The organism is Thalassolituus sp., from assembly GCF_984348125.1.
On record NZ_CFHJLR010000002.1, the window covers coordinates 1 to 115,343 of the forward strand.

Genomic DNA, 115,343 nt, shown 5'->3' on the forward strand with positions numbered 1-115,343 from the left:
ACTGCACCTCTTTAATGAACAGAAAAAACTGTCCATGAAAGTGGTTACAGATCAGCGCGCGTTAGCGCGTCCCAGCCGAAGGCGACAACACCGCCTTGTTATGTGTGTTCATAGGAAAGCTTACCATCTGATAGCTGACTTATTTTATTTGCCAAGCGCTGACTTACTTTTATTTCCCCGATGCCTGGCACTTGGTAGCAAACCCTATAGCCAATTAGAGCTTTAGAGCGAGAAACTGCCATGTCACTGTACTTTGCTACGAAGTTAAATGAAGGTAAAGTGCAGCGAAAACCTAAATGGTTTTCAGATAACAGAAACTCTAGGCAAAGCCCATAGTTTATTCCGTTGAACTCAGCCGATTTAAATTTAAGTTTGTGTCCTTGCAACCTGTTATATTCCGTTTGATCCGAAATGGCTCTCACTGCTCGCCCCATTTTGAAGACAGCAATGAAAATAAAAACGCCGGCGGCTATGGGCAATAGTTTCGTTAAATTTTCGATTTCCATTTTTACGTGAACTCATAACAGCTTGTTAGTGTGCGTGCGCATTTATCCTGGGACACTCTTTCGAGGTTTCCCAGGTAACTCTTTGAACTGATTGAAAAATCTTCCATAATTCAAATCTCCCTTCCAGAAAAACGCGCACGCCTGTTATTTCTATAACCGCGGGCACATAAACTTGTAAACCAAGTTTGTAAGTATCTGATTCGCCTGATATTTACCGTACTACCGTCTGACAAAACGCGCAAGCGCGAATGTAAAGCGTGCCAGTTTTGCTCAAAAACTCCAATTCATACTGTATGGATACCCCCCATCTCTTTACATTCAGATTGTCCGCATCGCTTATTGCCGATCTAGCACTTTATTACTAGTTTTTGCCAACTGCTAGGATGCAGCCCCTGCCATCTGGCCCTAGACTTATAAAAGGAACACATAACTAAGGTGGCTTATGGCTGAGAGCTTCAGTGCAGAACGTATGCTCACGGGCAAGATGGCGGCGGTGCCAGCGTCGGGCTGGATGGCGTTGATTCGTGCAGGGTATTACACAGGCGGTTGCACCGACGAGACTCAGTTCGTGCGTTCGATGGCCGAGCAGATGTCTGAGCCTTTGTTGGCCCATGCGTCGCGTGAGGCTTGTCGCTTGATCACTGAGTTGCGCGAGCATACCGATGAGCTGTCGTTGTTTGATCAGTTTATGCAGGAGTACAGCCTGGATAACGACGAAGGCCTGACACTGATGATTATCGCCGAGGCTTTGCTGCGCATCCCGGATAAGTCATCACGTGATGCCTTTATCCGCGCGGAGATCTCTCAGGCGGATTGGGAGAAGCACCTGAGCCATAGCCCATCCCACTGGGTGAATATGGCAACGCGTGGCTTGTCGGTCAGTGGCCGCATGGCACGGTTAAAAAACGCACTCGGTCGCTTGATTACCCGCCCCGGCGAACCTGTGATCCGCAATGCGCTGCAATATGCCATGCAGATGCTGGGCAATCAGTTTGTGCTGGGTGAAGACATCAGCAGTGCTCGTACCAATGCCGAACGTACGCACTCGGAGCTGAATGCCTTTTCGTTCGATATGCTGGGTGAGGCAGCGCTCTGTGATGACGACGCCGAGAAGTATCTGGCCAGCTATCGCGCGGCGTTAAAAGAGATCGCACTTCAGAACGAAGACTCTAATAAAACCACTAGTGCATCTAAAAGCCCCTGCTCGCTTTCAATTAAGCTTTCTGCTCTGCATCCTCGTTATGAAGATACCCAACGCGAAGACGTTAAGGTCAGGCTCTATGATCGCCTCGCAACTCTGGTACGTGAAGCCCGTGAACTCTCGGTGCCTGTCACCATTGATGCCGAAGAAGCTGATCGGCTGATTCTTTCGTTGGAATTATTTGAACAGGTACTGCGTAGCGAAGGCGCTGACTGGGGCCAAATTGGCCTCGCAGTGCAGGCTTACAGCAAGCGTGCTCTGCCCGTGCTGGGCTGGCTTGATGCGTTAGCACGAGAGCACGCGGTGAAGATCCCGGTTCGCTTAGTCAAAGGTGCCTACTGGGATAACGAAATCAAACTGGCGCAGCAACGTGGCTTACCCGGTTACCCGGTATTCACCCGCAAGGAACATACGGACCTTTCTTATCTGGCCTGTGCCGCCTTTATGCTGAAGAGCACGGGCATTTATCCGCAGTTTGCCACTCATAATGCACACACCTTAATGGCCGTATCAGCGATGGCGGATGCACTGTCGCCGGGAGACAGCAGCGAGAACAAGAGCGACGTCTGCGAGTATCAACGCCTGCAAGGCATGGGCGAGCCTTTGTATGACGCCTGGCAAAGCAAACGCAAAGACTACGTGCGTACTTATGCTCCGGTCGGTGAGCACAAAGAACTGCTGCCTTATCTGGTGCGGCGCTTATTAGAAAACGGCGCCAACACTTCGTTTGTGCATCACTTATGGAAGTCTGAAATCAACCCTGAATCGTTGGCACAGTCACCGCTGGAGCTTGCCCGCGAGCACCATTTTGCGCCCGCAGCGGACATTCCCGCGCCGGCCAATATTCTTGCACCGCGCCAAAACTCGGCCGGGCTCAACCTGAATAACCGCGATGAAACCGATTCATTACTCGCAGGTTTAGAGCGCTGGAAATCTCACCAGTGGCAAGCTCGCCCTCAGGTGAGAATCAGCAGTCTGACCACTTATCAGCCGGATATCGTAGTGGGCTGCCCCTTCTCTGCACACGACAAAGTGGGTCTGGTGCAATGGACGCACCCAGACGATGTGTACGCCATTATTGATACTGCCCAACGCGCCTTTACTCATTGGAACAACGAACCGCGTCCTGCGTTTGCCGCCCAACGAAAAACCTGGCTGCTGACCCTGGCTGATTTACTCGAAACCCACCGACATGAGTTGATCATGTTATGTGTGCGTGAGGCTGGTAAAACCCTGCAGGACGCCCTGGATGAGATTCGCGAAGCCGTCGATTTTTGTCGCTATTATTCGGGCTTTGTTGATGAAGGTTTTGCCGAGCCAATAGCCCTACCCGGCCCGACCGGCGAATTAAACCAATTGCACTATGAAGGTCGCGGTGTGTGGTTTTGCATCAGCCCCTGGAATTTCCCGTTGGCGATATTTATTGGTCAGATCAGTGCCGCACTCGCCGCTGGCAATGCCGTCATCGCTAAACCCGCTGAAGCCACCAGCCTGATTGCCGCACGTGCTGTTGAACTCGCTTATGCTGCAGGCGTACCTCAAGAATTACTGCAGTGTGTACCGGGGGCTGGCCCGATACTGGGCGATGTATTCTGCAACGATGCTCGCATTGCTGGCGTAGCCTTTACAGGCTCTCATAAAACAGCCCATAAAATCGCGATGGATCTCGCCCATCGTCGTGGCCCCATCGCGACATTTATTGCCGAAACCGGCGGTCAGAATGCGATGATCGTTGACTCGACCGCACTGCCTGAGCAAGTCGTTAAAGACGTTCTACGTTCTGCCTTTGGCAGTGCCGGGCAACGTTGTTCAGCATTGCGAGCCTTGTATCTGCAAGCCGATATTGCCGATGAAGTTATCCGCTTATTAAAAGGTGCTATGAATGAGTTGGTGGTGGGAAATCCAGGCGATATATCCACCGATGTCGGCCCGCTGATTTCGATGCAAGCAAAGAACAGTATGCTTGCTCATATCCGCCATTTAAAAAGTCATGGCGAGCTGTTGGCTCAAGTCGATAACATTCCCGAAGAAGGTTTCTTTTTAGCCCCCGTTGCGTACGAGATTGGATCAATTTCAGAACTGGACGACGAGCACTTCGGGCCGATCTTACATGTCATCCGTTACCAGAACACTGACCTGCCGAAAGTTATTGAAGATATTAATAACACGGGATTCGGTCTGACCTTATCTGTGCATTCCCGCAATCCTGAAGTGTCGGGCTTTATTGCGCGCACCTCTCGCGTAGGCAACGTATATATTAATCGCGATCAGATCGGCGCCGTGGTGGGTGTACAGCCCTTTGGCGGCCTGGGTCGCTCAGGCACTGGCCCGAAAGCGGGTGGGCCCGATTATGTAAAACGTTTTGCCTGCGAACGTACTGTCAGTGTTAACACCAGTGCGATTGGTGGTAACGCTGAGCTGTTGCGGAAAAAGAATCAAAGCTGAAGCAGCAGGTAGGATTACTGACGATAAAGCTCTTTGTCGTCAGTAAAGATTTTATCGCCCACGTTTTCAGCCTGCTTAAGCGCCTTCAGAGAGCTGGAACGGAACTCGCGTGAATACAGCACAGCGGTAATTAATGCTGCGGTGCCCATAAACACCCACTCAGAGACAAACCAGCTCAGTGCGGCCATCGAAAAGTAGAAGGCTCTCAGCCCGTTGTTGTAACTGTGACTGGCCTGATCAATCACTTTTGCACTGTATAGCGCCATACTGCGACGATCACCGGGAGTCACCGAATTGTCGTCAGGCATAGGTGCAGCGCCCACTAAAACCGAGGCAAAACCAAACTGACGCATTGACCAGGTAAAGGTGAAGTAGGCGTAGATAAAGATGACTACCAGCACTGCCAGTTTAAACTCAAGCTCGGTCAGTGAATCGCCTTCAACAAACGAGACGGTACTGAGCATAGCGCTGATTTTATCGGTTGCGGTCAGTGCGGTAAGGAGACCGGCAATGATCAGCACGCATGATGAAGCAAAGAAGTTTACGTTACGCTCGATATTTGCCAGAAGCGCTGCATCCCCAACACGTATCTCGCGCTTGAGCATGCGCCGCATCCAGTTAATACGATGCACGTGCAGTACCGACGACAAAGACGCAGAACGCTTAGCCCGATAGTGAGCAAATTTAGCGTAACCAAACCAGCAGAAGATTAACCAGCCGAGGCTGATAAAATTCAACATGCCTATTTCTGCAAACCCTGCCATTTGAGCTGTGCTCCCTTGTCTTGAGGTAGGTTCTGAACCCTACAGCAGAGATACCAGGTAACGAATACGTTCGTCGGATAGCTGGCGGTAATCAAAGTACGGGCACACAATCACACCGGCATCATTAATTGCAAATCTACTGTCGAGCCATTTTGCACCATTCGTTTTAAAAAATCCGCATTCTTCAGCGAACTGCTTGCCCATCAGAATAATCTGACTGCCTGGCGCTTCATAACGAGGAGCCCCATAACAGAGAGCAACCTGGCTTCCCGGCTGGAGCATCAGGGAGTCGCGGTAATCCTGCCAGGAACTGAAATCCTCGGTACCGTTAAATTTCAGTTCATACAGAAACTTGGCAAAGACATTAAAAATTTTTCGCCAGTGATTACCTTCGTGCGAATTGATCTGAGCAATGTCACCGTCTGCCAGAGGCATGACATCGCCCGGATAAGCGAAGGGTTCGAGCGACGGTCGGTTAGCAAGGTATACCCGCAATGTCGCCTGCGGGTCACCTAAGCCGACATCATCAGCAAGCGCTCTGGTCATATCAGGACGGTTCAAACCAATGCCTAGTACGATTAGCAAAAGCAACCAGCGAGAGCATCACAGGAACTTCAACCAGAACACCTACAACCGTCGCCAGTGCAGCACCCGAATTCAGGCCGAATAAGGCAATAGCGACCGCAACCGCAAGCTCAAAGAAATTACTGGTGCCGATCATACAGGCAGGTGCAGCGACGTTATGCTTAAGCTTCAGGCGAATCGCAATAAAGTAGGTAATCGCGAAAATACCGTAGGTCTGAATCAGCAGAGGAATGGCGATCAGCAGCATATCCAGAGGATTCTCAACGATGCGCGGCGCCTGCAAGCCAAACAGAATAAGTACGGTCGCAAGTAAACCGATAATAGACAGCGGCTTTAAGGTTTCAGATAAGCGTGCCACACCGTCAGCGCCCAGCGCTTTACGGGTAATAACGCCAGCGATTAATGGTAATACCACATACAAGGCGACTGAGATCAGCAGTGTTTCCCACGGGACTTCAATATCGGAGACGCCGAGCAGGAAACCCGCAATCGGTGCAAATGCAAAAATCATAATGACGTCGTTCACCGATACCTGCAGCAGGGTGTAGTTCGCATCGCCGCGTGTCAGGTGGCTCCAGACAAATACCATGGCTGTGCATGGCGCAACGCCTAACAGAATCATGCCTGCGATGTATTCCTGTGCGGTGGCAGGTGACACCAGATCCGCAAATATGTGATGAAAGAACAACCAGCCCAGTGCCGCCATGGTAAATGGTTTAACCAGCCAGTTAATCACCAGTGTGAGCGCAAGACCTTGTGGCTGTTTAGTGACGTCTTTGATCGATGCAAAATCGACTTGCATCATCATCGGATAAATCATCAACCAGATGAGTACCGCAATCGGCAGGTTAACATTCGCAACCTCAGCATCAGCTACTACCTGAAATACCTCGGGCATAAAAAGACCGGCACCGATACCTGCAATAATGGCAAGCCCGACCCAGACAGAAAGATAACGTTCGAAAATACCCATCAGGAAAAACGCTCCGGTGTGAGAAGCTGCCCGATCGCGGCTTCGAGTGATTCTTTATCAGTAAGCTCATTCAATGATGCAGAAGCCAGTTGAGACAGGCGCTGCTGCATCATCTCCCCTACTTCTCTGAACATGCCTTGCTGCATGTCTTCTGTTGGTAGTTTTGATGGATCAGGTAAGCCCCAGTGTACCCGTGCTGCATTGCCAAACCAGACCGGACAGGTTTCGCCCGCTGCGCTGTCACACACGGTGATCACCACATCAGGAGCAAAGCTTTCGTGGTCATCCCAGCTCTGGCTGACAAGACCTTCAGTGGAAATATTCTGGCTTTCGAGGTATTTCAATGTGCCCGGAAACACGACACCTGCAGGCTGGCTACCGGCGCTTCGGACATCAATTCTGCCCTCAGAAATATGACGCGTCAGTGCTTCAGCGAGGATGCTGCGACAACGGTTGTGGGTACAGATAAAAAGTATTTTCATAAGTCAGACGTCAGCAGCACGCTGACGGTTCTCCAGGGGTGAGCGTTATTCCGGGGGTGGATTCCATTACGGACTCGATGACGACAGGTGCCAGCGCGTTGATGGTCTGATCTACCCACGCAGGTAGCTGAGGTACTAAGGAGTAGTAAACCCACTGGCCGCGACGCTCGGTCTCGACCAGACCGGCTTCGCGTAAAATCGCCAGATGCCGGGATACTTTGGGTTGGCTGAGTTGCAGTATCTCCATCAGGTCACAGACGCACCTTGGCCCTGATTTCATTGCAATCACTGAGGTCAGCCGTGTTTCATCGGCGAGCAGTTTCATGAGTTCAACGGGTGTCATTGTTTTTAAGCCTTCTATTTCGACTCGTAGCCTTTACCAGAAGTTGCCAGCCAATACATACGCCAAACCATATATATGTTTTTCCGTATATGCAAACTTTACCTCTGCCAAACGGCCGGATTGCCCCTTTTTCAAGTAACTAAAAGGCTGCTAGTGTTATCTCATCTTTCTCAACCCCTCTTTTGACTGAGCTTAAGGAGCGATACATGCCACGCGGTAAGTATGACGTCATTATTTTTGGTGCCACTTCGTTTGTGGGTGGAATTCTCACCCGCTACATCGCTGCGCAATACGGCTGGAACAAAGATCTGAAATGGGCAATTGCTGGCCGTTCTGAGCGCAAGCTTCAGCAGGTACGCGGCACACTGGCGCCGATTCTCGGTGACGATGCCGGAGACGTTGAATACATCATTGCCGACGCTGCCGACGCAGCCAGCCTGGCCGAGCTATGCGATTCAACCCGCGTGGTTGTATCTACTGTGGGCCCCTACGCTCTGTATGGTGAACCACTGGTAAAAGCCTGTGTTGACGCCGGCATTGACTACTGCGACCTCACCGGTGAACCACAGTGGATTAAACGTATGCTGGATAAATACGAGTCGCAGGCGGTAGAAACCGGCGCACGTATCGTTCACTGCTGTGGTTTTGATTCCATTCCATCAGATATGGGCGTGCGCCACCTGCAAGAGCTGGCTAAAGAAAAAGTCGGCCACACCGTCAGCAAAGTCGAGATGCGTGTTAAGGCGGCCAAAGGCGGAATGTCAGGCGGTACCATCGCAAGTATGCTGCAACTGACGAAAGAGGTAATGGCAAACCCATCACTGAAAAAAGAACTCGCTAACCCCTACTCCCTCTGTCCGCCGGATCATGGTTTCCGCGCGAAACAGCCCGATATTAAAGGTGCCTTCTTTGATCGTGCTTCGAATGCCTGGGGTATGCCTTTCATTATGGCGGCGATTAACACCCGAGTGGTTCATCGCACCAATGCGTTACTCGAAAAAGAATACGGTGAGCGCTTCCTTTATAACGAGGGCATGCTGACAGGCAAAGGCGCGAAAGGTCGTCGCATGGCCAAAGCCATGACACTCGGACTGGGTGCTTTTATCGTGGGTGCCGCCATCAAGCCAACCCGTGCTTTACTGGAAAAATTCGTTCTGCCTAAACCAGGCCAGGGACCATCTCCTAAAGAGCAGGAAAGCGGTTACTTTGATATCCGTTTCTACGGCTACGATAAAGATTACAAGCACGGCAAAGAACCCGTGATTGCTACCAAAGTGACCGGCGACAAAGATCCGGGCTACGGCTTCACCGGCAAAATGCTGGGCGAAGCGGCTGTTTGCCTGGCACTCGACTACCACAACCGTGGTAAAAAACGCTGGGGCAAAGGTGGCTTCTGGACGCCGGGTTCTCTGTTTGGTGAAGTCTTTATGGAGCGCCTTCAGAAGAACGCCAATATGACGTTTGAAGACATCACGCCGGCGGAGTCCGCCGACGAAAAAGCGGCGTAAGAATTACGCCAGAGGCCCAGAGTTTTCTATATGTCGTGCTCTGGGTCTGATTCCGGTCCATGCTCAGGATCATTCGCCGCTTCCATGGCAAAAAGTCTCAGAGCAATATCATCTCGGTTGCTCTGGAGTTCACGCAGGGCACTATCAAGCAGACTCTGATCATCGTCACCAGGACGCTCGGACGATTGGTGATCAAGTGCCATCAGAATATCCTGAAGTTGTGTTTCGATTCTGCGCAGACGTTGTTCGATACGATGTTCCTCACTGTTTCTATGTTTCATAACCTCTCCTTAGTGGGAGAATACCCAACAAGGTAATCGTTATGACTAAGAAATGAGCAACAGGTTCAGTGCTTTCAGCCTGAAACTGTCTGGAATCTAATGAGAGACTAATTGGAAACTACAGGAAATGCCAACGTACCCCAGTCTTCATGCGGGTGCTCAAGCATGATGTTCAGAACGACAGGCAAAAGTGTCATCAGCAGACTTGAGCCGGTTTCGACCTGCTCACGGTTCACACGACTGTTGAAGGTCGCGCCACCGCCAATCACCTGCTCCTGCAGTACACTGAGACGCTCAAGCGTCAGTGCCAGCAACTCAGGGACCTTCTTTCGGCTAAGACAGTTCAATGCTTCGACCGATGAGCGTTCAAAGCGCTCTTTCCAATCGCTTTCTGCGGTTGGATTCACCGCAACCTGACGCTGTGCTTCCCAGAACGGGCCATACACAAACTGGTTTTTGAGCAAGGCTTTTACTGAACCAGAGTACTGGTGCCAGAGCATTTCGTAGATGGCTTGTTCTTTGTCGAGGGAGACCAACTGTTCGATCAGTTTCAGGAAGCTGCTGTTACCCGGCTGGCTTTCGTCCGTCAGGCAACAGGCACTGAGAGAAATCCACGCAGTGATGAATTGCAGGTCTGCATTGCCCTGCTGGTCCTGGGCTGCACGCCACCAGCTGATTGCGCGGTGAAGGCGCGTCGAGTGCTCTTCGTTAAACAGATCTCTCTGTGCACGCAAACGCTCGTGCAATTCATCGGGTGTCATGCAGCTTCCTTAGGGATATCAATTAATGACAGCAGTCTGAATGATCATCAAAGTCGATGGCCAGATACAGCTTCGCTTCAGGAAACGCCGTTGGGTACGCAACGTAGTAATGCGTTTCTTCGTCGACCGGCCACCAGCAGGAAGCCGCGCGAGGGACTTCACTCAGGTCGACTCGCTCAACACTGTAGGCCAGGTTGTATTGCTCGGCTTCCGGAAAGTCTTCAAGAAATTCTTTCGGTAACCCTTCAACGGCCGTATCGAGTTTGTTTTCTTCGTTTAATCCCTGAAGTTTTTTCGTCCACTCAGGGTTCTGGCTGCACTCAACCAGAAACTCAGCAAGGTAACGGCTGTGGTGTTTTTTTAAAATACGCGGTTTCATAGTGAATCCTTATTTGAATCCCTGAAGGTGACTTACCAAGGTAACGGCTGGCCATTAGAGTGCCAGAAGCCACCTGTTGTTTCGAGGGTCAGGTCGTCAATGCGCGCAGCGATACCTTCTGCGGCCTGCTCTGGCGAGATATCGCCGTTAAACCCAACCATGCGCGTCTGCACGAAGCCCGGATGAATCTGAGCGACCATTACGCCGTGCTCTTTCAGATCATTCGCGAGGCTTTTACCGATAGCATTGACCGCCGCTTTTGAAGCACGATAGCCGTAGTACGCGCCTGAGGTATTGTCCTCGATTGAACCCATACGGCTGGTGATATTCGCAATCTTAGTACCCTCAGCCATTAACGGCAGAAGCTCACGGGTCACCATTAATGGAGCAATGGCATTCACTTCGAACTGTGCGCGAATGCGATCACTGTCGAGATCGTGCAGAGTCTCGTTAGTGAATAAGCCTGCGTTGTTGATCAGTACGTCGATGGGATCATCAAGAATCCGGTCCAGCACCATGGCAATGCCTGGTAGTTGTTCTTCATTCGTAATATCGATGTCTGACAGCACCTGATCGGCGATCTCTTCGATCTCGTCGTTGGTTTCGCGACAAACCGCTGTAACTGAGTCACCGCGCGCTTCGTAAAGCTTCGCCAATGCCAGTCCAATTCCCCGGTTCGCCCCAGTAATTACGATGTTTGCCATGATCTGCCCTTCCACAATTTGATAGACGCAAGTCTAACGATTCTGGAATCGCACGTCTTCCCTACTGATACTTTGCAAACGAAATACAGAAACCTGTATTCAGGTACAATTTAACGGCAATAAAAAAACCGCGCCGAGGCGCGGTTTTTTGAGTTACTCAGAATCTGATCCGCATCAAGCGACAGATGCCTTATATTCAGCCATCAGAGACTTAATACGCTGGCTCTGTTCGTGCAGTTGCTCTTCAAGCTCGTGGTACTGCTGACGAATCGCGTTCTTTTCCCACTTCTCTTTGAGCTGCTTGCGCGTCTCATCGATTTTTTCGCTCTGTGCTTCTGCCCATTCATTCAGCATAGCGTGGTACTTCTCGTATTCTTTCTCGAGCAGTTCAGTCCACTTCTCAGAGTTCTCAGCTTTCGCAAGCTTCTCCTGAGCGCGTTTGAATTGCATCTTCACCATGGCACGACGGATTTTGAAATCCGGAACCGTGCGCAGATTGCTGGTCAGACCAACGTATGAGCAACCTTTGATGAACCACTTGGTTGGGTCCCAGTGGAACCAGCGGATACCGTTACGGTAGTCAGTCTGGAAGATGTGGTGATAGTTGTGATAACCCTCACCGTGCGTCAGGAATGCAAAGAATGCATTGTCACGCGCTGTGTTTTCATCCGTGTATGGCTGAGAGCCCCACTTGTGAGCTATCGAGTTGATGAAAAAGGTTACGTGGTGAGTCGTCACGATGCGCAGGAAGCCCGCCAGAAGCAGCATGCCCCATACATCACCGAAGATCAGCCCCAGTGCCAGCGGTACACCAATGTTCATCGCAAAAACGATAGGCACATAGTACTTGTACTGCCACATAACGATTGGATCTTTCATCAGGTTCTTCACGTTAGCGAAATCTACGCGACCACTTGGGTATTCGCGGATCATCCAACCCATGTGAGAGAACCACAAACCGCGCTTCGCAGAGTACGGGTCTTTATCCACGTCGTCACAGTGACGGTGGTGTACACGGTGGCCAGAACACCAGTCGAGGATGGTGTTCTCGAGCGCTGCCGCACCCCACAGCGCGTACCAGACACGCAGAATCGGGTGGGCATCATAAGCATTATGAGACCAAAGACGGTGGTAACCGCCAGTAATCGCCATGCCGGTAATCCAGGTCAGCACCAGGTAGGAGACCCAGGTTGAAGTTTCGTAGCCATAGGTCATGCCGTACCAAGGTACGAGTGTGACGGCAACGCCTGTCGTCACGATGAACATGATGGTCGCCGTCCAGTTAATGGGGGCTTTTTCTTTCTGTACTGATTTACTCATAGACAACTCAGTTGGTTTACGTCAGTTACTCTACGCAGTGTAGCGATGGAGCATTACACTGTTGCGACATGATACCGGAATTAGTCAGTTATGGATGTCCTGAATCCGGTGTTAAGTCATTGTTTAGTGTAAATATGGCGTCAGATTGGCCCAGTTCAAATAACTCTTTCCATTTAATCAACAGTTCAAGGCCCGAATGCACAACAACAGTGCCATTTGCGGACATAAAAAAACCGCGCCGAAGCGCGGTTCTCTTTACGGCAACTGGTAATCAGCCACCGAAGTCATCAAGCATGATGTTCTCGGGTTCAACACCCATGTTTTCCAGCATGCTGATCACCGACTGGTTCATGATTGGCGGCCCACACATGTAGAACTCGCAATCTTCCGGTGCCGGGTGATCCTTCAGGTACTCTTCATACAGTACGTTATGGATGAAGCCGGTCAGACCTTCCCAGTTATCTTCTGGCTGAGGGTCAGACATAGCAACATGCCATTCGAAGTTGTCGTTTTCTTCTGCAAGCTGATCGTATTCATCCTGATAGAAGAGTTCACGCAGCGAGCGTGCACCGTACCAGAAGCTGATCTTACGCTTAGAGTTCAGACGCTTCAGCTGATCGAAGATGTGTGAACGCATTGGAGCCATACCAGCACCACCGCCCACGAACACCATTTCAGCGTCAGTATCTTTCGCGAAGAATTCACCGAATGGACCGTATACCGTCACTTTGTCGCCTGGCTTCAGGTTGAAGACGTAAGACGACATGATGCCCGGGTTAATGCCTTTGCTGCCCGGAGGCGGCGTAGCAATACGGATGTTGAACTTAACAACGCCCTTCTCTTCCGGATAGTTCGCCATCGAGTAAGCACGGATGGTGTCTTCTTTGTTGACCGCTTTCAGATCGAAGAAGCCGAAACGCTCCCAATCGCCGCGGTACTCTTCTTCGATGTCGAAGTCAGAGAAGTTGATCTCGTACGGAGGGCACTCCAGCTGAACGTAACCACCAGCACGGAAGTCAACGTTTTCGCCTTCAGGCAGTGCCAGAGTCAGCTCTTTAATGAAGGTCGCCATGTTCGGGTTAGATACAACCGTGGTTTCCCACTTCTTAACACCGAAGACCTCTTCAGGCACTTCCACTTCCATATCCTGCTTAACTGGTGCCTGACAAGACAGACGCCAGCCTTCACGGGCTTCACCCTTGGTAAAGTGCGACGCTTCTGTAGGCAGCATTTCGCCACCACCAGATTTCACGATGCACTTACACTGCGCACAGGTACCGCCACCGCCACAGGCTGATGACAGGAAGATATTATTGGCTGCCAGTGTGTTCAGCAGCTTGCCACCGGCTTCTGTTTCAACGGTACGCTCACCGTTCACCAGAATTTTTACCTTACCGGAGTTAACCAGCTTGCTGCGAGCACCCAGGATGATGAACACCAGTGACAGTACAATCACGGTGAACATCACAACGCCGAGTATGATTTCTATATCCACAACCGACTCCTTACAGTGATACGCCAGAGAATGACATGAAGCCAAGAGACATCAGGCCAACCGTCATAAAGGTAATACCCAGACCTTCAAGGCCTGCCGGTACGTCGCTGTACTTCAGCTTCTCACGGATACCTGCCAGTGCAGTAATCGCCAGTGCCCAACCGACACCTGCGCCTACACCGTAGACCGTTGATTCACCAAAGCTGTAGTCACGCTCAACCATGAACAAAGAGGCACCGAGAATCGCACAGTTCACCGTAATCAGCGGCAGGAATACACCCAGGGCGTTGTACAGTGATGGGAAGTACTTATCGAGCACCATCTCAAGGATCTGAACCATCGCCGCGATAACGCCGATGTAGGTCAGCAGACCCAGGAAGCTGAGGTCGACCTGAGCAAACTCTTCACCGGCCCATGCCAGCGCACCTTCTTTCAGAAGGTAGGTATAGATCAGGTTGTTAACAGGTACTGTAATCGCGAGTACAACAACAACCGCGATACCGAGACCGAGAGACGTCTGAATCTTCTTCGAGATCGCGAGGAAGGTACACATCCCCAGGAAGAAGGCCAACGCCATGTTTTCAACAAAGACTGCCTTAACCAGCAGGCTGATATAGTGTTCCATCAGTGACCTCCGCTGTGTTCAGTGTTTGGCAGGATTTTGAATTCAGATTCTTCCACCTGATCTTTCTTCCAGGTACGCAGTACCCAGATGAAACCACCGATGATGAAGAAGGCTGAAGGTGGCAGCAGCAGCAGACCGTTAGACTGATACCAGCCACCGTCGGTGACCAGAGGCAGAATCTCGAAGCCCAGCAGCTTACCCGCACCAAAGAGCTCACGAATCACCGCAACCGTAATCAGTACAACCGAGTAACCAAGGCCGTTACCAATACCGTCGAAGAAGCTCAGAACCGGGCCATTTTTCATAGCGAAGGCTTCTGCGCGACCCATTACGATACAGTTGGTGATGATCAGACCAACGAATACCGACAGCTGCTTACTGATTTCATAAGCGAAGGCTTTCAGTACCTGGTCTACCACGATTACCAGCGAGGCAATGATGGTCATCTGTACGATAATACGGATGTTGTTCGGAATGTGATTCCGGATCAGTGCGATACCCGTGTTAGACAACGCGGTTACCGAAGTCAGTGCCAGACACATTACCAGTGTCACCTGCAGACTTGTGGTTACCGCCAGTGCAGAACAGACACCAAGGATCTGTACAGCAATCGGGTTCTTACTGAAGAGCGGTTCAGTCAGAACAGTTTTAATCTGTGACATCTCAGGCTCCCTGTTCTTTCAGTTTGGTTAGCAGACTGCCGAAAGCACGGTCGCCCACCCAGAAACGCACGAGGCTGCTTACACCACGGCTTGTCAGAGTAGCACCAGAGAGTCCATCGACCTGATATGGGTTACCCGGCTCCGCAGGTCCCTTCACAACTTTGATAGCAACGTCGCCGCTATCGTCGTAAACCTCTTTACCTTCCCAGATCGCTTTCCACGATGGGTTGTCGACTTCACCACCCAGTCCTGGTGTTTCTGCGTGAGAGTAGAAACCCAGACCAACGATGGTATCCATGTCGCCTTTCAGTGCGATAAAGCCGTACAGCGTCGACCACAGACCGTAGCCGTGAATCGGAAGGATGATCTTCTCGATTTCACCGTTGTTTTCGATCATGTAGATTTCAGCGTACTTTTCCATGCGCTTAATGCTGGCCGGATCTTCATCACCAGACAGAGGCTTGGACAATTCAGGCGTTTTAGAGGCTTTACGCTGATCGTACTTCTGCGGATCAAGACCGGCGGCCTTGATTTCAGCCAGCTCGGCTTCCGTCGCAAAACGACCTTCTTCAAGATTCACGATACGGGTCGTGATTTTCTTGAACTGCTCTTCAACGCTCACGCCTGGCTGCAACATACCTGCAGCTGCCAGAACGTTTTTCTTTTTGTCTTCAACTTTGTTCGCAACCTGCAGAGGTTTCAGTGAAACCGCCGCACCTGCAACAATGATTGCACACACCAGACACAGCAGAACTGCAACGATGAGTGTCTTCTGGATGCTGTCGTTATTAGCTGACACGTGCCACCCTCCGTTTAACGTTTGCCTGAACCACGAAATGGTCAATCAGTGGTGAGAACAGGTTAGCGAACAGAATCGCCAGCATCATGCCCTCTGGGTACGCTGGGTTGATCACACGGATCATCACCACCATCACACCAATCAGTGCACCGAAGAACCACTTACCTTTGTTGGTCATTGAAGCGGATACCGGGTCTGTTGCCATAAAGAACATACCGAACGCGAAACCACCTACAACCAGGTGCCAGTACCAAGGCATTGCAAACAGTGGGTTGGTATCAGAACCTACGGCATTCAGCAGCAGGGTCATCGCAACCATACCGATCATGACACCGGCAACGATTCGCCATGCAGCAATATTCATCACCAGAAGTACTGCACCGCCGATCATGATGGCCAGCGTGCTTACTTCACCCATAGACCCTGGTACAAAACCAAGGAAGGCGTCCATCCAGGTAATACCGGATTCAACCACTTTCTCAACGCCGCCTTCAGCAGCCAGACCCAGTGCCGTTGCACCTGTGTAGCCGTCTGCCGCAGTCCATACTGCGTTACCCGACATATTGGCTGGGTAAGCAAAGAACAGGAAGGCGCGACCCGTCAGTGCTGGGTTCAGGAAGTTTTTACCTGTACCACCGAAGATCTCTTTACCGATCACAACACCGAAGGAAATACCCAGAGCAACCTGCCAAAGCGGAATCGTTGGCGGTAAGGTCAGAGCAAACAGCACCGAAGTTACAAAGAACCCCTCGTTCACTTCGTGTTTGCGGATAGTCGCGAACAGGACTTCCCAGAAGCCACCCACGATAAAGGTAACGGCATAAACCGGCAGGAAGTAAGCCGCACCGAAGACCATATTATCCCAGAGGCTGGAAGCGTCATGGGCACCACCGCCAAGCATTGCGATGAGCATTTCACGCCAGCCTTCAAGCGGCGTTCCCGCACCCGCTGCAATGGCATCGTTCGCCTGCAGACCAATGTTGTACATACCGAAGAACATGGCCGGGAAGGTACACATCCATACGGTAATCATGATGCGTTTCAGGTCGATGCCGTCACGTACATGCGCTGTGTTATTTGTCACGCTTGGAGGCGAATACAGACCTGTGTCGATTGCCTCGTACAGCGGATACATCTTTTCGAACTTACCACCTTTAACAAAGTGAGGTTCGAGATTGTCGAGAATACTACGTAAACCCATGGTTAACCCTCCGCTTCGATTCTGGTGAGATTCTTACGCAGAATTGGACCGTATTCGTACTTACCCGGGCAGACGAAGCTGCACAGCGCGAGGTCCTCTTCATCCAGCTCCAGTGCACCCAGAGCAATGGCACTCTCCATGTCTTCGACGATCAGCGCACGCAGCAGCTGAGTCGGCAGAACATCAAGTGGCATAATACGTTCGTACGTACCGATCGGCACCATAGCTCGCTCAGAGCCATTAGTGGTCGTGGTGAAGTCGAACATTTTCTTCATCAGTTTGGTGACGTAGATAGGCATCGCTGAGAAGCGATCGAAACCTGGACGCAGGTAGTGCAGCATTGGGCGATCACGGCCCTCTTCCAGCACGGATACCTGAGTGTGATAACGGCCAAGGAAGGCAAGATCACCAGCAGCGTTGCGGCCACCAAATACAGAACCAGAAATAATACGGTTCTCGCCGTCTTTCAGCTCACCTTTGGTCAGTTCAGCCAGGGATGCACCGGTCAGAGTGCGAACCAGGCGCGGGTTCTTCACCTGAGGACCAGCCAGAGCAACGACACAATCAGTGCTCAGCTTACCCGTAGTGAACAACTTACCGATCGCGATAACGTCCTGATAGCCGATGCTCCAGACGGTACGGCTTTCACTCACTGGATGCAGGAAGTGAACATGCGTACCCGTCAGGCCCGCTGGGTGCGGACCACCAAATTCTTCAGCCTGCTCAACACCCGCGCTTGGTACAGACGCACCCGGTGCTTTACAGACGTAGGTTTTACCATCAGTGAGGCGACTGATGATAGTAACGCCTTGTTTGTAGGCTTCCGCATCGGCACTGATCACAACCTGAGGATCAGCAGCCAGAGGATTGGTATCCATCGCATTGATAAAGATGGCCTCTGGGCGGCTACCCAGTTCTGGCACCTTAGAGAAAGGACGCGTGCGCAGCGTGGTCCAGAGACCGGATGCTACGAGGTTCTTCTCAATATCGCCTGCACTCAGAGTTGCAAGCTTGTCAGCTGGATAACTGTCGAAGGTTTCTTCGTCGTTGCCATCGATTTCGATAACGACGGAGAGGAGAACACGGCGTTCGCCGCGATTGATGGCTTTTACCACACCAGAGGCCGGAGCGACGTACTGAACGCCATCGGTCTTCTTGTCGGTAAATACCACCTGGCCTTTCTTGACTCGATCACCTTCCTGAACAGCCATCGTTGGCTTCATACCAACGAAGTCCGGACCGACTACGGCTACCTGAGTAACCTTAGGACCGTCCGAAATTTTCTGTTCAGGGCTACCGGTGATTGGTAAGTCGAGACCTTTTTTAATGTTGATCATATGCCTCGCCTAATCACGTTTGGATTCTGTCTTCCTCAGGCGTACAGAAGTACACTTTGAGGTATCGGGTACCAAAAAGCGTAGATTCACGCACGGACCTGTGCGGAGACTACCCATTTCCCAAGTAAAAAATCGCGCTAAGTATAATGACGCAACTGACTTTTATCCACTGACGTTAAGGTCAATCTCACACTAATGGATAATGCCGGCCACGTCTGTACTGGATTTGTATAAATTCTAGACAAAAAAAAGCCGCTGTCAGACGACAACGGCTTTTTTATGTTCCGGCTTAACCGCGAGACGGGTAAGTCGGGTACTCAACGCCGCATACCTGCTGCGCGATACGAACCACCTGACGGCTGTAGCCGTACTCGTTATCGTACCAAACGTAAAGGTTTACACGGTTGCCGTTAACAATGGTCGCTTTGGCATCAACAATGCCCGCGTGGCTGTTGCCAACGAAGTCAGTTGATACAACTTCTGGAGAGTTAACCCAATCAATCTGCTTCTGTACAGCTGAGTGCAGAGCCTGATCACGCAGGAAGTCGTTAACTTCTTCAGCGCTGGTTTCTTTCTTCAGGTTCAGAGACAGGATCGCCATAGAAACGTTTGGCGTTGGTACACGGATCGCGTTACCGCTCAGCAGACCTTTCAGTTCTGGCAGTGCTTTCGCTACTGCGCTCGCTGCGCCTGTTTCAGTGATTACCATGTTCAGCGGAGCAGAACGGCCACGACGGTCACCTTTGTGGTAGTTGTCGATCAGGTTCTGGTCGTTGGTGTAGGAGTGAACAGTTTCAACGTGACCGTTCTCGATGCCGTACTGATCGTTCATCACTTTCAGTACAGGCGTAATCGCGTTGGTAGTACATGATGCTGCAGACAGGATCTTGTCAGATGCATCGATGTCTTTATTGTTGATACCGTAAACGATGTTTTTCAGGTCGCCTTTGCCTGGAGCAGTCAGCAGTACGCGCGCGGTGCCTTTTGCTTCAAGGTGCTGAGCAAGGCCAGCTTCGTCACGCCATACACCAGTGTTATCGATAACCAGAGCGTTCTCGATACCGAATTCGGTGTAATCAATCTCAGCCGGGTTGTTGGCGTAGATGATTTTGATGTAAGTGCCGTTCGCGATGATGGCTTCGTTTTCGTGGTCGATGCTGATAGAACCACGGAAAGTACCATGTACAGAGTCACGACGCAGCAGTGATGCACGCTTAACCAGGTCATCACCTTTACCACGACGAACAACGATCGCGCGCAGACGCAGACCGTTACCGCCACCTTCTTTCTCGATCAGGATACGAGCCAGCAGACGACCGATACGACCGAAACCGTACAGGACAACGTCACGGTTTTCGCTGTCACCCGCTTCGCCGTTCAGGCTAGCCAGTTCTTCAGCCAGGAATTCTTTAACGTCTTTGCCGTTACCTTCGGTGCGATATTTAACCGCCAGCTTACCCAGGTCGATGTGTGCCTGAGCAACATCCATCTCGGTCAGAGCCTGCAGCAGAGGATAGGTATCCTGAACTGACAGTTCTTCGTTTTCCATGTGACGGACAAAACGGTGCGCTTTCAGAAGCTCAATGACTGAGCGATTAATGACCGGACGGCCGTAGATAGAAGAAACGATGCTTTTCTGGCGGTACAGGGTACCAATCAGAGGAATCATTGACTCGGCGATGGCTTCACGGTCCATCCAGTCCTGTAAACAGGCGTCGCGCTGGTCTTTGCTCACGGGGTCACCTTACAAAGAAGTTAATTTAAGAGGAAAAATCGGGGCGGTATTATGCCGATTTTCGAGGCCGCCGACAAATCTTTCGCAGGCGCCGTGCCGTCGCGATTTCATTCGGTTAACAGTGCCCGGTGCTTTGGGTAAACTAGCCGGCCTTATTTGCATCGATCACACCGCTCAGGAGCGCGAATGTCCAGCCCTTTACACCCTGAACTCCCCCAACGTGCAGGTGAACGCCGTTTCTGGGGCCAGCTGACGGGTTCTACCCAGGCCATGGCACTGGCCAGTGCTGCGACTGAACACACGGGGCTGACATTGGTTGTCACCACGGATACCAGCTCGGCGCTGCGCCTCGAAGAAGAGATCCGCTACTTCGCGCCTGATCTTGAGGTCATGCACTTCCCGGACTGGGAGATTCTGGCGTACGACATTTTCTCGCCCCACCAGGACATCATTTCCCAGCGTATTGCGACTCTGAGTCAGCTGCATGATGTCCGCAAGGGCGTGTTGATCATTCCGGTTTCAACCCTGCAGCAGCGACTTCCACCTGCAAGTTTCTATCAGGGCCAGACTTTTGTTCTGGATATCGGCAGTACTTTTGATGTCGACAACACCCGACGTCAACTTGAGAACGCCGGTTATCATTGCGTTGATACGGTGTATGAGCACGGGGAATACGCAGTGCGCGGCTCAATCGTCGACATTTTTCCTATGGGGCAGCCACTGCCGTTCCGCATAGAGCTGTTCGACGACGAAATTGAATCACTACGTACCTTCGACCCAGACAACCAGCGCACGCTGGATAAAATTGAGCGGGTCAGGATTTTACCAGCGCGTGAGTTCCCGTTAGATACCACGGCCATCCGCACCTTTAAGGCCCGCTGGTTCGACTTCTTCGAACAGGACCCGAAAGCCTGTAGTGTGTATACCGATGTTGCTCAGGGCATTGCTCCGGCAGGTGTTGAATACTATCTGCCACTGTTCTTCAGTGATGATCTCGGCAACCTGTTTGAACACCTGCCAGCCAATACGCTGGTCATCCATGATGCGGGGATCGAAGACGCTGCCAAACATTTCCGTGACGATGTTGAGGCCCGCTATGAAAGTCGTCGCTACGATATTCAGCGCCCTATCGTGCCACCTGCGCAGCTATTTCTGGCGCACGACGAGTTATTCAGCGCGCTGAACAACTACCCTCGTGTTCAATTGCACGATAAAGAGCTTCCGGAACGCGCGGGTGCCGTGGCGTTTGAAACTCAGCCTCTTCCTGATCTCACCGTCGATTCGCGACTGGATCAACCACTACAGCGCTTGCAAGCATGGCTGTCAGACGCCGAAGGTCAGGTCTTCTTCTGCGCTGAGTCCGCCGGTCGCCGTGAGGCCCTGAAAGAGTTACTGCAACGCATTAAAGTCCTGCCGGATGAATTTGAGCGCTGGCCCGATGCCCTGGTATCAGAGAAGCGCATTCTGATACTGACTGGCCCACTGGAGGCCGGTGCATCAATGACCGATAGCGGTCGACAGATTCACCTGATCACTGAGAACGAATTATTCGGTCAGCGTATCCGCCAGGCCCGCCGTCGCCAGAAGCAGAAAACTGACAGCGATATGGTGATCCGCGACCTGTCAGAGCTGAAGGAAGGCTCTCCGGTGGTTCACCTCGATCATGGTGTCGGGCGCTACACGGGGCTTCAGACACTGGATGCAGGCGGCCAGGTGAATGAGTTCGTTGTGCTGGAATACTCTGGTAACGACAAGCTCTACGTACCGGTATCGAGCCTGCACCTGATTTCCCGGTACGGTGGTGGCGCCGAAGAAACCGCGCCAATGAACAAACTCGGCACCGATAAGTGGTCAGCCGCGAAGCGTAAAGCCGCTGAGAAAATTCGGGACACCGCCGCAGAATTGCTTGATATCTACGCCCGCCGACAGGCACGTAAAGGCTTTGCTTTTGATGAGCCAGATACCGATTACGAGCGTTTTGCAGCAGGCTTCCCTTACGAAGAAACACCGGATCAGCAAGCAGCCATCGAAGCTGTGATTGGTGATATGTGCTCACCGCGCCCAATGGACCGTCTGGTGTGTGGTGATGTTGGCTTTGGTAAAACCGAAGTTGCCATGCGCGCCGCTTTCATGGCCGTTCAGAGTGGTAAACAGGTCGCCGTACTCGTACCGACTACCCTGCTCGCACAACAGCATTATCAGAACTTTGCCGACCGCTTTGCCGAGTGGCCGGTCAAAGTCGATGTGCTGTCGCGTTTCAAATCAGCAAAAGAAACTCAGGCTGCATTGGACCGTATGCTGGAAGGCAAAACAGACATCGTCGTTGGCACGCACAAGCTGCTGCAGAAAGACGTGAAATTTGACCATCTTGGTCTGCTGATCATCGACGAAGAACACCGGTTTGGTGTCGCTCAGAAAGAGAAAATCAAAGCTTTAAGGGCAGAGGTCGATATTCTCACCTTAACGGCCACGCCGATTCCACGAACGCTGAATATGGCAATGGCGAGCATCCGGGATCTGTCGATTATCGCGACGCCACCGGCCAAGCGCTTAAGTGTAAAAACCTTTATCCGCCAGCAGGACGATACTGTCACCAAAGAAGCGGTTCTGCGGGAAATTCTGCGTGGTGGTCAGGTGTATTACCTGCACAACGAAGTGAAGAGCATTGAGAAGACCGCGCGTGAATTGAGCGAAGCCATTCCTGAGGCGCGTATCGGTGTGGCCCACGGACAGATGTCAGAGCGCGAACTGGAAAGCGTGATGAGCGACTTCTACCACAAGCGCTTCAACATGCTGGTGTGTACCACCATCATCGAAACAGGTATCGATATCCCATCGGCAAACACCATCATTATTGAGCGTGCTGATAAGTTTGGTCTGGCGCAGCTTCATCAGCTCCGGGGCCGCGTCGGTCGCTCGCATCACCAGGCGTATGCGTATCTGCTGACACCACCACCGAAGCAGCTCACCAAAGATGCAGAAAAGCGTCTGGATGCTATCGGTGCCTCCCAGGACCTGGGAGCGGGCTTTATGCTTGCGACGCACGACCTTGAGATTCGTGGCGCTGGTGAACTGTTAGGCGATGAACAGTCGGGTCAGATTGAAACGATTGGTTTCACCCTCTATATGGAAATGCTTGAGCAGGCCGTTAATGCGATTCGCGCCGGTAAAGAGCCTTCAGTTGACCTTGCCGCAACGCACGGTGCCGATGTAAACCTGCATATTCCAGCCTTGATTCCGGATGACTACCTGCCAGACGTGAACAGCCGCCTGACGCTCTACAAGCGCATTGCCAGCGCCAAAGACGATCACCAGCTGAAAGAGCTTCAGGTAGAAATGATCGACCGCTTCGGCCTGTTACCTGAACAGGTTAAGAACCTTTTCCGTATTGCGTCACTCAAATTCAAACTGCAACCGCTGGGTATCGCCCGACTCGATGCCAACGACAGTACGGGCAAAATTGAATTCAGCCGTGATACCGAGATAAATCCATTCACTCTGATCAAGCTGGTGCAGACGCGACCGGATGCCTATAAACTGGACGACGGAAACTCGCTGCGTTTCTACGCGAACATGGAAACACTCGACCAGCGTTTCCGCACTATTGATCAACTTCTGACAGATTTACAGAAGGACCCGAATTCGTGAAGACCCTTTCCGCCCTGCTCTCTGCGGGCCTGACACTGAGCATGCTGCCCAGCGTTGTAAACGCGACAGAACATTATCGTGTCGAAGTTATGCTGTTCACTTATCTGGACGAAAACAGTGCCCGCGAGGAACACTGGCCACTCCTTAAGGAGCGCGCAGAGGCGGAAGAAGCTGCAATTGCGGCGGCATTAGAAGAAGACACTTCAGCGATGGCCGAATCAGAGCCAGGCATTGTGAAGTCAGAGGAAGGTATGGCGGGCGACGCCAATCCAGGTGTTCTGCAGGTATCCGCTGAAGAATCGTCAGAGCTTAACAGCGACGCTTCAGACGAGATGAACTCCGCCGAAGAAGATACTGACAGCACGCCTCCGGTAACGCTGCTCGACGACCTCGAATTCGCCAACGCCGTTAATCGCTTTGGCTACCGCAGCGATATGAAAGTCGTGTGGCACCAGGCCTGGATCGAAGAACTTCAGGATTCAGCCAACGCCTACGATCACGAAGTAACCGCCAGTTACGAAGAAGAGAACTTCCGCATCGATATCAGCGGTAGCTTCAACCTGTACCGTAGCCGCTACATTCATATCCGCCCGGATCTTGAAGTAGACCAGCTGATCTTCACCATTCCGGCTGATGCACCACTGTCTGGCGAGACTACTGAAAATACCGAAGAAGGCGCCATGACCATGGCCGTCACCTCTGACACCATATCTGACAACATAGGTAACTCAGACGCCCTTCCCGGGGTTGAAGGTCAGATGACGATCCTTCCCCCGGATCAAGGGATCACCAATGAGCCTGTGGCTGAACCTGAGCCAGAATGGATTCCGCTGCGCGCAGCAAAAATCGAGCGTAGCCGCCGCATGCGCAGCGGTGAGGTCCACTACCTTGATCACCCCCTTCTAGGTATGGTCGTCAAGGTAACGCCTTATGAGGTGCCAGAAGAGGCCTCAGAAGAAGCCCCAGAGAGCGAAGCTTCAGATCAGGGATAATGAAGCTGCGATAATATCGCGGACTTCACTCATTCCTGAGTCGATCACGGCGCGTATCTCATCCATGGTAATCAGGTCGTCGCTCTTTCCGGCGGCCGGATTCACGACAAGACAGATACTCGCGTAAGGAATACCCAGCTCTCTCGCCAGGGCTGCTTCAGGCATGCCCGTCATACCGACCAGATCACAACCGTCTTTATCGAGACGATTAATCTCAGCGATAGTTTCTAATCTTGGCCCCTGTGTCGCCGCATAGACCCCGAAATCAAGCGCGTCGACTGAACATTCTGATGACGCTTTAACAAGCGCCTGGCGCAACGTCTCATCGTACGGATACGTGAGATCAATATGCTCAAGCGGACGGTACTCACCATCAAAAAAAGTACTTTCGCGGCCCCAGGTGTAATCAACCACCTGATGAGGAATCACAATTTTGCCTGAACCCATGTCCGGGTGAATGCCACCCACAGCATTCACAGCAATGATATGAGTAACACCCTGTGCCTCTAATGCCAGCAGGTTTGCGCGGTAGTTAATCTTATGAGGAGGGACTTTGTGAGGATGCCCATGCCGCGCAAGAAACACGACCTCCTGCTCTCGCCAGCGCCCGACTGACAGCGGTGAAGACGGCTGTCCAAGGTCAGTCGTTACAGCCAATGTCTGGCTGATCTCCGGCCCATCAAGCTCGGTTAAGCCGGTGCCGCCAATAACAGCGATTTTACGAGAAGTTGCACTCACAGGTTGTCGTCTCTGATCAGTTGATACGAGACCAGTATTTTACGGGCCTCGGCCATGCCCTTTTCATCAAGGGCATTAGCCTTGCTATCGGGTTTTAGTGATTCAAGCTTTAAAGCGCCAGTGCCTGCACGGTACAAATCGGCAACGGCACTGACGACATCTTTGGCGGCCTGTCGGTTATTGCAGACCACCAGTGCGTTGGCTCCCGCCTGAGCCGCAGCGATCGACCGCTGATAAAAGTCGCCGCCACTGGCAGCGCCTTCCATGGACAGGTCATCGCTGAAAATGATGCCGCTGAAGCCGAGCTGCTTACGCAGAATATCCTGCAACCAGACAGAAGAAAAACCGGCGGTATGGTTTGCATCAATGGCAGGATAGACGACGTGAGCAGGCATAATGCCCTGTATCACGCCTTCGCTGATCAGCGTTTTAAAAGGTACCGACTCGGCTTCTAAGGCTTCGGCATCGCGCGGGTCGACCGGTAACTCCAGATGTGAGTCCGCTTCAACGGCACCATGCCCCGGAAAGTGTTTACCAACGGACATCATGCCCGCAGAAGAAAGTCCTTCGCACCAGGCTCTGGCCAATGACGTCACCGTGTCTGCGCTGTGACCAAAGGCACGATCACCAATCACCCGAGAAAGATCTCGCTCAATATCCAGAACCGGGGCAAACGTCAGATCAACACCATGCGCGATTAACTCAGTAGCCAGAAGTTGGCCACCCAAACGGGCGAGCTCAAGCGCTTTTTCAGGTGATTCCACAAAAATGGCTTCATAGCGCATCATCGGCTCAAACAGCGTAAAGCCGGAGCGAAAGCGCTGCACACGACCACCTTCCTGATCTACGGTGAGCAGGAGGTCGGGTCTCAACGCGTTTAATTCTCCTGTCAGAGCTTTCAGCTGCTGAGGAGATTCGTAATTGCGCGCGAAAAAAATAAGCCCGGCGATTTCAGGCTGAGTTAAGAAATCACGATCCTCATCCGTCAACGCCGTTCCTTCAATATCGGTAATCACGCCGACGGCCTGTGCTAACGCATCCGACACAGCGTATGAATCAGTGGAAGAAACTGAAGACTCGGTCATCGTCATCTCACAAATTGATGCAGGAAATTCGCTGAAAACTTGCCGCCTGAATCCACACCCGGGTACCGGCCTGAATCCGTTCAGCAAGGTCAATCACATCGCTGTTACGCATGCGAATACAACCATGAGACAAGGGTTTCCCCATAGGTTCAGTATCCGGTGTGCCGTGGATATAGATAAAACGACGCTGGGAGTCGACGTTGCCAAAGCGGTTGAGCCCACTCTCCAGGCCCTGTAACCAGAGGATGCGGGAAAGTATCCAGTCCCGGTCCGGATGCTCTTCGGAAAGCTCTGAAGAATAGATTTCACCCGTTGGACGACGCCCACGGAATACGGCGTTTTCCGGCTGATCACGGCCAATAACAGCACAGATACGATGCCAGCCTCTCGGCGTGCAGCCGCTGCCTTCTTCTTCACCTATGCCATTCAATGCCGTTGACACTGAATATTCAGTAATGCCATCGCGCTCAGTCAGCCGCAAGAGTTGATCCTCGACTGAGATCTCAATAAACGGAAGATCTGACATCTACTGACGCGTTCCTTAGTTACCCGCAGGTGACTTCAGCCCGCTGGCGAGGAACGGCAGCAACTGATCGATAACATCCGGCGTGGCGGTGGGTTTACCGAAATCATGCTCCGCCATCGCGGTCAGAGAATCAACCCCGTTCAGTGTGAACATAGTCGCACCCAGCATGAAATGAACCCGCCAGAAGCGGTCTTCGTCGGAGAGCTCCGGCGTCGCCCGGGTAAGAAGATCCGAATAGCGGCGAAATACATGACCATACTCCACGCGCAGAAAACGACGTACATGGCCCTGACCCTGACTGTAGGCAAGCCCCAATAAACGCATAAAGATACGCAGACGTTCAGGCCGGTCTGCCCCCGAACGTAATGCGGTGTCAGATAAGAGCCGCAATAAAGACATCAGGTCAGCAGGTTGTTCGCCCTGCTCTGCATCGCAGGTATTGAGCGCCTTATCGAGTTCAGCGACAAAGGGCGTCAGAAAGCGGGCAAATACAGCCTGTATCAGAGACTTTTTAGAGCCAAAGTGATAATTCACGGCAGCCAGATTCACATCAGCCTTAGTCGTAATATTACGCAACGAAGTCTCCGCGAAACCCCGTTCTGAAAACAACTCTTCTGCAGCATCGAGAATGCTGCGCGCGGTATCTTTCTGCGCCATAGTGCCTTATCCAACTAACAAGTGTTTCAAACATACGTTTAAAACACTTAACACGCAACAATTGCAGCAATTCGGGGAAAATTCCGTCAGATCTAAAATTAGACGGCACTGGGTATTTACACAGTAAAAGGTACTGTATATATTTACACACACTGTATAAATCAACAGACTGGATAAATGTCATGGAAAAGCTCACGGCTCGCCAGCAGGAAGTTCTTGACCTGATTCGCTCAGCCATTGATGAAACAGGCTACCCGCCGACGAGAGCAGAAATTGCCGCAGAACTTGGCTTCCGCTCACCGAATGCAGCAGAAGAACACCTGAAAGCACTGGCACGAAAAGGTGCCATTGAGATGATGCCAGGTGCCAGCCGTGGCATTCGCATCGTAGGTGAAGACTCTCCGGGGCTGCCGGTAATCGGTCGCGTTGCAGCCGGTGAACCTATCCTGGCTCAGGAGCATATTGAAGATTACTGCGAAATTCCGCCGTCGTTCTTTAAGCCGGAAGCGAACTTCCTGCTCGAGGTGCATGGCGACAGCATGATCGACATCGGCATCATGGATGGCGATTACATCGCAGTGCATAAAGCAGAGACCGCACGCAATGGTGACATCGTGGTTGCCCGCGTCGGTGAAGAAGTAACCGTTAAGCGATACCACAAGAGCCGCAATCAGGTAACTCTGTTTGCTGAGAACGAAAATTACGCCCCGATTGAGGTCAACCTGAAAGAGCAGGAATTTGCGATTGAAGGTAAATACGTAGGTGTTATTCGTCGCCAGTAACGCGACCGACCAGAGTAACAGGTAAACGGTACACGACAGGAGAGATTGTTATGCGTCAGTTATCTTTCGAAGTATGTCCAGAAGCAGCACCACTCAGCTCTGCGGCACCCGTCAGAAGCGTGCCTAAAGGCAGTATGACGGAAGTCATTGTGTCTGAAGGCAGTGCATTACAACCCTTCCAGCTGTTGCCTGTGCTGGCTCTGTGCAGCGACCAGAAACGTTGGTTGATGTGGCTGAGCCCAAGCCAGAATCTGAACAAACAATGGCTGGCAAAAGCGGGCATCAGCGACTCTCCGGTACTTCACCTGAATACTCAAGTCGCTACTCAGTTTGACTTGTGTATCAAGGCGCTGAGATCAGGTAAAAGCCATTTGATTGTTGAGTGGTCAGGCGAACTCGCGGCAGATACCCGTCAACTGCTACGCCGTGTCGCAGAAGAAAACGGATCACACCTGTTCATTGTGCGTGGAGAATAAGACACTACCAGCCGGAGCTGGTAGTTGATCCGCCCGAATTACTGAGCAGTAGTAGCGGCAGGAACGTGCACAACGGCACCTTTTTCGTGCAACTCAACAACACGATCCAGTCGCTCAAGGGCTTTTTCCAGCGCGTCCTGGTTGTTCTCCATCGCTTTAATGGCATCTTTTGTTTCTTCGAGCGCGGTGCGCGTCTGCTCACGGGCTTCAGTGTATGCCTGAACGAGTTCAGAACTTTCTGGCTCATCGCTGCACGCGGTGATCAGTGAAGCGGAAAGTACTACAGTCGAGAGTGCTACTAGCTTTTTCATTCTCATCCTCAGAAGTCAATTTTCACAAGTACACCCGTTAACAGGGCTTTAGTTAGGATACTGAAATTCAAAAAAAAATCCGGTATCAGTTGCCCGATACCGGATTTTTTTATGAATTTGTCTGCCAGGGACAAATCAATGCAGGTGCTGACTGCTCTGCGGCACCTCAAAGTCGTCACTCTCGACTTCCATCCCAGACAGATCGCCCACGAGGCGCACGCCAGCCTCGAGCATTACTCTGGCCACATCCATATGGTGCTCCTGGAGACTTGCTTTCGCATCTTCAGAGAAACAGATACGAACCAGCGCATCGCTGTCCTGTTCGTCGGCACGACGCAGGGCAATGTCACCATTGGATAACTCTACAATTTCGAAAAAACCAGCCATAAGTGCCTCTTCGTTTCTGAGCGCGGATGATAACACAGGGGGGTGACGCTTTATACGAGAGTCACTGGGAGAATCAGCTTTCCTGCCGATTCTCACGCTGACTATCGATCAGGTCAGACAGATGCTGCCACCAGGACTGTGGCTGTATGTCATCGCTCTGTGCAACGGCAATGACGTTGACCGCACCCGCTGCCTGCGGGTTTCCAGCCGGGCCCGGACGCCAACGCGTTTCTGCCTCACGCAGAAATGCACTCAACCATGAGTAAGGGTCCTCGGCCAGAATCCGAATCTCGGTCATTTCACCGGTCACCAGAGGTGTCTTGTTCAGAAGATCTGAAAATGAACTGACTTCGCCGCGGTAAGTAGCAAGCGTCGCCAGCTCATTCAGATACGAAATAAAGGCATCCTGCATAAGGTACAGGCCTGAGGTCTCAAGCCCTTCAGCAAGTGCCGGGTTACCGGTTTCGCGACGCGCCTGCTCCAACAGCAATCGTGCCTGATAGAGTTTCTGGTTGGTGAAGCTCAGCCACTGACTCATCAGAAGTTCAGCTTCAGGCCGAGGTGCAGACCATCGCCGATCTTATGACGACCGCTCTGATCATCAAAAGAAACCGAGGTCATGCGGAAGCCTGTGTAAAGGTGGGCCGTCGGCAGAATATTAAAGTGCAGACGCAGATCTGCATCGACAAAGTTATTCACGTCACTGAATGACACAACCGGCGGCGCGTAGTACACATGACCACTCACACCAAAGTTACGGTTGAACGGGAAGTTGTAACGGGCAAAGCCGCCTACACCAATGGCGGCTCCGTCATTGTCATCAGTGAATATGCCGTAAGCATTGGCGCCAACACCGATATACAGGTCTGAATTCGGATTACGGACATCCACCACATGAACGCCCCCCGAGATGATGTCGCCCTGGTCACTCTCGTGCAGAGCCGCCAGGTTCAGGTGCATACCGGTATCCATGCGGGTGGCATCCCAGCCAACGCGAGCAGTAGTGTCCGCCAGGCTGATATCTAAAGATCCCCCAGCCATCGCAGAAGTAGAAATTGCAGCGACTGACGCTATAGCAGCCAGAGAAATGCGACGGGCCAACGTAAGTGTGTTCATCGTGGTACGGCGTCCTGTTTTTAGTAATAGATGTTCAGTAATAGAATTCTTATCGGTCTATGATACCAGCGTGTCTGTCGTTGGGAAAAGTACGCCAGAGACAGGCATGGTGACCTAGGTGTTGAGGAGTGTACGGGAGTGTCAGGAAAAATGCTCACACACCAGAAGCGCATGAGCATTTTGTTAAGGCAAGGCTTACTTCATCAGATCAAGCAGCAGCTTGTTCAGGCGGGTAACGTACTGAGCGGGTTGCTTCAGTTGACTGCCCTCTGCAAGCTGGGCCTGCGCGTGAATGACCTGTGCCAGTTCGGCGAAGCGATCTTCGTCCGCTTCCTGATCAAGGCGCTCAATCAATGGATGTGACGGGTTCACTTCGAGTGCAACTTCAGGCTCTGGCACCTTCTGACCAGCAGCTTCCATCAGGCGACGCATATGACCACCCATGTCGTACTGGCCAACCACGAGGCATGCGGGAGAATCTGACAAGCGCGAGCTGACACGGACTTCTTTAACGTCGTCTTTCAGCGCTGCTTCCAGACGCTCAATGAGTGCTTTGTGCGACTCTTCGAGTTGCTTCTGCTCTTCCTTTTCGGACTCGTCAGCCAGCTCATCAAGATCCAGCTCGCCCTTGGTAACATCCTGGAATGCTTTGCCATCAAAGTCACTCAGGTGGCCGACCATCCACTCATCAACGCGATCTGTCAGCAGCAGTACCTCAATACCTTTTTTACGGAAGTATTCGAGGTGCGGGCTGGCTGCAACAGCGTCGTGATTTTCGCCAGTGATGTAGTAAATTTTCTTCTGACCTTCGCGCATGCGAGCAATGTAGTCAGCAAGAGAAACGGTCTGCTCCGTGCCTTCGCTCTGAGTAGTCGCGAAGCGGAAAAGACCTGCCACTTTTTCACGGTTGGCGAAATCTTCAGCTGGGCCTTCTTTCAGAACTTCACCGAACTGATTCCAGAAGGTCTGGTACTTCTCAGCGTCTTTTTTCGACATTTTTTCGAGTGTATCCAGCACTCGCTTCACCAGTGCTGAACGCAGGCTATCGACTTGCTTATCCTGCTGCAGGATTTCACGAGAGACGTTCAGAGACAGGTCGTTGGAGTCCAGAACACCTTTAACAAAGCGGAGATACGCGGGCAGGAACTGCTCGGCGTCATCCATAATAAAGACGCGCTGAACGTACAGTTTAACGCCACGGCTGGCTTCGCGGTTCCACATATCGAACGGCGCCTGCGCCGGAATATACAGCAGGCTGGTGTAGTTCAGCTTGCCTTCGACCGTGTTATGCATCCATGTCAGTGGTTCGTTCCAGTCGTGGGAAACGTGCTTATAAAACTCTTTATAATCTTCGTCGCTGATGTCGCTCTTAGCGCGGGTCCACATCGCCTGCGCCTGGTTCACAGCTTCTGGAGCGGAGGCATCTTCACCTTCGCCGTCGTCATCATTGCTGTCCTGCTGTACAAATACAGGGATCGCAATGTGATCCGAATATTTCTTGATCAGGTTCTGCAGGCGGAAGCTGTCAGCAAACTCTTCCTCGCCCTCTTTCAGATGCAGGGTGATGCTTGTACCGCGGCCAGTTTTCTCGATCTGCTCAAGGCTGAATTCGCCCTCGCCTTCGGATTCCCAACGCGTGCCCTGCTCTGCGCTCTCACCGGCACGACGAGTTTCAACGATCACCTTGTCAGCAACAATAAAGGCCGAGTAGAAACCCACACCGAACTGACCAATTAATTGCGAGTCTTTCTGCTGATCGCCGCTCAGTTGGCTCAGAAATTCAGCAGTCCCTGATTTGGCGATGGTACCCAGATGATTCACAACATCATCACGGGTCATACCGATACCATTATCGGCAATGGTCAGGGTTTTCGCGTCTTTATCAAACGTGATGTCGACTTTCAGGTCTGACTCTGATTCGTACAGGTCATTGTTTGTTAACGCCTGGAAACGCAACTTGTCACAGGCATCCGATGCGTTGGATACCAGCTCACGCAGGAAAATTTCTTTGTTGGAGTACAAAGAGTGAATCATCAGGTGCAGAAGCTGCTTAACCTCTGTCTTAAATCCCAGTGTTTCTTTACTTGCGGCAGTCATTCATCTCTCCTTTCAGACGTGTCAGCCCTTTTACTGTGATCACCGATGGCCAGCCACCCATTGCTGACTGGCCATCGACTATGTACTGATGACCTATTTTGGGGCTGGCGAAAACATTTCAAGGGCTGCGCGAAGGTCGGCGATGTTACTGCGTATGAGAGGCTCGTCAGCTGGGCTTCCGGCGATGCATGTCACTACGGCCAGAGAACCCACACCCGACTCTGCAACAAGGCGGGCGTTTTCGGGAACAATGCCGCCGATACAGGTCTGAGGCCAAGTATGATACCGCTTACTCCAGGCGGTCAGACAATCGATACCGAGAGGCTGATAGCGCAGGCGCTTGGACAGTGGCGTAAACACTGGGCCAAAGGCGATATAACTCGGCTTTTGGGCGCGTGCCCGGGCAATTTCCCACTCGGTGTGAGTACTGATACCTAACGCGACGCCTGCGGCGTGAAGAGCGTCGATATCCGCACTGACCAGATCTTCCTGACCCAGATGCACACCATCTGGCTTCAGCTCAAGCGCTAACGGCCAGTCGTCGTTGAGCCAGAAACTGACCCCCTGGCTGCGACACATTGCCAGCGCCCGCCGAGTCTGATCCTTGTAATCAGGCCCCGGCGCTTTAATTCGCCATTGCACGGTATCCACACCCATACCAAGCAGCATTTCAAGGTGATCCAACGACTCTGTCAGCACATAGACACCGGGACGGTAGGGTTCAAAACGATCAGTACGGGGATACGTCCCAACATCGGTAATCAAGGGCCACTCATCTCCGCTACGAGGCAGTGGACTGGCAATGCAGTTTCTGTAGACAGAGCGCTCAGGCTCCATGCCTCCGGACTCAGTGCCTCCGGACTCAGTGCCTCCGGACTCAGTGCCTCCGAACTCAATACCAAGGACTCCCGAGCTGGCAATCAGTGCCTGACGTGCGGCAGCAGCGGCAATGACAATCGCATCGTACAAGCGCGTACCTTTTGTGAGCTGAACCGCAAGGGCCGCCGAGAACTGACTTCCCGTGCCGTGCGCCTGGGTTGTTTCTCTCTGCTGATGAAGAGCAAAAGAGGGCTTTGCCGCCGTCTCCGGAAAGTTCTCATCAGAACGGCTGAATATCAGGTCTGTAACCCAGGCCGAGTGTTGCTGCTGCTCATCATCGCCACCGGTAATAACCACCGTATGAGCACCCGCATGCTGCAGAGCCGCGCCCGCCGCAGCGGCACTCAATGTCTGATCTCCTAACAGCCAACGAGCCTCGTCAAGTGATGGCGTCATGACAGACACGTTCGGAATTAAACCGGTAAGGCCAGAGTGTGCCGCCGGTAGCTCCCCAAGAGTCGCTGACACCACCGGGTCCCAGATGACCGGCACCCGACTGCTGGCCTGAAGCTCGTTCAGGAACGTCCGCAGATATTCCAACACTTCTGGTTCAGGTGGCAGCCAGCCGATCAGGACTGCTTCTGGCGGGCCGTCTCTGAGCGCGGCCTGAACCTGAGCTTCAACCATAGAGGCTGAAACATGACTGACGGCTTCCACTCCCTGATGACTCTGTGCAGTCACTGCAAGAACTACACTGCGGCATTCGCACCCAGATAAAGCTGCTTGCGACAGAGCAGCCTGTAAACCCGCTCCCCCACGACTGTCAGAAGCGCAGATCGCCATTAAGTACCTAGGCTTAGTTTCACTAGTCATGGGATTACCCTCCCCGCATGGCGGTGTGCCAGAACGGCATGCCCGCCACTGGCGTACTCGGCGATGCCATATCGCGCTCTGTCATAAAACCCGCATGATAAGCAGTCCGCCCGGCATCGACAGCGGCAGCGAAGGCTCCCGCCATTGTTACCGGGTTGGCTGCTTTTGCGACCGCGGTATTGAGCAACACGCCATCGGCGCCCATTTCCATCGCCTGCATCGCCTGAGATGGCCGACCGATTCCGGCATCAATAATAATCGTGGTATCTGGCAGCCGAGCACGAAGGGTACGCAACTGATAAGGATTAATGATTCCTTTTCCTGTCCCTATCGGTGCCCCCCAGGGCATAATCGCTGGACACCCTGCATGCAACAATGACTCGCACACCACCAGATCATCCGTACAATATGGCAAGACGTGAAATCCTTGCGAAGACAACTCCCGGGCGGCACTGACAAGTTCGAATACATTGGGTTGCAGGCTGTATTCATCGCCGATAACTTCCAGCTTAATCCATGAAGTTTTAAATAATTCGCGTGCCAGAATGGCAAGCTGAATCGCTTCTTTTGCCGACTGACATCCGGCAGTATTGGGCAACAGACGCGACTGGCTGGCGCCCAACCATTGATTCACACGCTCGTGATAATCGTTGTTAGCAACATCACCCGCGGTCTGTCGGCGCAGCGACATTGTGACAAACCCCGGCTGCGCACTGGCAAAGGCAGATACCATTATATCGGGTGAAGGGTACATTGAACTCCCGAGCCACAAGCGACTTGAAATCTCTTCTCCTGCAATAGTAAATACGTCTGAATCAGCCACCGGTAATTGCTCCCAGCACATCAATGATGTCGCCGTTGTTCACTCTGGTTGAAGGCCACTGCTCTGCTGGCAGAAGCTCGCCATTCAGGGCTACGACAAAACGACTGCTTTCGGCCGGATAGTTCAGCGTGTCGATGATCAGAGTGTATACATTTTTTTCACTGGTCCAGGCCATGGATTTACCGTTGACGATGATCTCAATCACGCCACACCTCCCTGTTCAGATACTCTCATTTTCATACTCTCCAGCCCTTCAGCAGTTAACAGTGACTCGATCTTTTTCAGTAAGGCCGGTGCCAGTAAGAATCCGTGCCTGAACAGACCATTAACAAAGAGTGTTTTCTGCCCCCCAGAATTATTCTGCAGTTTTAAGCAAGGTCTGTGGTCCTGCGTTGCAGGCCGGAGGTTCGTTTCCATAGACAAAATCCGAGCTTCCGAAAAATCCGGTGAAAGCACCCAGAACGCACTCAGCATTTCCATTGCAGAACGGACACTTACCGGAGAGCAATCATCACTCTCCAGTTCTGTTGCACCAAGCTGATAGCAATCGTTCCCACGCGGTACCATATACAAATGGTACCTGGGGTGAAGCAAACGCACCGGACGATGAAATTCGGTGCCCGGACTGGAAACCCAAAGTGTTTCGCCACGCACTCCGCGAATAATCCGCTCAGCATCACTTCGGGCTCCGGCTCCACGACAATCAATAACGAGATCTGCCTGCTGTAGTTCTTTATCGAATTTATCGAAATCCGGATCGGATAATTCAGTGCTGCGCACGTCAAGCGAATAGCGGCCGTCCGTTCCGTTTACTTCGCAGGCGAAATGGAAATCCGCACCATGCTTTTCTGCAGCAAGCTGTAAGGTGCTGAGTAAGACACGGTTATCGACCTGCGCTTCATCGGGTAACCAGAAGCCTTGTTTAAATTCGCCCGAGAGCGCGGGCTCTTTCTGACGAAGCCCAGTACTATCAAGTGCAACGGCATAAGAATCGCCCGGAATATCGGGGGCGCTCATATCACGCTTAAACAAATCCATTTCTGCCTGATCCGACGGGTGCGCAACAACCAGGGTGCCGCGACGTCGGTATGGCACCCGGATACCAGAGTCTTTGTATAAATCCTCCAGAAGCCCGGGCCATAGAGTCAGAGACTCCATACCGAGATCAAAAACCTCGGGATGACACAGCGGTTTTTCAGCAACAGGGGCAACCATTGCAGCGGCAGTCCATGCCGCACATTCAGGTGTTTCTTCACTGGCGCGTTCGTAGACAGTAACCTGCATCCCGCTCCGGCTCAGTCGCCATGCGAGTAGCTTTCCCATCAAACCAGCGCCGATCACGGCTATTGAAGACATGGCTCAGGGCTCGACTGCATCGACGTAAAGTTCCGATCCGTTTGCACGGAATTTCTCAGACATTTCCTCCATGCCCTGTCGCTGGTTGCGAATATCATGAGACAGTTTCATGGAGCAGAACTTAGGTCCACACATGGAACAGAAGTGCGCTACTTTATGGCCGTCTTTTGGCATGGTTTCGTCGTGATACTGTCGAGCTGTATCGGGGTCGAGTGCCAGGTTGAACTGATCTTCCCAACGGAATTCAAATCGCGCCGCAGACATCGCATTATCATGCATCTGCGCCGCCGGATGCCCTTTCGCAAGGTCCGCAGCATGAGCTGCAATTTTGTAGGTAATCAGACCCTGCTTAACATCTTCTTTATCTGGCAGACCGAGGTGCTCTTTCGGTGTGACATAACACAACATCGCACAGCCATACCAACCAATCAGAGCTGCTCCTATACCAGAAGTGATGTGGTCATACCCCGGTGCAATATCTGTAGTCAGTGGGCCTAACGTATAAAAAGGGGCCTCATGACAGTGCTCTAATTGTTCTGTCATATTTTCTTCAATCAGGTGCATTGGCACATGACCCGGCCCCTCGATAAAGGTTTGTACATCGTGTTTCCAGGCGATTTTTGTCAGCTCGCCCAATGTACGTAATTCCGCAAATTGTGCTTCGTCGTTCGCATCCGCAATGGAACCCGGCCGCAAACCGTCCCCCAATGAAAAGCAGATATCGTACGCTTTCATAATTTCGCAGATATCTTCAAAGTGGGTATAGAGAAAACTCTCTTTATGATGTGCGAGGCACCATTTCGCCATAATCGACCCGCCACGACTGACGATCCCTGTTAAACGGTTTGCCGCCATCGGAATAAATTCCAGGCGCACTCCCGCATGAATAGTGAAGTAATCGACGCCCTGCTCTGCCTGCTCAATCAATGTATCGCGATAGATCTCCCATGTGAGGTCTTCTGCAACCCCACCGACTTTTTCAAGCGCCTGATACAAAGGAACCGTGCCGACCGGAACCGGTGAATTACGTAGAATCCATTCACGTGTCTCGTGAATATTATCGCCGGTAGAAAGATCCATAATCGTGTCAGCACCCCAGCGGGTAGCCCAGGCCATTTTTTCGACCTCTTCACTGATGCTGGATGTCACCGCAGAATTACCAATATTGGCATTTACTTTCACACGGAAGTTACGCCCGATAATCATCGGCTCACTTTCAGGGTGGTTAATATTGGAGGGTAATACCGCTCGGCCCGAGGCAATCTCATCACGAACAAACTCAGGCGTAATATAGTCTGGGATTTTCGCACCGAAACGCTTGCCGGGATGCTGCTTAGCGACTTCAGCAGACATACCTTCCTGTGACAGGCCGATGTTCTCGCGAATGGCAACGTACTCCATTTCGGGGGTAACTATGCCCTGACGTGCGTACCAGAGCTGGGAGACGTTCTTTCCGCTTTTGGCCTTTCGTACTTTCTGGCGCAGAGAAAGCTGGCCTTCTTTGATCGCTATGCGGTTTGATTCTCGTGAGGTGATGGCGCTGAACTCAGTATCGCCACGATCTTCAATCCATTGCTCACGCACCGGTGCCAGCCCTTTCGTCACATCGACCGTGATTGCAGGATCGGTGTACGGGCCTGACGTATCGTAAACGCGAAGTGGAGAATTCGGCGTTTTGCTGCCGTCCGCCTGAGTCGTATCCGAAAGATTAATCTGACGCATACCAACACGCATGTCATCGCGACTGCCGCTCAGGTATATTTTTTCAGACGCAGGATAAGCGTAGGTAAGGTTAAATTCGTTGTTTGTATTGTCAGCCATGCTCTTTTCCTTAAAAGGATCAGGCAGGCAGCGACGAGAATAGATGGGAACACCACACAGAATCACGCGAAGGTGACCATAAGAATTGGCGTACGCAGACCACGGGGAGTCCCGGCAGTTCATCTCTGTTCCCTACGCTGGCACTAACCAGATCAGGTTCAACGGGACCCGCATTCGCGATCTCAGCCTGTGTGGTTATCTTTGATAACCGGTCAGGCACCCCGACAGATAAATCGCTGACAGTGTATGGTGATTCGCCCTTTCTTTACAAGGCGCACTCTGAAATTAAAGCACCTCTGAATAACCGCACTCATTTCCCTGTGCGATTTTTCTTAGCGGTCGGAAAATCTCACTCCTGAACCAACAAGAAATGTGCTCGCGCCGTAGCGATAGGTTCACCGGGATCGGTTTGCCAGGCGTTAATGGCCACGTTAGCAACCCGACTGCCCTGTCTCCATACCTGACAGCTGACGAAGGTATCCTGCAGACGCCCCGCACGCAGATAATCAATCGAGAAGTCGATGATTTTAGGCAGAGCAATACTTTCCATGGTCATCAGCAGGTGCAGTGCCGCTGAGGTTTCCATGCAACCCGCAATGACTCCACCATGAATGGCTGGTAGCATCGGGTTACCGATATTGTCTTTGTTTGCGGGCAGAATAAATGTTGGTTGCAGATCCATCGCGTGCAGCTTAATACCCAGCAGCCCGGCATACGGAACAGCATTAATCACAGCATCAAAATCACCGTTGTCTCGGCACTGCTGCAGAATTTTGCGCATGGCTTCAGTCATTGTTTCGCTCCCTTACTTACTACCAAGGCGCAAACCAATGCGCATAAAGTTAGCGGTGCATGTAGCAACAACGACGTTGTCACTTTCCTGCCGTACTTCGCCCTGTGTGAACACCAGGCTGTTCGCCCGCTTTACTACTCTGGCCTCGCCAATCAGGTTTTCACCGGGCTTAGCGGCGCGGTGATAGTCCATCCGTAAATCCAGTGTTGGACAGACTTCCCCGTCTTCAAAGCAGTTAAACGCGGCTGTGCCGCATGCTGTGTCCATCAAGGTCGTGAGACTGCCACCCGCAACGATGCCATTGTCAGGGTTGCCTATAATGGCCTCACTGTACGGTAACTTGAGAATCACTTTTTCACCGTCGGCGTATTCCACCGTCATGTTGAGTACGCGACAATGCGGCAGAACCGATACAAACCGGGTAGCTCTCTGCGTCAGCTGATCTGACATAATGAAGGGCTCCTAAAAACCAGAATGGTTAAGGTACTTGTCACTCAATCGATGAGCAATGCTGTATCCGAGCTATTAAATTGACATATATGATCACCACACAAAGAAAAAGGTGATCTTTATAGTAAAACAGGACTCGTAATGACCTCTTTCGATCACTACTACCAAGCCCTTCTCAATGGCGAGATGCCTGCTGTCGATGCCACCTGGGGTCAGGGAAAGACCACCTTTGGCGGTATGTCAGCAGCGCTAGCATTAGCTGCTCTTGAACGGGACTACCCCCAAACTGCGCCGCTTCGATCTCTGAGTATTCATTTCTGTGGAGCACTGACGACTGAGCAACCGTATGACATTGCTACGCGGGAACTCAGAGCCGGCCGCTCAGTTTCACACCTACAGGCAGAGGTCATCCAGAACGAGGACTGTGCCACCGTAGTCAGTGCCTGCTATGGCAAGGCTCGGGAATCTGATGTAAATGTCCATGCAGGCAAAGGCGCACCGGGAGAACCAGGCAGTGGCACCCGCCTGGGATATATCCAGGGCGTGACTCCGGAGTTCGTTCGTCATATTGACTTCAGCTATGTCAGCGGTGGACTGCCCTTCTCCAACAGCAAAGACAACCACATCCATGGTTGGATGCGCTTCAATGACTGTACTGGTCCTCTTACCGAAGCCCATCTCGTTGCATTGATCGACTCCTGGCCGCCCGCCACTCTTCAGAAGCTTAAGTCGGTCGCTCCCTGTGCCAGTATCACCTGGAGCCTCGAACTCCTCGATTCGCCTTCTGCGCCCTCTACCAGTGGTGAGCCTTTACAGGCGAATGACTGGCTCTATTACGAAGTTGACATCGCCGAAGCGCACGGTGGCTACGCCCACACAACCGCACGTATCTTCCGTGCCGATGGCTCCCTTCTTGCGCTGTCGCGCCAGCTGGTTGTGGTTTACGACAAACGCAGCTGATCTTTACAGGGTTCTTCCTTGCTGGAGTCACTGAAAGCAACTATTACTTAAAGCATGGGCGATGTATTCAGCGACGTCGTTCTATGTGACTAGCAGCCTCTCACCAGACTTACAGGAACTGAAGAACCGGAATGAGCCTTAATGTACTGATTTGTGACGACTCGAGTTTTGCCCGCAAACAGATGGCGCGAGCACTGCCTGAAGAGTGGCAGGTGGAGGTGCACTTTGCTGGTGATGGGGTCGAGGGCGTCGATGCGATCCGTGAAGGCAAAGGTGATGTCGTTTTTCTCGATCTGACTATGCCGAACATGGACGGCTATGGTGTACTCGAAACTATCCGTCGGGACGACCTTCCAGCCATGGTTATTGTTGTCTCTGGCGATATCCAGCCCGATGCCCAGGAGAGAGTCAAAAAGCTGGGAGCGATGGCGTTTATCAAAAAACCGATTGATGCCGACAAAGCGCGCTCCGTGCTGACCGAATACGGCATTATGACGGGAGCCTGAAATGTCAGCAGCAGCGATTATTAATGAAGACCAGCGCGACTGTTATCAGGAACTTACCAACGTAGCTATGGGTCAGGCGGCTGATCGCCTGGCTCGCTTGCTGAATGCATACGTCGTGCTTCCTATCCCAAAAATCAGCGTCATTGAGAACAGTGACCTGAATATGGCTCTGCAAGGCGCCACCAGCGACAACAGTGTCTCAGCCGTATGCCAGGGTTTTATCGGCGCAGGCATCTCTGGTGAAGCTATGCTGATGTTCAACGACGCCTCGTTTGCCAGTCTGGCCTCTCTGATGAAGTACTCGGGCCCACTGACACAGGCCGCCGAACTAGAGCTGCTGATGGATACCGCCTCTGTGTTAATCGGCGCCTGTATTCATGGCATCGGTGATCAGCTTGAGATCGTATTTAATCAGGGGCATCCGGTGGTACTCGGTCAACACTGCGATATGGCTGATCTGGTGGCCTATGGCAATAATGGCTGGGATAAAGCGCTGGCGATAGAAATCCATTATACGATTGAGCACGTAAATATAGAGTGTGAGCTCCTCTTGCTATTCACCGAGGAGTCTGTACGAGCACTGAATAAGAAGATTGATTACCTTCTTGATTAACACCGGCACCCGACCGAGAGAGACACCAGACAGATGAGCGACAAGAGCGAGGCAGACACGATTAAAGACATCCACTGGTTGATGGATATTCTTCAGAATATCGACGTCGGCCTTGTCGTGCTTGATCGCAATTACGAGGTTCAGCTTTGGAATGCCTTTATGGAGGGGCACAGTGGCGTCAGCCCGCAGCTGGCGAAAGGCAAGAACCTGTTTTCGCTTTTTCCAGACCTTGATGAAGCCTGGTTTAAACAGAAAGCAGAACCAGTATTCCAACTCAAAACCCGGACCTTCACCATCTGGGAGCAGCGCCCGTATCTTTTCCACTTCAGGAATTCGCGCCCGATTACTGGCCGCAGCAAGTTTATGTATCAGAACACCAGTATCATCCCACTGGAGTCCGTTACCCGCCAAGCTGATCATCTATGCGTAATTATTTACGACGTTACAGATACGGCCGTTGGTAAGCTCGATATTTCCCGGGCAAACCAGACCCTTAGCGAAATTCAGGTCCGCGATTCACTAACGGGTCTGATGAACAAATCTGCCTGGTTGACTGTTCTGGAAAGTTATTACGCCAGTCAGAAACAGGGCTGCCTCCTATTACTCGACATGGATCATTTCCGCGACCTGAACCATGCTCTCAGTCACCAACAGTGTGATGAGATTCTACGGCGGATCGGCGCAGGCTTAAAAACTCTGGGCGATGAACAGCACGCAGCTCGATTCGGTGGCGAAATATTCTCGGTCATTCTTGCTGAAAAAGAGGCCGAGGAAGCCATGCAGATCGCCGAAAAATTACGTCGCTCAGTTTTTAGCCTGGGAAAAAACTCGCAGCATACGATCAGCGCCAGCATCGGGGTTGCAGAACGCCTTGCCGATACGCCCAGCGCCAGTGAGTGGTTAAGCAACGCGGACAAAGCGCTTTACCACGCAAAGGAAAGCGGCCGCAACCGCACATCCCTGTTTAAACGGTGACCTGCTATCATACGCAGCAGACTTCCTGATCCTGCTTGCTGTTATGGCCTCTTTTTCGATACCACCCGCATTCATAGATGCACCTTTGAAAGGTGTAGAACGCCACGGCTTTGACCGCGACTTAATTCTGAACGAAGCCGGTATCGGGCCCGATTCTTTTAACACCGATGGTTCTCTTGCACCAGAATCATACGCCCGACTGATGCTCACCATCTGGCGACAGACCAACGATGAAGCCATGGGGCTGAACCCTCAGCCCGTTGTATTCCGGACGTTTGCCATGATGGGCCGTTCGATTATTACCTGTGCCACACTCGAACACGCGATTCGCAGAGCAAGTTCGTTTTACAGGCTGCAACCTCACTCCCCACAGATTACCGTGGAAAAAGGTGAACACAGGGCCAGGCTCCTTATAACCCATGAATCAGATTACGACCCCGATCACTTTCTCAGTGAGTCTTTACTGGTCATCTGGCACCGCTTCTGTAGCTGGCTGATCGGCCGCGGCATTCCTTTATTGAAAGTAGAATGTCCTTATGCACCGCCAGGTCACGTTAGTTTATACGATGATTTGTTCGCAACGCCGGTCACCTTCAATTGCGATAGTTTGTCACTGACCATTCCCCTGCAGGCGATTCATGCTCCAGTTGTGCAATCAGCGACAAGCCTGGAGGAATTCCTCGGACACTCACCGGCTGATATTCTTGCCCGGCCTAATCCACACGAGAGCACCAGTGCGAAAGTTCGACACGCACTGATGAGCCTGGCCAGCGATCAGATGCCCGACCTTACCGGCATGGCCGACACTCTTTCTGTGTCTGGCGCAACCCTGAGGCGCCGCCTTCGCCAGGAAGGAACAACGTATCAGACCATTAAAGACAATGTCCGTTTAATGGAAGCCAAGCGTTTACTGACAGGTTCAGAGTTAAGCATTGCAGATATCGCCGTTGCGTCAGGATTCTCGGAGACAAGTGCCTTCACACGAGCATTCTCCCGCTGGACCGGAGACTCACCTGCGAATTTCCGGCGCAGAAACAGCAGTCGTTGAGGCCAAAGCAATCAGTGACAATGACAGCACCGGAACTAAACTTTAAACTCAGACCATTTGCGAGAGACTCATTGTGGCGGTAAGGATACTTCTGCTTCTTTTCATTCTGACTCCATGTGCCGCCCACGCCCTTTCGCTGACGGACGATCTGGAAGGACGTCTACTGGGTACTTCTCTTCAGGAGTGGTCTGAATCAGAGCAGATTAGCCCGGACGATATACATTCACACTCATTGCCTTGGACTCAGGTCAGAGCGATGGTGCCCAACCCCGGTGTTTCAAGCCCACCTCACTGGTATCGCCTGCCGCTCAAAGTGAGCAAGACCGGAGAGCGCTGGTTCGCCGACGTGGATTACCCGAGAATAGAACGTATTGATATGCGGCTGTTCCGCGGTAAAACCCTTATCGCCTCCTCCGAAGACGGCAACCCGGTTCACTCAGACGCACCCCAGCGAGCAAAACTGTCTTTCAGTTTTGAATTGCCCTTTGATCAGCCGGGCGAATATGTACTGTACCTCCGGGTTGAAAACAATGTACTGCTGAATTTCCCGTTACGTCTCTTCAAAGATGCAGGCTTACGCGACGCCCAGCAGCAGAAACAACTCTATTTCGGGCTCTATACCGGGTTTCTGTTCGCACTGCTGCTTTACAACCTGGCGGTTTATCTGGTTATCCGTGAACGCTACATGATCCTGTTCTGTGGCTTCGTGTCGACGTATCTACTGTTCTTCTGGGCACATACGGGACTGGGTTACCGATACTTGTGGCCAGACTGGGCAGGTTTCGAGGAGCAGTCGAGTTTCCTGACGTCCTGCTTTGCCATGCTGTTAATCATATTGTTCAGCATGAGTTTTCTGAAAGTTGCTGGCCCTAACCGACGCGCGCTGACGCTGGTGTACAAAATCGCTGTGTTACTCACGGGCGCTGGGGCTGTTTTTGCCCTGTTTACTGATGTCCACACCACGGCAATCATTATGAGGGTTGTCACCCTTTTGACGCCTGTATTCCTGATTATTTCTGCGAGCCTGTCGCAACCACTGTCGTCGGCATCCAGAGCCGTCTATACCCTGGGAGTATATTCGCTCGCAATCGCTATTGTTGTTCACAGCCTGGCCCGTCAGAGCATTATTCCTACCAATGACATCATTGCATATGCCGCACACATCGGTGGCGTAAGCCTGATTGCTATTCATAGCCTGGCGATTGTTCTGCGCCTGTATGAGCAGCGGCTTGAACAGATTCGTGCACGCAAAGACATTATTGCTGCACGAAAACGCTCACTTCAAAGTGAAGAAAAACTGCGTCAATCAGAGGCTTCTCTGGCAGAAAAAGATGCGGAAGCGAATGCCAAGTCTGCGTTTCTGGCCATGATGAGCCACGAAATCCGGACACCGCTGAATGGCGTGCTTGGCATGGTTGAATTACTGCAGCACACACGTCTCGACAACCAACAAAAACGCTATATCAGTACCATCGCCAGCTCAGGTGAGAATCTTCTTTCGCTTCTCAATGATGTGTTGGATCTCTCTAAAATTGAATCCGGAAAAATGATCATTGAGCGTCGACAGGTTGAGCTGGCCCCCTTAATCAATGAGTGTCTGATGCTACACAGCCAGAAGGCACTGGATAAACGACTGACCTTAACCGCTGATTTAGGCACACCGCTGTACACAACAATCAGTACGGATGAGATGCGACTCAGGCAAGTGCTCAATAACCTGATCAATAATGCCGTTAAATTTACCGATCAGGGACAGGTTGAAGTCCGACTGGAGTGGCGGGAGCCCGAACTTCAGATCCATGTCATTGATACCGGCATTGGTATTTCAGAGGAGCAACGGGGCCGCCTGTTTCACAGCTTCACACAAGCGACACCAACCACGAGCAAATATTATGGCGGTACAGGTCTTGGGCTGACCATCAGCCAGAAACTGACTCATTTACTCGGGGGAGAGATCTCAGTGAGCAGCTCCCCGGGTGCTGGCTCTGCATTCACTGTCAGACTGCCCGATGTTGCTCCTGGGTCACCTCAAGCAATACCAGATCTGTCTGGCCGCACATGTTTTATCGAATTATCGAACCCTGTCGAGCGACGCTTCGTCAAAATGATCACTGCCCGCCTTGGTCTGGAGGAAGTCACCAGTCGTTTCCACACACCTCTGGACTGCATGATCGTCGATGCACTGCCAGCCGATAAAACCATCCCTGAAAACCTCATTTGTGTTGTTGACGACTACTGGCCACGTATTGGTGTTGAACGCCAGAGCGAGCGTCCTCTTCGTTCTCATGTTCTTCTGCATCAGATATCTAACCTGATTCAGGTCCAGACAGAGTCAACAGAGGCTGTCACCGGGTATCGCAGAGGCACGATCTGGGTGGCAGAAGATAATATCGTCAATCAGAAAGTAATCTCGGGAATGCTCCGCCATCTGAATATGGAATGTGAGGTGTTCTCTAACGGAGCCCAGATTCTTGCGGCTTACGGTAAACGTCCTGAGCAAGCGGATCTTATTCTGATGGATTGCGAAATGCCGGTCATGGACGGTTATGACGCCTGCCGCGAAATCCGTCGTCTGCAGGACAGCGATGCAAACAATATTAACCGCCGCACCCCAATTATTGCCCTGACGGCACACCTTGGCGGTGAGTTCGAACAGATGGCCCGTCAGGCGGGCATGGATGATCTGGTCACTAAACCGATTCGTAAGAGTACGCTCAGTAACCTGTTCAGTATCTGGCTACCTGAAACGGAATAAACTTATACAAACGCTGCCGATTTGCGATACGTATGCATAGGGTAACTGCCCAGCACGCGAACATCCCGGGCAAAATAGCGTAACTCTTCAAGAGCATTCGCTACAGGCAGCTGATCCGGATGCCCGTAGATATCCAGGTGGAAATGGCTGGCCTCCATCGTGCCACCATCCATATAACTCTCCAACTTCACCATATTCACGCCATTGGTCGCAAAGCCGCCCAGTGCCTTGTACAAAGCAGCAGGAATATTGCGCACGGAAAAGAGTAAACTTGTCATATATCTCTTTTCTGCATCGTAGTGCTGGTGCTCGGCTTCCCTGGAAAACACAAGAAAGCGTGTGGTATTCCCCATAACGTCCTGAAAATTTTCATGCAGGATGTGCAACCCATAAAGTTCCGCTGCGAGAGAAGACGCAATAGCACCAACACTGAGATCGCCTTGTTCAGCCAGACCTTTCGCAGACATGGCAGTATCCACTGCTGCCTCTTGCTTCAGCCCCAGATTAATCATTCGCTGATGACACTGAGCCAATGCCTGCGGATGTGAGCGAACGCGCTTGAGTTGTTCAAGTGATGATCCAGGAAGTGCCAGCAAACAATGGTTTACTGGTTCGAAATGCTCCGCAATCACGAACAGCTGAGTTCTCGGAATCAGGCGGTATATCTCTTCTACACGGCCCGCAGTGGAATTTTCTAACGGAATCATTGCCCGGTCGGCAAATCCATTACTTACGAGATCAAGAGCACCGATAAAATCGTCGCAGGCGAGGTGCTCCCAATCCGGAAAGACCTTAGTGCAGGCAAGGTGCGAATAAGCCCCTGCTGTCCCCTGATATGCCACTCTACTCATAACTACGCCCCAAAACTGTGCACCCTAAAATCAAACCTAACGAATGCACCAAAACAATGCACAGAAACCAAACACCGTCATCCCGCTTTGCTCCGGAAGCCGCGTACGACGCCTGATTGCGCCAGTGTATCTCAGCGCCCTCGTAAGTGGCATAGTGCGTGCAAACAATTCAGACAATGAAAAAAATAACCTCGGAGTCTCGCTATGCCCGGATGGCCCGCTTCACTGCAACCCGATGGCGAAACGCTGCGGACAATACAGCAGTATCCGCCGCGTGATGCACGAATTCCTTCCGGCTGGCACGCTCAGTGGGAGGATGTCTGGGCACCACTGGCGGCGTATCTTGCAGAGACAATCAAGTCCTCTGACGTCCCACCTGTTATCGGAGTTCATGGCGGCCAGGGATCAGGAAAAAGCACCCTGTCTCTCGCATTGAAAGACATCTATAAGCAGGCTTTCGGCTGGAATGTGGTGGTGGTATCCATTGATGATCTGTATCTCAGTCACGCCGACCGTAAGAATCTTAGCAAGACGATTCACCCACTTCTGCAGACGCGTGGCGTTCCGGGCACCCATGAAGTCGAGCGCGGCATAAGCTTGTTTGAAACCTTACGCTCACTGGATGCGGGAGCACACTGCCAGATACCAGCGTTCGACAAAGCCAGTGATGACCGCCTGCCCGAGTCAGAATGGCACACCGTCAAAGGCCCTGTTGATGCCATTCTGTTCGAAGGCTGGTGCGTGGGTTGTCAGTCGGTTGATGATGCACTGCTCACTGCTCCCATTAATGATCTTGAAGCAAATGAAGATCCGGATGGCACCTGGCGCGGCTGGGTAAACCAGCAACTCGCTGGTGATTATAAGACCTGGTTCAGCATGATTGATTACTTGCTGATGCTCAAAGTCCCTGACATGAGTGCTGTCCAACGGTGGCGCACTGAACAGGAAGTCGGCAATAAAAAAATGGCGAAAGGCGGAACTGACCGCAGTCTTGATGACGCTGGCATCAGGCGCTTCATACAACATTATGAGCGACTGACCCAACAGGCGTTGACCCGACTGCCGGATATTGCCAATCTGGTACTCGTGATTAACGACGCGCACAAAGTTGCCGACGTCCAACCGGGAAGCCCAACCTAATGAGTTCAATTCCTACATTACCTGTTATTGTCCTGACTGATCTGGATGGGACTCTCCTCGACCACCACGACTACAGCACATCAGCCGCACGTGAAGCTCTGAATTTTCTTCAACAGCACCATATTCCGCTGATATTCAATACCAGTAAAACGCAGCCAGAAGTAATTCAGTTACGGCGTCAGCTGGCTAATACATCTCCCTATGTGTGCGAGAACGGTGGCGCTATCTACTACGTAGACAGCGATGACAAATGGCATTGTGAACTCCCCGGCGCAGGTTACGCAGATATACTGAAAGTGCTCAATCAGTTGCGCAAAGACGGATTTAATTTCCGTGGTTTCAACGATATGACGGACACCGAAGTCGCAGCCATTACAGGGTTGTCGATCGATGACGCGCACCACGCACGCCAGCGAGCAGCCACCGAACCTCTGCTCTGGCGCGGCGAAAAATCCGAAATTACTGTATTCCGCGAAGCATTGCTGGCACACGGCCTGAGGCTACTCAAAGGCGGCCGTTTCTATCATGTGATGGGCGATGCTGATAAAGCGTCTGCCGTTACTTTTTTTAAAGACTTCTATCGTCAACACTGGGGGCTCAACGAAGCTCCTTTGGTGATTTCACTCGGCGATGGGGAGAATGACCGTGCCATGCTCGAAGCCTCGGACTACCCGGTTGTGATACCGGGCGAATCCGATACTCTTGAGCTGAATAACCCTGAAGCTCAGACCGCTGAATTTAAGGGCCCTAAGGGCTGGAATAACACCTTACTACCATTGTTAGAAAAACTGCTTAAGGAGAATTGCGGTGGCTGATTTTTATCAGAACGGCATTGTAACCACGCTACATAACCTGACCGACCGTCCGGTGGAAGACCTTGAACGCGAACTGATGAGCTTCTCACGCCTGCGGCCTATGTCGCTGGTTCTGCCATCCCTGTTCTCGGAACTTGAGGGCCCTGCGCTATCCAACATTATCGATGAAGTCGCCCAGGTGCCTTACCTGAATGAGATCGTGATTGGCCTCGACCGCGCAGATCAATCTCAATATGAATTTGCTCAGAAATTCTTCTCCAAGTTACCACAGCACCACCGCATCCTCTGGAACGATGGCCCACGTCTACGCAAGCTGGATGAAATGCTGGCAGAGAAAGGCCTCTCCCCCACCGAAATGGGTAAAGGTCGCAACGTCTGGTACTGCTATGGCTACGTTCTTGCCAGTGGCCGCGCAGAGTCTGTTGCGCTTCATGACTGCGATATTGTTACCTACGACCGTAGCTTGCTGGCACGCCTGATTTATCCAGTTGCTCACCCTGGTTTTAATTACGTCTTTGGTAAGGGTTACTACACACGCATTGCTGAGCAAAAAATGAATGGTCGAGTCAGCCGGTTGCTGGTAACGCCCCTGCTTCGCGCTCTCAAGAAAGTCTATGGCTCACTCGATTTTCTTGAGTACCTGGACAGCTTCCGCTACCCACTTTCCGGTGAATTTTCTATGCGCGCAGATGCGCTCAATGATATTCGCATACCGAGCGACTGGGGTCTCGAGATCGGTGTTCTGTCAGAAATGAAACGTAACTATGCAACCAATCGTATCTGCCAGGTCGATATTGCAGATGTTTACGACCATAAACACCAGCCTCTGTCAGAAGCGGATGCAAGCGCAGGTCTATCGAAGATGAGCACAGACATCTGTAAAGCTATCTTCCGTAAGCTGGCAACCCAGGGCGAAGTTTTCACAACCGAAACCTTCCGTACAATTAAAGCGACCTATTTCCGTGTTGCACTCGACTTCATTGAAACCTATCACAATGATGCACGAATGAACGGCCTCGAACTGGATCGTCACTCAGAAGAAAAAGCCGTCGAGCTGTTTGCTGAAAATATCATGAATGCCGGTGAGCACTTTTTGGCGAACCCAATGGAGACACCATTTATTCCTAGCTGGAACCGCGTGATTTCCGCTGTGCCTGATATTCTCGACCGCCTCTATGAAGCAGTTGAAGCAGACAACAGTGAGTTTGGCGATATCTGATTCAGTTGATATCACGAGCGCAATAAAAAGCCCCGAAATTCGGGGCTTTTTATCAGGTATTTGATAGCCACACCGTCTGATACGGGTATAACACGAGCTCGTCTTCGACTATCCGCCTTTCATGAGCAAGCAAATCAGACAAGCCATTTTCAAGAAAACCCAGCGTAGCCAGAGGTAGTTTCAGAATACGCTCGGTCACGTTGGAAATTGCGAATATACGCTGACTGTTATCTTCGCTGGTGCGCTTGAGAATAAAGAGGTCGGTATTAATTTTGACCACGTCCTGGCGGGCATCCGGGCTGAAGGCTGGCTGGGCCCGGCGAATTCTCAGCATCCGGGTCAGCTCGGTAAAGACTTCGGCCTGAGGCGTCACTGGATTTGAGAGCAGATATTCCAGCTCATTTTCTTCCCAGATGCGGCGATTAATCGAGCGTGTTCTACCCGTCTGTTCAACATGCTCCAGATCATTTGGCGATGCCGTCAGACTGTGAATATAGACCGCGGGAATCCCCTGCATGGCCAGCATTATTGCCTGAGAACACAGGAATCGCTGTACTTGATGATGATCCGGGCCACGACGGGTTCCCATGCAGGCATCGAACAAGGTGATATTTATTTCATATGGGCTTTCGGAGCCGTCGCTATTGGCCTTCATGCTTACGAATCCGCCGAAGCGGTGCATAGAGTCGATCAGATCCTGAACTTCCCGCTCAGGTAGCAAGCCTTCGACAGGACGGACACCAATACCATCATGAGACGCTGTAAAATTCAGGTAACTACAGCCCTCAGGGAGAGGTGGAATCGCATCAGCCCAGTCACTCAGAAAGGAGGCATTACCGCGGTTTAATGCGTGCAGCACCAGTGGCGGTAATCCAAACTGGTAGACCATATGAGCTTCGTCTGAATTACCGAAGTAGCTCAGATTTTCTTTTACCGGCACGTTGGTTTCTGTAATAACGACGACTTCCGGTGCAACGAAATTCACGATATCACGTAGTAATTTTACCGCAGCGTGCGTTTGACTGAGGTGCAGACAGGTCGTGCCTAACTGCTTCCATAAAAATGCCACGGCATCGAGGCGGATAAAGCGCGCGCCCTGCTCGATATAAAACAGGTAGATTTTAACAAACTCGAAAAGGACCTCGGGGTTTGCAAAATTAAGGTCAATCTGATCTTCAGAGAATGTCGCCCAGACATGACGAATCCCACGGTGCGTGTGCACGGGCGTCAACAATGATGTGTTGCGGGGCCGAGTTACCAGTGAGACATCCGTGGCCGGGTCAACTTCAATAAAATAATCTGTGTAGGGTTCCCGGTTACCGATGTAATCAATAAACCACAGGTTTTCGCGCGAGCAATGATTGATCACCAGATCAATCATCAGATCAAAATTATCAGCGATCGAGGCAACGTCCTCCCATGTTCCCCAATCTGGATGTACCTGACGATAATCAATAACAGAAAAACCATCGTCAGAGCTGTACGGAAAAAACGGCAGAATATGGACCGAATTTATAACGTCGGCGAGTCGCTCTTTAAGAAAATCGGAGAGCGTTTTCAACGGCATTTCATCGGCGGTCTGAACGCTATTACCATAGGTAATGAGAATGACGTCTTCTTCTGACCAACGTTTATGCCCGGTCGCGGTAGGTACTTCGAGCACGCTGCGGGATGTTTTATCTGCAAAACACTGACAAATAGTCAGAATTTCCCGTGCGATCTGTTGGTTGTTCTGCGCGTCACCATATATCTCTGTAACACGTTGGGTAAATTGATCCAGTGCCGCCTGAGTCATGCGTTTCCCTTAAATATCTGAAGCCAGGTCTTTTATCGCTTGCCAGTTCCGTGCCGACATCAGATCAGGAGGGGTTAACCAGCTACCTCCCACGGCAAACACGTTATCCAGTGCAAGGAAGTCGTGGTACGTCTCAGCGCTGATTCCACCTGTAGGACAGAAGCTGACCTCAGGCATGGGGGCTCCTATGGCTTTCAGCATAGAGCGACCGCCACTTGGAACCGCAGGAAAGAATTTCATTTTTGTGAAGCCGGCTTCGCGTGCCTGCATAACTTCACTCGGGGTCGCCACACCGGGTAGGAAAGGCCCCCCCCATTCCGATGCAGCGGCCAGCAAATTCGGCGTAAACCCCGGACTCACAGCGAATTGCGCGCCCCGATTCAGTGCAGCGTGTAACTGATCTGGCGACGTAACGGTGCCGACACCGATAATCGCCTCTGGCACGTTACGGCTGATTTCACTGATAGCGGCCAGAGCTGCCGGCGTCCGCAAGGTTACTTCAAGCAATTTCACACCGCCGGCAACAAGCGCCTGTGCCATAGGTACAGCGGTATCAATATCATCAATGACAATCACCGGCATTACAGGCTTTGATTTTGTAAGCCACTCATCCCACATACTTATCACCCTCCATAATCACACGCCTCCAAGACTGATTGCACCTTCATCCGCTGGCCCTGCCAACGTTCTGAATCCGGCAAATAGTTCGCGCCCGACACCGTGCGACGAAGCACTCACATCAAGCGCCTCTCTTGTTTCTTTCAGGCGATTTTCAAATCCTTCTGTCGCAACCTCGAGCGTGCCGGCATGTCCATCCAGGAGAATGATGTCACCGTCTTCAATATAGTGAAGTGGGCCATCAACCAAAGCCTCAGGGCTGAGGTGTATCGCTGCCGGCACTTTTCCTGATGCCCCGGAAAGGCGGCCATCAGTCACCAGTGCGACCCGATATCCTGCTTCCTGCAGGTTGGTCAATGCTGGGGTCAGTTGATGCAGTTCTGGCATCCCGTTCGCCCTTGGCCCCTGCCCCTTCACCACGACAATCACGTCCTGATTCAGCTCGCCAGCCTGATACGCCGCCAGTACCTCTTGCTGGTCCAGAAAGACACGCGCCGGGGCTTCAATGACCCAGCGGTCATCAGGCACTGCAGAAACCTTCATGACGGCGCGCCCAAGGTTTCCACTCACTAGCTTCATGCCCCCCTCTCGCAGAAACGGCGCGTGCGCAGGTGCCAACACAGACAGGTCTGCAGACTCAGCGGCCACGTTCGTCCAGGCAAGTTCACCGGAAGCATCAAGCACAGGCTTTCTGCACCACTGGCGTAAACCTTCACCCAGGATAGTATTCACGTCTTCATGTAGGAGCCCCGCATCGAGCAGTTCTCTGATCAGGAAAGGCATACCACCCGCCACCTCGAACGCATTCACGTCGGCGCTGCCATTGGGGTACATACGGGTCAGTAATGGCACAACATCGGACAGCTCCGCCATGTCCTGCCAGTCGATAACAATGCCGGCCATTCGGGCAATGGCGACGAGATGGATGCTGTGATTCGTAGAACCACCGGTCGCCAGCAGACCCACCATGGCATTCACCATGACTTTCTCATCAACGATTCTGGCGATCGGCATATAGCCGGGTTCCAAGGCGGTGATTTCAGCCAACTGATGCGCTGCGGCCCGGGTCAGGGCATCTCTTAATGGGCCGTTCGGGCTGACAAAAGACGATCCGGGTAACTGCAACCCCATGATCTCCATCAGCATCTGGTTGGAATTCGCGGTACCGTAAAAGGTACAGGTGCCTTCGCTGTGGTAGGACCCCATTTCGCTTTTGAGTAGCTCGGCCTCGCCAACATCCCCCCGGGCGTATGCCTGGCGGGTCTTGGCTTTATCCGAATTGCTGATACCACTGTGCATCGGGCCAGACGGAACAAATACCGCGGGTAAATGGCCAAAACGCAGTGCCGCCATCAACAGCCCCGGAACAATTTTGTCACAGATGCCCAGCATCAGACTGCCATCAAATACTTGATGTGACAGTGCAACCGCAGTGCTCATGGCGATCACATCACGGCTGAACAAAGACATTTCCATCCCGGTCTGACCTTGAGTAACACCATCGCACATTGCCGGAACTCCGCCTGCAACCTGCGCGACGTGATGCTTTTCTGCCAGATAAGTTTTCAATTTTTCGGGATAGTGGCGATAAGGTGCGTGTGCCGAAAGCACATCGTTGTACGCATTAATGATGGCAACGTTAGCGCCGCGACTGCTGCTCGTCAGAATCATTTTTTCATCGTCACTGGCAGAAGCATAATCATGCGCCAGATTCGTACAGCTTAAAGCTGTTCTCACCGGCCCCTGCTGCGCAGCGTCTTCCATCTGAGACAGATACCTGGCTCTCGTATCGAGACTTCGCTGACGAATTTTTTCTGTAACGTCTTCAATAATGCGATGCGTCATTACTCGCTCCGGAAAATACTTAATGGAACCTGAGACTGGTACAGCACGGTACGGATCGGCATCGCGCTGATGTTCTGCCGCTCATCCTCTTTCTGAGCCTGGGCATAAACACGATTTTTTTCATCCCCCTCAAAATGAAGGTACAGATGACGGCAATTAGACAGAAGCCCCCAGGTCAGCGTCATGCGCGGCAGGTCCACGGGTTCATCAGTGACTGGGCAACACCAGGCTGCATTTCCTTCATCAAGGCACTTAGGTAGCGCTGCAGAACCTGGAAACCAGGACGCAGTATGGCCATCATTGCCCATACCGAGAACGGCAAAATCGAGCCTGACCATTAATTCGTGAAGGCTGTTTTCACACTCCATAAAACCGTCGACAGGATTAGTTGCAGCATTTTTTAATGGCAGAAAATACGCTTGTTCTGCTTCGTTCTGCAGCAGGTGGCGACGCACCAGCGCAGCGTTACTTGCCGCGTCATCCAAAGGTACCCAGCGCTCATCAACGAGAGTGATACGTACTTTACTCCAGTCCAGCTTTCGCTTTGAAAGTTCTTCAAGAAAACGTACCGGCGTTGACCCACCGCTTACTGCAATACACACGCGACCACGCGCCTCAATCGCTTCACGCATTTTTCCTGCGAGGTCATCAGCCAGCTGGCGAGCCAGTGCATCTGCTGATTTAAATCTGTTGTCTGTCATTTATCGTATCTCCATTATTATTATCGACGAACTCAACTGTTCTCATCCCACAAGCGACCATCGCGTGCGAGTAACAGAGTAGCGGCCGCTGGGCCCCAGCTACCTGCGGTATAAGGTTCTGGACGTTGCTCCTGCTCTTCCCAGTGTTTAATAATCGGGTCCACCCAGCGCCAGGCTTCCAGCAATTCATCATCCCGTAAAAACAAGGTAGCGTTTCCGCTAAGCGCATCAAAAAGGAGTCGTTCATAAGCCTCCGGGACGCGGGTCTGTCGCTGATTCGATGGATTCAGGCTGAGATTCATCGGGCGAACATTCATACCTGGGCCAACACGCTTTTCACACAACATCAGCCGCACCCCCTCATCCGGCTGAAGTCTGAATATCAGTTTATTGGCCATGGTATTTTTATGCTGCAGCGGAAAAATCGAGTGTGGAATTTCTTTAAACTGCACTACGATCTCGCAGGCACGCTCAGCCAGGCGCTTACCGGTACGAAGATAAAAAGGCACCCCGGCCCAGCGCCAGTTGTCGATCTCTACCTTCGCTGAAATAAAGGTTTCAGTCAGAGACTTGTGATGCACACCGGGTTCATCACGGTAGCGTGGAACGGGTTTCCCCTCCGCGACACCAGAATCGTACTGACCTCTCACCACATTCTCATTAATCGCGGTACCTGTAATCGGCTTGAGCGCCTTCAGTACTTTTACTTTCTCGTCACGGACGGCGTCTGGCTCAAGCTTGGCCGGCGGCTCCATTGCGGTGATACATAACAGTTGCAGCAAGTGATTCTGAAACATATCCCGCATTGCCCCGACATGCTCGTAGAAGCCCGCGCGCTGCTCAACACCAAGTTGCTCAGAAATCGTAATCTGGATATGGTCGATGTAATTCTGGTTCCACTGCGACTCAAACAGCGAATTCGCAAATCTCAGCACCATCAGGTTCTGGACCGTTTCTTTTCCGAGGTAGTGGTCGATACGGTAGATCTGCTTTTCTTTGAAGTACTCAGCTACGGTGTCATTGATCGCCTGCGCAGTATCAAGGTCGTGACCGATCGGTTTCTCCAGAACGATCTTGCTCTGACTCTGTATCAGGCCAGCGTCATGCAGTCCCTTACATACTGGCGTGTAAAGATCAGAACCGGTCGCCATGTAATACAACCGGTTGATGTCATCGGAAGACAGGGTCTTACTCAGATTCTTGTATCCCTGGTGATCGTTCACGTCATGAGTCAGGCAGTGTACTTTGTTGAGAAAGCGATCGAGAGGCTCTCTTTCGAGATAATTAGAGGGCACATGCGACTTAACCGAGCTTTCGATCTTACCCACGAACTCGTTTCTGTCCATCTCACGGCGGGTCACGGCATAAATAGCCCCGTCCGGAAGACGACCATCTCTGTCCAGTAAAAACAAAGCGGGCATCAGCTTTCGTAAGGCCAGATCTCCCAACCCACCGAACAGAACCAGTTCAAACGGTGCATCAATGTGCATTCATTACCTCCGGTGATTCATTTTGGGGCGTAGCTTCATCCTCTCACGGCTTCCACTTACCTTCCAATCAATAGTTGAAGTCCAGCTGTTCCCACTGAGCCCTCATGCGGATTGCCTCAAAGGTTCAGACTAACTCCTCCTTGATAACAAGCACGTTCCATACCGTCGGCATCATACTTGCACCATTCTGATTCAGGACGAGCGTTTCCGTGCTCGATAAAAAATCAGGGCGATACTGCAGGGTGACGCAAAACGGTAACAAATCTGCCATAATCTGCCCCCTAATCAGAGGTTACAAACTACATGTCTGAACAAGGAAAGACGTCAATGATTCGCAAATGCCTATTCCCCGTAGCCGGATACGGAACCCGCTTCCTCCCAGCAACCAAAGCAATGCCCAAAGAGATGCTCCCGATCGTTAACAAGCCGCTCGTACAGTATGGCGTAGAAGAAGCAACTGAGGCTGGTATTGATCGCATAGGTTTCATCACAGGCCGTGGTAAACGTGCCATTGCTGACCATTTCGATATCTCCTACGAGCTCGAAAAAGAAATCGAAGGTTCTGGTAAGGAAAGCCTGCTGACCTCTATCCGCACCCTCATCGATGAAAACGAATTTGCCTTCAAACGCCAGAACCATATGAAAGGTCTGGGCCACGCGATTCTGTCCGGCAAATACCTGATGGGTGACGAGCCATTTGCCGTTGTTCTGGCCGATGACCTATGTGTTGCTGGTGACGACGGTGAAGGCGTACTGGCTCAGATGGTTAAAGTCTTCTCTCAGTTCCGCTGCTCTATTGTTGCAGTACAGGAAGTGCCTGAAGACGAAGTGCATAAGTACGGCGTGATTGCTGGCGAAGAGATGAAAGACGGCCTCTTCCGCGTAACCGATATGGTTGAGAAGCCAGCCAAAGAAGATGCACCAAGCAATCTGGCGATTATTGGCCGCTACATTCTGACACCGGACATCTTCGACAAGATCGAAGATACACCTCCGGGCAAAAACGGTGAGGTTCAGATCACTGATGCCCTGCTGAAGCAGGCTCAGGAAGGCTGTGTACTGGCGTATAAGTTCCGCGGTACCCGCTTCGACTGCGGTAGCATCGACGGTTTCGTTGAAGCGACCAACTATGTCTACGAGAATATCTTCAAACAGGGCAAATAAGCCCTCGTCTGAGGATACGCATCAGGGCTGCCGCGCAGCCCTGATGTTTCCTCTATCTTTTTGTTTTCTATGATTTTTTGAAACAAAGGTGTTGACGACATCCGGGTAAATCCGTAATATTCGTCCCGCTGTTGAGATGTTCCCCGATAGCTCAGTCGGTAGAGCAGTAGACTGTTAATCTATTGGTCGCTGGTTCAAGTCCAGCTCGGGGAGCCAACACAGCATTCGGGGTATAGCGCAGTCTGGTAGCGCGCCTGGTTTGGGACCAGGATGTCGGGAGTTCGAATCTCTCTACCCCGACCATTCTCACACTTCGCCCGCAATGCCCTTCAAACAATACCTTTAATGCTGTATAAATCAGCTTCAACACTGGTTTTTGTTTAATTATTGCTTATGTCTTCTGTTGCTTCTGTTGTTCAGTACCCGCTGCCTTGTCCTGAGTGTAAAAATTACACATCACAGCCTGCTGAGAAATTACGGATAGATCGCAAATCCATATGTCGCGTCTGTGGAAATACGATTCGATTGACCGACCAACAACTTGAAAGTCTTGAGAGAACACTCTCCCACATGTCTGGCTGCGGACTCCGCGGCGGTCAACAAGACGAAGTATCTGAAGAGCTAGAAGAAGCCGTCGCTCAATAACCTGACGCATTCGAGCTTTCTGTTTTCTATACGCACACTCGATGAGCAGGCACAAAAAAGCCCTCCGAAGAGGGCCTTTTCTGCGAGGCTGTATGTATTACTTAACAATCTCGAGCAGTTCTACCTCAAACACCAGCGCTGAGTTCGCTGGAATTTTAGGGCTTGGGCTACGAGCACCGTAAGCCAGGTCTGCCGGGATGAACAGCTTCCACTTCTCACCTGGCTTCATCATCTGGAGTGCTTCGACCCAACCACGGATTACACCGTTTACCGGGAATTCGGCAGGCTGACCGCGCTGAACAGAGCTGTCAAAAACTTCTCCGTCGATCAGCGTACCGTGGTAGTGAACACGAACAGTATCGGTTGCTGCCGGTGACTCACCTTCTTCTACAGAAGTCAGAACTTCATATTGCAGGCCTGAATCAGTAACTTTTACTTCTTCACGTTCTGCGTTCTTCGCCAGGAATTCTTCGCTCGCCTGAGCTGCTTCATCATCCAGAGCTTTCTGCTTGCGCTCAGCATCTTCACGCAGTGACATGAATGCCGCCTGAATATCTTCGTCGCTGACCTGCTGTTCAGCTTTAGAAACAGAATCACGGATACCCGCAACCAATGCATCAAGATCAATGTCTGCACCTTCACGTTCGATCTGACGACCGATGTTCAGGCCTGCACCGTAACTCGCTTTCTGAGCGGTGGTCTCAAGTTTCACTTTTTCCTCCTGGCCGCAACCAGCCAATAACAGTGTCCCCAACGCAATCGCTGGAACCAGTTTATTCAATTTCATAGTATTTCCTGATGGCAGTTTAAGATCTCAGTACCCAAGCTTGGGTCAGCACACGAAATTCCCTCTCTCGGCACGCGCATCACATTCCCTTCGAATATTTTTGCATACCTGGATTTCCGCTGCCGATAGCGAACCCGTCATCTGACACCGGTAATTACGTTCTCTCAGCTCTCTGTCGGGCGTGTCCGCAAAAGGGCGTTCTACCAGATTGCATCCGGTTATAAACGTAATCACTAATATCAGCAGAGCTCGCAATTCAGACGTCCCCAATCATTGAAAACAGCCCGAAGAGTGTCATAGTCACTATTCTTTGTCCACAGGGCACTGAATGAGTTCAACGAGTCCCCTTTTTCATTCGTCGACGGTATACTGTAACCGCTTTTTACCCAGCTGAGCTCAGCAATACTCAGTTCGGGTCAGTATAATAAGTAAGGAATTAACATGCTCCGTCTCGCTGTATTGGTGCTTTGCGCTATTGTCATTTCTGCCTGTGGGCCATCCAAAGAAGAACTACGCCGTCAGCAACTGCTGGAAGCCCAGAGACTGGAAGAAGCGCGTCTTGAAGCCGAAAGACTCGCCGCTGAGCGAGACGCACGGGTTCAGGAGCGTCTGAACGACGCCCGCGATGCCTGGTCCGGCGCTGAGTACCTCTCTGAATCCGACATCGATACATTATTCAGCGGCGAAATTACTTCTGACCTCCGTGCCGGTAAAACTTACTATATCGAACTTGAACTTCAGGCAGCCAAATACAACTACGGCGAACGCAAGCAAAGCTTTGTTATTGTAGGCATGCGGAACCTACCGAACAGCACTGTATACAGCCCACTCTTTCCAGATAAAAACGCTGCATACCAACCGGGCCAGAAAGCCAAATCGGTTCTGGAATTCACCCTCAAAAATCAGCAAATTGAAAACCGTCTGGGTCAGATGGTTGAGCGTGAAGATGGCCAGCGCTGGGTTGCTGCGACGCTGAATTTCAAAGACTACGATGTGCTCGCCACCATGCAAAGCAGTTGGCGCTGGGAGCCGGGCCTGTTTGAAGACCTGAGTTGGTACATCAGCCCAGAAAAAGCTTACGAGCACACCAGTGAGCGTGCACTGACGATGCAGATTGGATTCCGCTTCTGTCCGCTTCAACGCTGCCGCCTGGAACATGAATATCGTAAACATCCGATCAGTGCAATTCGCACAGATGTAATGAGTATTCTGGTTGGTAGCCGGGCTTCTGACCGGGTTCTGGCCGAATTCGTCCGCGAGGACAAATAAACCAAACCTGCACCATGGCTGAATGACCAGCCTGCAGATCACTACAAGGACGTAATTATGACGACGCCTGAAAGCTTCGCAAATGAGCGTAGCGCTGCTATTGAATTTACTGCCACACCATGGGGTTACACTAAGCTCTGGTTAGTAAATATGCTTCTTACCCTGGCCACGCTGGGTATTTATGGAGCATGGGCGAAAGTACGAAATAACCAATACCTCTACGGCCACACCAGCATCGAGGATAATCGCCTGCAATACCTGGCAACGCCTAAGCAGATTTTGCTGGGTCGCTTATTAGCGTTGGGCGTATTTCTTATTTTTGTGGGCGTTTCCATGGTCGAACCCATAGCTGCAGGCATTATGTATCTTGCTCTGATCCCATTGAGCCCGTGGCTCATAGTTCAGGGCCTTAAATTTACCTACCGCAATACCGCTTACCGTAATGTTCGCTTTGATTTTAAAGGCGACTATATGGGGGCTCTGTATCACTTTATCGTTTTGCCATTAGTAGCTGCTGTCACCCTGTATCTTGCTCTACCTTGGGTCATCAAAAAAATTCATCAATTCATGTTTGGTAACTGCGAATACGGCGGTGAAAAACTGCAACTGAATACCAGCACAGGTCAGTATTACAAAGCGGCGCTGGTCGTTTTCCTGGTTTCTATTATTGCTTTCATCCTGATTGCATCATCCATGGCCGGAACACTTACGACCATTCAGGGTAGTGAAGCCCCGAACCCATTGTCGTTTTTACCTATCATTCTGGTCATGTATTTCTTCAGCTTTCTCGTCCAGTCTGTCTTCAATGCCATGATCCGCAACCACATTGCTGAAAGTCTCAAAGCAGATGAGCTTGTTCGCTTCGAGTCACGCATTACGGTTGCTGGTTATCTGGGTATTACTCTGCTTAACGCCGTCCTGATTCTTTTTACTCTCGGCCTTGCCTTCCCGGCTGCTAAAGTCATCAAGATGCGCTACATCGCGTCCAAAACGACCGTGTTTCTGACGCCGCGTATCGATCATATGGCCAATCAGGTTGAAGGCAAAGAAAGCGCCTTTGGTGAAGAAGCTGCCGGTATGTTCGATACCGATCTTTCCATCGTCTGATGCAAAGAATAAGCGGTAAATACTGTATGGCAGGTCGCAGCGATACGCGTCCTGCCATTCTTCTCCTCAGGGACGACGGCTCACTCCGCGTCCTTGCGACCGATTTCGATTACGAGCTGACCTCGACAACGCTGAAAGAATGCAGACAAGGCGATATCCTCCCCGGTATTCCAGTTGAGCTGCACTTTGACAGTGGAGACTACTTTATACCCGATGACCCTGACCTTAGGTGGACCCCGCGCAGTGGCTTTCTGGCTTACCTCGAAAGTCATATGGCCATGGTTCTCGCCGCTGCCTTGCTTGTTCCTCTTTCCTTCTGGCTAATGTTTACTCAGGTTATTCCTGCAGGTGCAAAGGCAACGGCGCCCTTGATACCAGAAGAGGTACTGGACCGGGTTGGTCGCTCATCAATGAAGACGCTCGACTATTCTCTGGAACCTTCGACGCTGCCCCAGTATGAGCAGGCTTCGATCATAAAAGACTGGAATAAAGCGGCAGAAAAAGCGGGGCTGCATAACGACTACAGAATCCTTTTCCGCAGCGCCATCGCTCCCAATGCTTTCGCACTGCCTGATGGCACCATTGTGGTATTTGATGAGCTGGTCAGTATTCTCAGTCGTGACGAGCTGATAGCTGTGCTATTTCACGAGGCAGGCCATGTTGAGCGACGGCACGGTGCACAAATGATGGTTCAGGCCAGTGCCGGTGCCATTGTTTATGGGCTCCTGCTTGGAGACCTTGAAGGCTTATCAGAAGTCGTACTGGGTACCGGAATTTCTCTCGGCGAAAATGCCTTCAGCCGGACGATGGAGACCGATGCCGATGATTTCGCCGTCGAACACCTGAAAGCCGCTGGCATGTCGCCAGGCCTTCTGGCCAGTGCACTTAACTCACTGCCCGGCAGCGAGCGCGAAACCAATAGCTGGCGGGAATACCTGAGCACACACCCGGAACGGAAAACACGCACAGAGCGTATCGAAAGTGCGTCGGATTAATCGCCGAGGGGCCAGGCGCACAAAAAAAGCCGGGCTCAGCCCGGCTTCTTTCAGATCGGCATTAACAATGCGATCAGAAACCTACAGCAAATGACGCACCGTAGAAGATACCTGAAACATCAAAATCAGTTTCGATATCGGTGGTGTCTTTGTTGGTCTTCATGCTCAATGCACGGTGACCTACTTCAAGGCCCAGATCAACAACTGGCACAGGCAGATCATAGCCCAGCGTCAGAACAGTATCGGTCAGTGAATTACCGTCATAACCGATCGCGTTAATTTCTGCCGCAGCGTAGATACCGAAAGGCGTGCCCACCTGCGCTTCAACAAAGCCCATTGGCAGGGTGAAATCGAGTTCAACTTCTTCACGACGACCTGTCGCCTGACCTTCAACTATAACCTCGCCGCCGAACATACGTGCGGTGAGACCCAGGTTAACATCAACGTAAGGTACTGGCAGAGGTAGGCCCCAGTAAAGAGTTGCATCTGTGTGGCTTAGGTCAAGGTCACTGTCAACCTGCTCTGCATAACCAATGCCATTGAAGTCGGCAGTCAGGAAACCTGAGCCATCCATTTCGAGGCCGGTCTGACGCAGGCGTACATTGGGTACAACCGGTACAGGGTGCTCAAAGAACAGAGTGATATTGGTGCCTGAGTTTGAATCCAGCCCAAGGCCGTTATTCTCTCCGTCTGCGGATACTCCTTCGTCCAGCTCACCACTAGGTTCAGCAGTCCAGGAGTTTGCCTTAGCACCTACTGTGAAAAGCAGGTCAGCCTGAGCGGCGACCGGAGTCATCGCGACCAGAAAAGCCGCAAGTGCTGTCTTTTTCATGAATTATTCCCGTAATTTATTGTGTTCCAGAGCACCGGCTAATCGCCAGCGTCCTTAGTGTGCACAGAGAATCATGAAAAGCCAATAGTTATGGCAATATCCGACAAGGTTTGCCTTGTCGGATACATAAGGAGATTGGTGCCTGGATTAAAATTCCATGCCCAGGCGACGACCGACTTCTTCATACGCTTCAACAACACCACCAAGGCCCTGACGGAAACGGTCTTTGTCGAGTTTTTCGCGCGTGTCTTTATCCCAGAGTCGGCAACCGTCTGGTGAGAATTCGTCACCCAGAACCACTTCGCCATTGAAGACGCCAAACTCAAGCTTGTAATCAACCAGCAGCATATTGCCGTTCAGGAACAGTTCTTTCAGAACGCCATTTACCTTAAACGTCAGCTCTTTCATTTTGTTGATCGTCGCTTCGTCTGACCAGCCGAACGACTGGGCGTGATACTCGTTTACCATAGGGTCACCGAGTTCATCGTTTTTCAGGAACAGTTCAAACGTTGGCGGGTTCAGGTCCATGCCCTCTTCCACACCCAGACGACGCACCAGACTGCCGGCAGCAACGTTACGGACAACGCACTCCAGAGGAATCATATCGAGACGCTTCACCAGCGACTCGTTGTCTGACAGCAGCTTTTCAAAATGCGTTGGCACACCAGCCTCGGCCAGCTTGCTCATAATGAAGGCATTGAACTTATTGTTCACCATGCCTTTGCGATCCAGCTGTTCTACTTTTTTACCATCAAACGCGGAAGTATCATTACGGAATTCAAGCACCATGTAGTCCGGATCATCTGTTGTGAAAACAGACTTGGCTTTGCCTGAATAAAGAAGTTCGCGTTTTTCCATGGGTTTCTCCGGGAATGAGGGTCGGTTTTAATCGTTCAGTGCAACCCAGTCTGACATTTCATCCTGCGACAGCAGGGGAACGTCCTGAGGGGAGCAACCAATTGCTTCAGCCAGAACCTGAGCTACCAGGTTCCGGTCATTGTTCTTTTCGCTGATGTGCCCAGCAGACACATGCTTCAATCCGGGCCATTTTACCCGGCGAATAAAGTCAGCGCACTGTTCATTGCTGAGATGACCATAAGCACCGGCGACACGTGCTCGCAAGCTCGGTGGGTATGGGCCGTTCGCCAACATCACAGGATCATGATTAGCTTCAACCTGAAGCGCATGGCAATCACGATAGCTGTTCACAACGTGCGGTGTCAGTGATCCGAGGTCGGATAATATACCAAGGCGCCGCCCTTCTGCACTCTGAATAACAAATTGCAGAGGCTCATGTGCATCGTGAGGAACGACGACAGGCGTCACCTGCATACTGGCAACATCTACCGGTTTATCGCTGACCAGACAACGCCACAGAGAATGGCCAGTCCATTCCATGCGGCGTGCAGTTCCAAACGAGGCGTAGAAAGGGATATTCAGATGCTCACACAGCGACTGAATGCCTTTGGCATGATCGCTGTGCTCATGAGTAACAAAGGCAGCTTTCAGAGCGCTGTGTTCAACACCCGCTTCAGTCAGGCGCTGGAGCATAGTGCGTCTGGCAAAGCCACTGTCAATCAACAGCGCTTGCGCATTGCACTCAACCAGAGTGGCATTACCACGACTGCCACTGCCTAAAGAACGGAATCTCACTTTTCGAGCTGGAGCTTAACCTGTGTCAGAAGGTCCCGCGTCAGACTGTCTTCCGCAAGCGTTTCTGCATCTTCCTGCAGAGTCAGGTAGACGCCATCGCCGGCTTCGACCATCTTCAGCTGATAAGGCAGAACCTCTTCAATTTTCTCACCCCACAGACGCCCCCACCAGCTACGGTCGTCTTCCTCGGCTGCCGGATTCGGCAATTCCAGGAAGTAGGTACCAATGCTGCGGTTAAGGTCGGTCATTCGTACGTCAGTCGCGGACAGAGCGTCAGCAACTCGCGACCAGGCGAGGGCAAAACGTGCATTGATCTGCAACGTCAGCGTGCCCGCGCCATCACGCACAAAGCGTGGGTTCAACTCGCGTTTGAAATCACTCAACGACGTTGGCTCAGAATCCTCGCGAGCCACGGTCAGGGGTGCTGGAACAGGAATTTTAAACTCTTCCCCCGGCCCCGGATTGCCTTCTAGGTCAGGCACCGGGAAGCGATCGTATGTGTTCAGGGTCATTCCTTCAGGGACCTGCGTTTCAGCAGCTTCCTGAGCATCGAGATACGAAAGCGCCTGGTTGTCGCCGAGAATCCAGCTGCATCCTGTTGAGAATACAGCCAGAGCAGAGAGAAGAATTAGTCGCATTGTTTTCCGTCAGATGATGCCAGCGTCTTTCAGAGCCAGCTCTACTTTTGGCTGCAGGCGTTCATCAAGGGTTACCAGTGGCAGGCGAATACCTGAGCCACTCAGCCCCATGCGCTCAACAGCCCATTTAACAGGGATTGGGTTCGCTTCTACGAACATGGCGTTATGCAGGTGCATCATACGCTCATTCAGTTCACGAGCTTCGTCTGCTTTACCATCCAGGGCCAGCATACAGAGTTCGTGCATCATTGCGGGCGCAACATTGGCGGTCACAGAGATGTTGCCTTTACCACCGAGCAGTATTAGCTCATAAGCGGTTGCGTCATCGCCCGAGTAAACGGCTAACTGGTCACCCACCAGATCGATCAGCTGGCGCGCACGATCCATGTCGCCGGTGGCTTCTTTCACCGCCGTAATCTGCGGCACTTTGGCAAGCTCAGCAATCGTCTCTGGCAGCATATCAATACCGGTACGGCCCGGCACATTGTACAACCACTGCGGGATATCAACCGCCGCCGCTACTGCTTCATGATGCTTAATCAAACCGCGCTGTGGAGGCTTGTTGTAATAAGGTGTCACCAGCAGGCAAGCGTCTGCGCCAACGCGCTTCGCTTCCTGAGTCAACTCAATCGCTTCTGAGGTATTGTTCGCACCGGTACCTGCAATCACCGGACGACGCCCTGCTGCTGTTTTTACTACGCGCTCGATAACCGCGACGTGTTCGTCCGTTTCAAGAGTCGCCGACTCACCAGTCGTACCGACCGCGACGATGGCGTCCGTCCCTTCCTTGACGTGAAAATCAACTAATCGATCAAGGTTCTCCCAATCTACTGAGCCATCAGCGTTCATTGGAGTAACAAGAGCAACGATACTACCGGTAATCATAGTTACCTATCTCCTGATTTATTGTTATACGAGGCATTACGTGGTGATAAGGGGCGCAAGTCTAAAGGTGCCCGGTATCTCTGACAAGTCAGCCCGGGGGTCAGAGCCAGCCAATTTATCACGCTCACTGTGCCTCTTCTGTACCAGCTGACAGGGCAACCGGCCATGCACGTAATACCGCCTTAAACAGTGTCGCCAGCGGAATAGCGAAGAATACGCCCCAGAAGCCCCATAATCCACCAAAGACCAGCACCGCAACAATGATTGCCACTGGGTGAAGGTTTACAACCTCAGAGAACAGTAATGGAACCAGAACGTTTCCGTCCAGGGCCTGAATAATGGCATACACAACCAGAACCCAGGTGAACTCATCACCTATGCCCCATTGAAAATAAGCGACAAGCGCAATGGGTATGGTCACCACCGCAGCACCTATGTACGGCACGAGCACTGAGAAGCCAACGGCTATCGCCAGCAGAGCGGCATAATTGAGGCCCAGAATAACAAACGCAATGTAGGTAACGCCGCCGACAATCACGATCTCAAGTGCTTTACCACGGATGTAGTTAGCTATCTGCTCGTCCATTTCGGACCAGACATTTTTAAGCAGGCTGCGCTTCGCAGGCAGAAAGCCGGTAATCCATGTGAGAATCTGCGTCGAGTCTTTCAACAGGAAGAACACGAGAATCGGCACCAGTACGCAATAGATTAATACCGCCATCAAACCTGTGATACCTGTCAGAGAGAAGCTAACCGCCAGCTGTCCTAGCGATGCGACTTCATCTCCCACTTGTTTCGTCCATTCTTTTACCTGCTCAACGGATACCAGCTCTGGATAACGTTCAGGCAGCAAAAGAAGAAGTTCCTGCCCTTTCGAGGCCATTCGCGGCACTTCAGATATAAACTGAATCAGCTGGTTCCATGTCGCGGGCAGAATAATCAAAAGCAGCGTAAGCATCACAGCCATGAACAACAGAAATACGGCGATGGTCGCGGTAAGGTGACTGAGACCACGCGCCTTACAATAATTCATCGTCCCTTGCAGCAGGTAGGCAATCACAAGCGCTGTCAGGAAGGGGGCCAACACGTTGCCGAGCAACATGATGACGAGCATCAGGGTGATCAGAATAAAGAGAAGCCCTAATGCCTCTTCATCTGAAAAGTAACGATCTATCCACCCTTTTACGACCTTTAACATGTCATACTCCGCAGGAAATCAGAAAAATGTAACGATCGGCGTCCGCCTCACTCTGACTCAGCAAAGTATGAGGGCTCTTCTCAAGGTAACGCGGAATATCGACCAGGCTACCTGCATCTGTTGCCATCACCTCAAGTACTTGTCCGGGTGACAGATCACGCAGGGCTAGCTTAGTTTTAAGAAGAGGCATGGGACACTGAAGTCCGCTCGCGTCGAGAGTCGAGTCAGGCGTCATGGGGTTAGACACTTGTATCAGGGTTTGTCATGCTCAGATTATACGGAAACAACCGCGACAATGAACCTAAGACGCTGAAATCAGTCGAAAAATTTATCGCTTCACGATAAGACTGCGGTGCTAACCAGGCAATATCAGGCAACATAACCAGTGACAACAGACAGGAATGGGCATTGAACATCAGGAATTGGCTATCTGCTTTGGGCGTAACCCTCTGCGCCACCTATAGCCCGGTGCAACATGTATCAGCACAGGATGCTCAGCAACTGCCGTCTCTCGGCGATGCTACCTCTGGGCTGATCTCCCTGCAGGAAGAAAAGGCCCTGGGTCAGAGCTGGCTCAGAAACCTGAGATCCCAGGCACCGACGCTGGATGACCCGGTTCTTCTCGAGTGGTTCCACGATCTTATTTATCAGCTTGTTCCCGACTCTGACATACAAATCAGTGACCTGCACCTTGTCACGGTCGACAGCCCTCAACTCAATGCGTTTGCGGTACCCGGTGGTATCGTCGGTATTAATTATGGCCTACTCCTGTACGCTGACAATGAAGATCAGATCGCTTCTGTACTCGCTCACGAACTTGCTCACCTCAGTCAACGACATTTCGCGCGCCAGGTCGAAGCCGCCCGAAAGCGAGATCCTGTAACACTGGCGACACTGCTGGCCAGTCTGATCCTGATCGCAACCAGCAATGGCGAAGCAGGCATTGCTGGAATTATGACCTCGCAGGCTGCCGCAGTTCAGGATCAGCTGGCCTATACCCGAGAGTTTGAACGTGAGGCAGACCGGCTTGGCATGTCGACGCTGGTCAGCTCTGGCTTCTCTCCTGAAGCGATGCCCGCCATGTTTCAGAATATGCTCGATGCTGCCAGGTATCGTGGAGAAGCCCCCGAATTTCTTCAGACCCACCCACTGACAGCAACCCGGGTCGCGGATGCCGCAGGCCGGGCTGGCGCCTTCCGCAGCGTCAGTCCATCGGCCAGCTTCCGCTTCCGTATACTGAAACTCAGCGCAGAAACCCGATATCAACTTGGCGATGGTGCCATGACCGAGCTGAAAGAACGTCTCAAAGACGCCAGTGGTACAGAAGCCGACGCACTCAACTACATGATTGCCGTCTTGCATCATGATCAACGCCAGTACGCGGAAGCTGCGGAGCAACTGGCTCTGGCAGATCAGAGTCATCTTCTGGTGAAGGTGTTAGATCAGCGTATCACGGCCTCCGCAGGTGAGCCGGCGCGCGCCCGGGCGGCACTGGAATCGCTCAGAAAGCTTCATCCCAACAGCCTTCCTCTTGAAAGTGCTTACGCTGACTTGCTTGCAGAAAGCGGTAACTACAGCGAGGCAACCCGAGTCCTACGGAAGCTGACCGAGACTTACCCTGACGTTCCCGCCTTCTGGGAGGCACTCAGTCAGAATGCGAGCAAGCAAGGCGAGTTGATTCTCGCCTCCCGAGCGCTCGCCGAATACTACTTCACAACAGGAAGAAATCAGGAAGCCGCCCAGCAACTCCGGAATGCCATCAGACAGGCAGAGAAAGCCAACGACCTGCAGCGGGAACTGGCATTAAAAGAGAGGTTAAAAGCGGTAGACGCCCTGTTGCGTCCACCACGAGGCTGAAGCCGTCAGGCAGCGCTGACAGGCTTGCGGAAGTTGAGCATGCGGTCGAGGCTGCGTACCGCTTTACGGCGGATACCTTCGTCGACCAGAATTTCCTGATCGCCATTTTTAAGAACGTCCCGGATATTTTCCAGCTGGTTCATTCCCATCCACGGGCAATGAGCACAGCTTCGGCAAGTCGCACCATTCCCCGCCGTCGGTGCCTCAATCAGCAACTTGCCCGGTGCTTCCTGTTGCATCTTATAGAAGATGGCTTTGTCGGTAGCGACAATCAGAGTATCGTTTGGCAGGTCACGTGCTGCAGCAATCAACTGACTGGTCGAACCAACGACATCGGCAAGAGCGACCACCGCATCTGGTGATTCAGGGTGCACCAGCACTGCAGCATCCGGGTGTACATTTTTAAGGTCCTGAACACCTTTAGAACGGAATTCGTCATGAACGATACAAGCACTGTCCCAGAGGATCATGTCTGCGCCGGTCTGCTTCTGAATATAGGACCCCAGATGCTTATCAGGCGCCCAGATCAGTTTTTCGCCCTGATCATGGAGGTACTGGACGACATCTAAAGCAATACTTGAAGTGATCACCCAGTCTGCACGCGCCTTCACAGCGGCCGAGGTATTGGCATAAACAACGACGGTACGATCAGGGTGCTGATCGCAGAAAGCAGAAAACTCTTCTGCCGGACAACCAAGGTCCAGTGAACAGGTTGCCTCCAGTGTCGGCATCAGGATCCGCTTTTCCGGGCTCAGAATTTTCGCTGTCTCACCCATAAAGCGAACGCCGGCAACCAATAGAGTACTGGCTGGGTGATCATGACCGAAACGAGCCATTTCCAGAGAATCGGAAACACAGCCTCCGGTAGCGTCGGCTAATGCCTGAATTTCAGGGTCGGTATAGTAATGAGCCACGATCGCCGCATCTTCCTGTTTAAGGAGTGCACGGATTTCTTCTATCAGCGCCACCTTTTCAGCGTCACTGCGGGGTTCCTGGCTGCGGGCCCAGTATTCACGAACTACATTTTCCGGGGTCAGAGTCATGGCTATCGAATCAGTTCATCACGGTGAAGCGCTCAGATCACAAAGCGCAGAGAAAAAATAAGCGCGAAATTTTACCACACTCTTCTTAAATAGGTGCAATTGGTGAAATTTCAACCACGTTTAACAATAGGTAGCTTGGTAACGCAACTGCCATCGAATGCGATAAGAGCCCTTCAGTCTCTGGCCCATTATGAAAAAACACCTAGACTTTGAGCGCCAGTATATAAAAAAAACCTGTTCCCCGATGACAAATAGATGACGCACACCGTCTCATTCTTTGATCAATAAACAGACAAGAATCTTGCATAGAAGAATGAAAAACAGGATCTGGGAGTCTGAGAAGCGGCTCACCCAAGGGATGACATTCCTTTTATAGCAAGCATCTGATTAATTTAGAGAAATATATTCGTAACCCGGAATACTGACCAGTAATCAGTCCTGAAAAGTGTGTTTTGATAAACAATTACTCAGGTTATTCAGACATCAAAACAACTAGTCATATTGCGCCTTCAAGGCAATGTCGCCATAGTCCAAATAGCCCTTGACCCCTTATTTTTTACCGTGTTTCTATCTTTGCCCGACCATAGAGGCAGACCTTCTGAACTGGTCGGTAACGCAGCAAAGGAGACTGCATGGCATCGTACAAGGGAGTACAAGGCGTTCTGACCGCACTGGAGGCGTTTTTTAAAAGCCGTCTACCCAGTGAGCTTAGCGATGGCCCTACAAATGCCAAAGTCGAAGTACTCGGTAGTGCTGATATTGCTAACCGGCTGACCGGCAACCTGCTGGGTATTTATCTCCACAGAATGACCATCGATGATCACGGTCGCAGCCGATACTTTGCACCGAAGGGCACTGATACATCCGATGCCAGTGCCGAGCTGCCATTGAATCTGCATTTCCTGCTGATCGCCAATGCGAACAGCGCCGCCATTGAAGCAGACCTGATGAGCTGGGCGATAGTGGAGCTTGCCAACCAGACTCAGCTTGATATTTCTCACCTGCAAACGGCAGACTCAGAGTGGGGAGAGTCAGAAATTCTGACCATCATTCCCGAAGATACATCGACCGAAGACCTGATGAGAATCTGGGATGTTTTTGAATCCCCTTACACCTCCACTATGGCGTACGTTGCAAAAACCGTTCGCTTGAGATTGCAGCCTCAGCGCACGGAAGGCAGTCCGTTGATTACGCGGGTTATATCAGGAGGAACGGTCTGATGCGCTCGGTGAATGTACTCGAATCCACCATTCTGCACGGAAGTGACCAGATATTCTGGCTCGATGGCAGCTCTGCTGAAAGCGTGTCTGCCATGCGCAGAGTCAACGGTCAGATCCGCACCGAAATTACTGAAAAGCCTTCTGACCTTCATATTCGCGAAGGCGCAGGAAAGACTGTCCTATGGCGACACTCGATTGATTCATTTGTCTCAGGCAGACCAACCGGAGGCGATAAAGATTTTGCTACCGCAGGCACCTACACATTTGCCGGTGTGGCTCGTGCCCCCAAGGGCATGTTTCTGCCGCGCACCTTCTCTCTGACCGTTGGCGATGCCCCTCCGACCGGGCATGCGATTGTGCTCTACCCTTCGCCGGTTTCCGTGCGTTTTAACTCTGCCGGCGGACTTCGTATGACGCTGGCACGCGACGCGGACGATTCAGCGCTTCCCTGGGCAATTGTGACAGTAACCGTCGCCATCCCCGGGTTGGGATCACAAACCTACCGGGGACAGACAGATCAACATGGCGACTTGTTACTGCCCTTCCTTCGTCTTCCACCATTACCGGAAGGCGTGAGTGATTACAGCGCTACCCTCGAAGTAGTCGGCAGGCTCGACACTGACAGTGAAGTTCCCGCTGACCCCGACACCTTCAGCTCGCTTGATGTTGGCGAGCTGAACAGCACCAGTTTTTCCCAAACCATCGGATTCTCAGTAGTACCCGGTGACATTTTAACCCTGCGGTCTGATGGCAGGAGTTTTCTTGCCCTGAAACCTGTATGACCCGTCTGAAAGGAGAAGACCATGCCTGAATACTTAGCCCCGGGTGTGTTTGTAGAGGAAGTGAGCTTTCGCTCCAAATCAATCGAAGGCGTGGGCACAAGTGTCGCCGCCATAGCAGGCCCGACCCGTACCGGTCCGCTGCGGGGTAAGCCTGAGGTTGTTACCAGCTTCGCTGAATTCACCCGCATCTACGGCGATGTTCAGGACCTGAGTTTTTCTGGCTCAACGGTACTGAACCACACGGCTTTGTCAGCCAAAGCCTTCTTCGATGGCGGTGGTAAACAACTGTTTGTTTCTCGGGTTGCTAACTTCAGCACACCTGCGTCGGGATTCGCCTCAGCAACTGACACTAACAACCATGTCACCTTTGCCAGCCGTTTCCCCGGCGCCATGGGTAACCTGACTCTGGAACTGGACTGGCGCGACAGTGAGAACCTTCTGCTCTCTGTGATCACCAGCGCCCCCGCTGACGGTGAGGTGGTGTTCCTTGAAGCGACAGGCCTGACCAACACAGCAACCACCGCAGACACCTCCGCAAGAGCCCACCCATTTGATTTCCGCGGACTCGTTCGTAAAGCCGGTAGCCAGTATGAAATTGTCGACGACCTCGCAGTGATTACCGATACGAATGGCGACAGCGTAGATGTAACGGATATTGAAGTTGGCGATTATGGTCTCGAAGCTGCAGGACTGGTGAACGATGGCTCAACCAGCGTCACCTTCACCAAAGTCACCGCTCGCAGACCCTCCAGCGGTGCACTTGCTGACGGGACCGAGGCTGTGCTCTCGCTGAGTGAGATCGCAGGACTGAATGGATTTCATGAAGGCGATTGGGGGACGTTGACGACCCTCTATGGCACGCTGAACGCCGCAGGAACCGAGTTCATAATCGAAGACTCTTCGCGCAATCCGGCCGTCGTAGGAGCCCCAATCAAACTTTACCTGAGCGCACTGGCAGCAGCCCCCGGCAGTGTTCGCGCCATGATGGTTCAGCGTTCGTTTAACATTAACGTTCGCAATGGCGGTGCCGACGGCGCGGTTATTTACACCTACGCCGACATCTCCTCTGCACCGGACGCTGAGAACAGCCTGAGTAATGTCATGAGTGCATCACCTGCGAAGCGCTACGACGAGCTTACCAGCCCCGTCAGCTGCACACTGGCAAACAGTGTCACCGGTGATCAGATCATTGCTGCGCTTTATAACATGTTCGACTCAGGGGCAATGAACCCAGGGCCGATGTCCGTTGAAGGCCCACGCTACCTGATCACTCTGTCCGGTGGCGATGATGGCAGCACTCCGGTTGCAGTGAATTACGGTGGTGAATCTGACGAAGTGAACGGCAGCACGGGCTTTGCTGCGTTTGAAGATATCGAAGACATTTCAATCGTGATGTGCCCGGCGGCCGCTGCCGATGAAACAAATCACCAGGCGATTGTCGCCGAAATGCAAAAACACTGCCGCAAGATGCGGTACCGCGTCGGTATTGTCGACAGCCGTGAAGGGATGTCACTTTCTGAGGTGCGCGAATTCCGCTCCAATTTCGACGACAGCCGCCTTGCACTGTACTACCCATGGGTCGTTGCCGCTGACCCTCGTGGCACTCAGCCTACGGTGAATCTCCCACCTGCAGGCTTTATCGCCGGCGTTTATGCCAACACAGATGTTCAACGCGGTGTGCACAAAGCACCAGCCAATGAACCTGTGATTGGTGCACTGGGCTTCACTCAGGAAATCAACCAGTTCCAGCAGGAGCTGCTTAACCCAGCCGGTGTGAACTGCCTGCGTTCTTTCGCTGGTCGTGGTCATCGTGTCTGGGGCGGCCGCACGCTGTCGAGTGACCCTGAGTGGAAGTACGTCAATGTACGTCGCTACTTCCTGTACCTCGAACGTTCTATCGAGAAATCCACTCAGTGGGTCGTCTTCGAGCCTAACGGCGAACGCCTGTGGGACAACGTCCGGATTACCATCGAAAACTTCCTTTACAACGAATGGGCAAACGGCCGCCTGCTGGGCACTGCGAAAACAGCCTACTTCGTGCGTTGTGACCGGAGCACCATGACTCAGAACGATCTCGACAACGGTCGCCTGGTTTGTGAGGTCGGTGTCGCCGCTCTGAAACCAGCAGAGTTTGTGATTTTCCGCATCGGTCAGAAAACCGCCGATAGCTAAACAATATTCATCCCGACAGCGGCTTCTGCTGAAGCCGCTGGGACTAAAGAAGGAATCAAATCATGGCACAGTTTCGTGAAACCCCTTACGGCGTTTTTAACTATCTGGTCAACCTGGACGACGGCACCGAAGGTGAGGTCGCTGGAGGCTTCTCAGAAGTTTCTGGTCTGAACGCCGAAGTCACGGTCGCCGAATACCGCAACGGTAATTCAGCCGTTAATTACGTCAACAAAGTGCCCGCATTGCACAAAACCGGGGACGTCACTCTGAAACGTGGAGTCATCGGCGCTGGCAATATCTACGAATGGTTAGAAGAAGTTCGTGGCGGTAACGTGATGTCCAAGCGCGACGTTACGATCAAATTAAAAAACGAAGACCCAACCAGCTCCGCGGCAGTCGTGACCTGGAAACTGCGCGGCGCTATGCCGATTAAATGGACAGGCCCAACATTAACCGCCAAGGGCGGAAGTGATGTTGCGATGGAAGAACTTGTTCTGTCTGTTGAGCATATCGAGCAGGAATAAGTCTTCAATGATGCAGGATTTACTGGCACGACGTATTCAGCTGACCCCCAGGCCGCAGAACGACTCTGCGCTGCCGCTGGAAGTCGCTATGCTCGGACACTGCCCGGGGCGTGTACGCCCTGAGCGGTTACTCGCGCTGAAAGATGCTCTTGCAGCTATTCGTCAGGCAGGATTCGGGGAGGTCATTGATCAGATCCTCAGCAATCCGGCCTGTGCTTCCCTGTATCATTTACCGCTCCCTCTGCATTCAGCGTCTGAGTTTCACGATATTTTTCCGGATGCAGTCAGCGCGCCCGCACAGTATCGAAGCTCACTGGCAGGAAACCTCGCTTGGCTGGCTCCCTGTGTCGAAGATTTCTTTGCTAATGGAGGTCATCGACTCTGGATCGTAGTAATACCTGAAGAAGAATCACAACAAGGCTTTTTCGCGGCTGAAAGTACGGATCTGACCGACACCAGCACATTGAGAGGGATTGCGACTCTGCTTGCAGTGCCCTCTGTGGGCTCTATCTGTCTGCCCGATCTCGAGCGGCTACAGATTCCGGCGCGGCTGCCCGACGTTCCTCGTGTCCGTCTGGATAATCCAGAGCCAGCATTTTTACCCTGCTCTCAATCTCTCGATGACGATCATCGCGAACGGCGGAATACCTCAGAAATGGCGCTGGATGATCTTCCGGAGCCGATAGAATTTCAGCGGGTTTTGCGGGAAATATTGCACTGGCTTAGCCGCTATCGTCCGGATATTCAGTGCCTGCTGACACTACCTCTCGCCTACGCCAATGAGATCGACAGTCCGGATGCCGATCCGGAGGCTCTTGAACTACTGACCAACATGCAGCTGTCCGATGCTGCGCATCATCTGCGGCAGGTACAGTTTTTTTACCCCTACCTTCGTGGCCAGGGAAGAGCACTACTCTCACCCCTTGGTGTTGTATCTGGAAAACAGGCGGCGACTGCCAGGTCGGCAGGTCCATGGCGATCTATTGCCGGGCAGCCCATGGTGTCTAAAAACCTACCTTACCCTCGCATGAAGCGGGCTGGTGTCGTCAGTCTCAGGGAAACGCCGGGGATTTCGATTCTTGAATTACGTAACAACCGGGTCGAACTGGACGATGAACGGCTTTGCGTACCTGCGCTGCCTGCCGATGATTATCGACACGCGGCCAGCCTGGAAAGATTTGACGGATATCGCTCCGCAGAATTAATGCGGCTGATGGGGTATCTACGCCGTCAGTTACGCCAATTTGGTGAGCAACTCGTTTTTAATTCCGATGTTAACGACCCGCGGCCGAAACTCCTGATCGAACATTTTTTGCGGCAGCTCTGGCAAAGGGGGGCTTTGCGTGGAGAACGCTCAGAACACGCCTTTAGCCTGCGTCAGATTCCAGCAGGTGAAAGCACTCTGCTTCTGGAAATAGAAATTGCACCGGCACTTCCTATTGACCGGATTCGCCTGACGTTTACAAACACGGGTACCGACTGGCAGACGGAGGTGCAAAGTGCCTAACCCTCTTGCCGATGTATTTGTTCCTTTCCGGTTTAAAGTCAATCTGTATGACTCAGAGCAGAACACATTATTGTGCTCCGGAAAGTTCAGCGAAGTCAGCGGTTTTGAGCTGACTATGGAACCCAAAACGTTTCAGGAAGGTGGCCGCAACTGGGGCGAAGTTCACCGCTCGGGTCAGACCAAATTTGCGCCCATGACACTCAAACGCGGAGTTACCAGCGTCAATGATTTATGGAGCTGGTTTGATGCAACCACACGTGGTGCAAATTACGGGTATCGCCTCAGCGGTGAAATTATTGTTCTCGGGCACCAGACCCAGGACGGTAAAGACAATCCGGTTATGACGTGGAAGCTCACCGGAGTGATGGCAACCAAGTTTAAAGGGCCCGACCTGAACTCAACCGCAAGCCAGGTCGCGATTGAAGAAGTACAGCTGGTTCACGAAGGGCTGGAGCTCGAACGGACTAAGCAGGCGGATGATCAATCTTCCGCAGCGAACTCTGACACTCAGGGGGCTCTGCCATGACGGTACCTGAGCGCGGTAAGTTAATCCCGGTGACGGGAGAAAATGATGAACCGGATATGGAGAACGCCATTGATGTGCAGTTTAATCCGGTGACTCTGAAAATAAATCTGTCCAACACACTGAAAGCGAGCGAACAAAGTGGCAGTAGCAGTGCCGCTCAGTTCGTCGAAAAAAGCTCATCCAGCCTGAGCCTTGAACTGATTTTTGACACCACACGGAAAGAAGAAGATGCGAATTACGAGCAGGGCTCAGACGTTCGTAACCTGACGGGTGAAATAGCAACACAGTTTATCCAACCAGAAAAATCGGGCAGCGACCTAAAGGCCCCTAAACGATGCCTGTTTCAATGGGGCGCGTTCGAATTTATCGGTATGATCGAAAGCTACGATGAAACGCTGGATTACTTTTCACCGGGCGGTACCCCGCTAAGAGCCAAGCTGGCACTGAAAATGAAAGAAGACCGCTTTCAGTTCCGCCAGACAAGCGACTTCTCAGATCCTACAAAACCAGCCATGCCGCAGCTGTCACCCCGCGGAAAAGATACGGATGCTGAGTCAGAAGCGAAACCTGATAACCCGGGAGATCCAGACAACAATCAGCCCCCGGCAAAACCGAAAGCTAAAGAGCAGGAAACAGAACCTGTTCCGGGCCCGAGTGAAGGCAAAAACAATTGGCGTGATACCGCAGAGTACAACGGCATCGAAAATCCACGTATGCCCGGTGTACCTGTATTAGCGACGCCTACGCCAGATTGTAAGCCACGAGCCGGGCTGTCAGCAGCACTGAAAGCTGCCGTCACTGTTAACGTAGAAGCAAAGATTTCCACCTCTGTTAAATCACGGATTAAAGCGGATAACGGAGTTGGCTTTGAATAAATTCACGTCGATATTCAAAGGAAGGGAGAACCATGCCCGTCATCATTGATGAAGTTATCGCGGATGTACCTGCAACCCCTGTTCAAGCGGCAGCAGAACGACCATCATCCCAGCAAACTGTGCCGCCGGTCGCGCAGGACATGCTGCGTCTGCTTGAAAAACAACAACAGCGCCAAGATCGCTTGCAGGTGGATTAATAGCAATGGGGATTCCTGAGGCATTTTACAGCAGTGCTCCGGCGATCAACGTCGACGGAGAAAACCGTGAAGACCTGAGCGATGCAATTGGCAGCATGGTGGTTAATCTGGGTCTTAGCGGATGTGCACATGCGGAATTACAGGTGAACAACTGGGGACTCAGCAAAGACGCCCAGGAACCGGACTTTCTGTTCAGCGATATCCTGCCCGGAGCAGCGATTGAAATTCATATCGGCCAGCCCGAGCCCGAACTCATTTTCAGTGGCGAAATTACCGCAGTTGAAGAGGAATATGGCCAGGGTGCTCCTCAACTTACGCTATTACTGCAGGATAAACTCCATCACCTCGCTCGTCATCGCCGCAGCCAGGCTTGGGAAGATCAGTCTCCTGACGACATACTTCAAAGCATCGCCAGTGACGCTGGCTTGCAAAGCGACATTCAGGTATCTGCTATTACCGATACCTGGCATCAGATCAATGAGAGTGATCTCGCCTTTATCCTGCGACTCTGTCAGCGCTTCGATATCTCTCCGCGTCTGGATGGATCAAGTTTGCGGGCCCGGCCTGAAGCGGAAGACAACTCGCCTGTTGCGTTAGATGTTCAGGACAATATTTTACAACTGCGCCTGCTGGCCGATCTCAATCATCAGGTCACCCAATCACGTACTCAGGGCTACAACCTCGCCACGGCTGAGGAAGTAAATTTCGATGGCGACAGTATGACACCAGCTCCGGGCGAGACCTCGGCTGCTGAAAGCCTCAATCAGTTATCCTGGGATGGCGAGGAGATTCTGCCTCACCCATTTGCCCGGTCTCAGGCCGAAGCAGAAGCCTACGCTAAGGCACATTTTCAACGTCAGGCTAAGCGGTTTATATCTGGTGATATCGCATGTCAGGGCATTCCACAACTGACCTCAGGCCGCGAGATCGAGCTGAGCGGTGTGTCCTCAAGGCTGCTTGGTAAATATCAGGTTATTCACTGCACGCACAGGTTTGATCGACGTTCTGGATTTGAAACACATCTGAAAGTAAATAAAGCCGACTGGAGTACGCAATGAATACGCACTCCACCGGACAATTACAGGCCTTACAGATAGCCCAGGTCATTGATAACCAGGACCCGGACAGACGCGGGCGCGTCAAAGTCAGAATGCAGGCCAGCTCGCTCGAACTCTGGGCCAGTGTTGTCGTGCCTTCAGCAGGTCAGGATTACGGTACCAGCTTCTTACCGCGCCTCGATGAAATCGTCGTCGTCAGTTTTATCAGTCACGACATGCCCATGGTGCTTGGAAGTGTCTGGCAAGGCGCAGAAAGTCAGCCCGAAGAAGCCACTCCCGTCGAAGAAAAATACGCAGTTAAAACACCATCAGGAACGGTATTTGAATTCAGTGATGAGGAGCCTAAAGCATCCCTGACAACACGCTCTGGATACAACATCACCATTGATGAAAGCAGTGGTGGCGAGATTCGTATCGAGAGAGGCACACAAACCGTAACGCTTAGCACATCGAGTATCGATATCGACAGCTCAGGGCCGGTGAATATCAACGCCGCTACCGTAAACGTCAGTGCGTCCATGGTTCAGGTCGACGCTGGCATGTCTAAATTCAGCGGCGTCGTACAGTGCGACACCATCATTGCCACCTCCGTAGTAGGGACGACCTACACACCGGGTGCCGGAAACATCTGGTAAAGGGGCATAAATAATGATGAATAAACGACACTCTCTGCACGATGTAAAACTCCAGCCCGCCTTCTTCGAGGATGGCCAGCAAGCGACGTTATTACGCTACCTTGACCCTGATTTTATTAATCGTTTTCAGCAGGATATTCAGCAACAGCGGTTTAATGCCGTTCAGTTCGGCCGCTGGTTAGAGGAAGAACGCCACAGTCACCACGATAGACACCCCGTGCTCAGACTACCGACCCACCGTGCCTTTCATATTGTCTGCTGCGAGGTTGTCTGTCACCGACCAGGAATGCCAGCACTGGACCCACAGAAAATCAGCTCGGCGGGCTTTGTGATCCGCAAAGAAAAACCAACAGGACAGCAGGCCTGGATCATAGAAGAAGGGGAAGCAGTAGGATGGCAAAGCCGCCAACGCCCCATAGCTGATCCGGATATCAACCGCCGGCTATGCCCTAACGGTCTACTGCAAAAACGCACCTCATCCCCTGTATTCAGCGGTGAAGAAGTACACCCACTTCACCCTGTTAAAGTCAAAGACAGCAAGGGAAAGTGCCGCACCCTGCTCTTTGGATATGTACCGCTGGGTGGCTTCTATTACGAAAGAAACGTTCAGTTTGATACCAGTGATGTTCAGGAAATTAATAATCTTGCCGTTGCAAACCTGCCCTGGCCATTTGGCTATTCAAATGGGGCGAACCAGACATGGAACCCTGAACAGGACCGCATTCACCTTGACCGTGGTCGGCCAACCGCGGCCTTTGCAGAACTCTTAATGCAGTTGATCCATCGCTATCACCTCGGAGAGGAAGACAGAGCGGATAACCAACAACTCGAAACCCTGTGTGATCAAATCTATTTCTATGATCCTGATGCCTGGAGACGTATTCCGATTTACCTACCGAAAATGCAGAAAATGCGCACAGGTATTCATAACCCATTCGACTTCTCTCACGCAGAGTTTATTCCCGTTTACCGCAGCACCAGCCTGATTGACTACCTGCGCCTGTGCTTTGCCGATAAAGAAAATAATCCCCTGGTACGCTGGGCCGCTCAGGTCAGCGATCTGGCTGATGCAGTGGGTGGCATGAATCGCCTTGGCAATATTCCTAAGTTGCCACTTCATAACGGCCAGGGAAGCCTTAGCGATTCATTGGCATTTACCGAGAGTCAGGCGGAATCCATGCGTTCTTCACTCGGTCAACGCCTGCGTGATCTGACTCTGGCAACCTCACTCGAAATTCCACTGCCGAAATTTGCTCAGGGACCTGACGATTTATTCCGGATTATTCCCTTCGTCAGATCCGTCAATGACGAGCGGCACGAGCAGATTACCTGGGCTGACCAGAACTCTCAGTCAACGACCTTCCGTGTCGCTGCCACGTTTGACCCGGAGGCGAGTCGCCCTTCATTGATTCCAATGCCCTCAATGCGCGATTTAAAACGTGGTCTGGCCAAAGGCGCAAGCATCCTGACACCGGGAGACACCTTCTCTCTGGTCAACTCGCTTAAATTCAAAAAAGGCATCAGCGAAGACACAGTCAGTGGCAATTTTGATCTCGGAGCAGGCATTCAATGGATATGCTCTTTCAGCCTGCCTGTTATCACCATCGTAGCCATGATCCTGTTAATGATCATGGTGTCGCTGCTAAATATTATTTTCTTCTGGATGCCGTGGGTAAAAGTCTGCCTGCCCTTCCCGAAAATGCCAAAAGGATCTGATGGATGACGCTGCGTACACCGGTACCTAAAGTAATCAGCTGGCCTCTGGGTTCAATTAACAGTGATGGCAGCCTGAGCTGGTCGGAAGACGACAACAGTATTCGCGAGAATATGCTCAATATTCTACTAACCCGCCCCGGCGAACGTATTCAACGTCCGGAGTTTGGCGCTGGGCTGCTCAAGTTTATTCATCAGCCTAACAATGAAACGACCCGCAACCTGATTGCTGGCGTCGTAAAAAAATCACTGTCCGTGTGGGAGACACGCGTACAGGTAGACGGCGTCGATGTCACGACAGCAAAAGACAACCTGGCCGAAGTGCACATCAATATTCGTTACCGTCTACGACATAACCAGACCCCAGCGTCGCTGGGGTTACGCCTGAACCTGGGCGTGTAAGGAGGATTTACGGCTATGCCATTACCTGTTCCAAATCTGGACGATCGCCGCTTTGATGATCTGGTTGCTGAAGCCAGAACACGCCTTGCCGGTCACTTGCCGGAGCTTACCCAAATTGCACCGGGAGATCCGGTACATGCATTTGTTGACCTGTTTGCCTGGCTTACCGAGACCATTATTTATCGCGCCAACCTTATTCCTGAACGCCAGCGCAAAGTCTTTTTAAACCTCCTCCAGATTCCTGTTCGCCCGGCGGTACCTGCGACTGGCTTTGTAGCGATTGATGCCAGCCCTAACAGTCTGACGTTACAGGATTATCTTCCGGCGGGGAGTCAGCTACGTGCCGGGAAAGTCACATTATCGACGTCCAACGAAGTGCAGCCTACCTGCCTGAGTCTGAGTGTATTGATTAAAGAATTGCTCAGCCCCGGCGATCTCGAAGCCATGGGGATGACACTCCAGGATCTCCACGAACAGTACGGATTACGTGCAGGCGAGATGCCTAAACCGTTTCGCGCCCGCCAGTTTTCACTGGGGCAGGAAACCCTGAGTATTGGTAATACACTGGATAAGAGTTTCTACCTGGCTTGTATTGCACCGAAACCCTTATCAGATCAGATGACCGCACTGCGCTCGTCTTTTTCAGGACTGCGGCTTAATGTTGGAATAGCCCCTGCAGATTCGCTTCAGGAAGAAGACTTTATCGTCGACAGTGAAAGTACCCTGTATCCGCGTCATCTGGTCTGGGAGCTGATGTCTGAAACGCCAGACGGAAAAACCCGTTTTCTCCCTCTGGATGTTATCCGTGACTCCTCCATGGGCGGGCGTAAAACCGGTGTTGTTACACTCAGGTTACCGGCGAATCCGGATTTATTCAGTGGTTTTGCTAATGCAGACCCGATGTTTAACGGTACGAGCAGTTTGCCCCCGGCTCCTGAGGACGATGAGGCCGCAGAGCGAGTGGCCTTCTGGGTCCGCCTTCGCTCTCCTGATGAACCCGACCTGAAGCTTGCTTACCTCACCATTAATGCGGTCGATGTCGTCGCTCAGGGGCAACGTAATGATCTACTGATCGGCACAGGCACAGGATTGCCTGAGCAGGTGCTTCAACTTCCAGATACAGATATTGATGCTGCATCTCTGGAGCTTCAGGTCGAAGAAAATGGTGTCTGGTCGACCTGGCGTGGTATGGATTTCACGTCAGGTCAAGGTGAGGATGCCCGGGTTTATCGCCTCGATGCAGCATCGGGTCTTGTCTATTTTGGCGATGGTCTGGATTCTGGTTTCCGCCCCCCCAAAGGTGCTCGCGTACGGATCGCATCCTATCGTTCGGGAGGAGGAAGCGCAGGTAATCTCCCCGCAGGGAAAATTAAAGAGATCGTTGATGGCAGCTCCCGTTTACGGGTGCGTCACGAGTGGCCATTGAGCGGCGGTCGCGATGCCGAGTCACTCGCTCAGGCCGAGAGCCGTATCCCCCAGTTTCTCACTCACCGCAACCGCGCTGTTACCGCGACCGACTTTCAGGCGCTCTGCCTGAACAACCCAGTCAGTCCGGTTGCCCGTGCCGAAGTAAAAGAAGGCTTTTTACCCGGCGCAACGCTCGCCGCAGCGCAACGCGACGTTCCCGGAGCCATCAGTATATTTGTACTGCCGCCGACAGACGTCAGCATTAATAACTGGCCTCGCCCTACCCGTGGACTGTTGAAAGACGTTTTTAATTATTTGATTAACCGCTGCATGGTGGGCACCGAGCTGTACGTACTCAGCCCGCAATTTGTACCTATGGCGGTCAGTATTCTGGTCACAGTCCGGGATCCATCCACCGAACGCGAAACATTAAATGCAGTAGCCGAAACCGTCACTCAATATCTGTCGCCTCTCGCTCCGGGTGGAAGTAAAGGTACCGGCTGGCCTGTCGGAGCGACAGTCCGCGCGAATGAATTAATGACTCAGGCGGCACGTATCCCCGGCGTTTTGTCGGTTAATGCAATTTCAATATTTGCGCAGGGCACGAATGACGAAGGAAAACCAGCATGGCGCAGACTAACGGCAAATGAGAGCCTGATGCTCGATGATTTCCAACTTCCTGAACTTGCTGGTATTTACGTGGGCGCCAGTGGTTCTGCTGGTGACGGATCACCGGGCTCGCCGAATGGACACGGCAGTAATGCCAACCATCTGTTACCGCCATTCCCTCAAGGAATTCGCGACGGTCTTACTGGCGATGATCAGGGCGACTACGAAATTGCGATACCTGTTGTTCCGGATGTGTGCTGATGGACGCGAACAATACTCCCTACTTTTTACTTCGTACCGAAGATGAACTGCGGCAAGGCTCCAGCAGAATGGAGTGGCACCCTGGTCAACAGGCGTTAATGCTACGGCAGAAACAATCGTTGCGACTTCCGGAAACTCAGGCCGATGCTCTGACGCAATGGCAGAACGCCGCCCCCATGGCAGTTGATCAACACTATCAGGTCGCCCTGCTCAACAACGACGGCGATACTGTAATCTGCAACGGTGGGCGCGGTTGGGAAACACTGGATCACGACACGGGAACAAGTTTCTCATGTCCCGAGGGCTGCCAGTTTACCGATATGACGCTGAATTCGAGCGGTCGCATGGCGCTGCCTTACACAGATAAAAATGAACTGCATGGACTGACCGTATTTCATCTGGGCAAGCGTTGGTTAACGAGCTGCACCCTGCCTGAAGAACCCGTGCGAAGCCAGGTAGATAACGAAGAACGTATCTGGGTGGTGTCTGCGACCAGTCTGATGTTCTGCGATGGGCAACCTCTGCCCGCACCCTACGCGCCTGATTCGTCGCGCTTCGAACCAGAAGTAATTAACCCTGCACCACTGACGTGCCACTGGCAACAGCAGCTACCGGTAGGCTGGTCGCCATTAGGCTTATGCTGCGACGAGCAATACCTTTACGTGTTAGTGCACAACGGCGCAGGGAGCCAGCAAATACTTGCTCGTTCGTTGACCGATAACCCAGCCTCACCCTTGCATACCTACTCTGTCGACGGGGATTGTCCGTTTGCTATTGATATTGGTCTGGCTGGCCAGGGTCGCCTCGCTTTACTGGCTCCGAGACAAAGTGATGATCCTGGCTTCGTTCAGCGGGACTGTCCGGTCGTTCGCCTTGAGGCATCCGGTGATGATGGGCCAGGGTCTGCCCGGCTGATTTACGAACGCTACCCCATGGTCAACCTCGCGGTTCCTCGTTTTGCCAGTAGCGCAGACGGTCAGCTTCGCTATCAAGCGCCAGAAGATGACGATTATCCGGGGTTCTCACCAAGACCGCGTGAATTGCATGTACTGCGCCAGCCACGCTATGAAGACAGCGCCTCAGCATTGCTCCGGGAAGTTCTGGACTCGGGCACGCCCGGTACTGTCTGGCACAGGGTATATATTGATGCCTGTATCCCTGCTGGCTGCAGCATAGAAATTGGTGCACGGGTATTCGATGATGAAGACGCCCGTAGCCAGGCTGATATTCACATGCAGCCTGCTCCAGTATGGAACCCTCTGCCTTCAGAGCATCCTTTTCAGAATGCATTATCAGGTTATGAAAAAGATCGACACGGACTGTTCGAGGTTCTCCTACAACGCCCGGAGGGGCGGGTCAGAAACCTCGAAGGGCGGTATCTGCAACTGCAGTTGCATCTGACTGGCAGTGGCCGGAGGACCCCAGAGATTCATGCCATCCGCGTTTATTCTCCGCGGTTTTCCTATCAGGAAGCGTACCTCCCTGAACTGTTTCGTCAGGAAGAAAGCCCGACGCCCGAAAATTCAATCGGCCCTGCTAACGGTGCCGATGTCAGGGAGCGTCTGCTGGCGAGCTTCGAGAGTATTCTCACCCCCCTGGAGGGCCGGGTCGCGGCAGCAGACCAGCTCCTTCACCCGATGGCGGCGCCTACCGGAAATCTGAACTGGCTGGCACAGAGTGTAGGAGAGGCAATTCCGTCTCACTGGCCAGAGCGACGCCGTCGCCGCTGGTTGGAAAACGCAACCCTGATACAACAGCGCAAAGGCACCCTGCCCGCATTGAATCTTGCGCTGGATATCGTCACAGATGGCGGCGTTCAGAATGGTAGCTTGGTCGTGACTGAGAATTTCCGCCTGCGCAGAACCATGGCCACCATTCTCGGGGTACACATGGATGATTCAGATCACCCGCTTACGCTTGGTACCGGAATCAGTGGGAACAGCATTGTGGGTGACAGCCTGATTCTTTCTGAAATAGGCGCCAAAGAATTCCTTGCGCTGTTCGCACCAGAGATAGCAACAGAAGATGAGCGTCAGGCCGTGACTGAGTTCTTCGAGAAATACGCGCACAGAGTAAGCATCCTGTTGCACGGCGATGCCCGTAAGCAACGTCAGGAAATTGAATCCATGCTGGAAGCGCAACTACCCGCGCACCTTCAATGGCGAATTATCGAAACAGAACAACCCTTTATTTTAGGGACATCACCTCTTCTCAGTATCGATACCTGGCTTGAGCAACGCCCGGGTTATGAGCAAGTGAAGATTAATAAAACCCATATTGGTCGTACCGATCTGCTGATGAACCCATTGGCATTTTCACCCAGCGACATCAATCAACGCCTGAGTTGATAACACAAAATTAAAGGCAGAGTTAAAAGGAGGCCTTATGTCTGAGATGGATGATCTACCGACGCTAGAACAGGACGACCAACTGGCTGAGCCCCTGCGTCGGGTGTCTTACGAAGCAGGCATGATGCTTGGGCTTGAAGCAACCCGTGACGAGCAGGCCTATCATCGCCGTAGGCTGACACGTCACCAGTACTGGCTACAGGGCTTCGGTACCCTTGCAGGTCTGAACGTCACTATGACGCCAGAGACTCACCCGGATGCCAACGACGACGTCAGTGTGCGTCTGCATGTCAGCCCCGGCGTCGCCATCGATGGGCTTGGCCGCGAAGTCATGCTGCACGAAGCTTACTGCATAGATCTGAAACAATGGGTTGAAGCTCAATCGGAAGCGCACCTGCTCGAAGGCTATGACGGCGGGCCAGAAGTATTGTGGCTTAAAGTCTGTATCCGTCACAAAGACTGCGCGATTGCCCGCCAGCCGGTATTAGCCCGGAAACTCAATCTGAGTACAGACGCCGTTCAACCGGCTCGTACTGCCGACAGTGTTCAGCTGGAACTCATCCCCGAAAGACTGCCACCCGAGGATGACCGTTATCACCCGTGGTCCAGTCACGAACCCGTCAGTGATGCCATGCCGCCATTAAGCAGTATTGAAACGCAGACTCTGCAGGCTGCAACAGCCACCAGCCCCGAAGCTGAGGCTCAGCTGAAGATGCATGCCCGACTGCTTCATGCGCTCGATGGAAGTGGACTCAGCACAACGAACCTCGCTGATGAATTAGATGCTGGCGCAAGACTGTTGCTTGCCCGGATCCGGATTGAAACCAGCCAACCCGGAGACCCGATTATCAACCCGATGCGAATCCAGATTAATAATCTTGTGCGTCCGTTTTTAACAACGCCCAGCCAACTCGCCTGGCTGAATCGCCAATCACAGAATAACAACTAACGGACTCACAGAGCGCAAGGAGACACCATGACTGAGATACTCTTCCAACCACTGGGTAATCCGTTGGCCGCCAGTCGCCCGATGGAAAAAATTGCTGACATAGATTCGCGTCTGACACGAACGCATTACTTCGATGGACGCCTGCTGACGGCTGAAGATCTTGAGCGCGATCAGATATACCTGGATGAACGTCTCCGCGAGGCCGGTAAGGTGCTTGGTGAAGGTGTTGCCTCGGGCCTCGAACTCAGCTTCGACCGCTACTCCGGTCTGCTTACTCTGGAGGCCGGTTATGGTGTGACCCGACACGGGCGGATTCTTCAGCTTGATGAACAACTAACCGTCAACGTCACAGACTCCGCTCTGATATCTCAGCTGAATAAAGGCAAGTACCGCCGCTTTAACCGCGGGCTGTACGCCGTGGTTCTCAATTACGTCGAAGTCGCGACGGATCTTGCGGAAGTTTTCCCTACCGACCTGGCGAGCAAACGCGGCGCCGAATATGCCTCAGTGACTGAAGCGGTTCAGCTTGGACTTGTGCCGCTTCCGATACCACTGGCACAACAGAGTGAACTTCATACCCGGGCCAGTCTTATCCGCGCGCTTCAGGATAATAAGCTAGTGGCAGATATGATTCCCGGTGATAGTTTGCCGTTAGGTATTTTAGCGGTGCGCGACGACACACCGCTGTGGCTCGACTCTGAATTATTGCGCCACCCGAATCGCCGCGATGACAGTGCTTTTTCGATGAAACAAGACCTGTACCGGCAACACGAGAATCTGTTCTATGACGTGCTGGAACACCGCGAGTCTGGCGGCTTGCCATTGGAGTTCTCTGCAACTGACTACTTCAGCCTGATGCCCGCAGCCGGCTCGATGCCAAAAGCCTGCATTGATCCTGTGCGCGCTGTTCAAAGTTACTTTCCGGATAACTATCAGATTCATATTGCCCCGGTCAGAATGGCCGAGGTCGATCTCCTTCTGCAGGAATCATTGCCACTTCCCGCAGTCGATCTGACCTCCAGTGAAGTGGTCGATATTATGATTCTGGTACCACTCAGCAATCAGAACTACGGACGCTATGCGTCTCAGCTTGAGCGTGACCCCAATATCGTCGAGCGCAAGCTAAGAGCCTTTGATCCATTGCGTCTGACTATTTACCCACGACCAGCGCCACACCAGCTGGATACCGATGAAGCCGTATGGCGCTCTATTTTTGATGCGACCGAAGAAGACACCCTGCTTTATGTTCGACGTCCGTTACGTGCTGCCGAAACCCAGGTAAGCGGTATTGTTTTAGCGAACGGGTTTGATTTCCCACCAGTCAAGAAACCGACAAGCAGCAATACCACGGTCAGCACGTCAGACAATAACATTCTCACCATTGCCAACTCACCAACCGACCGGGGTGGCGTTATTGTTGATGAAGACGACGTTATAAAACGCTTCCTGAGCCTGCGTGCCATTGGTGAACTACGCATGCCAAGAACTGAGGTCGAGAAAAAGGCCTTCACCTGGGTAGAAGAAAAACCGGGGCAAGAAGCGCAAGCATTACAGCAAATACTGTTTCTGTTGTTAAGAATCAGCCCTTGGTATGACCCGGTACTGTGGCGCACGATCAAAGCACTCTTTCAGAAAAACCTGATTGAAAAAGCGCAGGAAATTCTGTCCGAAAATGAAACGGGTCACCCGGTGATGACGGCAAAATTACTCGTTAAGCTCATGGCCAGTCAGGGCGTCAGCAAAACTCTACTCAAACAGTGGGAAGAGTTAGCCATGAAACTGGAAAAAGCGTAAGGAGACGATCATGACGACTATCCTGCTGCACCGTCCCGTTGCAAGCCACCCAGACCTTGAACGACTGCATCTGTTTGCGGGACGACATCTGGGAGAAGACGAGTTCGACCAACGACAGAACTACGCTGAAGCTCGTCTTGCACCCTTATTAAAACAGCAGTTGCCGGGTGTAGTTTCAGGCTTGCACGTGCGATCCCGAGGCGAGCGTGGCCCAGTGGATGATATCCAGCTGGCAGTCAGCCCAGGCAGTGCTATTACTCCCAAGGGTGCAGCCCTCACACTGGAATCCCCTCTCTACTGTACCTGGCAGGATTTAGTCGAAGAGTATCGCGACCGCAAACAAGTGAGTGATGCCAGCGGTGTTTTCTATCTGACCTTACACCAGAGTCAATTACATATTGACCCACCCAACGTCGACCCATGCCAGCGCACAGCTTTCGACCCGACACGGGATACACGCCTGGTCACGCTCGCGTCGCTAAGGCTGCGCCGCTTAGATATCGATAGTCAAAAGATAAAAACAGAACACCCTCATCGGCTACAGAATACGATCTGTGCTGATCGCGTCGACCTTGATTTTGCACGTCAGTTTCCGAATTCTGTTCCGCTCGCACTCGTTGCTATTAATGATCAGAATAAAACCACCCTACTTTGGGTGTCAGAAGAGGCCGGGCGTTACGAATCAAATAGTGCTTCGGGTTACCTGACGCTATTAAATCAGACACAGGCAGCATTGCGTCAGCTGGTCACTCTGCGCAATGAAGGCTCGAACCATCAATTAACTCTGAAGAAGTTTCTCGATAAGCACCTGCAGCTGGACTATTTACCAGCGTCGGGCCAGTTACCGCTTTCCTGGCTGGAGGACATAGCCAGCAAAAAACCGAAAATGCATGGTCTTCCTGCTTACCTGGGCGTCGACGTCATACCCGTCGCGGCAGATGGTATTGATGAATTAGTCTTCAGGCACCTTCCGCGTCGTGTGATTGACCTGACGCAACCAGCGGGAGATCGTATTCGCCTCTTGTTAGCCATGAAGCGCTCAGTCTATAAGCCGGATCTACTGGATATTCCAGGCCTAGACAAACAGCTCGAGACAGACCTTTACCGCTACTGCCAGAAAGCCTACATGCGCTGGTACGACTGGAAAGAAGTATTCTACAGCCTGTACTACATCGCTCCGAAATCAGATTCGAAGTACGACAACGAATTGAGCGCAGAAGACGTTAAAAGTCTTAATCTTCCTGAGCCCGCGAAATCACCTCTGCTCCCTGATGCATTGTTCAACCGCCTGATCGCTGCGGCTATGAATCGCTTTGCGTTGGAAGATTCCGAAAACGCCCCTTACCCATACGACAGAACCGAGTTCGAAATTCCTGAATTTTTCGATAAGTGGGCGCCAGAGATTGATGAAGAACGTATGCCTCCGATACCTGAGCGCCCGGATAAGCACGGTCTTATTGGTCAGTACGCCATCACGGAAAAAGATCTCGATACCACCGAAGAGAAAATACGTGAGGAGCGTAAAAAGCTGGAAGCGACGCGGGACATTCTACTTTTAAAACGTCAGCAACTGGACTCTCAAACCGTTGCGCTGGCGGCGCTGGCCGGTGGCGTTGCAGGCGACGGTAAAGGCATGCAGGTCGCTCGCTGGTTACCTTACGCCAGCCTGAATACGGATAAGCTGCCGACCGAAACAAGTAGTATTGCGACGTCAGTGGCGACCAGTTCGACGTCGTCCGTTAAGGTAGCGACAGAGTCAAAGAAGACAGCTGATACTCAGTATCGGGTTGCTGAGAGAGAGATGTTATCACTCGAAGAGCAGAAAAAACTCGAACTACTCGGTACCCGCAATTATCAATATACGGAAGCAATTAAAGGTACTACGTATACAAAAATAGAGCCCGATAAATATTCTGCGTTCGAACTGACGCTGAATAAAGACCGGATAGACCGCTTGCAGATTCCTACAGCATCCGTCAGCAAGCCTGCGTTTAACGCCAAAGAATTCAGCTTTGGTGTCATGGATCACATCAGCCCGGACATTAACGAGTACAAAAAAATCTACTCGGGGATGCGAGACCTCCTGACGACCGTTCTGGATATTTTCGAAGAACCCGATGCAACCGATCTTCATACCAAGTTAACCAACCTGAGTACGGAGCTGATATCACCGTCGGATCTGGAGACTGAGATTACTTCTGAAACGGATACAGAATACGCAACCTTACCTACAGAGGGTAAGCCAACCAAAGCGCATTTCGGTAATCTGATCGCCAACCAGCGAAGATACGAAGCAATCTTTACCGCAGGCAAGATTCTCACTCGTTGGATCAGCGTGGTTGAAAATCAATATAACGGCAGCGAACAGGCGCTTCAGGCCCTGTTAAGAACTCAGAAAGAACTGATTGCGACGCAAGAAAAACGTAAAGCTGAAATTGTACGTACCCGCCAGACTCTTCGCCACCTCGACAGTATTGCCGATGAGGCACTCGGTGATTATACCGTTGCTCAGCAACTGATTAATGAAGACTGGCAGCGCGTATACGAAGAATATAGGGAGCGCGCGCACATCCTCACCACTCAGGTTGAAGGACTTTACTACGTTCGGGTACGGCAGGTTGAAATCAGCAGACCATTAGCAGACCCATTGCCGTTACGCCGTGATAATGCTGAAGATCTTGTTCCCGGCTGTTCGGCTGACGACGATGCCGACCTTGCTGAGGCCCTTCTTCCCTTCTGGCAGGCAACACTGGAAATTCCTGCAGGACACTGGCGCGCAATATCGCCTTTCGCTGCACGTCTTAATACCCAACCGAATATCGACTATCTCGCACAGCTAAGACAAGTAAGGATGACTAAGGCGTACCCTGAGTTGCCGGTTCTGAAAGCAAAAGTCGCAACCGCTTATGCGAATGCTGCCATGAGGTCTATTGAAGACAGCCCCTCTTTCGTCGAGCTGGCAGCGAATAGCAAGAAAAGAGTTCAACGTTGGGCGTCACTTCCACTTCAAATGACTGATTTTGTTCCAGCCCATAAAGTAGCTGAAGTACTTTCGCTGGAAGATCTCAATAACCACAGTCATCGGATACTCAGAAGAGCGAGCCGCACGCTCCAGGAAAAGCTGGAGCAGTGCCAGCTTTGCCTTCAGAAAGTACTTGGGTCACTGCCGGGGTCAATCCGGCTAGGCTGGGGACAACTCGCAGAGGACAACCGCTTACCCGTTGAAGCGATCAGTCGCTGGCCCGGGCTTAAAAAAGCAGAGGAACTTGACTTCAACACCACTCGCACATTAGCAGAGCTGATTGAGTGGTGGTTTAAACAGCTTGGCGAAAATGCAGACAGTGACAGTCGCCAGGCCATGCGGGACATGGTCCGTGCGGCAGTCATCTATGCCTCACTCGGTAACCCACAGGAAATAGTGAAAGGCAGTATCTTCAGCCCACCACGCCGTATCGCTTACGGCGAGCGCTTCAGCGTCAGCCTTAACCAGATTGTGCGCATAGGTAAGACGCTGCAATTACTCAATAGAGAACAGGAAGTTGCAGCTGAACTGACCATTGAAGAGCACGATGAATCCAGTACCCGAGTAAAAATTACCAAGGTTCTGCGGGAAGACATCGACTTTGAAGACAACATCACCGTCATTGGCCGGGTTCGCTGAGCATGATGTTTGATTATCAGGGAGCAGAGACGACTCACATACGGGCGTTGACTATTAAAGCCCCGGAAGCTTTGCATTCGAAGATCGAAAGAGACGTATCAACAGCTGACTGGCCGTCTACGGATGATGAGAGGATCATATTCATCAGGAAGATTACCGCTACGGGATCAGCCGACGAGATCGCTCATTCTCTTCGTGAAGAAACACTGCGCCAGATCCGTGAGCAACCTGGCGATAATGTGCGTATTTTTCCCAATACTCATCAAATGCTTGCTCAGTTACTGATGGATGCCGCAAAAGGCGAGCTGGGTCATCACTGGTATTGGCGAAAATGGAATGAAACCGTCCTTCGCTCTACGCATAGTCCTGTAATGAGCATATTATCAGAGCATATTCCGACCATGAGCTCTGCGCTAACATTGCTGGCAAAACAAAACAAAGCTGCAGTAATTATGGAAGCGTTGTCAGAAAGAGAAGCTGGCGAACTACTCATACAGTTGAGCTCTCACTCGGGATACCCTCTGAATGCAAGTTACTTAAATAGCCTTACAGCAACGGGGCGTGGCAGTCATGCTATCCGTAACAAGCAGGAAGAAATCAGTTTTCGCCAGCTGGAAAAATCAAATGATCCAGTGTCCGCATCAACGAATCGAATATCGGATACAGACTCGGATGATTTTACCTTCGATAAGGGATACTCATTAAATCAAATCCCCGAACATCACTTTCGTATCTGGCAAACGGCATTGGCCAATACCGTATCACGAGCACACCTGGCGCTTGTCGCCTTTTTGGTTTCTCAGGAACACCTACCTCTTCCACTACATAATCAAACAGAAGAGGTGTTATCTTTGGTCGCAGAAAAACTCAATAGATCTGTTTCTGATACGGGTATATCGGTTGAACGACCTGAAAATCAGGAGCATACGAGCAAGAGCCATCAACCGCAGTCAGACTTTTCGGGAGAGCACGAAAATAAATACCGACAGCCAGTAGTAGATTCAGAAAAATCGACCATGACTACAGACCATGGCTCGGATAAATCCGCCGACAAAGACACGACGATCGCCGACGAGTCCATATCTCTACATATCTCTTCTAGCAGTAAATTATCAGGTAGAGAATCATTAATAAAACAGGCGAATCGTTCAGTAAAAGATGACACGGAAGTTACACCTGTTTCAGACCCTCTTAGTAGCTTCAATAAAGATCAGGATGCCGATACGAGCTTTGGCAGCCAATTCGGTGGAATACTCTACCTGCTTAACTTCTTAAATCGCCAACCAGTACAGGCAGTCATCCGTAAACATTGGCGAAGTGTTCCTTGCGTATGGACCTGGCTATCAGGCGCGGTAGAGACTTTCGACGACAACTCAGTACTAAAAAATGATCCTTTATATGACTACATAATTCACCGCACACATCCAGCGCGCACAAAAGCCGGTACAAGCCCTATCAACACAACTTGTTTAAGCCCAGAACTGATCTGTGAGCTACGGCAAGTTTCAGAGACTCTGTATCCACGCCATTTATGGAATACCGAATTGCTGTCGCTTCCTTCCGACATTGGTATTTCTCAGGACCGCATTGTCGTACGTGCTGATCTGTCTGAAGCGAATATTAACGCCCGGCTACACGGCCTGGACATTAACCCTGGCTGGCTTCCATGGTTTGGATATACCGTCCAGTTCCAATTCGAGCATGGCTTTCGACCTACGCCTGTTAAGAGAGGGCAGCATGAATGATCTCGCTGTAATAAAGCCCCAGGCAGACTGTTTCAATCCGCTTCAGCAATGGGCGGAAGCTGGCTTGGTGTTCTATACAGAATCGCTATCCCAGGAAGCTACTGCTCAGCTGCCGTCAGGCGTTCACTTTCAGACACTGACTCGTGACCTTGAACAGCAGTGGAAGAATCTTAACGGGCGAACCTCGCGTCTGATCCAAACCCTTAATTTATCTCCCGCCGAAGCCTTCGTTCTGTTTATTACCGGCATGATGGAGACGCAGCCCAGAATTGCCTTTGCCATCAATGAATTGCAACAGCCTTCCGATCAGGCCCGGCTGAGTGTACACCTGGTGCTTGATATGGTTCAGTTTCTGTTTCCGGATACGACAGACTGGGATGTTCTCGACCTCCTCAACACACCTCTGTTTAATGAGTCCGTGATAACCGTATCAGGCCATGGTCCGCTCAGCCTTCAGGGGCTGGCTATCTCTGTTCCACTCTGGTCGATCCTCAAGAGCAAGCACAATCGCTGGCAAGGCGTCCAGGAACTCGACTCTCATGAGCGAGAGTTACTCCCTGCTGCAACGCGAAGATTTTTGCCTGATTTGTGCAAAAAACTTACTTCTAGCGACTTTCTGATTCTACGCGGACAGGAGCACAGTGGCCGATCAATACTGGCTGCTGAACTGGGACTGCTCTCGGGCTACCGCGCTATGCGTATTCCCTTCCAGAAGTGGCAAGAGGAGCCGCAGCTGCGGCTCGCAGCAGCAGTCGCCGGCTGGCTTCCAGTCATCACACTGCCTGATGTACCGGGTGAAAACTACAAGCTTGTCAGTTCAGGATATCAAACGCCTGCCATCGTAATAACGGGCATGCACAGCTGTGTGATTGCAAACAGCTGCTACAACTACGCGTTACCTATGCCAGATTCGACACTGCGCCAAAAGCTTTGGAATAAACATGTTGAAGACCAGCGCTTAGCCGAAAAGCTGGCAGGCTCTGCTTTGCTCAGTGGCCCAATGATTAAAAACATCGGAGAGCAAATTACCCCACCTGAGGGCTCATCAGGGGTAAATCAGGAGCAAGAAATTCGTACGTGGCGCTCTTTGAATATCGCCCCCGGGCTCACCCAGCTTGCGCAAGCCGTGACGAAGGATATTCCGAAAGAGGCAGTAATATTTCCAACACTGATCAATGAACATCTGGATGATCTTATTGCCCGCGCGCTTCAGCGAGAATCTCTATACCGGAAACTCGGAGATACTCTGACCGCCAACCAGAACCCGGGATTGCGCGCTCTCTTTGTGGGAGCCAGTGGAACCGGGAAAACACTGGCAGCCAGTTATATTGCGAGCCAGATAGGTGCCCCACTGTTTCGTGTAGACCTCGGTTCTGTCATCAATAAATACATTGGGGAAAGTGAGAAAAACCTTGGTCGACTGCTCGACTACGCCGCGGCCACCGATACCATACTACTGTTCGATGAAGCTGAATCTGTATTTGGCAACCGTACTGACGCCCGTAGCAGCAATGAACGCTTCGCCAATAATCTCACTAACTACCTGCTTTCCCGCATTGAGACTCACCCTGGGGTTGTCATACTGACATCGAACCACAGGGATCGTATCGACCCCGCATTCAACCGCCGCCTTGAAATCATTATCGATTTTCCACAGCCGGGCTTTAATGAGCGGCTGGCTCTGTGGGGCAGTCACATGGGGCAACGCAGCCCTGATGACGATTTCCTGAAAGCTCTGGCCAGCCATTGTGATTTGTCTGGTGGGCAGATTCGCAACGCCGTTCTCAGTGCCGCCGCGAACAGCCCGGATTCTGAAGTACTCAGTAAAACGGCGATCATCAAGGCGATATCCCGCGAATACCAGAAGCTAGGTAAGTCCTTGCCCGCGGCACTACAAAGTCATGGAGTGATGTAATGGAATCAAAGTCGCTCAGCAAGAAGGGAAACAAAGCTACTGAACTCGCAAATAAGAAACCTGCGAGAAAGAAAGCCAGTAAGCCCGAATACCTTAAAAAGAAGATCCAGAAAAAAATGGCTGTCAGCGACCCGGCAGACAGCCAGGAAAAAGAAGCTGACAAAGTTGCAGCCGATGTGAAGCAGAACCTTCAACGAGGCAACGACGAGCCTGCCGTTGCGGCCAGAAGCGTAAGCTCCTCTACGCCTTCCGTCAGCCGAACAGAAGAAGACGACGTACAGGCAAAATTATTCCGGGAAGAGGAAGAAGAAGCGCAGACAAAAGTACATCGTGAAGAAGAGGAAGAAGCGGCTCAGCCAAAACTCTTCCGGAACATAGATGAACTCGCTCAGGCAAAGCTGTACCGGCAGGAAGAAGAGAAGGCCGCCCAAACCAGGTTGCAGCGGACAGAAGAAGAACCCGTTCAAGCCAAGTTAATGAGAAAAGAGCTCGACGAACAGAAAGCTGACGATGAAAAGATGGATGAGGTGGAAGCCCGCATCGCCCAGTCACGTGGCAACGGATCTCCCCTACCCGACCAGATCCGTCAGAAAATGGAGCAGCAGTTTGGCAAAGATTTCTCGCGGGTTGTCATTCATACGGACATGCAGTCTGACGAGCTTTGCAAAGAGTTGAATGCTCGGGCGTTTGCTATTGGGAATGACATCTACTTTGCTACAGGTGAGTTTAATCCAGATAGTGAACGTGGTCAGGAGTTACTCGCTCATGAGTTAACGCATGTCGTTCAGCAGAACGGAAAAGTTAGTCGTAAAGCAAAAGCAGACGGAGGAGCTGGAACCTACACAAAAGGTAGTGGTGTAATCGTTTTTGATAACATTACTGTACCTTCACCCCACGCAGCTTTCTACCAGAGCAAGGTGCCTCTGATCAGGCATCGTGCTTTTTCACAAGATAACCGAACAACAAAACAACAGCAGACATGGAAGAATGACATTGAAAAGACCGGAAGTATCAGCAAACTTCAGTCGGTACTGAGTTCACACCCTAACGTCGCCAGCTCCTCTCCGCAACAATATATATTTAAGGTGCCCTCACCTCATCAGCAAATCAAAGGAAAGAGTCCAAGATTTGCGATGGGAAATCTTGATGAAGTTGCGAGAGAGCTATCTGTTCCTAGCTGGGACAAAGATGGAAAGAGTGTTAAACCAAAGAGAGGAGACAGGCTTACCTCCTACGATGTTGATCATATTGTCGAGGAACAAGTTGGGTCGGCGTCAGAATCTGGAAAGAAATTTCAGATGAGAGAGGATCTGGATGGTCTGGATAACTTCCAACTTCTTATTGATAGTAAAAATACGGATAAGATGCATGAAGTAAAGAATGCAGTCCGGTCTCAGGTAGATACATTTAAAGAAAACAATACAGAGAAATACCGAAATAAAGAATTCTCAAAATGGAGTACAAATTCTCTTCTCGGCAAGCTGAGTGTTAAATTCAACTCAACAACAGCTGGAGGGAGCCTGTCAATAGACGATAAAGATCGCTGGACCCGCGAGCAAGTGAAAGGTGGCGATCACCTCCAATCGTTAATCGATGCCAACGAGATACAGTACCTGACTGTTGATCAAATGGACGTCAAAGAAAATCATATATGGATATTTAATAGCCCCAGTGGCGGTTATAAGAATGAGGTTCATAAGACTAATACTTCCGGGTGGAAGAATAAATTATTCAAGCCCTTCAGTATTACCAATGTAAACTTCGAAACAGGTGATGCATCGAAAATCGCAACACTGTCTGTCAATGTTCCGGACAGTAATACCAAACTGAAAAAGTTTTCTTCAGATAAAACCATAGACGTTATGAGCCTGAACGGCTCTGATCAGGTAGGTTATCTTCCGATGGAGCGCTGGAGCCAGATAATGAAGCTCCGCAGAGAAAATAAATCGGAAGGTGCAACACCCTCTGAGTCTTCAGATTCTCTGGAGGCGACAGGCTTTAGCCCACTCACACTGGATAGCGTCGATCTCATACCCGATACTGGTTTAGTTATTAAAGGCCAAATACTTCCCACACTCCCTATAATTGGTGAAGCGGATATTGGCTACGAAATTTCTGGGAATGACTTCACCCTATCCAAAACCTTCAATGTCAGCGAAATAAACCTACCTAAGCCGATAGAGATGGAGAGCTGTGACCTTACAATTTCAGCAGGCTCTAGAGGGTTTGCTGCAAGCGGCCGCCTTGACTTTACTGTCGATGCCCTTGGGGCGGGCTATCTTGAAGGAGAAATTGGGTCATCTGGAGGATTGGGCTTAGAGGGTGGATTCGACTTCGATTCTGACCTTTTCGACAGAGCCTCAATAAAAATGTGGTACCGCGAAGGCAAGCTTGGCGGTGAAGGTGAAATAGGAATCGACAAGCCTGACAAAATAAAAGATATTAAAAGTGCAAATGTTAAAGCCAGCTATGACGATGGCACCTTCTCAGCGACAGGTGAAGTAAAGCCTGCCCTTCCTGCAATTGAACAAGGTACGTTAGAGCTCAATTACTCAGAGGAAGAAGGGCTGGATATTTCTGGCGAAGTTCAGATAGCAAAAAGCCCGGGTATCCGATCAGGAAAAGTGAACCTGAGGCTACGTAAGCAGGACGAAAACTGGAAAGTCAGTGGCGAAGGTACGGCGCAGCCTGATATCCCGGGAATTGATTCAGAACTGACTGTCGGCTACGAAGACGGTGGATTTGTTGCGGAGTTCAGCGGTGGCTTCGAGCGAGGCATGCTCTCCGGAGACGTTACTGTAGGTGTGAGTAACCGGGCTGTCGGTGAAGACGGCAAGCCCAGCGGTGACCCACTGCCCGGCGGCGAACTATTGGTGTACGGCTCGGGGTCAGCCACGATACAGATTGCACCATGGCTACAAGGAACCGCCGGAGTAAAATTTGACCCTAACGGTGAGGTAACCGTCTCAGGTGAAATTGGTATTCCGGATGAGCTGGAAATTTTCGCCCGAAAAGAGATCAATAAAACGATTTTTCAGGTTGCAGTTCAGGTACCTATTATTCCAGGCATTGTCGCAGAAGTTGGCGGTGGCCTTTCCGCCATTGCCGGTATCGGACCGGGCGTTATTGACGAGCTCAAGATTGGCATCGAATACAACCCGGCCCGGGAACAAGACACGAAAGTCACCGGCGATGCTCACCTCAAAGTACCTGCCGATGCAGGGTTACGCTTATCGGTCAGAGCTGGCATCGGCCTGGGTATTACAGGTGCGAGCGCGACGGGTGGCTTAGATATCGGTGGAACGTTAGGCATATCAGGCGCGGCTACGGCAGGTGTGCACATTGACTGGACGCCCGCTACCGGCTTGGACCTGACAGCCGATCTCGAAGTTTATGCTCAACCTAGCTTTACCTTTGATATCGGCGGTTACGTCAGTGTGAAGGTCTTCGGGTGGAGCGTCTACGATGACCGCTTTGAATTCGCCTCTTATACATTCGGCTCTGATTATCGCTTTGGCATAAAACTCCCAGTACATTACAAAGAAGGCGAGCCGTTCGATATATCCACCGATGACATCGAATTTGAGATACCAGATATTAGTACCAACGACCTGCTTAAGGGTCTGATTTCGAGGATTACCTAATGACCCTTGCTGACCATCTACAACAAGGCGTTTTAGCGCTTTCACAAGGTAACGTTACTGCAGCGGAAAACCACTTCCGGGCCGCGGTCGATATAGACCCGGACAATGCCAACGCTCATAACAATCTGGGTTTTGCGCTTGCACAGCAACAACAGTGGCAACCCGCACTCATTCATCTTCGTTCGGCACTTTCACTCGACCCGGATTCGTCCATGGCGCACTGTAATATCGGCCAGGTTCTGATCGCAACAGGCGACACCAATACCGGTATGACACACATTGAGACTGCTGTTCAGAAGAACCCTGAGAATGCTATTGCCTGGGATGCCCTCGCCCGCTTCCGGGTGCTGGCTGCAGATTTCACTACCGCTGAATACGCCGCCCAGAGAGCTATTGGTATTGCACCCGAAGAAAGTAGCTTCTATGTTCGCCTTGGCATTACCCAGGCCGCTCAGAGACGATTCAAAGACGCTCTCTCCCAGTACCAGAAAGCGCTGGAGTTGAATCCGTCGAATTCAGAGGCGTGGGCCCAGGCCGGCATCACCAGCTTTATGATGAACAATATTGGTGATGCAAAAGAAGCACTACAGAGGGCACTCGCACTGAATTCCTCGGATACCAATGCACGGCGCCATCTGGCGCTGGCTACACTGACTCAAGGCGATAAGGGAGCGGCCATCGAGCATTTCCAGATCATTCTCGGGCAAACACCAGATGACCAGAGTGCGATACTCGAACTGGCCGTTCTGTATATCTCCGAATACCTTGATTCAGAAGCTCGTGATTTACTCAACAGGCTGACGGAGGCATCAAAACAAAGCCCACGATGCCGTTATTACCATGGCCTTTTGTTACGAAGGGAAGGTTTCACGGAAGAGTCGGTAGAAGTATTGAACGCCCTGGCTCAGGAGGATAACGATTACGCGATTCGTGCGGCCAGACTGACAGAAACTGTGCACTAAGTGCGCAGTTTCATACGCTCACCACGAATAAAACGGCTCAATATCAGTATTGATACGAAGGTTTCTTAGAATTTGGAAATCAGATTTCTCGAACGAGAAAGAAAAGGTGGTGGGTCGTGCTGGATTCGAACCAGCGACCAATTGGTTAAAAGCCAACTGCTCTACCAACTGAGCTAACGACCCCCAGTTGCTGCTGCATTCTACAGAACGCTTTGAAAATGTCAACAATTTCAGCAACTTAACTCCTTCAACCCACCTGACGTGTGGAGGTGGTGGGTCGTGCTGGATTCGAACCAGCGACCAATTGGTTAAAAGCCAACTGCTCTACCAACTGAGCTAACGACCCGAAGGAGCCGCGTATATTACTGATATTTTCGCGGCTGGCAACCCTTTTTCTGAAAAAAGTTTCAGATTCAGTAACTTAGACCCTGAAAGCCCGCGTTACTGAACCTGGATCCCTTTGAATGGATGCAGTGACCGCATTATTCAGAGGTGCCTTGCATTTTCTTCAGGTAGGCCTGCGCCAGAGAGACAGTACTGTCGCTCTTGCCAGAGTACTTACTGATGACTTCCTGCAACAGCGCCTTGCTCTCTGCCTTCTTACCTGATTTATCAAGCACCACAGCGAGCTTGTATGAAGCATCCGCGGCTTTCGAGTGATCACTGTGATCCTCTTTCACGGTTCGGAAGCGCGCCTCCGCAACGTCGAGCTTACCCTCAACCATGCTGACTTCGCCTGCCCAGTAAATTGCATTTACTGCGAGTGCATCGCCGGCGTAGTTTTCAGCAAAGCTATCGAAGGCCGCACGTGCTTCTGCAAACTTTTTATCCCGCACAAGCTGCATCGCGGACTTATAGGCCTCTCCTGCAGGAGGGAGAGCCTCGCCATCATTGTTATCAGCTTCTGTCTGAGACACTTCCTGGCTATTAACCGCTGGCGGAGCCAGAGTTAATGCAGAGATTCGACTATCAAGGTCAAGGTAGCGATCTTGCTGCGACGCTTCCATTCGCCTTACTTTGGCCTGCTGCTCTTCGAGCTGGCCGCGCAAGGAGGCAATTTCCGTCTTCATCTGCTCCACCTGGAGCATCAGTTCGGTAAGAAGGTCTCCACCAGGGTTGGCGGATGGGGCAAGGATCGGAGATTGATCGGGAGTAACGACGGGTTCAGAACTGGCCGGGGCAACCACTTGGGTTGACCCGACCGATACCCAGCCGTCATCTGAAAGCGCGCTGACAGACGAGGCTGCCAGCGCCAGAGTAACGACAAGCCGCTTCATTAACGGCTCTGGTATTTAACTTCTACGCGACGGTTCTTAGCGTATGCAGAGCTGGTGCTACCAGTAACTGCTGGCTTCTCTTCACCAAAGCTAACAACTTTGATCTGGCTTGAAGAAGCACCTTTCGCCATCAGGAACTGACGAACAGCGATTGCACGACGCTCACCCAGAGCCAGGTTGTATTCAGGAGTACCGCGCTCATCAGCGTGGCCTTCCAGAACAATACGAGCGCTTGAGTTAGACGCCAGGTATGCAGCGTGTGCACTCAGAGCGGCTTTACCAGACTCTTTGATGCTTGACTGGTCAAAGTCAAAGTAGAAAACAGTGATGTCCAGCAGAGCCTGCTGAGCCGCTTTCTCAGCGTCTGACATCATTTGTTCACCCTGCAGTGACGCAGACTCAACACCAGTAGTAGCGCTATCAGCTGCTTCGTTTGCCTGCTGTTCGGTAGCAGTCGTTGCAGCGCCTGCACCCTCTTCCAGGTCACCATTGTTGGCACATGCAGTTACCAGAAGTGCGCCGAAGGCGATACCCAGTGCTTTGTACAGTGCTGTTTTTTGCATAGTTGCTTCTTCCCAATTGTGGTTAGTAGTTCAGATTAATTCAGTATCGGAGACCAGGCCGGTTCGCGTACGTCTCCGAATCTGGATGGCAGCCGGAATTTTACTTCCCCATCCACCGATACTGCCGCCAGAATACTTCGTTCTTTCTCAGTTGCCGCATAAATTACCATACTTCCGTTGGGGGCAACACTAGGCGATTCGTCCAAATTCGTGTCCCGGGTCAGTATTCTTACCCGGCCACTTTCCATGTCCTGCGAAGCGATATGAAACTGGTCTCCGTTACCGTGTACATAGACCATTTTGCGGCCATCTGCGGTCATTCTCGCTCTGGCATTGTACCGACCTTCGAAGGTGACCCGCTCTACCGAGCCATCGACAGTGTCCAGTTTGTAAATCTGCGGCCCACCCGCCCGGCTGGAGGTAAACAGAATATGGCGATTATCCGTCATCCACTGTGGTTCAGTATCAATGCCATAGTGTTTGGTAATTCTTTCCGCCTTACGGGTGTTCAGATCCATCACGTAAATATCCGGGTTACCCAACCTTGAGTGTACAAAGGCCAATTTGGTTCCATCGGATGAGAAAGATGGCGCACTATTTGATCCATCCCATGCTACGACCTTTTCGCGTTTCCCGGTTGCCAGCTCCTGGAAGAAGATTTCGCTCTGTCCATTTTCAAATGAAACGTACGCTACTTTTTTGCCGTCAGGAGACCAGGTCGGCGACAGGATAGGTTCGTCTGAACGGAAGATAAGCTGCTCCCGGGCACCGTCTGCGTCGGCAAAGTTCAGGTTAAAACGTGAACGCTCCCGGTTAGTGGTGACGTAAACCATCTTGGTCGAAAATACTCCCGGGATACCAGTCAGCTGCCCGAAAATATGATCGCTGATGTAATGCGCAAGATCCCGAAGCTGAGTCGCCTTCCCTTTAACACGGTGATGAATCAGAGTTCGCTGCTGATGAACGTCCAGCACCTGAAATTCGACAGCGTACCCACCTTCTGCAGAACTTATCTGGCCAACCACCAGATAATCCTGTTTCAGCCGCTGCCAGTCGACGTAATTTACGTCCTGCGGAGTATGAGGCGTCGCCAGCATAAGAGAGCGATCCAGCGTGCGGAAATACCCCGAGCTTCCGAGGTCACTATTCACTATACCGCTGATGTCTTCTGGCAGTTCCAGTGCTCCGTTCCATTCAAAAGGCACAACAGAAATCGGCAAAGCGCTTTGTCTGCCCTGCGTTACTTCAATCACTAATTCTGCGTGTGCGACCTGGCCCAATACCAGCGCCAGTACAAATAATACTCGTGTTACCAAGAGGCATTCTCCGGTCTGAATTTCATGGTTAAGCGTCGGAAGTTTTGCTCAAACACCCGAATATCGTCAGGCACAGGAAGCGGCGACGCTTTCAGAATCGCCTGCTCTACCGAACGGTCCAGTGCATCATTACCACTGCTACGCGTTACGTTGGCGGAAATAACTTCACCGGTTGGCACCATAACAAGACGTACTTCAACTTCCAGTTCGGCACTGACATTCGGTGGATAGTTCCAGACGGACGCTACTTGTGCGCGAATAAGATCCTGATACTCCGCCGTCATCTGGGCCGCTTTTTCTGCCGCTTCGGCAGCGCGCGCAGCCTCTTCCTGTCGGCGTATTTCCGCCTCTGCCTGCTCAAGTGCCATTTGTTCCATCAATGCTTGTTCAGCTGCAGCCTGCTCCCGCGCCGCTTTTTCGGCAGCAGCCTTCTCAGCAGCGGCTTTTTCTGCGGCCGCCTTTTCGCGTGCTGCTTTTTCTTTCGCAGCCTTCTCTTTGGCCGCTTTTTCTTTCGCTAACTTTTCCGCTGCAGCTTTTTCTTTAGCTGCCTTCTCTTCAGCAGCTTTCTGGCGCGCTCTTCGTTCGGCTTCAGCTTTCTCTTTTGCAGCCTTGTCAGCCGTAGCTTTATCCCGAGCGGCTTTTTCTTTCGCTGCTTTTTCGCGGGCAGCCTTCTCTCGCGCTGCTTTCTCGCGCGCGAGTTTTTGCTGCCGCAGACGTTCAGCTTCACGCTGGCGCTGCAGATCTCGCTCTTTTGCCGCCTTGTTCTCTTCCTGAACAACTTTCGCAATCATGTGCGGTGGAACAGGCTCAGACATCACCGGCTTATCACGTTGCCACTCGCTCACCAGCAGGATAACGGCGACCAGGTGAATGACTACGGCACCTACAACTGGCAGGGTATAACTGCCGGGCTCGCGCCAATTCATATCAGGGGCGAGCCTCCGGGTCTGGCGCTTCGGTGACAAGGCCGACGTTGGTAATTCCTGCCCCCTGAAGGTTCCCCATCAGCAGCACTACCTTACCGTAAGGCACAGACTCATCACCGCGAATCATGTAGCGAGTGTCCGGCTGAGCTTTCAGTAACTTTCCTGCGTAATCCGTCACACCAGTCAGAGACATTGGTTCTGGCTCTTCTTCCCCACGCTCGACGTAATAAAGACCATCTGAACTGACCGAGATCATTAGCGTCGTGTCGTCCGGATCAATTTCGGTCGGCGTAGAGTCAACATCAGGCAGGTTTACTGGCACAGATTGCACCAGCATGGGCGCAGTCACCATAAAAATAATGAGAAGAACCAGCATCACGTCGATGTAAGGAACAACGTTGATCTCCGCCATCGGGCGGCGTTTCGTCATTTGCTGCTGAAGCGGTTCCATCAGAGAGCCTCCGCTCCAGCACGCTGACTCTGACTTACCTTGTGTGCCTGGCGATACAGCAGTGCACTGAATTCATCGGCAAAAGTGACGAGAGCCGTCTGGAACTTCTCGGTTTTAACGACGTAACGGTTATAGAAAATTACCGCAGGAATCGCCGCCAGCAGACCCATAGCCGTAGCGACCAGAGCTTCAGAAATACCCGGTGCTACCGTTGCAATCGTTGCTTGCTTCACACTGGCTAAGCCCTGGAAGGAGTGCATAATGCCCCATACCGTACCGAACAGACCAACGTACGGGCTGGTCGAGCCAATGGTTGCCAACATTGGCAGGTGATTTTCCAGCTCTTCGGTTTCCCGGGTAATCGCGATGCGCATAGCACGCTGAACACCCGCCATCATGGCCTCAGGGTCCCCCGGGCTCTGCTGACGCATTTTTCCGAATTCTTTCAGGCCGGCCATAAAGACTTTTTCAGCGGAAGAATTTTCTGGCTGCTGCTGGCACTCACGATAGAGGTCATTGAGGTCAATACCTGACCAGAAACGCTCTTCAAACTGACGCATAGATTGCTCAGTGGCAGAGATCAAGCGACCGCGTTGAATAATAATGACCCAACTTAATACTGACGCTGCCACCAGCATCAGCATCACCAGCTGTACTACAAAACTCGCATTTAAAATCAGATGCGTAATTGAAACCGACTCGTTCACTTTGGCTCCGTTAGGTTTTCATCAGGGCAACGATATCAGCAGGTATTGCTGCAGGCCGCCCTTCGTTGTTAATACACGCGACACGCACCTGCGCATCGACTAAAAGTTCTTCGGTTCGCTCTTCCGTTTTTTCCGCTGATTCAGACCGCCGGATCACCGTCTGGTTCAACGTCATCCCGGCTTTCGTTATTTCAGCTAAGTCTGTTGTCGCGACTATCTGGTCATCTAATACGGCTGCTTTGCGATATCGGATGTTGAGATCCCGAACAACAAAACGGACTCCCGCCTGCATCAGAGCTTGCTGCTCGAAACCGAATGAGCGCAGCCATTCACTTCGGGCACGCTCCATATAGCGCAGGTAGTTGGCGTAAAACACGATACCACCGGCGTCCGTATCTTCGATATAGACTCTAAGCGGCCATTCAAACGCCATCGTTATCCGTTCCGAAACGTGCTGGCAGATCAATCCCGAAATGGAGATAAGCGAGCTTTGTCGCCGTTCGCCCACGAGGCGTACGGGTGATGTAGCCCTGCTGCATCAGGTATGGCTCAAGCACATCTTCGATGGTATCCCGCTCTTCACCAATAGACGCTGCAAGGCTTTCTACCCCTGCCGGACCACCGTCGTATTTTTCCATTAGCGTCAGCAGCAGACGGCGATCCATGTGATCGAAACCCTGCGCATCAACGTTCAGCATGTTCAGGGCGAGGTCTGCGACTTCTTTGGTCACACGTCCGTCCGCTTTGACCTGAGCGTAGTCACGCACACGACGCAGCAAACGGTTCGCAATACGGGGGGTGCCACGCGCCCGGCGGGCGACTTCCTGCGCGCCTTCTTCTTCGACCTCCAGCTCCATCAGACGCCCGGAGCGGCTGACGATGCTCGACAGGTCATGAATGTTATAAAACTCCAGGCGCTGCACAATACCGAAACGATCTCTCAATGGTGAGGTCAGCAAACCTGCTCTTGTAGTCGCCCCGACTAGGGTGAACGGAGGCAATTCAATCTTCATTGATCGTGCAGCCGGGCCCTCACCCACCATGATATCAAGCTGATAATCTTCCATAGCGGGATAGAGCACTTCTTCGACCGCCGGACTCATGCGATGAATTTCATCGATAAACAGCACGTCGCCCTCTTCGAGGCTGGTCAGAATCGCCGCCAGATCGCCTGCTCGCTCAAGTACCGGACCGGATGTCGACTTGATCTGAACACCCATCTCTTCGGCGATAATGTTAGCGAGGGTCGTTTTACCCAGCCCCGGCGGCCCAAACACCAGAGTATGATCCAGTGCTTCACCACGACCTTTGGCCGCCCCGATAAATATCTCCATCTGCTCCCGCACGTGCGGCTGACCAATGTAGTCATCCAGCATACGAGGCCGGATAGCGCGATCCTGCTTTTCTTCACCAAGCTGCGGTGTCGGTGCAATAAAGCGATCTGTTTCTATCATTTGCCACCCATGGTGTTACGCAGAGCAATACGGATCATTTCTTCGGGGGTGCTGCACTGATCCGCCACTTTCATCAACATTTTTGACGCTTCCTGCGGCTTGTAGCCGAGGGCAACCAACGCACCTTCCGCTTCAGCGAACGCTTGCTCCTGAGTATTTTTCTCCGCCTGATCGGCAGCAGCCCAGAGAGGTGCTGGGGCCTGCCATTCTTTCAGACGGTCACGCATTTCTACAATCAGGCGTTCGGCAGTCTTTTTACCCACGCCGGGTAAACGCGTCAGGGATTTAACATCTTCATTGTGAACACAGTTAGCGAAGGCATTCACATCCATACCAGACAGAATGGCCAGCGCCAGCTTGGGCCCAACACCACTGACCTTAATCAGCGTACGGAATAAAGTACGCTGCCCTTTATCACTGAAACCGTAGAGCTGATGCGCATCTTCGCGAATGGCGAGGTGGGTATAGAGAGTAATGGGCTCTCCAATGGAGCCAAGGACCGCGAATGTGGACAAAGGTGCCTGCACCTCGTATCCGACGCCCTGAACATCAATAAGTAATTCCGGGGCCTGCTTTTCGAGGATGAAGCCTTGCAGTCGACCAATCATGTATGAATTTCGCTTGTGTGCTGTATAAATTAACCGGCATAGACTACCAGCAAAATACAGTGCTGCTCAATCAGGAAGCGCGGCCACGACGATAGGTTTTTAAGCCAGCACGGCTGATCAGGCTGGCGTTGGTGTGCGCATGACAAAGCGCAATGGCAAGTGCGTCGGCGGCATCCGCCTGTGGTAGCCCCGGCAGCTTAAGCAGACGCTGGACCATGTGCTGAACCTGCTCTTTTCCTGCGCCACCGGTTCCGACCACCGCCTGTTTAATAGTGCGAGGAGCATATTCGTGCACAGGCAAGGACGCCAGCTGAGCAGCCAGAATCGCAACGCCGCGAGCCTGGCCGAGCTTGAGCGCTGAGTCAGCATTTTTCCCCATGAATACCTGCTCAATGGCAAATTCCTGAGGGCAATATTGCTGGATCAGCTCGGAGACGCTCTTGTATATGGTTTCGAGCCGCTCAGGCAGCTCGCCGGTGCCTGCGCGAATGCAGCCGCTGGCAATGTATTCGATTTTACGACCGCCAACCGAATTAATCAGACCAAAGCCTGTAATACGCGAACCAGGGTCAATACCGAGAATAATCACTAGTAAGGATCAGTTCGCTGCGTTCTCAAACACCCATTGCTGACCAGAATCTTTATTCTCGACGGTCAGACGCTGCCAGTCTTCGGGTAGGGTCACACGGGTGCATGGGCTTGTGATCATCTGCGCCAGTATTGCGCCCTCTTTTGGGCCGGAGACCTGATAAGCAATACGAATGCTGTCGCCTTTCCGGCTTTGCTCATTCAATTGAACGGCATAGCCCGGAGTCGGTTTTTCACCAGCCCCAATGGTGAGTACGTCATCCACCACGGTGACACTTGGAATTGATCCACAATGCAGGTCTGTACTTGCAGCCAGGTCGAGTTGCGAAGTCGTACCGGCACAGGCTGACAGTACGGCTGCAGACGCAGCCACCAACAAAGAGGAAAATAAACGTACGCTCAACATCATGAATCCCTATAAAAAAGCCGATACCCAGAATAGATATCGGCAAGTATACAGGCCGCTCCCTGGCCTGTCAGGGGACACAAAGCACCGCGGTGCTGGTTAGCGTCAGGACTTGTCAGGCTTTTACGACCTCAGCGATCAGCCTTCTCGTGCGGAGAATATAAATTCATCATTCTCTACATCCGCGACAATGGTGCTGCCCGGCATAAAGCGCCCCGACAGAATATCCTGTGCTAATGGGTTCTCTATCCAGCGCTGGATCGCACGTTTCAGAGGACGCGCACCAAATACCGGATCGTAGCCCACATCCACCAACTTACTGGTAGCAGCATCCGTCAGCTCCAGAGACAGATCGCGCTCGCGTAAGCGCTCATGCAGCATGTGCAGCTGAATGTCCGCAATGCCGCGGATCTGATCTTTCTCCAGCGGATGGAAAACCACAGCTTCATCAATGCGGTTGATGAATTCCGGACGGAAGTGGCTGCCCACGACTTCCATCACCGCATCGCGCATCGTTTCATAATCGCTGCTGCTCTCTGAGGCCATGGTCTGAATCAGATCCGAGCCCAGGTTCGACGTCATCACCAGTACGGTGTTTTTGAAGTCGACACGTCTGCCCTGACCGTCAGTCAGCTGTCCATCGTCCAGTACCTGAAGCAGGATATTGAAGACGTCCGGGTGCGCCTTCTCGACTTCGTCCAGCAGGATGACCGAGTAGGGTTTGCGACGCACGGCTTCGGTCAGGTAACCGCCTTCTTCGTAGCCAACATAGCCCGGAGGCGCGCCGATTAAGCGGGCTACCGAGTGCTTCTCCATGTATTCCGACATATCAATACGGATCATGGCGTCACGACTGTCGAACAGAAAACCGGCCAGCGCTTTACACAGCTCGGTTTTACCGACCCCGGTTGGCCCAAGAAACAGGAATGAGCCGTTCGGACGATTCGGGTCAGAAAGCCCCGCACGAGAGCGCCGCACCGCATTCGAGACCGCCGAGATCGCCTGATCCTGACCAACCACAGAATCGTGCAGCACGTCTTCCATGCGCAACAGCTTCTCGCGCTCGCCTTCCAGCATTTTGGTCACGGGCACGCCGGTCCACTTAGAGACCACTTCGGCGATTTCATCTTCCGTCACTTTGTTACGCAGTAGCGTAAACTCCTGCGTACCTGTGGTTTCGGCTTCATTAGCCGAGGCCACCTGTTTTTCCAGCTCTGGAATACGTCCATACTGAAGCTCTGACATTTTCTGCAGATCACCTGAACGACGCGCGGCATCCAACTCCAGTTTGGCCTGCTCGAGTTCTTCTTTTGCCTTACTGGCACCTTCGAGCAGAGCTTTCTCTTTCTTCCAGACTTCTTCGAGTTCAACGTACGCCTGACCGGCTTTGTTGATTTCTTCGTTCAGGTCGCTGAGTCGCTTACGAGCGGCATCGTCTTTTTCTTTGCGCAGGGCTTCACGCTCGATTTTCAGTTGAATCAGACGACGTTCAAGACGATCCATTTCCTGAGGCTTGGAGTCGATCTCCATGCGGATGACCGACGCAGCTTCGTCCACCAGATCAATCGCCTTATCCGGCAGACGTCGGTCAGCGATATAACGCTGCGACAGTTTAGCCGCCGAGACGATGGCACTGTCGGTAATTTCGACACCGTGGTGAACTTCATAGCGCTCTTTAAGGCCACGCAGAATGGCAATCGAATCCTCAACGCTGGGCTCATCCACCAGCACTTTCTGGAAACGACGCTCGAGCGCAGCATCTTTTTCAATAAACTCGCGATACTCGTCAAGCGTGGTCGCACCGACACAGTGCAACTCACCGCGTGCCAGTGCCGGCTTGAGCATGTTGCCCGCGTCCATCGCACCGTCGCTTTTGCCAGCGCCGACCATAGTATGTAGCTCGTCGATGAAGAGAATGATCTGCCCTTCTTCTTTCGAGACGTCTTTCAGAACGGCTTTGAGACGTTCTTCAAATTCGCCACGGTATTTTGCACCGGCGAGCAAGGCGCCCATGTCCAGCGACAGAATACGCTTATTCTTCAGGTTTTCTGGCACTTCACCATTGATGATGCGCTGCGCCAGCCCCTCGACCACGGCGGTTTTACCCACACCTGGAGGGCCAATCAGCACCGGATTGTTTTTAGTACGACGCTGCAACACCTGAATAGTGCGACGGATCTCTTCGTCACGGCCAATCACAGGATCGAGCTTGCCAGCTTCTGCACGCTCGGTCAGGTCGACACAATACTTGCTCAGCGCCTGTCGGCTGTCTTCTGCGTTAGCGTCGGTCACTTTTTCTCCACCACGCATATCTTTGATTGCTTTCTCAGCGTTTTCGCGGGTAACGCCCGCTTCTTTTAAGGCCTGACCTGAAGGGCCACGCTCATCCAGTGCCACCAGTAGAAAAATCTCGCTGGAGACAAACTGATCGCCGCCCTTCTGGGCTTCTTTATCGGCGAGATTCAGTAAGCGGCCCAGCTCGGGGGCCAGCTGCACATTGCCATCCGGCGAGCTGACTTTGGGCTGATCACTGAGAATGGCACGTAAGCGCCCTTCGAGGTTACTGACGTTTGCTCCACAACGACGCAAAACGTCTTTTACCGAACTGTCGGTCTGCTCGAACAACGCCAGGAGCACGTGCACTGTGTCAATCTGATTATGATCCTGACCAAGCGCGATACTCTGACTCTCAGCCAGGGCGTTCTGAAGGCTTGTTGTTAAACGGTCCATACGCATCGTTTCGTTCTCCTGCTCATGGTTAGCGCGCTCCCGGTGAGGGCTGGCGAGCTAACCGAGTTTCAATTTCGATTTAAATCTCTGGGCAACTATCTATTCAGCTATTTGGCTATTTGGCTATCTATGTCGCTGCCTGTTTAAGTGTCTGGTCTGCAGTCTATATGGCGATAAATTAATAAATTTCAACAACTACAAATATAACTTTAGTAAAATTCATTTTTAATTCATTGATACAGCGCAAGCTTACTCCGAAGACCATTCAATTCATCAGACAGCTCGATTCATGCGTATAATCCGACGCCTCTGACGGCGCGCTGTAGCGTCTATCACTCTCTATATAGTGTCAGTCGGGCTTAGCTCAAGGGCACGGCTTACTGTTCTGGATGTTATGACCTCAAACTTGCGACAAGCGGCTTTATTTCTGATCGGCGGAGAGGCTCTGCTGGCCATCATGGGTGCGTTGATTAAGTACCTCTCAGAAAGCCTGTCGACAGAACAGATCGTGTTCTTCCGCAACGCGGCTGGCCTGATCATTCTGATGCCTTTGATTCTGCGGCAAGGCACCACGTTGCTGAAGACCTCAGTCTGGCACTGGCACCTGATGCGCGGGCTGGTCGGCGTCAGCGCCATGTACTGTTATTTCTGGGCGCTCGGACACATGCCCCTGACTGAGGCATTTCTGGTGAAACTCTCCAGCCCCTTCTTTATGCCACTCATCGGCTTATTGTGGCTTGGCGAGCGCGCAGGTAAGTACAGCATAGCCGCTGTATTTGTCGGCTTTGCAGGTGTTGCCTGTATTCTCAGACCCGACGACAGCGCATTTACTTTTATTGCACTGGTCGCCCTGCTCGGTGCTTTTCTCGCTGCCCTGGCCAAAGTCACGATTCGACGCATGTCTGAAACTGAATCCAGTCAGACGATCGTGTTCTACTTTGGCGTCATTGCGGCCCTAGTCAGTGCCCCCGGGGCAGCCGTGACCTGGCAACCTGTGTCAGCGGACCTATGGGGCTGGATACTTCTTCTCGGCCTTGTGGCCACGCTCGGCCAATTGGCCCTGACCCGAGCCTACCGCACGGCGCCCACAGGTAAGGTGGGGGTTTATGCCTACAGCGCTGTTCTCTATGGCGCGTTGATGGGCTGGCTTATCTGGGATGAGATCCCGATGTGGACGACCTGGCTGGGCGCCTCGTTAATCATTGCCGCGGGCTTCATCAATCTCTATAAGCCATCCAAGAAAGCCTGATCTTCAGTTGGCAGAATCTGGCTTTTATTATTTCCTTTTGTTTAACTATAAGTGGATTATTTCAATCATTCCCTACTTTAAGGAAAAGCCAGACCGCTTTTCATTGGGGAAAGAGTTCAGCCAGACAACCAGAAAGGACAGCCCATGTCGCGCGTCGATCCGTTACAAACCTTTGTCTCGGTGGTCAGATCCCGAAACTTTTCTAGTGCGGCAGAATCTCTTGGCGTAACCCCTTCGGCCGTCAGTAAGCAGATCAGCGCTCTGGAAGAACGCCTTGGCGTCCGCCTGCTAAACCGGACTACCCGCTCGGTCAGCCCGACGGAGGCCGGCCAGATGTTCTACCAGCATTGCGAGAACATTCTCGATTCCATCACCGAAGCCGAAAAGCTGGTAACGGACTTCGACGATACGCCCAAAGGCCGGCTACGCATTACCGCGATGTCGAACTTCGGGCGCAAGGAGCTGGCTCGTATATTCAGCGATTTTTCTGATAAGTACCCGGATGTGAGCTTTGACCTTCACATATCGGACCGACCACTGGATATCGTGAAAGAAGGGTATGATTTTGCGCTGCGCATCGGCTCACTGGAAGATTCCCGCCTGATCGCTAAGCCAGTGGCTGAGCAACGCATCGTTATCTGCGCCTCTCCGGCTTACCTCGAAAGGTGGGGCACGCCGACCACGCTAGAAGAAGTGATAAGTCATCGTATTCTGGTGGTGGCGAACGCCGAGTACGCGCGGATCAACTGGCTACGCCAGTTCGAGAAAGAAAACAACTTCACCCTGGCCAATATCGAACGCAAACTCACAGTGAACGACATTGACCTGATCTACGAGGCTTGCCTGGCTGGTATGGGGATTACTGCCCTACCGACCTACGTGGCAGAGCGTCATATCCGCAA

105 protein-coding genes, 4 tRNA genes and 1 riboswitch (1 of these 110 running past the window's edge) are annotated in these 115,343 nt (G+C 52.0%); of the genes, 45 read left to right on the top strand and 64 right to left on the bottom strand.

What is annotated here, in order from left to right:
• Positions 1–98: 98 nt before the first annotated feature.
• Entirely contained in the window at positions 99–506 is a 408-nt protein-coding gene (locus AC5E51_RS01435) for a hypothetical protein (RefSeq protein WP_491777988.1), read from the bottom strand.
• A gap of 442 nt (positions 507–948) precedes the next feature.
• Between AC5E51_RS01435 and putA the strand changes: the two genes are divergently transcribed.
• The gene (gene putA, locus AC5E51_RS01440) at positions 949–4,152 is read left to right on the top strand and encodes a bifunctional proline dehydrogenase/L-glutamate gamma-semialdehyde dehydrogenase PutA (RefSeq protein WP_491777989.1); all 3,204 of its coding nucleotides are present in this window, start codon (positions 949–951) and stop codon (positions 4,150–4,152) included.
• A gap of 14 nt (positions 4,153–4,166) precedes the next feature.
• On the opposite strand, the gene AC5E51_RS01445 is transcribed toward putA, so the two are convergent.
• The 5 genes from AC5E51_RS01445 to AC5E51_RS01465 all read right to left on the bottom strand — a co-directional run bounded on the left by AC5E51_RS01445 (position 4,167) and on the right by AC5E51_RS01465 (position 7,299).
• Positions 4,167–4,892, bottom strand: a complete 726-nt coding sequence (locus AC5E51_RS01445; RefSeq protein ID WP_217693593.1) for a DUF599 domain-containing protein — start codon at positions 4,890–4,892, stop codon at positions 4,167–4,169.
• A gap of 63 nt (positions 4,893–4,955) precedes the next feature.
• The gene (locus AC5E51_RS01450; protein WP_491777990.1) at positions 4,956–5,477 is read right to left on the bottom strand and encodes a DUF6942 family protein; all 522 of its coding nucleotides are present in this window, start codon (positions 5,475–5,477) and stop codon (positions 4,956–4,958) included.
• The gene (gene arsB, locus AC5E51_RS01455) at positions 5,464–6,474 is read right to left on the bottom strand and encodes an ACR3 family arsenite efflux transporter (RefSeq protein WP_301377358.1); all 1,011 of its coding nucleotides are present in this window, start codon (positions 6,472–6,474) and stop codon (positions 5,464–5,466) included. The genes AC5E51_RS01450 and arsB overlap by 14 nt, the downstream gene beginning before the upstream one ends.
• Entirely contained in the window at positions 6,474–6,956 is a 483-nt protein-coding gene (locus AC5E51_RS01460; RefSeq protein WP_301377360.1) for an arsenate reductase ArsC, read from the bottom strand. The genes arsB and AC5E51_RS01460 overlap by 1 nt, the downstream gene beginning before the upstream one ends.
• A 10-nt stretch (positions 6,957–6,966) precedes the next feature.
• Entirely contained in the window at positions 6,967–7,299 is a 333-nt protein-coding gene (locus AC5E51_RS01465) for an ArsR/SmtB family transcription factor (protein WP_301377362.1), read from the bottom strand.
• A 206-nt stretch (positions 7,300–7,505) separates the two neighbouring features.
• On the opposite strand from AC5E51_RS01465, the gene AC5E51_RS01470 reads away from it, so the two are divergent.
• Entirely contained in the window at positions 7,506–8,807 is a 1,302-nt protein-coding gene (locus AC5E51_RS01470; RefSeq protein ID WP_491777991.1) for a saccharopine dehydrogenase family protein, read from the top strand.
• 26 nt (positions 8,808–8,833) lie between these two features.
• On the opposite strand, the gene AC5E51_RS01475 is transcribed toward AC5E51_RS01470, so the two are convergent.
• The 12 genes from AC5E51_RS01475 to AC5E51_RS01530 form a co-directional block, all read right to left on the bottom strand.
• Complete coding sequence (locus AC5E51_RS01475; protein WP_068442909.1) at positions 8,834–9,088, bottom strand: hypothetical protein; 255 nt, start codon at positions 9,086–9,088, stop codon at positions 8,834–8,836.
• Positions 9,089–9,195: 107 nt separating this feature from the next.
• The gene (locus AC5E51_RS01480; protein WP_068442906.1) at positions 9,196–9,849 is read right to left on the bottom strand and encodes a hypothetical protein; all 654 of its coding nucleotides are present in this window, start codon (positions 9,847–9,849) and stop codon (positions 9,196–9,198) included.
• A 22-nt stretch (positions 9,850–9,871) separates the two neighbouring features.
• Positions 9,872–10,228, bottom strand: a complete 357-nt coding sequence (locus tag AC5E51_RS01485) for a hypothetical protein (RefSeq protein ID WP_076516192.1) — start codon at positions 10,226–10,228, stop codon at positions 9,872–9,874.
• Positions 10,229–10,260: 32 nt separating this feature from the next.
• Positions 10,261–10,932 carry an SDR family oxidoreductase gene (locus AC5E51_RS01490; RefSeq protein WP_491777992.1) on the bottom strand — a complete coding sequence of 224 codons (672 nt, stop codon included), beginning with the start codon at positions 10,930–10,932 and terminating at the stop codon, positions 10,261–10,263.
• 174 nt (positions 10,933–11,106) lie between these two features.
• Entirely contained in the window at positions 11,107–12,252 is a 1,146-nt protein-coding gene (locus tag AC5E51_RS01495) for an acyl-CoA desaturase (protein WP_491777993.1), read from the bottom strand.
• 271 nt (positions 12,253–12,523) lie between these two features.
• Positions 12,524–13,747, bottom strand: a complete 1,224-nt coding sequence (gene nqrF / locus AC5E51_RS01500; protein ID WP_308790108.1) for an NADH:ubiquinone reductase (Na(+)-transporting) subunit F — start codon at positions 13,745–13,747, stop codon at positions 12,524–12,526.
• Between the two features lie 10 nt (positions 13,748–13,757).
• Positions 13,758–14,375 (bottom strand): NADH:ubiquinone reductase (Na(+)-transporting) subunit E, encoded by a 618-nt coding sequence (nqrE, locus tag AC5E51_RS01505; RefSeq protein WP_245820096.1) that lies wholly within the window; start codon positions 14,373–14,375, stop codon positions 13,758–13,760.
• Positions 14,372–15,034 carry an NADH:ubiquinone reductase (Na(+)-transporting) subunit D gene (locus AC5E51_RS01510; protein ID WP_491777994.1) on the bottom strand — a complete coding sequence of 221 codons (663 nt, stop codon included), beginning with the start codon at positions 15,032–15,034 and terminating at the stop codon, positions 14,372–14,374. Before AC5E51_RS01510 ends, nqrE begins: the two co-directional genes overlap by 4 nt.
• Position 15,035: 1 nt before the next feature.
• Complete coding sequence (locus AC5E51_RS01515; RefSeq protein ID WP_076516188.1) at positions 15,036–15,833, bottom strand: Na(+)-translocating NADH-quinone reductase subunit C; 798 nt, start codon at positions 15,831–15,833, stop codon at positions 15,036–15,038.
• On the bottom strand, positions 15,823–17,034 hold the full coding sequence (locus tag AC5E51_RS01520; protein ID WP_491227068.1) for an NADH:ubiquinone reductase (Na(+)-transporting) subunit B: 1,212 nt from the start codon (positions 17,032–17,034) through the stop codon (positions 15,823–15,825). Before AC5E51_RS01520 ends, AC5E51_RS01515 begins: the two co-directional genes overlap by 11 nt.
• Before the next feature lie 2 nt (positions 17,035–17,036).
• Positions 17,037–18,371, bottom strand: coding sequence for a Na(+)-translocating NADH-quinone reductase subunit A (locus AC5E51_RS01525; protein WP_491777995.1), 1,335 nt, complete (start codon positions 18,369–18,371; stop codon positions 17,037–17,039).
• 289 nt (positions 18,372–18,660) lie between these two features.
• Positions 18,661–20,106, bottom strand: coding sequence for a glyceraldehyde-3-phosphate dehydrogenase (locus AC5E51_RS01530; protein WP_273088970.1), 1,446 nt, complete (start codon positions 20,104–20,106; stop codon positions 18,661–18,663).
• A gap of 186 nt (positions 20,107–20,292) precedes the next feature.
• Between AC5E51_RS01530 and mfd the strand changes: the two genes are divergently transcribed.
• Positions 20,293–23,754 (top strand): transcription-repair coupling factor, encoded by a 3,462-nt coding sequence (mfd, locus tag AC5E51_RS01535; protein ID WP_297532016.1) that lies wholly within the window; start codon positions 20,293–20,295, stop codon positions 23,752–23,754.
• Positions 23,751–24,746, top strand: a complete 996-nt coding sequence (locus AC5E51_RS01540; protein WP_297532018.1) for a CsiV family protein — start codon at positions 23,751–23,753, stop codon at positions 24,744–24,746. The genes mfd and AC5E51_RS01540 overlap by 4 nt, the downstream gene beginning before the upstream one ends.
• On the opposite strand, the gene AC5E51_RS01545 is transcribed toward AC5E51_RS01540, so the two are convergent.
• From AC5E51_RS01545 to AC5E51_RS01560, 4 genes are read right to left on the bottom strand one after another with little or no spacing between them, the layout of a single operon-like run.
• Entirely contained in the window at positions 24,732–25,484 is a 753-nt protein-coding gene (locus tag AC5E51_RS01545; RefSeq protein WP_297532020.1) for an S-methyl-5'-thioinosine phosphorylase, read from the bottom strand. The two genes, AC5E51_RS01540 and AC5E51_RS01545, sit on opposite strands and share 15 nt — an antisense overlap.
• Complete coding sequence (gene nagZ, locus AC5E51_RS01550; RefSeq protein WP_297532021.1) at positions 25,481–26,569, bottom strand: beta-N-acetylhexosaminidase; 1,089 nt, start codon at positions 26,567–26,569, stop codon at positions 25,481–25,483. Before nagZ ends, AC5E51_RS01545 begins: the two co-directional genes overlap by 4 nt.
• A gap of 7 nt (positions 26,570–26,576) precedes the next feature.
• On the bottom strand, positions 26,577–27,095 hold the full coding sequence (locus tag AC5E51_RS01555) for a L,D-transpeptidase (protein WP_297532023.1): 519 nt from the start codon (positions 27,093–27,095) through the stop codon (positions 26,577–26,579).
• Positions 27,096–27,110: 15 nt separating this feature from the next.
• Complete coding sequence (locus AC5E51_RS01560; protein ID WP_068442870.1) at positions 27,111–27,752, bottom strand: TetR/AcrR family transcriptional regulator; 642 nt, start codon at positions 27,750–27,752, stop codon at positions 27,111–27,113.
• A gap of 182 nt (positions 27,753–27,934) precedes the next feature.
• On the opposite strand from AC5E51_RS01560, the gene lexA reads away from it, so the two are divergent.
• Both lexA and AC5E51_RS01570 read left to right on the top strand, forming a co-directional pair.
• Entirely contained in the window at positions 27,935–28,534 is a 600-nt protein-coding gene (gene lexA / locus AC5E51_RS01565; protein ID WP_068436172.1) for a transcriptional repressor LexA, read from the top strand.
• 50 nt (positions 28,535–28,584) lie between these two features.
• On the top strand, positions 28,585–29,010 hold the full coding sequence (locus AC5E51_RS01570; RefSeq protein WP_068436174.1) for a cell division inhibitor SulA: 426 nt from the start codon (positions 28,585–28,587) through the stop codon (positions 29,008–29,010).
• A 38-nt stretch (positions 29,011–29,048) separates the two neighbouring features.
• Here AC5E51_RS01570 and AC5E51_RS01575 read toward each other — a convergent pair whose 3' ends face one another.
• From AC5E51_RS01575 to AC5E51_RS01630, 12 genes are all read right to left on the bottom strand, one after another.
• A complete protein-coding gene (locus tag AC5E51_RS01575) occupies positions 29,049–29,321 on the bottom strand; it encodes a hypothetical protein (protein WP_068442867.1) in 273 nt (90 codons plus the stop codon).
• 135 nt (positions 29,322–29,456) lie between these two features.
• Complete coding sequence (locus AC5E51_RS01580) at positions 29,457–29,708, bottom strand: hypothetical protein (protein ID WP_068436843.1); 252 nt, start codon at positions 29,706–29,708, stop codon at positions 29,457–29,459.
• A 73-nt stretch (positions 29,709–29,781) separates the two neighbouring features.
• Positions 29,782–30,246 carry a DUF6586 family protein gene (locus tag AC5E51_RS01585; RefSeq protein ID WP_068442864.1) on the bottom strand — a complete coding sequence of 155 codons (465 nt, stop codon included), beginning with the start codon at positions 30,244–30,246 and terminating at the stop codon, positions 29,782–29,784.
• Positions 30,246–30,824 (bottom strand): YfaZ family outer membrane protein, encoded by a 579-nt coding sequence (locus AC5E51_RS01590; protein WP_068442861.1) that lies wholly within the window; start codon positions 30,822–30,824, stop codon positions 30,246–30,248. Before AC5E51_RS01590 ends, AC5E51_RS01585 begins: the two co-directional genes overlap by 1 nt.
• Positions 30,825–31,019: 195 nt before the next feature.
• Entirely contained in the window at positions 31,020–32,921 is a 1,902-nt protein-coding gene (gene htpG, locus AC5E51_RS01595; protein WP_297532031.1) for a molecular chaperone HtpG, read from the bottom strand.
• Positions 32,922–33,014: 93 nt separating this feature from the next.
• On the bottom strand, positions 33,015–34,613 hold the full coding sequence (locus AC5E51_RS01600; protein ID WP_491777996.1) for a PfkB family carbohydrate kinase: 1,599 nt from the start codon (positions 34,611–34,613) through the stop codon (positions 33,015–33,017).
• A gap of 4 nt (positions 34,614–34,617) precedes the next feature.
• Complete coding sequence (locus AC5E51_RS01605) at positions 34,618–35,436, bottom strand: thiazole synthase (RefSeq protein WP_491777997.1); 819 nt, start codon at positions 35,434–35,436, stop codon at positions 34,618–34,620.
• Complete coding sequence (gene thiS / locus AC5E51_RS01610) at positions 35,429–35,641, bottom strand: sulfur carrier protein ThiS (protein ID WP_076516169.1); 213 nt, start codon at positions 35,639–35,641, stop codon at positions 35,429–35,431. Before thiS ends, AC5E51_RS01605 begins: the two co-directional genes overlap by 8 nt.
• Complete coding sequence (thiO, locus tag AC5E51_RS01615; protein ID WP_491777998.1) at positions 35,638–36,792, bottom strand: glycine oxidase ThiO; 1,155 nt, start codon at positions 36,790–36,792, stop codon at positions 35,638–35,640. The genes thiS and thiO overlap by 4 nt, the downstream gene beginning before the upstream one ends.
• Before the next feature lie 3 nt (positions 36,793–36,795).
• Entirely contained in the window at positions 36,796–38,613 is a 1,818-nt protein-coding gene (thiC, locus tag AC5E51_RS01620) for a phosphomethylpyrimidine synthase ThiC (RefSeq protein ID WP_491777999.1), read from the bottom strand.
• A 112-nt stretch (positions 38,614–38,725) separates the two neighbouring features.
• A riboswitch (TPP riboswitch) is annotated at positions 38,726–38,847 on the bottom strand.
• A 115-nt stretch (positions 38,848–38,962) separates the two neighbouring features.
• Positions 38,963–39,406, bottom strand: coding sequence for a PaaI family thioesterase (locus AC5E51_RS01625; RefSeq protein WP_068440917.1), 444 nt, complete (start codon positions 39,404–39,406; stop codon positions 38,963–38,965).
• A gap of 12 nt (positions 39,407–39,418) precedes the next feature.
• A complete protein-coding gene (locus AC5E51_RS01630) occupies positions 39,419–39,856 on the bottom strand; it encodes a PaaI family thioesterase (protein WP_068440913.1) in 438 nt (145 codons plus the stop codon).
• A 141-nt stretch (positions 39,857–39,997) separates the two neighbouring features.
• Between AC5E51_RS01630 and AC5E51_RS01635 the strand changes: the two genes are divergently transcribed.
• From AC5E51_RS01635 to AC5E51_RS01660, 6 genes are all read left to right on the top strand, one after another.
• Positions 39,998–40,816, top strand: a complete 819-nt coding sequence (locus AC5E51_RS01635) for an acyl-CoA thioesterase (protein WP_491778000.1) — start codon at positions 39,998–40,000, stop codon at positions 40,814–40,816.
• A 131-nt stretch (positions 40,817–40,947) separates the two neighbouring features.
• Positions 40,948–41,322: a response regulator gene (locus AC5E51_RS01640; protein WP_068440908.1), complete on the top strand. Its 375-nt coding sequence runs from the start codon at positions 40,948–40,950 to the stop codon at positions 41,320–41,322.
• Between the two features lies 1 nt (position 41,323).
• Complete coding sequence (locus AC5E51_RS01645) at positions 41,324–41,935, top strand: hypothetical protein (protein WP_068440904.1); 612 nt, start codon at positions 41,324–41,326, stop codon at positions 41,933–41,935.
• Between the two features lie 33 nt (positions 41,936–41,968).
• Positions 41,969–42,910 (top strand): GGDEF domain-containing protein, encoded by a 942-nt coding sequence (locus AC5E51_RS01650; protein WP_068440901.1) that lies wholly within the window; start codon positions 41,969–41,971, stop codon positions 42,908–42,910.
• Positions 42,911–42,995: 85 nt separating this feature from the next.
• Entirely contained in the window at positions 42,996–43,958 is a 963-nt protein-coding gene (locus AC5E51_RS01655; protein WP_297532045.1) for an AraC family transcriptional regulator, read from the top strand.
• A gap of 73 nt (positions 43,959–44,031) precedes the next feature.
• Positions 44,032–46,713 carry an ATP-binding protein gene (locus AC5E51_RS01660; protein ID WP_491778001.1) on the top strand — a complete coding sequence of 894 codons (2,682 nt, stop codon included), beginning with the start codon at positions 44,032–44,034 and terminating at the stop codon, positions 46,711–46,713.
• A gap of 2 nt (positions 46,714–46,715) precedes the next feature.
• On the opposite strand, the gene AC5E51_RS01665 is transcribed toward AC5E51_RS01660, so the two are convergent.
• On the bottom strand, positions 46,716–47,564 hold the full coding sequence (locus AC5E51_RS01665) for a prephenate dehydratase (protein WP_491778002.1): 849 nt from the start codon (positions 47,562–47,564) through the stop codon (positions 46,716–46,718).
• Between the two features lie 204 nt (positions 47,565–47,768).
• Here AC5E51_RS01665 and AC5E51_RS01670 point away from each other — a divergent pair, with 204 nt between their 5' ends.
• The 3 genes from AC5E51_RS01670 to AC5E51_RS01680 are packed head-to-tail and all read left to right on the top strand — an operon-like array spanning position 47,769 to position 50,738.
• Positions 47,769–48,704: a hypothetical protein gene (locus AC5E51_RS01670; RefSeq protein WP_491221714.1), complete on the top strand. Its 936-nt coding sequence runs from the start codon at positions 47,769–47,771 to the stop codon at positions 48,702–48,704.
• Positions 48,704–49,519 (top strand): HAD-IIB family hydrolase, encoded by an 816-nt coding sequence (locus AC5E51_RS01675; protein ID WP_491778003.1) that lies wholly within the window; start codon positions 48,704–48,706, stop codon positions 49,517–49,519. The genes AC5E51_RS01670 and AC5E51_RS01675 overlap by 1 nt, the downstream gene beginning before the upstream one ends.
• Positions 49,512–50,738 (top strand): glycosyltransferase family protein, encoded by a 1,227-nt coding sequence (locus tag AC5E51_RS01680; protein ID WP_076516155.1) that lies wholly within the window; start codon positions 49,512–49,514, stop codon positions 50,736–50,738. Before AC5E51_RS01675 ends, AC5E51_RS01680 begins: the two co-directional genes overlap by 8 nt.
• Positions 50,739–50,790: 52 nt before the next feature.
• Here the strand turns inward: AC5E51_RS01680 and AC5E51_RS01685 are convergent, their stop codons facing one another.
• From AC5E51_RS01685 to zwf, 5 genes are read right to left on the bottom strand one after another with little or no spacing between them, the layout of a single operon-like run.
• Positions 50,791–52,533, bottom strand: a complete 1,743-nt coding sequence (locus tag AC5E51_RS01685) for a sugar phosphorylase (RefSeq protein WP_491778004.1) — start codon at positions 52,531–52,533, stop codon at positions 50,791–50,793.
• A gap of 9 nt (positions 52,534–52,542) precedes the next feature.
• Positions 52,543–53,151 (bottom strand): bifunctional 4-hydroxy-2-oxoglutarate aldolase/2-dehydro-3-deoxy-phosphogluconate aldolase, encoded by a 609-nt coding sequence (gene eda, locus AC5E51_RS01690; RefSeq protein ID WP_076516151.1) that lies wholly within the window; start codon positions 53,149–53,151, stop codon positions 52,543–52,545.
• An 18-nt stretch (positions 53,152–53,169) separates the two neighbouring features.
• Positions 53,170–54,996, bottom strand: coding sequence for a phosphogluconate dehydratase (edd, locus tag AC5E51_RS01695; protein ID WP_491778005.1), 1,827 nt, complete (start codon positions 54,994–54,996; stop codon positions 53,170–53,172).
• Positions 54,996–55,697 carry a 6-phosphogluconolactonase gene (pgl, locus tag AC5E51_RS01700; RefSeq protein ID WP_068440872.1) on the bottom strand — a complete coding sequence of 234 codons (702 nt, stop codon included), beginning with the start codon at positions 55,695–55,697 and terminating at the stop codon, positions 54,996–54,998. Before pgl ends, edd begins: the two co-directional genes overlap by 1 nt.
• A 32-nt stretch (positions 55,698–55,729) precedes the next feature.
• Complete coding sequence (gene zwf / locus AC5E51_RS01705; RefSeq protein WP_297532061.1) at positions 55,730–57,187, bottom strand: glucose-6-phosphate dehydrogenase; 1,458 nt, start codon at positions 57,185–57,187, stop codon at positions 55,730–55,732.
• A gap of 327 nt (positions 57,188–57,514) precedes the next feature.
• Here zwf and galU point away from each other — a divergent pair, with 327 nt between their 5' ends.
• The 3 genes from galU to AC5E51_RS01720 all read left to right on the top strand — a co-directional run bounded on the left by galU (position 57,515) and on the right by AC5E51_RS01720 (position 58,654).
• Positions 57,515–58,351, top strand: a complete 837-nt coding sequence (galU, locus tag AC5E51_RS01710) for a UTP--glucose-1-phosphate uridylyltransferase GalU (RefSeq protein WP_068440867.1) — start codon at positions 57,515–57,517, stop codon at positions 58,349–58,351.
• Positions 58,352–58,491: 140 nt separating this feature from the next.
• A tRNA-Asn gene (locus AC5E51_RS01715) sits at positions 58,492–58,567 on the top strand.
• A 10-nt stretch (positions 58,568–58,577) separates the two neighbouring features.
• Positions 58,578–58,654 (top strand) — tRNA-Pro (locus AC5E51_RS01720).
• Positions 58,655–59,093: 439 nt separating this feature from the next.
• On the opposite strand, the gene bamJ is transcribed toward AC5E51_RS01720, so the two are convergent.
• Positions 59,094–59,783 (bottom strand): BamJ family beta-barrel-assembly machinery protein, encoded by a 690-nt coding sequence (bamJ, locus tag AC5E51_RS01725; protein ID WP_068440860.1) that lies wholly within the window; start codon positions 59,781–59,783, stop codon positions 59,094–59,096.
• Between the two features lie 441 nt (positions 59,784–60,224).
• Between bamJ and AC5E51_RS01730 the strand changes: the two genes are divergently transcribed.
• The 3 genes from AC5E51_RS01730 to AC5E51_RS01740 are packed head-to-tail and all read left to right on the top strand — an operon-like array spanning position 60,225 to position 63,154.
• Complete coding sequence (locus AC5E51_RS01730; RefSeq protein WP_491778006.1) at positions 60,225–61,052, top strand: hypothetical protein; 828 nt, start codon at positions 60,225–60,227, stop codon at positions 61,050–61,052.
• A gap of 57 nt (positions 61,053–61,109) precedes the next feature.
• Positions 61,110–62,159 (top strand): YjgN family protein, encoded by a 1,050-nt coding sequence (locus tag AC5E51_RS01735; RefSeq protein ID WP_068440854.1) that lies wholly within the window; start codon positions 61,110–61,112, stop codon positions 62,157–62,159.
• Positions 62,160–62,185: 26 nt separating this feature from the next.
• Positions 62,186–63,154, top strand: coding sequence for a M48 family metallopeptidase (locus tag AC5E51_RS01740; RefSeq protein WP_491778007.1), 969 nt, complete (start codon positions 62,186–62,188; stop codon positions 63,152–63,154).
• A 73-nt stretch (positions 63,155–63,227) separates the two neighbouring features.
• On the opposite strand, the gene AC5E51_RS01745 is transcribed toward AC5E51_RS01740, so the two are convergent.
• The 7 genes from AC5E51_RS01745 to AC5E51_RS01775 form a co-directional block, all read right to left on the bottom strand.
• On the bottom strand, positions 63,228–63,986 hold the full coding sequence (locus AC5E51_RS01745; RefSeq protein WP_491778008.1) for a TIGR04219 family outer membrane beta-barrel protein: 759 nt from the start codon (positions 63,984–63,986) through the stop codon (positions 63,228–63,230).
• Between the two features lie 147 nt (positions 63,987–64,133).
• Positions 64,134–64,844, bottom strand: a complete 711-nt coding sequence (gene purC, locus AC5E51_RS01750; protein ID WP_068435575.1) for a phosphoribosylaminoimidazolesuccinocarboxamide synthase — start codon at positions 64,842–64,844, stop codon at positions 64,134–64,136.
• Between the two features lie 27 nt (positions 64,845–64,871).
• Positions 64,872–65,639 (bottom strand): MBL fold metallo-hydrolase, encoded by a 768-nt coding sequence (locus tag AC5E51_RS01755; RefSeq protein ID WP_491778009.1) that lies wholly within the window; start codon positions 65,637–65,639, stop codon positions 64,872–64,874.
• Positions 65,636–66,277, bottom strand: coding sequence for an NlpB/DapX family lipoprotein (gene bamC, locus AC5E51_RS01760; RefSeq protein ID WP_068435578.1), 642 nt, complete (start codon positions 66,275–66,277; stop codon positions 65,636–65,638). The genes AC5E51_RS01755 and bamC overlap by 4 nt, the downstream gene beginning before the upstream one ends.
• Positions 66,278–66,286: 9 nt before the next feature.
• Complete coding sequence (gene dapA, locus AC5E51_RS01765; RefSeq protein WP_068435579.1) at positions 66,287–67,162, bottom strand: 4-hydroxy-tetrahydrodipicolinate synthase; 876 nt, start codon at positions 67,160–67,162, stop codon at positions 66,287–66,289.
• A 124-nt stretch (positions 67,163–67,286) separates the two neighbouring features.
• A complete protein-coding gene (locus AC5E51_RS01770) occupies positions 67,287–68,360 on the bottom strand; it encodes an AI-2E family transporter (RefSeq protein ID WP_301388149.1) in 1,074 nt (357 codons plus the stop codon).
• A gap of 1 nt (position 68,361) precedes the next feature.
• Positions 68,362–68,595: a sulfurtransferase TusA family protein gene (locus AC5E51_RS01775; RefSeq protein ID WP_068435582.1), complete on the bottom strand. Its 234-nt coding sequence runs from the start codon at positions 68,593–68,595 to the stop codon at positions 68,362–68,364.
• 173 nt (positions 68,596–68,768) lie between these two features.
• On the opposite strand from AC5E51_RS01775, the gene AC5E51_RS01780 reads away from it, so the two are divergent.
• Positions 68,769–70,217, top strand: a complete 1,449-nt coding sequence (locus AC5E51_RS01780; protein ID WP_491778010.1) for a M48 family metalloprotease — start codon at positions 68,769–68,771, stop codon at positions 70,215–70,217.
• 5 nt (positions 70,218–70,222) lie between these two features.
• On the opposite strand, the gene nadA is transcribed toward AC5E51_RS01780, so the two are convergent.
• Complete coding sequence (nadA, locus tag AC5E51_RS01785; protein WP_491778011.1) at positions 70,223–71,260, bottom strand: quinolinate synthase NadA; 1,038 nt, start codon at positions 71,258–71,260, stop codon at positions 70,223–70,225.
• Between the two features lie 632 nt (positions 71,261–71,892).
• Between nadA and AC5E51_RS01790 the strand changes: the two genes are divergently transcribed.
• From AC5E51_RS01790 to AC5E51_RS01880, 19 genes are all read left to right on the top strand, one after another.
• Positions 71,893–72,480 carry a Pvc16 family protein gene (locus AC5E51_RS01790; RefSeq protein ID WP_068435586.1) on the top strand — a complete coding sequence of 196 codons (588 nt, stop codon included), beginning with the start codon at positions 71,893–71,895 and terminating at the stop codon, positions 72,478–72,480.
• On the top strand, positions 72,480–73,262 hold the full coding sequence (locus tag AC5E51_RS01795) for a hypothetical protein (protein ID WP_068435588.1): 783 nt from the start codon (positions 72,480–72,482) through the stop codon (positions 73,260–73,262). Before AC5E51_RS01790 ends, AC5E51_RS01795 begins: the two co-directional genes overlap by 1 nt.
• A gap of 21 nt (positions 73,263–73,283) precedes the next feature.
• Entirely contained in the window at positions 73,284–75,434 is a 2,151-nt protein-coding gene (locus AC5E51_RS01800; RefSeq protein WP_491778012.1) for a phage tail sheath subtilisin-like domain-containing protein, read from the top strand.
• Positions 75,435–75,496: 62 nt separating this feature from the next.
• On the top strand, positions 75,497–75,958 hold the full coding sequence (locus tag AC5E51_RS01805) for a phage tail protein (protein WP_068435592.1): 462 nt from the start codon (positions 75,497–75,499) through the stop codon (positions 75,956–75,958).
• Positions 75,959–75,965: 7 nt separating this feature from the next.
• A complete protein-coding gene (locus tag AC5E51_RS01810; RefSeq protein ID WP_491778013.1) occupies positions 75,966–77,465 on the top strand; it encodes a hypothetical protein in 1,500 nt (499 codons plus the stop codon).
• A complete protein-coding gene (locus AC5E51_RS01815) occupies positions 77,458–77,991 on the top strand; it encodes a phage tail protein (RefSeq protein ID WP_491778014.1) in 534 nt (177 codons plus the stop codon). The genes AC5E51_RS01810 and AC5E51_RS01815 overlap by 8 nt, the downstream gene beginning before the upstream one ends.
• Positions 77,988–78,866, top strand: a complete 879-nt coding sequence (locus AC5E51_RS01820; protein WP_491778015.1) for a CIS tube protein — start codon at positions 77,988–77,990, stop codon at positions 78,864–78,866. The genes AC5E51_RS01815 and AC5E51_RS01820 overlap by 4 nt, the downstream gene beginning before the upstream one ends.
• A gap of 32 nt (positions 78,867–78,898) precedes the next feature.
• Positions 78,899–79,063, top strand: coding sequence for a hypothetical protein (locus AC5E51_RS01825; protein WP_175607895.1), 165 nt, complete (start codon positions 78,899–78,901; stop codon positions 79,061–79,063).
• A gap of 5 nt (positions 79,064–79,068) precedes the next feature.
• A complete protein-coding gene (locus tag AC5E51_RS01830; protein WP_491778016.1) occupies positions 79,069–80,121 on the top strand; it encodes a phage late control D family protein in 1,053 nt (350 codons plus the stop codon).
• Positions 80,118–80,756 (top strand): phage baseplate assembly protein V, encoded by a 639-nt coding sequence (locus AC5E51_RS01835; RefSeq protein WP_491222229.1) that lies wholly within the window; start codon positions 80,118–80,120, stop codon positions 80,754–80,756. The genes AC5E51_RS01830 and AC5E51_RS01835 overlap by 4 nt, the downstream gene beginning before the upstream one ends.
• Before the next feature lie 13 nt (positions 80,757–80,769).
• The gene (locus AC5E51_RS01840; protein ID WP_491778017.1) at positions 80,770–82,479 is read left to right on the top strand and encodes a hypothetical protein; all 1,710 of its coding nucleotides are present in this window, start codon (positions 80,770–80,772) and stop codon (positions 82,477–82,479) included.
• Complete coding sequence (locus AC5E51_RS01845; protein ID WP_068438512.1) at positions 82,476–82,871, top strand: GPW/gp25 family protein; 396 nt, start codon at positions 82,476–82,478, stop codon at positions 82,869–82,871. Before AC5E51_RS01840 ends, AC5E51_RS01845 begins: the two co-directional genes overlap by 4 nt.
• A gap of 15 nt (positions 82,872–82,886) precedes the next feature.
• Positions 82,887–85,148 carry a putative baseplate assembly protein gene (locus AC5E51_RS01850; protein WP_491778018.1) on the top strand — a complete coding sequence of 754 codons (2,262 nt, stop codon included), beginning with the start codon at positions 82,887–82,889 and terminating at the stop codon, positions 85,146–85,148.
• Complete coding sequence (locus AC5E51_RS01855; RefSeq protein WP_491778019.1) at positions 85,148–87,496, top strand: phage tail protein; 2,349 nt, start codon at positions 85,148–85,150, stop codon at positions 87,494–87,496. The genes AC5E51_RS01850 and AC5E51_RS01855 overlap by 1 nt, the downstream gene beginning before the upstream one ends.
• Before the next feature lie 37 nt (positions 87,497–87,533).
• Positions 87,534–88,445, top strand: coding sequence for a hypothetical protein (locus tag AC5E51_RS01860; protein ID WP_068436191.1), 912 nt, complete (start codon positions 87,534–87,536; stop codon positions 88,443–88,445).
• A gap of 27 nt (positions 88,446–88,472) precedes the next feature.
• Entirely contained in the window at positions 88,473–90,239 is a 1,767-nt protein-coding gene (locus tag AC5E51_RS01865) for a hypothetical protein (RefSeq protein ID WP_490364119.1), read from the top strand.
• 10 nt (positions 90,240–90,249) lie between these two features.
• Positions 90,250–93,900: a hypothetical protein gene (locus tag AC5E51_RS01870; protein WP_490364120.1), complete on the top strand. Its 3,651-nt coding sequence runs from the start codon at positions 90,250–90,252 to the stop codon at positions 93,898–93,900.
• A gap of 2 nt (positions 93,901–93,902) precedes the next feature.
• The gene (locus AC5E51_RS01875; RefSeq protein WP_491778020.1) at positions 93,903–95,645 is read left to right on the top strand and encodes a hypothetical protein; all 1,743 of its coding nucleotides are present in this window, start codon (positions 93,903–93,905) and stop codon (positions 95,643–95,645) included.
• Entirely contained in the window at positions 95,638–97,560 is a 1,923-nt protein-coding gene (locus AC5E51_RS01880) for an ATP-binding protein (protein ID WP_491778021.1), read from the top strand. Before AC5E51_RS01875 ends, AC5E51_RS01880 begins: the two co-directional genes overlap by 8 nt.
• A gap of 287 nt (positions 97,561–97,847) precedes the next feature.
• Here AC5E51_RS01880 and AC5E51_RS01885 read toward each other — a convergent pair whose 3' ends face one another.
• Positions 97,848–97,991, bottom strand: a complete 144-nt coding sequence (locus AC5E51_RS01885) for a hypothetical protein (RefSeq protein ID WP_491778022.1) — start codon at positions 97,989–97,991, stop codon at positions 97,848–97,850.
• A 45-nt stretch (positions 97,992–98,036) separates the two neighbouring features.
• On the opposite strand from AC5E51_RS01885, the gene AC5E51_RS01890 reads away from it, so the two are divergent.
• Together AC5E51_RS01890 and AC5E51_RS01895 are read left to right on the top strand one after the other, a co-directional pair.
• On the top strand, positions 98,037–101,204 hold the full coding sequence (locus AC5E51_RS01890) for an eCIS core domain-containing protein (protein ID WP_491778023.1): 3,168 nt from the start codon (positions 98,037–98,039) through the stop codon (positions 101,202–101,204).
• Positions 101,204–102,166, top strand: coding sequence for a tetratricopeptide repeat protein (locus tag AC5E51_RS01895; RefSeq protein ID WP_301377453.1), 963 nt, complete (start codon positions 101,204–101,206; stop codon positions 102,164–102,166). Before AC5E51_RS01890 ends, AC5E51_RS01895 begins: the two co-directional genes overlap by 1 nt.
• A 107-nt stretch (positions 102,167–102,273) precedes the next feature.
• Here AC5E51_RS01895 and AC5E51_RS01900 read toward each other — a convergent pair.
• From AC5E51_RS01900 to clpB, 14 genes are all read right to left on the bottom strand, one after another.
• Positions 102,274–102,349: transfer RNA gene (locus AC5E51_RS01900), tRNA-Lys, on the bottom strand.
• Between the two features lie 87 nt (positions 102,350–102,436).
• Positions 102,437–102,512, bottom strand: a tRNA-Lys gene (locus AC5E51_RS01905).
• 136 nt (positions 102,513–102,648) lie between these two features.
• Positions 102,649–103,443, bottom strand: a complete 795-nt coding sequence (gene ybgF, locus AC5E51_RS01910; RefSeq protein WP_301377454.1) for a tol-pal system protein YbgF — start codon at positions 103,441–103,443, stop codon at positions 102,649–102,651.
• Positions 103,443–104,006, bottom strand: a complete 564-nt coding sequence (pal, locus tag AC5E51_RS01915; RefSeq protein ID WP_068434591.1) for a peptidoglycan-associated lipoprotein Pal — start codon at positions 104,004–104,006, stop codon at positions 103,443–103,445. The genes ybgF and pal overlap by 1 nt, the downstream gene beginning before the upstream one ends.
• A 35-nt stretch (positions 104,007–104,041) precedes the next feature.
• Entirely contained in the window at positions 104,042–105,322 is a 1,281-nt protein-coding gene (gene tolB, locus AC5E51_RS01920; RefSeq protein ID WP_301377455.1) for a Tol-Pal system beta propeller repeat protein TolB, read from the bottom strand.
• Positions 105,316–106,248, bottom strand: a complete 933-nt coding sequence (tolA, locus tag AC5E51_RS01925) for a cell envelope integrity protein TolA (RefSeq protein ID WP_301377457.1) — start codon at positions 106,246–106,248, stop codon at positions 105,316–105,318. The genes tolB and tolA overlap by 7 nt, the downstream gene beginning before the upstream one ends.
• A 1-nt stretch (position 106,249) precedes the next feature.
• Positions 106,250–106,699, bottom strand: coding sequence for a protein TolR (gene tolR, locus AC5E51_RS01930; protein WP_068434582.1), 450 nt, complete (start codon positions 106,697–106,699; stop codon positions 106,250–106,252).
• A complete protein-coding gene (gene tolQ, locus AC5E51_RS01935; RefSeq protein ID WP_068434579.1) occupies positions 106,699–107,406 on the bottom strand; it encodes a protein TolQ in 708 nt (235 codons plus the stop codon). The genes tolR and tolQ overlap by 1 nt, the downstream gene beginning before the upstream one ends.
• 10 nt (positions 107,407–107,416) lie before the next feature.
• Positions 107,417–107,839, bottom strand: a complete 423-nt coding sequence (ybgC, locus tag AC5E51_RS01940) for a tol-pal system-associated acyl-CoA thioesterase (protein WP_301377458.1) — start codon at positions 107,837–107,839, stop codon at positions 107,417–107,419.
• Complete coding sequence (gene ruvB / locus AC5E51_RS01945) at positions 107,829–108,860, bottom strand: Holliday junction branch migration DNA helicase RuvB (protein WP_301377460.1); 1,032 nt, start codon at positions 108,858–108,860, stop codon at positions 107,829–107,831. The genes ybgC and ruvB overlap by 11 nt, the downstream gene beginning before the upstream one ends.
• Positions 108,857–109,468 carry a Holliday junction branch migration protein RuvA gene (gene ruvA, locus AC5E51_RS01950; RefSeq protein WP_068434570.1) on the bottom strand — a complete coding sequence of 204 codons (612 nt, stop codon included), beginning with the start codon at positions 109,466–109,468 and terminating at the stop codon, positions 108,857–108,859. Before ruvA ends, ruvB begins: the two co-directional genes overlap by 4 nt.
• A 70-nt stretch (positions 109,469–109,538) precedes the next feature.
• Positions 109,539–110,057 (bottom strand): crossover junction endodeoxyribonuclease RuvC, encoded by a 519-nt coding sequence (gene ruvC, locus AC5E51_RS01955; RefSeq protein WP_068434567.1) that lies wholly within the window; start codon positions 110,055–110,057, stop codon positions 109,539–109,541.
• A gap of 9 nt (positions 110,058–110,066) precedes the next feature.
• On the bottom strand, positions 110,067–110,462 hold the full coding sequence (locus AC5E51_RS01960) for a protease complex subunit PrcB family protein (RefSeq protein ID WP_297532098.1): 396 nt from the start codon (positions 110,460–110,462) through the stop codon (positions 110,067–110,069).
• A gap of 138 nt (positions 110,463–110,600) precedes the next feature.
• The gene (gene clpB, locus AC5E51_RS01965; protein ID WP_301377463.1) at positions 110,601–113,198 is read right to left on the bottom strand and encodes an ATP-dependent chaperone ClpB; all 2,598 of its coding nucleotides are present in this window, start codon (positions 113,196–113,198) and stop codon (positions 110,601–110,603) included.
• Positions 113,199–113,586: 388 nt separating this feature from the next.
• Between clpB and AC5E51_RS01970 the strand changes: the two genes are divergently transcribed.
• Together AC5E51_RS01970 and AC5E51_RS01975 are read left to right on the top strand one after the other, a co-directional pair.
• A complete protein-coding gene (locus AC5E51_RS01970; protein WP_297532102.1) occupies positions 113,587–114,441 on the top strand; it encodes a DMT family transporter in 855 nt (284 codons plus the stop codon).
• A 144-nt stretch (positions 114,442–114,585) separates the two neighbouring features.
• Positions 114,586–115,343, top strand: partial view of a LysR family transcriptional regulator gene (locus tag AC5E51_RS01975; protein WP_297532104.1) — the 5' portion only. The gene runs 139 nt beyond the window's last position; only the first 758 of its 897 coding nucleotides appear in the window; the start codon lies at positions 114,586–114,588; its stop codon lies beyond the right edge, outside the window.

Excerpts from the sequence above, each read along its gene's own strand:
- AC5E51_RS01435 (WP_491777988.1), bottom strand. The coding sequence starts at position 506 with ATGGAAATCGAAAATTTAACGAAACTATTGCCCATAGCCGCCGGCGTT.
- putA (WP_491777989.1), top strand. The coding sequence starts at position 949 with ATGGCTGAGAGCTTCAGTGCAGAACGTATGCTCACGGGCAAGATGGCG.
- AC5E51_RS01445 (WP_217693593.1), bottom strand. The coding sequence starts at position 4,892 with ATGTTGAATTTTATCAGCCTCGGCTGGTTAATCTTCTGCTGGTTTGGT.
- arsB (WP_301377358.1), bottom strand. The coding sequence starts at position 6,474 with ATGGGTATTTTCGAACGTTATCTTTCTGTCTGGGTCGGGCTTGCCATT.
- AC5E51_RS01460 (WP_301377360.1), bottom strand. The coding sequence starts at position 6,956 with ATGAAAATACTTTTTATCTGTACCCACAACCGTTGTCGCAGCATCCTC.
- AC5E51_RS01465 (WP_301377362.1), bottom strand. The coding sequence starts at position 7,299 with ATGACACCCGTTGAACTCATGAAACTGCTCGCCGATGAAACACGGCTG.
- AC5E51_RS01470 (WP_491777991.1), top strand. The coding sequence starts at position 7,506 with ATGCCACGCGGTAAGTATGACGTCATTATTTTTGGTGCCACTTCGTTT.
- AC5E51_RS01475 (WP_068442909.1), bottom strand. The coding sequence starts at position 9,088 with ATGAAACATAGAAACAGTGAGGAACATCGTATCGAACAACGTCTGCGC.
- AC5E51_RS01480 (WP_068442906.1), bottom strand. The coding sequence starts at position 9,849 with ATGACACCCGATGAATTGCACGAGCGTTTGCGTGCACAGAGAGATCTG.
- AC5E51_RS01485 (WP_076516192.1), bottom strand. The coding sequence starts at position 10,228 with ATGAAACCGCGTATTTTAAAAAAACACCACAGCCGTTACCTTGCTGAG.
- AC5E51_RS01490 (WP_491777992.1), bottom strand. The coding sequence starts at position 10,932 with ATGGCAAACATCGTAATTACTGGGGCGAACCGGGGAATTGGACTGGCA.
- AC5E51_RS01495 (WP_491777993.1), bottom strand. The coding sequence starts at position 12,252 with ATGAGTAAATCAGTACAGAAAGAAAAAGCCCCCATTAACTGGACGGCG.
- AC5E51_RS01510 (WP_491777994.1), bottom strand. The coding sequence starts at position 15,034 with ATGTCACAGATTAAAACTGTTCTGACTGAACCGCTCTTCAGTAAGAAC.
- AC5E51_RS01520 (WP_491227068.1), bottom strand. The coding sequence starts at position 17,034 with ATGGGTTTACGTAGTATTCTCGACAATCTCGAACCTCACTTTGTTAAA.
- AC5E51_RS01525 (WP_491777995.1), bottom strand. The coding sequence starts at position 18,371 with ATGATCAACATTAAAAAAGGTCTCGACTTACCAATCACCGGTAGCCCT.
- mfd (WP_297532016.1), top strand. The coding sequence starts at position 20,293 with ATGTCCAGCCCTTTACACCCTGAACTCCCCCAACGTGCAGGTGAACGC.
- nagZ (WP_297532021.1), bottom strand. The coding sequence starts at position 26,569 with ATGACCGAGTCTTCAGTTTCTTCCACTGATTCATACGCTGTGTCGGAT.
- AC5E51_RS01555 (WP_297532023.1), bottom strand. The coding sequence starts at position 27,095 with ATGTCAGATCTTCCGTTTATTGAGATCTCAGTCGAGGATCAACTCTTG.
- AC5E51_RS01560 (WP_068442870.1), bottom strand. The coding sequence starts at position 27,752 with ATGGCGCAGAAAGATACCGCGCGCAGCATTCTCGATGCTGCAGAAGAG.
- lexA (WP_068436172.1), top strand. The coding sequence starts at position 27,935 with ATGGAAAAGCTCACGGCTCGCCAGCAGGAAGTTCTTGACCTGATTCGC.
- AC5E51_RS01570 (WP_068436174.1), top strand. The coding sequence starts at position 28,585 with ATGCGTCAGTTATCTTTCGAAGTATGTCCAGAAGCAGCACCACTCAGC.
- AC5E51_RS01575 (WP_068442867.1), bottom strand. The coding sequence starts at position 29,321 with ATGAAAAAGCTAGTAGCACTCTCGACTGTAGTACTTTCCGCTTCACTG.
- AC5E51_RS01580 (WP_068436843.1), bottom strand. The coding sequence starts at position 29,708 with ATGGCTGGTTTTTTCGAAATTGTAGAGTTATCCAATGGTGACATTGCC.
- AC5E51_RS01585 (WP_068442864.1), bottom strand. The coding sequence starts at position 30,246 with ATGAGTCAGTGGCTGAGCTTCACCAACCAGAAACTCTATCAGGCACGA.
- AC5E51_RS01590 (WP_068442861.1), bottom strand. The coding sequence starts at position 30,824 with ATGAACACACTTACGTTGGCCCGTCGCATTTCTCTGGCTGCTATAGCG.
- htpG (WP_297532031.1), bottom strand. The coding sequence starts at position 32,921 with ATGACTGCCGCAAGTAAAGAAACACTGGGATTTAAGACAGAGGTTAAG.
- AC5E51_RS01600 (WP_491777996.1), bottom strand. The coding sequence starts at position 34,613 with ATGACTAGTGAAACTAAGCCTAGGTACTTAATGGCGATCTGCGCTTCT.
- thiO (WP_491777998.1), bottom strand. The coding sequence starts at position 36,792 with ATGTCTTCAATAGCCGTGATCGGCGCTGGTTTGATGGGAAAGCTACTC.
- thiC (WP_491777999.1), bottom strand. The coding sequence starts at position 38,613 with ATGGCTGACAATACAAACAACGAATTTAACCTTACCTACGCTTATCCT.
- AC5E51_RS01625 (WP_068440917.1), bottom strand. The coding sequence starts at position 39,406 with ATGACTGAAGCCATGCGCAAAATTCTGCAGCAGTGCCGAGACAACGGT.
- AC5E51_RS01630 (WP_068440913.1), bottom strand. The coding sequence starts at position 39,856 with ATGTCAGATCAGCTGACGCAGAGAGCTACCCGGTTTGTATCGGTTCTG.
- AC5E51_RS01635 (WP_491778000.1), top strand. The coding sequence starts at position 39,998 with ATGACCTCTTTCGATCACTACTACCAAGCCCTTCTCAATGGCGAGATG.
- AC5E51_RS01640 (WP_068440908.1), top strand. The coding sequence starts at position 40,948 with ATGAGCCTTAATGTACTGATTTGTGACGACTCGAGTTTTGCCCGCAAA.
- AC5E51_RS01645 (WP_068440904.1), top strand. The coding sequence starts at position 41,324 with ATGTCAGCAGCAGCGATTATTAATGAAGACCAGCGCGACTGTTATCAG.
- AC5E51_RS01650 (WP_068440901.1), top strand. The coding sequence starts at position 41,969 with ATGAGCGACAAGAGCGAGGCAGACACGATTAAAGACATCCACTGGTTG.
- AC5E51_RS01665 (WP_491778002.1), bottom strand. The coding sequence starts at position 47,564 with ATGAGTAGAGTGGCATATCAGGGGACAGCAGGGGCTTATTCGCACCTT.
- AC5E51_RS01670 (WP_491221714.1), top strand. The coding sequence starts at position 47,769 with ATGCCCGGATGGCCCGCTTCACTGCAACCCGATGGCGAAACGCTGCGG.
- AC5E51_RS01675 (WP_491778003.1), top strand. The coding sequence starts at position 48,704 with ATGAGTTCAATTCCTACATTACCTGTTATTGTCCTGACTGATCTGGAT.
- AC5E51_RS01685 (WP_491778004.1), bottom strand. The coding sequence starts at position 52,533 with ATGACTCAGGCGGCACTGGATCAATTTACCCAACGTGTTACAGAGATA.
- eda (WP_076516151.1), bottom strand. The coding sequence starts at position 53,151 with ATGTGGGATGAGTGGCTTACAAAATCAAAGCCTGTAATGCCGGTGATT.
- edd (WP_491778005.1), bottom strand. The coding sequence starts at position 54,996 with ATGACGCATCGCATTATTGAAGACGTTACAGAAAAAATTCGTCAGCGA.
- pgl (WP_068440872.1), bottom strand. The coding sequence starts at position 55,697 with ATGACAGACAACAGATTTAAATCAGCAGATGCACTGGCTCGCCAGCTG.
- zwf (WP_297532061.1), bottom strand. The coding sequence starts at position 57,187 with ATGCACATTGATGCACCGTTTGAACTGGTTCTGTTCGGTGGGTTGGGA.
- galU (WP_068440867.1), top strand. The coding sequence starts at position 57,515 with ATGATTCGCAAATGCCTATTCCCCGTAGCCGGATACGGAACCCGCTTC.
- bamJ (WP_068440860.1), bottom strand. The coding sequence starts at position 59,783 with ATGAAATTGAATAAACTGGTTCCAGCGATTGCGTTGGGGACACTGTTA.
- AC5E51_RS01730 (WP_491778006.1), top strand. The coding sequence starts at position 60,225 with ATGCTCCGTCTCGCTGTATTGGTGCTTTGCGCTATTGTCATTTCTGCC.
- AC5E51_RS01735 (WP_068440854.1), top strand. The coding sequence starts at position 61,110 with ATGACGACGCCTGAAAGCTTCGCAAATGAGCGTAGCGCTGCTATTGAA.
- AC5E51_RS01740 (WP_491778007.1), top strand. The coding sequence starts at position 62,186 with ATGGCAGGTCGCAGCGATACGCGTCCTGCCATTCTTCTCCTCAGGGAC.
- AC5E51_RS01745 (WP_491778008.1), bottom strand. The coding sequence starts at position 63,986 with ATGAAAAAGACAGCACTTGCGGCTTTTCTGGTCGCGATGACTCCGGTC.
- purC (WP_068435575.1), bottom strand. The coding sequence starts at position 64,844 with ATGGAAAAACGCGAACTTCTTTATTCAGGCAAAGCCAAGTCTGTTTTC.
- bamC (WP_068435578.1), bottom strand. The coding sequence starts at position 66,277 with ATGCGACTAATTCTTCTCTCTGCTCTGGCTGTATTCTCAACAGGATGC.
- dapA (WP_068435579.1), bottom strand. The coding sequence starts at position 67,162 with ATGATTACCGGTAGTATCGTTGCTCTTGTTACTCCAATGAACGCTGAT.
- AC5E51_RS01770 (WP_301388149.1), bottom strand. The coding sequence starts at position 68,360 with ATGTTAAAGGTCGTAAAAGGGTGGATAGATCGTTACTTTTCAGATGAA.
- AC5E51_RS01775 (WP_068435582.1), bottom strand. The coding sequence starts at position 68,595 with ATGACGCCTGACTCGACTCTCGACGCGAGCGGACTTCAGTGTCCCATG.
- nadA (WP_491778011.1), bottom strand. The coding sequence starts at position 71,260 with ATGACTCTGACCCCGGAAAATGTAGTTCGTGAATACTGGGCCCGCAGC.
- AC5E51_RS01790 (WP_068435586.1), top strand. The coding sequence starts at position 71,893 with ATGGCATCGTACAAGGGAGTACAAGGCGTTCTGACCGCACTGGAGGCG.
- AC5E51_RS01795 (WP_068435588.1), top strand. The coding sequence starts at position 72,480 with ATGCGCTCGGTGAATGTACTCGAATCCACCATTCTGCACGGAAGTGAC.
- AC5E51_RS01800 (WP_491778012.1), top strand. The coding sequence starts at position 73,284 with ATGCCTGAATACTTAGCCCCGGGTGTGTTTGTAGAGGAAGTGAGCTTT.
- AC5E51_RS01805 (WP_068435592.1), top strand. The coding sequence starts at position 75,497 with ATGGCACAGTTTCGTGAAACCCCTTACGGCGTTTTTAACTATCTGGTC.
- AC5E51_RS01810 (WP_491778013.1), top strand. The coding sequence starts at position 75,966 with ATGATGCAGGATTTACTGGCACGACGTATTCAGCTGACCCCCAGGCCG.
- AC5E51_RS01820 (WP_491778015.1), top strand. The coding sequence starts at position 77,988 with ATGACGGTACCTGAGCGCGGTAAGTTAATCCCGGTGACGGGAGAAAAT.
- AC5E51_RS01825 (WP_175607895.1), top strand. The coding sequence starts at position 78,899 with ATGCCCGTCATCATTGATGAAGTTATCGCGGATGTACCTGCAACCCCT.
- AC5E51_RS01830 (WP_491778016.1), top strand. The coding sequence starts at position 79,069 with ATGGGGATTCCTGAGGCATTTTACAGCAGTGCTCCGGCGATCAACGTC.
- AC5E51_RS01835 (WP_491222229.1), top strand. The coding sequence starts at position 80,118 with ATGAATACGCACTCCACCGGACAATTACAGGCCTTACAGATAGCCCAG.
- AC5E51_RS01840 (WP_491778017.1), top strand. The coding sequence starts at position 80,770 with ATGATGAATAAACGACACTCTCTGCACGATGTAAAACTCCAGCCCGCC.
- AC5E51_RS01845 (WP_068438512.1), top strand. The coding sequence starts at position 82,476 with ATGACGCTGCGTACACCGGTACCTAAAGTAATCAGCTGGCCTCTGGGT.
- AC5E51_RS01850 (WP_491778018.1), top strand. The coding sequence starts at position 82,887 with ATGCCATTACCTGTTCCAAATCTGGACGATCGCCGCTTTGATGATCTG.
- AC5E51_RS01855 (WP_491778019.1), top strand. The coding sequence starts at position 85,148 with ATGGACGCGAACAATACTCCCTACTTTTTACTTCGTACCGAAGATGAA.
- AC5E51_RS01860 (WP_068436191.1), top strand. The coding sequence starts at position 87,534 with ATGTCTGAGATGGATGATCTACCGACGCTAGAACAGGACGACCAACTG.
- AC5E51_RS01865 (WP_490364119.1), top strand. The coding sequence starts at position 88,473 with ATGACTGAGATACTCTTCCAACCACTGGGTAATCCGTTGGCCGCCAGT.
- AC5E51_RS01870 (WP_490364120.1), top strand. The coding sequence starts at position 90,250 with ATGACGACTATCCTGCTGCACCGTCCCGTTGCAAGCCACCCAGACCTT.
- AC5E51_RS01875 (WP_491778020.1), top strand. The coding sequence starts at position 93,903 with ATGATGTTTGATTATCAGGGAGCAGAGACGACTCACATACGGGCGTTG.
- AC5E51_RS01880 (WP_491778021.1), top strand. The coding sequence starts at position 95,638 with ATGAATGATCTCGCTGTAATAAAGCCCCAGGCAGACTGTTTCAATCCG.
- AC5E51_RS01890 (WP_491778023.1), top strand. The coding sequence starts at position 98,037 with ATGAGAAAAGAGCTCGACGAACAGAAAGCTGACGATGAAAAGATGGAT.
- AC5E51_RS01895 (WP_301377453.1), top strand. The coding sequence starts at position 101,204 with ATGACCCTTGCTGACCATCTACAACAAGGCGTTTTAGCGCTTTCACAA.
- ybgF (WP_301377454.1), bottom strand. The coding sequence starts at position 103,443 with ATGAAGCGGCTTGTCGTTACTCTGGCGCTGGCAGCCTCGTCTGTCAGC.
- pal (WP_068434591.1), bottom strand. The coding sequence starts at position 104,006 with ATGCAAAAAACAGCACTGTACAAAGCACTGGGTATCGCCTTCGGCGCA.
- tolA (WP_301377457.1), bottom strand. The coding sequence starts at position 106,248 with ATGAATTGGCGCGAGCCCGGCAGTTATACCCTGCCAGTTGTAGGTGCC.
- tolR (WP_068434582.1), bottom strand. The coding sequence starts at position 106,699 with ATGGAACCGCTTCAGCAGCAAATGACGAAACGCCGCCCGATGGCGGAG.
- ybgC (WP_301377458.1), bottom strand. The coding sequence starts at position 107,839 with ATGGCGTTTGAATGGCCGCTTAGAGTCTATATCGAAGATACGGACGCC.
- ruvB (WP_301377460.1), bottom strand. The coding sequence starts at position 108,860 with ATGATAGAAACAGATCGCTTTATTGCACCGACACCGCAGCTTGGTGAA.
- ruvA (WP_068434570.1), bottom strand. The coding sequence starts at position 109,468 with ATGATTGGTCGACTGCAAGGCTTCATCCTCGAAAAGCAGGCCCCGGAA.
- AC5E51_RS01960 (WP_297532098.1), bottom strand. The coding sequence starts at position 110,462 with ATGTTGAGCGTACGTTTATTTTCCTCTTTGTTGGTGGCTGCGTCTGCA.
- clpB (WP_301377463.1), bottom strand. The coding sequence starts at position 113,198 with ATGCGTATGGACCGTTTAACAACAAGCCTTCAGAACGCCCTGGCTGAG.
- AC5E51_RS01970 (WP_297532102.1), top strand. The coding sequence starts at position 113,587 with ATGACCTCAAACTTGCGACAAGCGGCTTTATTTCTGATCGGCGGAGAG.